Annotated in this window: 124 protein-coding genes and 1 pseudogene (2 of these 125 running past the window's edge); 30 read left to right on the top strand and 95 right to left on the bottom strand. The window is 43.8% G+C overall.

Annotated elements, in window-relative coordinates:
• A protein-coding gene (ahpC, locus tag C2758_RS02470; protein WP_215329321.1) for an alkyl hydroperoxide reductase subunit C crosses the window boundary here: on the top strand, window positions 1–13 show its final stretch. The gene continues 551 nt to the left of window position 1, outside the view; 13 of the gene's 564 nt are visible here — the last part of the coding sequence; its start codon lies off the left edge, out of view; the stop codon is at window positions 11–13.
• 120 nt (window positions 14–133) lie between these two features.
• Window positions 134–1,678 carry an alkyl hydroperoxide reductase subunit F gene (ahpF, locus tag C2758_RS02465; protein WP_215329319.1) on the top strand — a complete coding sequence of 515 codons (1,545 nt, stop codon included), beginning with the start codon at window positions 134–136 and terminating at the stop codon, window positions 1,676–1,678.
• A gap of 65 nt (window positions 1,679–1,743) precedes the next feature.
• Here the strand turns inward: ahpF and C2758_RS02460 are convergent, their stop codons facing one another.
• The 10 genes from C2758_RS02460 to C2758_RS02415 form a co-directional block, all read right to left on the bottom strand.
• Window positions 1,744–2,301 carry a hypothetical protein gene (locus C2758_RS02460; RefSeq protein WP_215329317.1) on the bottom strand — a complete coding sequence of 186 codons (558 nt, stop codon included), beginning with the start codon at window positions 2,299–2,301 and terminating at the stop codon, window positions 1,744–1,746.
• Between the two features lie 192 nt (window positions 2,302–2,493).
• The gene (locus tag C2758_RS02455) at window positions 2,494–2,700 is read right to left on the bottom strand and encodes a hypothetical protein (RefSeq protein ID WP_215329315.1); all 207 of its coding nucleotides are present in this window, start codon (window positions 2,698–2,700) and stop codon (window positions 2,494–2,496) included.
• A gap of 14 nt (window positions 2,701–2,714) precedes the next feature.
• A complete protein-coding gene (locus tag C2758_RS02450) occupies window positions 2,715–2,900 on the bottom strand; it encodes a hypothetical protein (RefSeq protein WP_215329313.1) in 186 nt (61 codons plus the stop codon).
• Between the two features lie 380 nt (window positions 2,901–3,280).
• A complete protein-coding gene (locus C2758_RS02445; RefSeq protein ID WP_215329311.1) occupies window positions 3,281–3,829 on the bottom strand; it encodes a hypothetical protein in 549 nt (182 codons plus the stop codon).
• Window positions 3,826–5,007 (bottom strand): hypothetical protein, encoded by a 1,182-nt coding sequence (locus C2758_RS02440; protein WP_215329294.1) that lies wholly within the window; start codon window positions 5,005–5,007, stop codon window positions 3,826–3,828. The genes C2758_RS02445 and C2758_RS02440 overlap by 4 nt, the downstream gene beginning before the upstream one ends.
• Before the next feature lie 141 nt (window positions 5,008–5,148).
• Complete coding sequence (locus C2758_RS02435; protein WP_215329292.1) at window positions 5,149–5,490, bottom strand: hypothetical protein; 342 nt, start codon at window positions 5,488–5,490, stop codon at window positions 5,149–5,151.
• A gap of 3 nt (window positions 5,491–5,493) precedes the next feature.
• Complete coding sequence (locus tag C2758_RS02430; protein ID WP_215329283.1) at window positions 5,494–6,396, bottom strand: ParA family protein; 903 nt, start codon at window positions 6,394–6,396, stop codon at window positions 5,494–5,496.
• A gap of 35 nt (window positions 6,397–6,431) precedes the next feature.
• Window positions 6,432–6,827: a polymer-forming cytoskeletal protein gene (locus C2758_RS02425; RefSeq protein ID WP_215329274.1), complete on the bottom strand. Its 396-nt coding sequence runs from the start codon at window positions 6,825–6,827 to the stop codon at window positions 6,432–6,434.
• Between the two features lie 18 nt (window positions 6,828–6,845).
• On the bottom strand, window positions 6,846–7,313 hold the full coding sequence (locus C2758_RS02420) for a polymer-forming cytoskeletal protein (RefSeq protein ID WP_215329272.1): 468 nt from the start codon (window positions 7,311–7,313) through the stop codon (window positions 6,846–6,848).
• Between the two features lie 24 nt (window positions 7,314–7,337).
• Window positions 7,338–7,676, bottom strand: coding sequence for a polymer-forming cytoskeletal protein (locus tag C2758_RS02415; protein WP_215306033.1), 339 nt, complete (start codon window positions 7,674–7,676; stop codon window positions 7,338–7,340).
• 141 nt (window positions 7,677–7,817) lie between these two features.
• Here C2758_RS02415 and C2758_RS02410 point away from each other — a divergent pair, with 141 nt between their 5' ends.
• The gene (locus tag C2758_RS02410) at window positions 7,818–8,264 is read left to right on the top strand and encodes a surface-adhesin E family protein (protein WP_215329270.1); all 447 of its coding nucleotides are present in this window, start codon (window positions 7,818–7,820) and stop codon (window positions 8,262–8,264) included.
• 13 nt (window positions 8,265–8,277) lie between these two features.
• On the opposite strand, the gene C2758_RS02405 is transcribed toward C2758_RS02410, so the two are convergent.
• A complete protein-coding gene (locus C2758_RS02405) occupies window positions 8,278–8,628 on the bottom strand; it encodes a hypothetical protein (protein ID WP_215329268.1) in 351 nt (116 codons plus the stop codon).
• 110 nt (window positions 8,629–8,738) lie between these two features.
• Between C2758_RS02405 and C2758_RS02400 the strand changes: the two genes are divergently transcribed.
• Complete coding sequence (locus C2758_RS02400) at window positions 8,739–9,674, top strand: M23 family metallopeptidase (protein WP_215329266.1); 936 nt, start codon at window positions 8,739–8,741, stop codon at window positions 9,672–9,674.
• Window positions 9,675–9,750: 76 nt separating this feature from the next.
• Here the strand turns inward: C2758_RS02400 and C2758_RS02395 are convergent, their stop codons facing one another.
• Window positions 9,751–13,368: a hypothetical protein gene (locus C2758_RS02395; RefSeq protein ID WP_215329264.1), complete on the bottom strand. Its 3,618-nt coding sequence runs from the start codon at window positions 13,366–13,368 to the stop codon at window positions 9,751–9,753.
• Between the two features lie 435 nt (window positions 13,369–13,803).
• Between C2758_RS02395 and C2758_RS02390 the strand changes: the two genes are divergently transcribed.
• Entirely contained in the window at window positions 13,804–14,226 is a 423-nt protein-coding gene (locus C2758_RS02390) for a FliG C-terminal domain-containing protein (protein ID WP_215329262.1), read from the top strand.
• A 23-nt stretch (window positions 14,227–14,249) separates the two neighbouring features.
• Here the strand turns inward: C2758_RS02390 and C2758_RS02385 are convergent, their stop codons facing one another.
• The 3 genes from C2758_RS02385 to C2758_RS02375 all read right to left on the bottom strand — a co-directional run bounded on the left by C2758_RS02385 (window position 14,250) and on the right by C2758_RS02375 (window position 18,194).
• On the bottom strand, window positions 14,250–14,516 hold the full coding sequence (locus tag C2758_RS02385; protein ID WP_215329260.1) for a hypothetical protein: 267 nt from the start codon (window positions 14,514–14,516) through the stop codon (window positions 14,250–14,252).
• Between the two features lie 251 nt (window positions 14,517–14,767).
• Window positions 14,768–15,634, bottom strand: coding sequence for a spermidine synthase (locus C2758_RS02380; protein WP_215329250.1), 867 nt, complete (start codon window positions 15,632–15,634; stop codon window positions 14,768–14,770).
• A gap of 109 nt (window positions 15,635–15,743) precedes the next feature.
• On the bottom strand, window positions 15,744–18,194 hold the full coding sequence (locus C2758_RS02375) for a hypothetical protein (RefSeq protein WP_215329247.1): 2,451 nt from the start codon (window positions 18,192–18,194) through the stop codon (window positions 15,744–15,746).
• Between the two features lie 258 nt (window positions 18,195–18,452).
• On the opposite strand from C2758_RS02375, the gene C2758_RS02370 reads away from it, so the two are divergent.
• Window positions 18,453–18,659 carry a hypothetical protein gene (locus C2758_RS02370; protein WP_215329245.1) on the top strand — a complete coding sequence of 69 codons (207 nt, stop codon included), beginning with the start codon at window positions 18,453–18,455 and terminating at the stop codon, window positions 18,657–18,659.
• Window positions 18,660–19,041: 382 nt separating this feature from the next.
• Here C2758_RS02370 and C2758_RS02365 read toward each other — a convergent pair whose 3' ends face one another.
• Window positions 19,042–21,186, bottom strand: coding sequence for a hypothetical protein (locus C2758_RS02365; RefSeq protein ID WP_215329243.1), 2,145 nt, complete (start codon window positions 21,184–21,186; stop codon window positions 19,042–19,044).
• Window positions 21,187–21,918: 732 nt separating this feature from the next.
• Here C2758_RS02365 and C2758_RS02360 point away from each other — a divergent pair.
• Entirely contained in the window at window positions 21,919–22,473 is a 555-nt protein-coding gene (locus C2758_RS02360) for a hypothetical protein (protein ID WP_215329241.1), read from the top strand.
• Between the two features lie 44 nt (window positions 22,474–22,517).
• Here the strand turns inward: C2758_RS02360 and C2758_RS02355 are convergent, their stop codons facing one another.
• From C2758_RS02355 to fliF, 34 genes are all read right to left on the bottom strand, one after another.
• Window positions 22,518–23,648, bottom strand: coding sequence for a flagellar biosynthesis protein FlhB (locus tag C2758_RS02355; protein ID WP_215329230.1), 1,131 nt, complete (start codon window positions 23,646–23,648; stop codon window positions 22,518–22,520).
• Between the two features lie 111 nt (window positions 23,649–23,759).
• Window positions 23,760–24,353: a tetratricopeptide repeat protein gene (locus C2758_RS02350; RefSeq protein WP_215329228.1), complete on the bottom strand. Its 594-nt coding sequence runs from the start codon at window positions 24,351–24,353 to the stop codon at window positions 23,760–23,762.
• Between the two features lie 37 nt (window positions 24,354–24,390).
• On the bottom strand, window positions 24,391–24,777 hold the full coding sequence (locus C2758_RS02345; RefSeq protein ID WP_215329226.1) for a hypothetical protein: 387 nt from the start codon (window positions 24,775–24,777) through the stop codon (window positions 24,391–24,393).
• 27 nt (window positions 24,778–24,804) lie between these two features.
• Window positions 24,805–25,566: a hypothetical protein gene (locus tag C2758_RS02340; protein WP_215329224.1), complete on the bottom strand. Its 762-nt coding sequence runs from the start codon at window positions 25,564–25,566 to the stop codon at window positions 24,805–24,807.
• A gap of 37 nt (window positions 25,567–25,603) precedes the next feature.
• Window positions 25,604–26,632 (bottom strand): flagellar motor protein MotB, encoded by a 1,029-nt coding sequence (gene motB / locus C2758_RS02335; RefSeq protein ID WP_215329222.1) that lies wholly within the window; start codon window positions 26,630–26,632, stop codon window positions 25,604–25,606.
• A gap of 5 nt (window positions 26,633–26,637) precedes the next feature.
• Complete coding sequence (motA, locus tag C2758_RS02330) at window positions 26,638–27,498, bottom strand: flagellar motor stator protein MotA (RefSeq protein WP_215329204.1); 861 nt, start codon at window positions 27,496–27,498, stop codon at window positions 26,638–26,640.
• Window positions 27,499–27,515: 17 nt separating this feature from the next.
• A complete protein-coding gene (locus tag C2758_RS02325) occupies window positions 27,516–28,385 on the bottom strand; it encodes a flagellin (RefSeq protein ID WP_215329202.1) in 870 nt (289 codons plus the stop codon).
• Between the two features lie 9 nt (window positions 28,386–28,394).
• A complete protein-coding gene (gene flgK, locus C2758_RS02320) occupies window positions 28,395–29,924 on the bottom strand; it encodes a flagellar hook-associated protein FlgK (protein ID WP_215329200.1) in 1,530 nt (509 codons plus the stop codon).
• Between the two features lie 4 nt (window positions 29,925–29,928).
• Window positions 29,929–30,381: a hypothetical protein gene (locus C2758_RS02315; protein ID WP_215329190.1), complete on the bottom strand. Its 453-nt coding sequence runs from the start codon at window positions 30,379–30,381 to the stop codon at window positions 29,929–29,931.
• A complete protein-coding gene (locus C2758_RS02310; RefSeq protein WP_251369235.1) occupies window positions 30,381–31,550 on the bottom strand; it encodes a flagellar basal body P-ring protein FlgI in 1,170 nt (389 codons plus the stop codon). Before C2758_RS02310 ends, C2758_RS02315 begins: the two co-directional genes overlap by 1 nt.
• Window positions 31,511–32,188 carry a flagellar basal body L-ring protein FlgH gene (locus C2758_RS02305; protein ID WP_251369234.1) on the bottom strand — a complete coding sequence of 226 codons (678 nt, stop codon included), beginning with the start codon at window positions 32,186–32,188 and terminating at the stop codon, window positions 31,511–31,513. Before C2758_RS02305 ends, C2758_RS02310 begins: the two co-directional genes overlap by 40 nt.
• Before the next feature lie 44 nt (window positions 32,189–32,232).
• Complete coding sequence (gene flgG, locus C2758_RS02300) at window positions 32,233–33,018, bottom strand: flagellar basal-body rod protein FlgG (RefSeq protein WP_215329161.1); 786 nt, start codon at window positions 33,016–33,018, stop codon at window positions 32,233–32,235.
• Between the two features lie 18 nt (window positions 33,019–33,036).
• On the bottom strand, window positions 33,037–33,798 hold the full coding sequence (locus tag C2758_RS02295; RefSeq protein ID WP_215329159.1) for a flagellar basal body rod protein FlgF: 762 nt from the start codon (window positions 33,796–33,798) through the stop codon (window positions 33,037–33,039).
• Window positions 33,799–33,815: 17 nt separating this feature from the next.
• On the bottom strand, window positions 33,816–35,633 hold the full coding sequence (locus tag C2758_RS02290; RefSeq protein ID WP_215329157.1) for a flagellar hook-basal body complex protein: 1,818 nt from the start codon (window positions 35,631–35,633) through the stop codon (window positions 33,816–33,818).
• 32 nt (window positions 35,634–35,665) lie between these two features.
• Window positions 35,666–36,358, bottom strand: coding sequence for a flagellar hook assembly protein FlgD (locus tag C2758_RS02285; RefSeq protein WP_215329155.1), 693 nt, complete (start codon window positions 36,356–36,358; stop codon window positions 35,666–35,668).
• 34 nt (window positions 36,359–36,392) lie between these two features.
• Window positions 36,393–36,800, bottom strand: a complete 408-nt coding sequence (gene flgC, locus C2758_RS02280; protein ID WP_215310291.1) for a flagellar basal body rod protein FlgC — start codon at window positions 36,798–36,800, stop codon at window positions 36,393–36,395.
• The gene (gene flgB, locus C2758_RS02275) at window positions 36,794–37,210 is read right to left on the bottom strand and encodes a flagellar basal body rod protein FlgB (protein ID WP_215309348.1); all 417 of its coding nucleotides are present in this window, start codon (window positions 37,208–37,210) and stop codon (window positions 36,794–36,796) included. The genes flgC and flgB overlap by 7 nt, the downstream gene beginning before the upstream one ends.
• Window positions 37,211–37,516: 306 nt before the next feature.
• Entirely contained in the window at window positions 37,517–39,355 is a 1,839-nt protein-coding gene (locus C2758_RS02270) for a tetratricopeptide repeat protein (protein ID WP_215329153.1), read from the bottom strand.
• Between the two features lie 42 nt (window positions 39,356–39,397).
• On the bottom strand, window positions 39,398–40,462 hold the full coding sequence (locus C2758_RS02265) for a carbonic anhydrase (protein ID WP_215329151.1): 1,065 nt from the start codon (window positions 40,460–40,462) through the stop codon (window positions 39,398–39,400).
• 167 nt (window positions 40,463–40,629) lie between these two features.
• On the bottom strand, window positions 40,630–41,391 hold the full coding sequence (locus tag C2758_RS02260) for a hypothetical protein (RefSeq protein ID WP_215329149.1): 762 nt from the start codon (window positions 41,389–41,391) through the stop codon (window positions 40,630–40,632).
• Window positions 41,392–41,398: 7 nt separating this feature from the next.
• The gene (locus C2758_RS02255) at window positions 41,399–42,181 is read right to left on the bottom strand and encodes a flagellar biosynthetic protein FliR (protein WP_215329147.1); all 783 of its coding nucleotides are present in this window, start codon (window positions 42,179–42,181) and stop codon (window positions 41,399–41,401) included.
• A gap of 3 nt (window positions 42,182–42,184) precedes the next feature.
• The gene (locus C2758_RS02250; RefSeq protein ID WP_215305976.1) at window positions 42,185–42,454 is read right to left on the bottom strand and encodes a flagellar biosynthetic protein FliQ; all 270 of its coding nucleotides are present in this window, start codon (window positions 42,452–42,454) and stop codon (window positions 42,185–42,187) included.
• Between the two features lie 5 nt (window positions 42,455–42,459).
• A complete protein-coding gene (gene fliP / locus C2758_RS02245; RefSeq protein ID WP_371817706.1) occupies window positions 42,460–43,206 on the bottom strand; it encodes a flagellar type III secretion system pore protein FliP in 747 nt (248 codons plus the stop codon).
• Entirely contained in the window at window positions 43,203–43,520 is a 318-nt protein-coding gene (gene fliO / locus C2758_RS02240) for a flagellar biosynthetic protein FliO (protein WP_215329145.1), read from the bottom strand. The genes fliP and fliO overlap by 4 nt, the downstream gene beginning before the upstream one ends.
• Before the next feature lie 27 nt (window positions 43,521–43,547).
• Window positions 43,548–43,925 carry a flagellar motor switch protein FliN gene (gene fliN / locus C2758_RS02235; protein WP_215329142.1) on the bottom strand — a complete coding sequence of 126 codons (378 nt, stop codon included), beginning with the start codon at window positions 43,923–43,925 and terminating at the stop codon, window positions 43,548–43,550.
• Window positions 43,926–43,937: 12 nt separating this feature from the next.
• Window positions 43,938–45,077 (bottom strand): flagellar motor switch protein FliM, encoded by a 1,140-nt coding sequence (fliM, locus tag C2758_RS02230; protein ID WP_215329140.1) that lies wholly within the window; start codon window positions 45,075–45,077, stop codon window positions 43,938–43,940.
• Window positions 45,078–45,108: 31 nt separating this feature from the next.
• Window positions 45,109–45,846: a flagellar basal body-associated protein FliL gene (fliL, locus tag C2758_RS02225; protein ID WP_215329130.1), complete on the bottom strand. Its 738-nt coding sequence runs from the start codon at window positions 45,844–45,846 to the stop codon at window positions 45,109–45,111.
• Window positions 45,847–45,872: 26 nt separating this feature from the next.
• Window positions 45,873–47,087, bottom strand: a complete 1,215-nt coding sequence (locus C2758_RS02220; protein WP_215329128.1) for a flagellar hook-length control protein FliK — start codon at window positions 47,085–47,087, stop codon at window positions 45,873–45,875.
• A 4-nt stretch (window positions 47,088–47,091) separates the two neighbouring features.
• A complete protein-coding gene (locus tag C2758_RS02215) occupies window positions 47,092–48,120 on the bottom strand; it encodes a hypothetical protein (protein WP_215329126.1) in 1,029 nt (342 codons plus the stop codon).
• A 26-nt stretch (window positions 48,121–48,146) separates the two neighbouring features.
• A complete protein-coding gene (locus C2758_RS02210) occupies window positions 48,147–48,593 on the bottom strand; it encodes a flagellar export protein FliJ (protein ID WP_215305965.1) in 447 nt (148 codons plus the stop codon).
• A gap of 5 nt (window positions 48,594–48,598) precedes the next feature.
• Window positions 48,599–49,984 (bottom strand): FliI/YscN family ATPase, encoded by a 1,386-nt coding sequence (locus C2758_RS02205; protein WP_215329116.1) that lies wholly within the window; start codon window positions 49,982–49,984, stop codon window positions 48,599–48,601.
• A complete protein-coding gene (locus tag C2758_RS02200; RefSeq protein WP_215329114.1) occupies window positions 49,984–50,877 on the bottom strand; it encodes a FliH/SctL family protein in 894 nt (297 codons plus the stop codon). Before C2758_RS02200 ends, C2758_RS02205 begins: the two co-directional genes overlap by 1 nt.
• The gene (gene fliG / locus C2758_RS02195; protein WP_215305962.1) at window positions 50,864–51,958 is read right to left on the bottom strand and encodes a flagellar motor switch protein FliG; all 1,095 of its coding nucleotides are present in this window, start codon (window positions 51,956–51,958) and stop codon (window positions 50,864–50,866) included. The genes C2758_RS02200 and fliG overlap by 14 nt, the downstream gene beginning before the upstream one ends.
• A gap of 17 nt (window positions 51,959–51,975) precedes the next feature.
• Window positions 51,976–53,928 (bottom strand): flagellar basal-body MS-ring/collar protein FliF, encoded by a 1,953-nt coding sequence (fliF, locus tag C2758_RS02190; RefSeq protein ID WP_215329112.1) that lies wholly within the window; start codon window positions 53,926–53,928, stop codon window positions 51,976–51,978.
• Between the two features lie 162 nt (window positions 53,929–54,090).
• Here fliF and C2758_RS02185 point away from each other — a divergent pair, with 162 nt between their 5' ends.
• Genes C2758_RS02185 through fliE form a run of 3 tightly spaced genes read left to right on the top strand, consistent with a single transcriptional unit; the run spans window position 54,091 to window position 57,103 of the window.
• Window positions 54,091–55,245 (top strand): PAS domain-containing sensor histidine kinase, encoded by a 1,155-nt coding sequence (locus C2758_RS02185; RefSeq protein ID WP_215329110.1) that lies wholly within the window; start codon window positions 54,091–54,093, stop codon window positions 55,243–55,245.
• Between the two features lie 14 nt (window positions 55,246–55,259).
• A complete protein-coding gene (locus C2758_RS02180; RefSeq protein WP_215329108.1) occupies window positions 55,260–56,759 on the top strand; it encodes a sigma-54 dependent transcriptional regulator in 1,500 nt (499 codons plus the stop codon).
• 20 nt (window positions 56,760–56,779) lie between these two features.
• Window positions 56,780–57,103 (top strand): flagellar hook-basal body complex protein FliE, encoded by a 324-nt coding sequence (fliE, locus tag C2758_RS02175; protein ID WP_215329106.1) that lies wholly within the window; start codon window positions 56,780–56,782, stop codon window positions 57,101–57,103.
• A gap of 18 nt (window positions 57,104–57,121) precedes the next feature.
• Here the strand turns inward: fliE and C2758_RS02170 are convergent, their stop codons facing one another.
• The 6 genes from C2758_RS02170 to C2758_RS02145 all read right to left on the bottom strand — a co-directional run bounded on the left by C2758_RS02170 (window position 57,122) and on the right by C2758_RS02145 (window position 61,828).
• Window positions 57,122–57,406 (bottom strand): EscU/YscU/HrcU family type III secretion system export apparatus switch protein, encoded by a 285-nt coding sequence (locus C2758_RS02170; protein ID WP_215305957.1) that lies wholly within the window; start codon window positions 57,404–57,406, stop codon window positions 57,122–57,124.
• Window positions 57,406–58,467: a hypothetical protein gene (locus C2758_RS02165; protein ID WP_215329104.1), complete on the bottom strand. Its 1,062-nt coding sequence runs from the start codon at window positions 58,465–58,467 to the stop codon at window positions 57,406–57,408. The genes C2758_RS02170 and C2758_RS02165 overlap by 1 nt, the downstream gene beginning before the upstream one ends.
• A 90-nt stretch (window positions 58,468–58,557) precedes the next feature.
• Window positions 58,558–58,959: a flagellar protein FliS gene (locus C2758_RS02160; RefSeq protein ID WP_215309310.1), complete on the bottom strand. Its 402-nt coding sequence runs from the start codon at window positions 58,957–58,959 to the stop codon at window positions 58,558–58,560.
• A gap of 34 nt (window positions 58,960–58,993) precedes the next feature.
• Window positions 58,994–60,490, bottom strand: a complete 1,497-nt coding sequence (gene fliD / locus C2758_RS02155; RefSeq protein ID WP_215329095.1) for a flagellar filament capping protein FliD — start codon at window positions 60,488–60,490, stop codon at window positions 58,994–58,996.
• Window positions 60,491–60,578: 88 nt separating this feature from the next.
• Entirely contained in the window at window positions 60,579–60,980 is a 402-nt protein-coding gene (locus tag C2758_RS02150; RefSeq protein WP_215329093.1) for a flagellar protein FlaG, read from the bottom strand.
• 65 nt (window positions 60,981–61,045) lie between these two features.
• Entirely contained in the window at window positions 61,046–61,828 is a 783-nt protein-coding gene (locus C2758_RS02145; protein ID WP_215329091.1) for a flagellin, read from the bottom strand.
• A gap of 331 nt (window positions 61,829–62,159) precedes the next feature.
• Between C2758_RS02145 and C2758_RS02140 the strand changes: the two genes are divergently transcribed.
• From C2758_RS02140 to C2758_RS02120, 5 genes are all read left to right on the top strand, one after another.
• Window positions 62,160–62,843: a tetratricopeptide repeat protein gene (locus C2758_RS02140; RefSeq protein WP_215329082.1), complete on the top strand. Its 684-nt coding sequence runs from the start codon at window positions 62,160–62,162 to the stop codon at window positions 62,841–62,843.
• Between the two features lie 271 nt (window positions 62,844–63,114).
• Entirely contained in the window at window positions 63,115–65,205 is a 2,091-nt protein-coding gene (gene flhA, locus C2758_RS02135) for a flagellar biosynthesis protein FlhA (RefSeq protein WP_215329080.1), read from the top strand.
• Window positions 65,206–65,238: 33 nt separating this feature from the next.
• Entirely contained in the window at window positions 65,239–66,951 is a 1,713-nt protein-coding gene (gene flhF / locus C2758_RS02130) for a flagellar biosynthesis protein FlhF (protein ID WP_215329078.1), read from the top strand.
• Complete coding sequence (locus tag C2758_RS02125; RefSeq protein WP_215329076.1) at window positions 66,948–67,760, top strand: hypothetical protein; 813 nt, start codon at window positions 66,948–66,950, stop codon at window positions 67,758–67,760. The genes flhF and C2758_RS02125 overlap by 4 nt, the downstream gene beginning before the upstream one ends.
• A gap of 36 nt (window positions 67,761–67,796) precedes the next feature.
• Window positions 67,797–68,486 carry a FliA/WhiG family RNA polymerase sigma factor gene (locus C2758_RS02120; protein ID WP_215329074.1) on the top strand — a complete coding sequence of 230 codons (690 nt, stop codon included), beginning with the start codon at window positions 67,797–67,799 and terminating at the stop codon, window positions 68,484–68,486.
• Between the two features lie 20 nt (window positions 68,487–68,506).
• Here C2758_RS02120 and C2758_RS02115 read toward each other — a convergent pair whose 3' ends face one another.
• The 11 genes from C2758_RS02115 to C2758_RS02065 form a co-directional block, all read right to left on the bottom strand.
• Window positions 68,507–68,920, bottom strand: coding sequence for a flagellar protein FlgN (locus tag C2758_RS02115; RefSeq protein WP_215329072.1), 414 nt, complete (start codon window positions 68,918–68,920; stop codon window positions 68,507–68,509).
• 99 nt (window positions 68,921–69,019) lie between these two features.
• On the bottom strand, window positions 69,020–69,364 hold the full coding sequence (locus C2758_RS02110) for a flagellar biosynthesis anti-sigma factor FlgM (protein ID WP_215329070.1): 345 nt from the start codon (window positions 69,362–69,364) through the stop codon (window positions 69,020–69,022).
• 68 nt (window positions 69,365–69,432) lie between these two features.
• On the bottom strand, window positions 69,433–70,119 hold the full coding sequence (gene flgA, locus C2758_RS02105; protein WP_215329053.1) for a flagellar basal body P-ring formation chaperone FlgA: 687 nt from the start codon (window positions 70,117–70,119) through the stop codon (window positions 69,433–69,435).
• Window positions 70,119–71,594, bottom strand: a complete 1,476-nt coding sequence (locus tag C2758_RS02100) for a hypothetical protein (protein WP_215329051.1) — start codon at window positions 71,592–71,594, stop codon at window positions 70,119–70,121. The genes flgA and C2758_RS02100 overlap by 1 nt, the downstream gene beginning before the upstream one ends.
• A 33-nt stretch (window positions 71,595–71,627) precedes the next feature.
• Window positions 71,628–73,622 (bottom strand): hypothetical protein, encoded by a 1,995-nt coding sequence (locus C2758_RS02095; RefSeq protein WP_215329049.1) that lies wholly within the window; start codon window positions 73,620–73,622, stop codon window positions 71,628–71,630.
• Window positions 73,623–73,669: 47 nt separating this feature from the next.
• Window positions 73,670–74,077, bottom strand: a complete 408-nt coding sequence (locus C2758_RS02090) for a hypothetical protein (protein WP_215309278.1) — start codon at window positions 74,075–74,077, stop codon at window positions 73,670–73,672.
• Window positions 74,074–75,102, bottom strand: coding sequence for a PDZ domain-containing protein (locus C2758_RS02085; protein WP_215329047.1), 1,029 nt, complete (start codon window positions 75,100–75,102; stop codon window positions 74,074–74,076). Before C2758_RS02085 ends, C2758_RS02090 begins: the two co-directional genes overlap by 4 nt.
• On the bottom strand, window positions 75,099–75,914 hold the full coding sequence (locus C2758_RS02080; RefSeq protein ID WP_215309275.1) for a hypothetical protein: 816 nt from the start codon (window positions 75,912–75,914) through the stop codon (window positions 75,099–75,101). Before C2758_RS02080 ends, C2758_RS02085 begins: the two co-directional genes overlap by 4 nt.
• Before the next feature lie 38 nt (window positions 75,915–75,952).
• Window positions 75,953–76,630, bottom strand: a complete 678-nt coding sequence (locus tag C2758_RS02075; protein WP_215329045.1) for a hypothetical protein — start codon at window positions 76,628–76,630, stop codon at window positions 75,953–75,955.
• 100 nt (window positions 76,631–76,730) lie between these two features.
• Window positions 76,731–77,153: a surface-adhesin E family protein gene (locus C2758_RS02070; protein WP_215329043.1), complete on the bottom strand. Its 423-nt coding sequence runs from the start codon at window positions 77,151–77,153 to the stop codon at window positions 76,731–76,733.
• A gap of 134 nt (window positions 77,154–77,287) precedes the next feature.
• Window positions 77,288–77,473, bottom strand: a complete 186-nt coding sequence (locus C2758_RS02065; protein ID WP_215309269.1) for a hypothetical protein — start codon at window positions 77,471–77,473, stop codon at window positions 77,288–77,290.
• Window positions 77,474–77,784: 311 nt separating this feature from the next.
• Between C2758_RS02065 and rpoN the strand changes: the two genes are divergently transcribed.
• On the top strand, window positions 77,785–79,179 hold the full coding sequence (rpoN, locus tag C2758_RS02060) for an RNA polymerase factor sigma-54 (RefSeq protein WP_215329041.1): 1,395 nt from the start codon (window positions 77,785–77,787) through the stop codon (window positions 79,177–79,179).
• 4 nt (window positions 79,180–79,183) lie between these two features.
• On the opposite strand, the gene C2758_RS02055 is transcribed toward rpoN, so the two are convergent.
• The 3 genes from C2758_RS02055 to C2758_RS02045 all read right to left on the bottom strand — a co-directional run bounded on the left by C2758_RS02055 (window position 79,184) and on the right by C2758_RS02045 (window position 81,015).
• Window positions 79,184–79,900: a GGDEF domain-containing protein gene (locus tag C2758_RS02055; RefSeq protein ID WP_215329039.1), complete on the bottom strand. Its 717-nt coding sequence runs from the start codon at window positions 79,898–79,900 to the stop codon at window positions 79,184–79,186.
• A 96-nt stretch (window positions 79,901–79,996) separates the two neighbouring features.
• On the bottom strand, window positions 79,997–80,458 hold the full coding sequence (locus tag C2758_RS02050; RefSeq protein WP_215329036.1) for a surface-adhesin E family protein: 462 nt from the start codon (window positions 80,456–80,458) through the stop codon (window positions 79,997–79,999).
• Entirely contained in the window at window positions 80,455–81,015 is a 561-nt protein-coding gene (locus C2758_RS02045; protein ID WP_215329034.1) for a hypothetical protein, read from the bottom strand. The genes C2758_RS02050 and C2758_RS02045 overlap by 4 nt, the downstream gene beginning before the upstream one ends.
• Before the next feature lie 265 nt (window positions 81,016–81,280).
• Here C2758_RS02045 and C2758_RS02040 point away from each other — a divergent pair, with 265 nt between their 5' ends.
• The gene (locus tag C2758_RS02040; protein ID WP_215329023.1) at window positions 81,281–81,580 is read left to right on the top strand and encodes a hypothetical protein; all 300 of its coding nucleotides are present in this window, start codon (window positions 81,281–81,283) and stop codon (window positions 81,578–81,580) included.
• Between the two features lie 44 nt (window positions 81,581–81,624).
• Entirely contained in the window at window positions 81,625–81,999 is a 375-nt protein-coding gene (locus C2758_RS02035; RefSeq protein WP_215329021.1) for a hypothetical protein, read from the top strand.
• On the opposite strand, the gene C2758_RS02030 is transcribed toward C2758_RS02035, so the two are convergent.
• The 3 genes from C2758_RS02030 to C2758_RS02020 form a co-directional block, all read right to left on the bottom strand.
• The gene (locus C2758_RS02030; RefSeq protein WP_215329019.1) at window positions 82,000–82,227 is read right to left on the bottom strand and encodes a hypothetical protein; all 228 of its coding nucleotides are present in this window, start codon (window positions 82,225–82,227) and stop codon (window positions 82,000–82,002) included. It abuts the gene before it with no gap.
• Between the two features lie 211 nt (window positions 82,228–82,438).
• Window positions 82,439–82,906, bottom strand: coding sequence for a polymer-forming cytoskeletal protein (locus C2758_RS02025; protein ID WP_215329017.1), 468 nt, complete (start codon window positions 82,904–82,906; stop codon window positions 82,439–82,441).
• 40 nt (window positions 82,907–82,946) lie between these two features.
• A complete protein-coding gene (locus tag C2758_RS02020) occupies window positions 82,947–83,981 on the bottom strand; it encodes a RodZ family helix-turn-helix domain-containing protein (RefSeq protein ID WP_215328991.1) in 1,035 nt (344 codons plus the stop codon).
• 309 nt (window positions 83,982–84,290) lie between these two features.
• On the opposite strand from C2758_RS02020, the gene C2758_RS02015 reads away from it, so the two are divergent.
• On the top strand, window positions 84,291–84,524 hold the full coding sequence (locus tag C2758_RS02015; RefSeq protein ID WP_215328989.1) for a hypothetical protein: 234 nt from the start codon (window positions 84,291–84,293) through the stop codon (window positions 84,522–84,524).
• 102 nt (window positions 84,525–84,626) lie between these two features.
• Entirely contained in the window at window positions 84,627–85,031 is a 405-nt protein-coding gene (locus C2758_RS02010; protein ID WP_215328987.1) for a polymer-forming cytoskeletal protein, read from the top strand.
• 69 nt (window positions 85,032–85,100) lie between these two features.
• On the opposite strand, the gene C2758_RS02005 is transcribed toward C2758_RS02010, so the two are convergent.
• Complete coding sequence (locus C2758_RS02005) at window positions 85,101–85,550, bottom strand: polymer-forming cytoskeletal protein (RefSeq protein ID WP_215305924.1); 450 nt, start codon at window positions 85,548–85,550, stop codon at window positions 85,101–85,103.
• A 162-nt stretch (window positions 85,551–85,712) separates the two neighbouring features.
• Entirely contained in the window at window positions 85,713–88,613 is a 2,901-nt protein-coding gene (locus C2758_RS02000; RefSeq protein WP_215328985.1) for an FAD-binding and (Fe-S)-binding domain-containing protein, read from the bottom strand.
• A 121-nt stretch (window positions 88,614–88,734) separates the two neighbouring features.
• Here C2758_RS02000 and C2758_RS01995 point away from each other — a divergent pair, with 121 nt between their 5' ends.
• Window positions 88,735–89,427: a haloacid dehalogenase type II gene (locus tag C2758_RS01995; protein ID WP_215328976.1), complete on the top strand. Its 693-nt coding sequence runs from the start codon at window positions 88,735–88,737 to the stop codon at window positions 89,425–89,427.
• On the opposite strand, the gene C2758_RS01990 is transcribed toward C2758_RS01995, so the two are convergent.
• The 8 genes and pseudogenes from C2758_RS01990 to C2758_RS10700 all read right to left on the bottom strand — a co-directional run.
• On the bottom strand, window positions 89,424–89,822 hold the full coding sequence (locus C2758_RS01990; protein WP_215328959.1) for a VOC family protein: 399 nt from the start codon (window positions 89,820–89,822) through the stop codon (window positions 89,424–89,426). The genes C2758_RS01995 and C2758_RS01990 overlap by 4 nt on opposite strands.
• 74 nt (window positions 89,823–89,896) lie before the next feature.
• A complete protein-coding gene (locus C2758_RS01985; protein WP_215328957.1) occupies window positions 89,897–90,220 on the bottom strand; it encodes a P-II family nitrogen regulator in 324 nt (107 codons plus the stop codon).
• Window positions 90,217–93,312 carry an efflux RND transporter permease subunit gene (locus tag C2758_RS01980; RefSeq protein ID WP_215330023.1) on the bottom strand — a complete coding sequence of 1,032 codons (3,096 nt, stop codon included), beginning with the start codon at window positions 93,310–93,312 and terminating at the stop codon, window positions 90,217–90,219. Before C2758_RS01980 ends, C2758_RS01985 begins: the two co-directional genes overlap by 4 nt.
• 5 nt (window positions 93,313–93,317) lie before the next feature.
• On the bottom strand, window positions 93,318–94,643 hold the full coding sequence (locus C2758_RS01975) for an efflux RND transporter periplasmic adaptor subunit (RefSeq protein WP_215328955.1): 1,326 nt from the start codon (window positions 94,641–94,643) through the stop codon (window positions 93,318–93,320).
• A gap of 20 nt (window positions 94,644–94,663) precedes the next feature.
• A complete protein-coding gene (locus C2758_RS01970) occupies window positions 94,664–95,917 on the bottom strand; it encodes a TolC family protein (protein WP_215328953.1) in 1,254 nt (417 codons plus the stop codon).
• A gap of 324 nt (window positions 95,918–96,241) precedes the next feature.
• A complete protein-coding gene (locus C2758_RS01965) occupies window positions 96,242–96,574 on the bottom strand; it encodes a hypothetical protein (protein WP_215328951.1) in 333 nt (110 codons plus the stop codon).
• A gap of 153 nt (window positions 96,575–96,727) precedes the next feature.
• Complete coding sequence (locus C2758_RS10705; RefSeq protein WP_256441918.1) at window positions 96,728–97,237, bottom strand: universal stress protein; 510 nt, start codon at window positions 97,235–97,237, stop codon at window positions 96,728–96,730.
• Between the two features lie 90 nt (window positions 97,238–97,327).
• A pseudogene (locus C2758_RS10700) lies at window positions 97,328–97,999 on the bottom strand (TerC family protein); the annotation flags it as partial.
• 119 nt (window positions 98,000–98,118) lie between these two features.
• Between C2758_RS10700 and C2758_RS01955 the strand changes: the two are divergent.
• Genes C2758_RS01955 through C2758_RS01945 form a run of 3 tightly spaced genes read left to right on the top strand, consistent with a single transcriptional unit; the run spans window position 98,119 to window position 100,813 of the window.
• Window positions 98,119–98,991, top strand: coding sequence for a LysR family transcriptional regulator (locus tag C2758_RS01955; RefSeq protein ID WP_215328947.1), 873 nt, complete (start codon window positions 98,119–98,121; stop codon window positions 98,989–98,991).
• Between the two features lie 3 nt (window positions 98,992–98,994).
• On the top strand, window positions 98,995–99,963 hold the full coding sequence (locus C2758_RS01950; RefSeq protein ID WP_215328930.1) for a sodium-dependent bicarbonate transport family permease: 969 nt from the start codon (window positions 98,995–98,997) through the stop codon (window positions 99,961–99,963).
• Between the two features lie 7 nt (window positions 99,964–99,970).
• Entirely contained in the window at window positions 99,971–100,813 is an 843-nt protein-coding gene (locus C2758_RS01945; RefSeq protein ID WP_215328920.1) for a DUF6671 family protein, read from the top strand.
• Between the two features lie 62 nt (window positions 100,814–100,875).
• Here C2758_RS01945 and C2758_RS01940 read toward each other — a convergent pair whose 3' ends face one another.
• The 3 genes from C2758_RS01940 to C2758_RS01930 all read right to left on the bottom strand — a co-directional run bounded on the left by C2758_RS01940 (window position 100,876) and on the right by C2758_RS01930 (window position 102,736).
• Entirely contained in the window at window positions 100,876–101,403 is a 528-nt protein-coding gene (locus C2758_RS01940) for a phasin family protein (protein WP_215328918.1), read from the bottom strand.
• Window positions 101,404–101,550: 147 nt separating this feature from the next.
• Window positions 101,551–102,369: a peptidylprolyl isomerase gene (locus C2758_RS01935; protein WP_215328916.1), complete on the bottom strand. Its 819-nt coding sequence runs from the start codon at window positions 102,367–102,369 to the stop codon at window positions 101,551–101,553.
• Between the two features lie 49 nt (window positions 102,370–102,418).
• Window positions 102,419–102,736, bottom strand: coding sequence for a hypothetical protein (locus tag C2758_RS01930; RefSeq protein WP_215328914.1), 318 nt, complete (start codon window positions 102,734–102,736; stop codon window positions 102,419–102,421).
• A gap of 145 nt (window positions 102,737–102,881) precedes the next feature.
• Here C2758_RS01930 and C2758_RS01925 point away from each other — a divergent pair, with 145 nt between their 5' ends.
• Genes C2758_RS01925 through C2758_RS01915 form a run of 3 tightly spaced genes read left to right on the top strand, consistent with a single transcriptional unit; the run spans window position 102,882 to window position 104,228 of the window.
• The gene (locus C2758_RS01925; RefSeq protein ID WP_215328912.1) at window positions 102,882–103,412 is read left to right on the top strand and encodes a GNAT family N-acetyltransferase; all 531 of its coding nucleotides are present in this window, start codon (window positions 102,882–102,884) and stop codon (window positions 103,410–103,412) included.
• Window positions 103,409–103,951 (top strand): isochorismatase family protein, encoded by a 543-nt coding sequence (locus tag C2758_RS01920; RefSeq protein WP_215328908.1) that lies wholly within the window; start codon window positions 103,409–103,411, stop codon window positions 103,949–103,951. The genes C2758_RS01925 and C2758_RS01920 overlap by 4 nt, the downstream gene beginning before the upstream one ends.
• Window positions 103,952–104,009: 58 nt before the next feature.
• Window positions 104,010–104,228, top strand: a complete 219-nt coding sequence (locus C2758_RS01915; RefSeq protein WP_046329638.1) for a hypothetical protein — start codon at window positions 104,010–104,012, stop codon at window positions 104,226–104,228.
• 6 nt (window positions 104,229–104,234) lie between these two features.
• Here C2758_RS01915 and C2758_RS01910 read toward each other — a convergent pair whose 3' ends face one another.
• On the bottom strand, window positions 104,235–104,537 hold the full coding sequence (locus C2758_RS01910; protein WP_215328907.1) for a 4a-hydroxytetrahydrobiopterin dehydratase: 303 nt from the start codon (window positions 104,535–104,537) through the stop codon (window positions 104,235–104,237).
• On the bottom strand, window positions 104,530–105,264 hold the full coding sequence (locus C2758_RS01905; protein WP_215328906.1) for a pseudouridine synthase: 735 nt from the start codon (window positions 105,262–105,264) through the stop codon (window positions 104,530–104,532). The genes C2758_RS01910 and C2758_RS01905 overlap by 8 nt, the downstream gene beginning before the upstream one ends.
• Before the next feature lie 100 nt (window positions 105,265–105,364).
• Between C2758_RS01905 and C2758_RS01900 the strand changes: the two genes are divergently transcribed.
• Window positions 105,365–105,904, top strand: coding sequence for a DUF2889 domain-containing protein (locus tag C2758_RS01900; protein WP_215328905.1), 540 nt, complete (start codon window positions 105,365–105,367; stop codon window positions 105,902–105,904).
• Window positions 105,905–105,907: 3 nt separating this feature from the next.
• Here C2758_RS01900 and C2758_RS01895 read toward each other — a convergent pair whose 3' ends face one another.
• On the bottom strand, window positions 105,908–106,681 hold the full coding sequence (locus C2758_RS01895; RefSeq protein ID WP_215328904.1) for an SDR family oxidoreductase: 774 nt from the start codon (window positions 106,679–106,681) through the stop codon (window positions 105,908–105,910).
• Window positions 106,682–106,733: 52 nt separating this feature from the next.
• On the opposite strand from C2758_RS01895, the gene C2758_RS01890 reads away from it, so the two are divergent.
• Entirely contained in the window at window positions 106,734–107,558 is an 825-nt protein-coding gene (locus C2758_RS01890) for a hypothetical protein (protein ID WP_251369232.1), read from the top strand.
• An 8-nt stretch (window positions 107,559–107,566) separates the two neighbouring features.
• Here the strand turns inward: C2758_RS01890 and C2758_RS01885 are convergent, their stop codons facing one another.
• The 5 genes from C2758_RS01885 to C2758_RS01865 form a co-directional block, all read right to left on the bottom strand.
• Complete coding sequence (locus C2758_RS01885; RefSeq protein WP_215328903.1) at window positions 107,567–108,508, bottom strand: MBL fold metallo-hydrolase; 942 nt, start codon at window positions 108,506–108,508, stop codon at window positions 107,567–107,569.
• Complete coding sequence (locus tag C2758_RS01880) at window positions 108,498–109,082, bottom strand: lipocalin family protein (protein ID WP_215328902.1); 585 nt, start codon at window positions 109,080–109,082, stop codon at window positions 108,498–108,500. The genes C2758_RS01885 and C2758_RS01880 overlap by 11 nt, the downstream gene beginning before the upstream one ends.
• A 13-nt stretch (window positions 109,083–109,095) precedes the next feature.
• The gene (locus tag C2758_RS01875; protein WP_215328901.1) at window positions 109,096–109,683 is read right to left on the bottom strand and encodes a sulfite oxidase heme-binding subunit YedZ; all 588 of its coding nucleotides are present in this window, start codon (window positions 109,681–109,683) and stop codon (window positions 109,096–109,098) included.
• A gap of 23 nt (window positions 109,684–109,706) precedes the next feature.
• A complete protein-coding gene (gene msrP, locus C2758_RS01870) occupies window positions 109,707–110,669 on the bottom strand; it encodes a protein-methionine-sulfoxide reductase catalytic subunit MsrP (protein ID WP_215328900.1) in 963 nt (320 codons plus the stop codon).
• Between the two features lie 155 nt (window positions 110,670–110,824).
• Window positions 110,825–113,062, bottom strand: coding sequence for an NADP-dependent isocitrate dehydrogenase (locus tag C2758_RS01865; RefSeq protein ID WP_215328899.1), 2,238 nt, complete (start codon window positions 113,060–113,062; stop codon window positions 110,825–110,827).
• 250 nt (window positions 113,063–113,312) lie between these two features.
• Here C2758_RS01865 and C2758_RS01860 point away from each other — a divergent pair, with 250 nt between their 5' ends.
• Window positions 113,313–114,515, top strand: a complete 1,203-nt coding sequence (locus C2758_RS01860; protein ID WP_251369231.1) for an MFS transporter — start codon at window positions 113,313–113,315, stop codon at window positions 114,513–114,515.
• Here C2758_RS01860 and C2758_RS01855 read toward each other — a convergent pair.
• On the bottom strand, window positions 114,512–114,911 hold the final stretch of the coding sequence (locus C2758_RS01855) for a DUF6352 family protein (protein ID WP_215328898.1). The gene runs 617 nt beyond the window's last position; 400 of the gene's 1,017 nt are visible here — the last part of the coding sequence; its start codon lies beyond the right edge, outside the window; its stop codon occupies window positions 114,512–114,514. The two genes, C2758_RS01860 and C2758_RS01855, sit on opposite strands and share 4 nt — an antisense overlap.

Below are 114,911 nucleotides of genomic sequence, written 5' to 3'. Positions count from 1 at the left end.
AGGCAAGATCTAAGGATCAAGGTTAGAGGTAATTAGCAATCAATCGATTCTCTTCGGAGAGTCTATTGGGCAGGATAAGAAGCAAAAGTCTTGCCCAATAGACTCATCAAGATTCAATACTAAGGAATACAACATGTTAGATACCAATATCAAAACCCAACTCAAAACCTATTTTGAAAAAATAGAGAGCCCCATTGTTCTTGAAGCCACTTTGGATGACAGCTCTCAGTCAGCTCAAATGCTAGAGCTATTAAATGAAGTTGCTGAGCAATCTACCAAAATCACTGTAAAGACTTCAGGTAGCAGTAAAAATATTCCTAGCTTTACCGTGGGCAAGGCAGATCAACTTGCTCGTATTGCATTCTCTGGCCTACCAATGGGTCATGAGATGACTTCTTTCATTTTGGCTATTCTGCAAGCTAGTGGTTATCCACCAAAGGTTGAGCAAGACGTGATTGAGAGCATCAAAGGTCTAGAGGGTAAGAAGCACTTTCAGACCTTCATCTCCTTGTCATGCCATAACTGCCCGGATGTAGTACAGGCCCTGAACCTCATGGCGGTACTAAATCCCGATATTGAACATGAAATGATTGATGGCGCCCTCTTCCAAGGCTTGGTGGACCAATACCAAATCATGGCTGTGCCTACAGTAATTCTGAATGGTGAAGTATTTGGTCAAGGCCGTATGAGCGTTGAAGAAATTGCCGCTAAATTGGATACCAATACCACAGCACGTGATGCTGAAAAGTTAAGCGCTAAAGCTGCCTACGACTCTCTGATCATTGGCGGGGGTCCAGCAGGTGCTTCGGCTGCAATTTATTCTGCCCGCAAGGGAATCAGGACCGGCATCGTGGCTCAACGCTTTGGTGGACAGGTTGCCGATACTGTAGGCATTGAAAACTTTATCTCCGTTAAAGAAACTGAGGGTCCTAAACTAGTCACAGCTCTTGAGCAGCACGTCAAAGAGTATGAGGTGGATGTGATGAATCTACAAACCGCCAAGAGCTTAAGTAAGACTGGCGATGAGATTGCGATCACCTTAGAAAATGGCGCTGTACTGAAGAGCAAAACAGTCATCCTGAGCACGGGTGCACGCTGGCGCGAAATGAATGTGCCAGGCGAGCAAGAGTACCGCGGTAAAGGCGTTGCTTACTGCCCTCACTGTGACGGCCCTTTATACAAAGGTAAGCGAGTTGCAGTCATTGGTGGCGGTAACTCTGGAGTAGAGGCTGCAATTGATTTGGCAGGCATTGTGAACCATGTCACCTTAGTTGAGTTTGATACTAAATTGCGTGCCGATGCCGTACTACAGAAAAAAATGCACAGCATGCCTAACGTTACGGTAATTACCAACGCATTAAGTAAGGAGGTGTTGGGTGCCGACGGTAAGGTAACTACTTTGAGATATGAAGATCGCGCCAACAATCAGATGCATGACATTGCACTTGAAGGAATCTTTGTGCAGATCGGCTTGCTACCTAATACGGATTGGCTCAAAGGTGTGATTGACTTATCCCCCCGGGGAGAAGTGATCATCGATCAAAAAGGTGAAACCTCGATGCCCGGTGTATTTGCAGCGGGAGACTGCACCACTGTACCCTACAAGCAAATTATCATCGCCATGGGGGAGGGGGCGAAGGCATCTCTTTCAGCATTTGATTATTTAATTCGCTCATAAATATCAGGAAACATCGGGCTCGCTCAGGTCTAAATCAGGCCTGAGTGATTCTGAGTACCAGCCATCTAACTCTCGGAAGCTACCAGCGCCTCAGCAAATCTCATTTCTAAAGCGAGGCGCTTAAAGGCCGATTGATCTGGATATTGTTTTGCCAAATAATAAATAAGCTCCCGATCAGTTTTGCCAAACTGATGATCCTTAAGCATCGTTCTTAAAGCCCAAATTAATTGCAGGGAAGCGCGCTCATCTAATAAAATGCTCGCCTTATCTTCTGCACCCTCATCTAACTCTTGAAGATTAATTTCTTTAGCAAAGGACAATAGCTTTTGTGGCATGTCCCACTTGACAACATTGTGAGTCCAATACAAAAAACGTTTTAAGTCTACCCGCATATTCTGAGCGGAAAAATTTTGCATCCAGGCATGCTCGATCAGTAGATCTAGCTTAAGCTTAAAGTCAGAATAGAGGTCTTCGAAATTATCCCGCTCAAAATGCAGCTCTCCCGCAGAATCCCTTCTTGGAAATTTAATTTGACGGGGATTTATTCCGAGCACTAAAGCAGCTGCTTGCCATGTATAGACATATTGCTTAGAAAGCCAATGATCCCAATCCAATTCAGTCATAAATTTCGCTCTATTTGATATCAATAAGAGCATAGCTTACTACGCCTTAGATGCTCAATATGGAGAAGTGGTGAAGGCTGGGTCAGATAGACACCTGATAACCCAACTCATTTGTATCTACGTAGGCTCTGCATTTGGAAACTAAAAGCCTAGAGGCTCATAAAAACCTCAAGGTATGGCCTTGATGTGGACTTAGTTCTTTGAAACTCCAGAGGTTTCAGAAGCCTCGGAAGCATATTTTTCAGCGATAAAAGAAAAATGTTTTTTGGCTTCAGAGTCTATCGCAACATCCTCAGATTTATGTGGCCCTGATGTTGGTTTAGCATCATAAATAAAAAAGTAGAACACCGCTATCGTCACTAATAGGGCAAAGCTAATCGGGCCAATATATGTCCTCATGGGCTTTTCCCAGCTTAGGATATCTTGACAATATCAGCCTGGAGAGGATGAATCACATTTGGCAATATTTCTGTTGGATTGAATGATCTTGCAAGCCGCTCCTGCCAATGTAGTCGATCCCTAACCAAATCATCAATTTCTAATTGAATAAATGTTGCTGAGACTGCTGATAAATCGCTCTTCGCCTGGAACTGGTTCATGACCTTATCTCCTCATAAAAGCGTCAATGTATGAGTACTATCCTAGACGCTCTCGAAAGCAAAATAAAGCTATTTGCGCAAGTAAAAGCTGTTTTCCCGCCTAATGAAATTTTTTCATAAGTAATTGATTTATATATATTTTATTAATGTAAATGAAGATAATTGCCATCCTCGCAATACTCTTTAGGTAGATAAATGAGTAACTTCATTAACCTATCGAAAGATTTAAAAAAAAATATAAGGTAAGCATTAGAACTTGTTGATAAATATAGAATTTTATCGTTCTGGGTATTTCAATATAAATAAAAGTAGTGCGAGGAGGCTTACTTATACCCAAATTGTCTGCATGTGGAGTGAAATCAACATTAAGGGTCTATAACTTAGACATTAATCATTTCCCAGCCACCTTTTAATTTCACATGAAAGGCATCGGTATAGCGATAAAACTCAATTTCATTAAAGCGTCCATCAGCATCCAAAAGATGATTAAACAAAGCGGAGATATTCCAAGGCTCCCAATCAAAGGCTGGTTTTTCTGCCCATACCTTTGTGCCCTTTTCCTGCTTAACAAACTGACTCATAAATCCAATCATCGTGGCAACATCTTCGCCATAGGTCACGACTGCACGCAAATATTTAGGCTCATCTAAAAACTTCATTTGTATAACTAAATAGGGTAAAGCAAAGGCTAAACATTTATGCCTGCGAGAGTTGCGGAAATAAACTTGTTTGGTGACCGACCATGGCTGATCTGAGTTATTTAAAGAAAAATCAAATACCCAAGAAGTATTATAAAAAAAGATGCATTGGCGACCAGCTATTTCATTAATGACTTTTTGTAGAGGAGTGGTCTCGCGAAGTAATCGTAAGTGCTCTATAGGATGGAGCTTGCCTTCTTTTTTTGATGCTGGATTATCAATATTACTCACTCTTGCCTCTTAAATTGCTCAAAGATAAATGCTGACTTATCGCCTACGTCTCTGCTAACACGATAGACATAATTCTGATCGTAGATAAAGAAATATTTTCGCAGGAATGGATCGGCCAATACAATCTTTTTAAAATTACCTTGGCCAAGGTTATTCACCAGAGCCACAATCTTCTGAGAATCATTTGTAGGGGTTTCAAGTAAAGCTTGCTGAGCTTGCACTCTTGTCAATAATTCAGCTTTATTGGTTGACCCCTCATAAAAGGCTGGACAACACTTCACAACGCCCTTGGGCCGAGCTCCAAGCCATACAAACTCATCGTTACCATACTTTATTGCGGCAGGAGTAATCGACAGCTTTTGAGTGCTGCCTTCTGCCACCCATACCCCCAGCCAGCGCTCATTGATGGCCACAGTTTGAGCATTAAGCTCAGCAGGAGCTGCATCACCACCAGATGGTTCTACACTAGCGTTTGGATTACTAGAACTAGTCTCTACAGGGCCCTGAATCTCTGAGGCTTTAGGGGCCTCGACAATTTCAGGGCCAACTATATTTTGAGAAAGTGCGTAAAACATACCCCCCAGAACAATTAAATACAGCAGGGCGCCGATGATCATGGTGATGGGCAGTGAATTTCTAGATTCTTGCCCAACTCTGGGGGAAGTGTTCTCAGGTAATGGGGTGTGAGCTACTTTTGTTGATTCAGAAGTAGTTTCAGGAAAACTGTCCTTCAAGGAATCCAGGCTAGGAGCTTTATAGCTAGGATGCTGTGATGGACACTCTAGCGAATGTGCATAAGATAAAGTCTCCTCCAAACTTGCAAAAACTTTATTGCGACACACCAACTGATTTAAAACCGCATTTCTCTCTAGCTTGTATTTAGTAACCAAATACAACTTATAGGTGTCAAATTGCAAGTCTTTGGGGCCAGAGTATCTCGCACCACTTTTTTGGGGCATCGGAAAAAAAATCCCTGCAACTAAAAAAGCTAGGCCTACCAGTAATTTGAATTGCACTGGATTTTGTATTTGACTCAGAATAAATCGCTGCAATCCCTCACTATCCAGTCCAATAACTTGACTTTGGACTGCAGCGAATAACAAAGTAAGGCCGCACAAAACTGCAATCACCTTCAATGCAATTTGCAAGTAGCGGGAATACATCAGATTGTCGGGCACTTAAATTCCTTAATAAATGTAGGGAGAGTACATATTGAACTCAAGAACTCTAAAAATTTTGCTACCAATTAATCTATTTAGCGACTCGCCGTATGATCAAATCAGTGCCATTATTTCCATACCAAGAGATCTAACGGTAAGCTAGGATATCCGTTTAGGAGGAGTGGTATCCGCTGCTTGCTGTTGGTCAGACTCTTGCTTTGGGCTAGCTGGAGAATCAGGCTCCTTAGGAGCCTGTTTTGGAGCCTCTACAACCTCTTCCGGCCTTACAAAAGTATCGGTTGTGCCAAAGTTATCGACCCAGTGAAAGACTTCCATAAACTGTTCTTTGGGCATAAAACGCAAAGCGGAGTCATCATAATTTTTATACTCGACATAGCTCACACCTAACTCATTGGGAGTATAGAGTCGCTTCACGGCAACTCGATGTCCATGCTCATCTTCAAATACGTCGTTTCTGTACGGATCTTTCATACTTGTCATGAGTTAATTGTCACCCCTTCTCAAGAAAGAGGGCACCAAGCCCACCTTTTTCAAGCGTTGTTCTGTTGAGCCTTCATTTTTTAGCTCCGGCACAGGTAAGGTGTTTGCAATACCACCGTAAAAATTAAGACCACGTGCTCTTTCACGATAGTCATCTAGAACGCTCACTTTTTTCACGATCGCACGATTTAAAGAGTTGCCACTGATCGAAATTGATTTTCTAACGATGTTGCGTTCAATGATTTTTTTAGAAATATATTTTCCAAAAAAAGAAAAATTCTCTGCAATTTTTTGATCAGGACAGACACATAAAAAATCCTCATACACATAACTGTCAATTGCTGGTGTTCGATAGACAGGCGGTGTGATGTGGCAATTCATGAGAAAGTCTAAGTTGGTAAATGTTGCGTGGGAAGAGTACCCCTCTTCCACTTTACTTGGAACTACCAAGATAAATTGCTTGTTCACTGCCAGACGAGACATGCACTGTTGCGCATATTTCAGAATAAAAATTTCAGTACTTGCCATCTCAAATTTAGAATTCGAGCTGGGCACTAAAACCATATCAAAATCTAAGATAAATTGTTCAGACATAGCCGGCGTCCAAGTGAGATCACAAATACAAACCTCAACTCCAGAAGAATACTTTCGAACACCCGAGCGGGCACTGAGAAGGGCCGCTCCACTACTTTCATAATTGACATCAAGGCAATGGACTTGGACGCCGATATCCGGCGCTTTCTTAGCCCAGCGAGAAGAAGATGCTTGAGGATCCATGTCAATCAAGGATACTTTGATGTTTTCTTGTATCGCAAGATAAGCTGCTAGGTTAACGGCAATCGTGCTCTTACCAACACCACCCTTTTGGTTGGTCACTAGAATTTTGATTGTGCCGTTGGTATACATATTAATTACTCTTTTTTGCCAATAATGCCCGGTTCCTATTTGTCATCAAGATCATCATCGTTGATAATTTTGGAAAGTAGTCCGCTCAAACGTGCACCTTGTTCAATACCAATCTGAGCATAAATAATATCTCCATGGACATCTGCGCCACTGTGCAATTCCACTCTCTCCGTTGCCAGCACATTACCCTCTACTCGGCCAGCAACCAAGACTCGCACCCCAGAAATATTACCTTGCACTAAACCCGATTTGCCAAGCGCAATACAAACATCCGCGCCCGCTTTTGTTTTAATATCACCAACTATCGTGCCATCGATTCTGAGGGACTTAGTTGCTAACAAACTACCAATGATTTCTAAATCAGATCCAATAATTGAGCCGAAAGTTTCTTTAGACGGATCAAGCAGGCGTATGACGGTATTTTGTTTCAAAACAATATTAGTTGCATGTTAGTTTTTATTAAACTTGCCGCTAATCTTGCCACCACGTTGAATATGAATATATTTGTAATTGATATTTCCGCTGACATTAGCAAGTGGGCCAACATTCAAGTCATCACAGTTAACGTCCCCCTTCAAGTTCCCCTTAATCACCAGGTTTTCAGTATTGAGTTCACCATCAACTTGACCAGTGGAATCAATCAAAACAGATTTGGCAGTGACCTTACCACGCACAACCCCGGAGATATTCAAAATCCCATCAGAAACTATCGTGCCTTCAAAGGTAAAACCTTCACTCAGAATCGATGGCTTGGTATTGATTGAAGATCGAATAGGTGTTTCACTTCGAAAATTTTGATCGACTGGTTCAGGCTCAATCTCTTCGGGCACATTTGACTGAGAAAAGTTGTCAGGCTGCTCTTGCATATCTTGCTCTGGGATATTTTGTGAAGTGGAATTTTTTGAAAAGATAGACATCGTTGTATGTTCTGCTTAAGATGATTAGGAATGAGGATTGAGGTTATGTAATTCACCATGCAAATGGCCACCTTTTTCAATCTCAATTTCAGAATAATTAATGGAGCCACTGACCTTACCAGTGGATCGAATAATCAAACTACGGGTTGAAGAAATATACTCATTTACTTCACCACGAATATCAACTGATTCACCAGACAATTTGCCACGCACGACACCTGTTGCCTCTATGATGACTTGTTTTGCAGTAATCTCACCTTCGACAACTCCTGAAATGGAGGCGATATCCGGAACCTCAAAATTCCCTTTGAGAACTACGCCTTCACCTACAAATAGACAACCTTGTTGATTTGCTTCAGCCATTCTTAACACTCCTTGGGGGCAGTACTTCTATTATTGGTATAAATTGCAACGATTTTATCAGTTGAAACTCCCTTTAAGGGCTTAAACGCACTATATATGAACAATTTAAATATTTCATGCACCAAAATCTACCCTCTTTTTATGACAAAGAGATGGATCTTGACGGCATTAACGGCTTTTTTACTAAACCCGCTTAATGCCAGCCATGCTGGGTGGAGCTTTATCTCCTCTGATGCACTGGGAAATAACTACTACTTCGATGATAGTAAAACTGTCATAGAACCCCAATCAGAGCAAGTGAGCACCTGGCTTTTAACAAGCTATTCTCAGGCTCTCTCTGGACCGAATGGAGAGCCCACCCTTTCTGTCATTCAGGATTTATCCTACTTTTGCCGAACTGGCTACGAGAGCTATAAGCAGTTTTATATTGGTTATTACGCAGGTCCGGAGGGCTCAGGCACCAGTTTGGGCTCTGAAAATACCCCGAACTCACCCTGGGAACGCGTCATTCCCGAAACGATGAGTGATGTCTTATTTCAGTTTTTTTGTAAACCAAATCAGTCCAGCAAGGACCAAAGCGGCAAGTAGGCGCTGGAACTAATTACGGCTTCACTTCTGGAGCAGCTTCTGACTTGTTTTCAGCCGCGTTAGCAGGCTTGGAGAAGTAACTCATTGGATAAGTAGTCTCGGCTCCAAATGGCCCCCGAATCCAGATTTGATCGTTATATCTCACGTAGCAACTGCGGCTCACGCTACCTGTGGCACTGACGCTGTAGGAAAAAAACCAATTCGGTTCAATCCTGCCCGTTTCAGAGGTACAAGGCTCGGCGGTAATGTACAAAATGTCGCCATGGGCTGGCATTTGGCCAATGATTGCTCCTTGCGCTATTGGATTGCCCAACAGAAAGAGGCCGACTAACAGTATTTTAAAAGTGGGATGTAATAAATTCATAGGGAGCGAATAATAGGATCGCTGTAAAGTAAACTTGTTGGTATTATAGGTTACCTTACAGCTCAGCTGAGAAATTTTATTTAAAAAAATCAAGTACTTATAGAATATCAATGCAACTATTTTGGGTTTCGGGATCGACTGGCTCGATTAAACAAATCAATATCACCAAAAAGGGTGTTTTACGCTTAGTGGCTGTTGTTAGCTGCGCATTTTGTGCCTTTGGTATTTTGATTTTTTATACTGGTATTACCATCGCATTTGAAGTCAATCCTGAGCTGGCTAAAGAAGTTACCGGAGTAGTGACCCCAGAAGAGCGCTCAAGACTGGACGGCATGTATCGTCGAGAGCTAGCCTCTTACCAAGCGCGCCTCAAGGAGGTTAGCACCGCCTTTAACGAACTCAAAGCCAGTAAAGACCGCTATCTTGCCATTTCTACCCCGAGCACCATTAAAGAGAAGCTCTTGGACCCGGCACACCTTGGTGGCCCTCTAAAACCAGTCAATTTTCAGCTAGATCCCACCAAAGCATTGGTCGATAATCTTGAGGATCTTGCCAACAAGTCCAATGAAATCCTCGATATAACCACCAAGTTAGAACCTGAATGGCAAAAGCAATACAACTGGCTCAGAGCCCTGCCGATTGGTCCGCCGATTGACGCTAGGCTGGGTATGACCAGCAACTTTGGTGTCCGCATAGATCCCATTACTCAACAATTAGCTCAGCACTCTGGCATTGACTTTATTACCCCAACGGGTACCCCTATCGTAGCGTCAGGTGATGGCACGGTCATTAAGTCAGCATTTGATCCAGCCTACGGCAACTTTATTGAAATTGCCCATAACGAAGGCTTTATTTCTAAGTATGCTCACAATAGCAAACTCTTGGTCAAGGTGGGACAACTAGTAAAACGCGGTCAAGTGATTGCACAATCGGGCTCTACCGGAAGATCGACTGGCCCGCATCTTCACTATGAGATTCACCAAAATAGTACTTACCTCAATCCAGCCAAGATTCTGGTATACGCCCCACCCTCAAAATACTGGTAATTCACAGCGGTTTTTTGCAATAAAACTGTATTGATAAATTTTCTAAGCAGACAGCTTATTTAACTCAAAATAGTTTTTAGGCGTACAAGGTAGTAAATCGGGTTTTCACAAAATCGGTTGACACATCGGTTAACGCCGCTATCTGGTAAGCAGACAACATTTTTGCTCTTGTCGAACCTAGCCCATTCACTTGGCTGAGAGTCATTCCTGTCATTGCATTAGTTGTAATCGCAGCAAACTCTTCATTAGTGAATGTATTAACGTCTGCACTTGAGAGACTAGTCAGCTGTGCTGCGCTGAGCATGGCAATCTGCTCTCTGTTAAGCGCTCCTGCATTTGCAGTAGAGAGGGCTCCTAGTTGCGTAGTCGTTAAACCCGAAATAGCCGTTGTCGCAATCGCAGCCATTGCTTCTGGAGTAAGGCCATTTAATGCTGTAGTGGATAAGCCGCCAACTTGAGTGGAACTAAACTTGGCAACTTGCTCAGCAGTCAGTGCTCCTGCATTGGTAGCAGAGAGGGCTCCAAGTTGCGTAGTCGTTAAACCCGAAATAGCCGTTGGTGTAATTGCTGCCATTGCTGCTGTAGTCAGCAGATTTAAGGCTGTGGTGGTTAACTTGGCAACTTGACTTGAGGACATCGCACCGGTACTAAGAGTATCTAAATACGGGGCCTGCGTATCCGTTACACCCTGCATTGCTGCTGCTGAAATCGCCGTTCCTGACTCTTGGATTAATGTATTTAAGGCGGCGTAGTTGAGCTGTCCAATTTGAGTAGAGCTTAGCTGGGCAACTTGACTATCTGTGAGGTTCTCAGCGGAGTGAGTAGTCAGTCCACCTAACTGTGTGCTTGTTAAACCAGAAATAGCTAATGTTGAAATTCCTGCCATAGCATCAGGACTTAGTGAATTTAAATTCGTTAATTCACCAATTTGACTTGCAGTCAGATAGCCAGCCTGCCGATTAGTTAACTCGGAGGTAATGGTAGTAGAAAGTGCATTGAGTTGCGCAGTCGTTAAACCTGTAATCCCTGAGGTTGAAATCGCCGGCAGCGCTGTTGGGCTTAAGGCATTTAGGGCAGTAGTCGATAGTCCACCAACTTGAGTAGAGTTTAGGGTAGCAACCTGCTCAGGGGTCAATGCTGTTGCATTGGCAGAAGAGAGAACGCCCAATTGTCCAGTCGTTAAACCCGAAATAGCTGAGGTTGAAATCGCTGCCATTGCATTGGGAGTCAGTCCATTTAATGCGGTGGTGGAGAAGGCGCCAATTTGAGTCGAGTTGAGTTGAGACACTTGAGTACCGACCAAAGCCCCTGCATTGCCAGCTGATAAGTTGCTGGCTTGATCCGTAGTTAGACCTGTGATTGCGCTGGGAGTAATTGCCGCCATTGCGCCCGTTGCTCCAGCAGTTAGACTATTTAAAGTGGCATAAGGCAAAGCACCAATTTGACTGTAATTGAATTGACTCACCTGGTCTGCGGTTAAAGCCGCTGCATTAGTAGTGGACAAACCAGCTAATTGCGCACTACTCAATCCCCTAATTGCTCCAGCTGGAATACTAGCAATCACATTGGTGCTCATCACATTTAGATCAGCAAAAGGCAATTTACTAATTTGCACATAGCTCAATTTTGCCACTTGATCCGCAGTGAAGACCGTGGCTTTAGCAGTTGTTAAATTCGTAAGTTGGCTAGTATTTAAACCTTGGATTGCATTGGGATCTATTGAAGCAAAGGCAGTAGTGGTTAAGGCATTCACACCTGCACTGGTCATAGCATTGATTTGCTGATAAGAAAGCGCAGCAACCTTAGCGTCAGATAATCCGGTTGCCTGTGCTGTAGTTAGGCGGGCTATAGCACTTGGGGTAATGGCTGCTATTGCGGTTGTACTGAAGGAATTTAATCCGGTAGGAGTGAAAGCAGCGATTTGAGTGGAGTTAATCTGAGCTACTTGAGCGCTGACCAAGGCCCCAGCATTGGTATCAGATAAAGCAGTCAGCTGGGTAGTAGTAAACCCACGAATAGCCGTTGGTGTGATCGCCGCCATCGCCGCCGTGGTCAATACATTTAAAGCATCATTGTTTAGCGCGCCAATTTGAGTCGAATTAAGCTGGGCCACTTGGTTCGCAGTCAGAACCCTAGCATTGGCGGTCGATAGAGCCGTCATTTGCGCAGTATTTAACCCTTGAATTGCGCTTGGTTCAATCGCGGCAAAGGCGGTGGTTGTTAAGGCATTTAGATTGGTTGTAGTGAAGGCATTGATTTGCCGAGCAGATAGTGAGGATGCATTCGCGGCAGACATACTCGTTGCTTGAGTAGAACTCATACCAGCTATAGCAGATAAAGAGATGGCCGCAATAGCATCATCCCCCATAGAATTTACATTGACCAAGGCTGCTATTTGAGCTGAACTGAGCTGAGCCACTTGAGGTCCCGTTAAGGCAGCGGCATTGGTAGTTGACAAGGCGGTTAGTTGAGTCGTACTTAAGCCGCGGATAGCGGTTGTGGAAATCGCCGACATTGCCGCTGGGGTAAGTCCATTCAAGGCTGCTGTCGATAAAGCTCCAATTTGTACAGCATTAAGCTGAGCCAACTGGTCACTCGTTAACGCTCCGGCATTGGTTGCTAATAAGCCAGTCAATTGCGCAGCAGTAAAGCCCTTGATTGCCCCTGTCGGAATACTCGCAATCGCGTTTGTACTCATTGCATTAACACCATCGACAGACAATTTACTCACTTGCGTGGAGTTTAATTTAGCAGCTTGGGTAGTTGTTAAGGCGGTAGCATTCGTTGTCACTAAACTAGTGAGATGAGTGGAATTGAAACCTTGAACTGCGTTTGCATCGATACCAGCAAAGGCTAGTGCTGTGAAGCCATTAATACCGCCACTGGTCATGGCATTAATTTGTCGATAAGACAGAGCTGCCGTATTAGCGGCAGAGATTCCAGCGGCTTGTGTGCCAGTAATGCCTGCCATCGCTTTAGTTTGAATCGCTGCAAAATCAGTGGGACTAAATGCATTTAAAGCGGCAGGAGCTAAGGCGCCAATTTGATCAGCGTTCAACTGGGCCACTTGAGCACTGGTTAAGGCGCCAGCATTGGTCGTCGATAAGGCCGCCATTTGCGTGGTCGTTAAACCACGAATGGCAGTTGTCGAAATGGCAGCGATTGCCGTTGTTGTTAACCCATTTAAAGCGGCGGTGGATAAGGATCCAATTTGAGCTGCGTTCAGCTGAGCCACTTGCGAACTTGTCATTGCAGTAGCATTTGTAGCCAATAAACCAGCCAATTGCGTTGTGGTAAATCCTCTGGCAGCAGTTTTGGTAATGGCTGCCATTGCGGCTGGAGTTAATGCATTAATGTCGTCTGCTGACAACTTACCAATTTGGGCAGAGTTTAATTTCGAAATTTGGGTGGCGGTAAAAGCCCCTGCATTGGCAGTTGATAAACCCGTCAATTGACTGGTAGTCATGCCTGTAATGGAAAAAGGATCGATTGCCGCAAAGGTCTCTGGCGTTAAGGCGTTCAAATCCGCGCTCTCAAAAGCGTGGATTTGAATCGCCTTAAAAGGGGCGATCTGAGACGGGCTGATTAACGCAGCCTGGTCAGTTGTTAGCTGCCTAATCTCCAACGTGCTGCGCTTAGAGACGTGACTGCTATCCCATAAATTAACTCCGTTAGAAGTTATCGATAAAGTCACTTTTTGCCTAAAAATTATAGTTATATTGAACTTATTACGGCTAAAGTGACGCTTTCATTTACCCCTTAAATGACTAAAAACCGCAAAATTTGGTATAAAAAAACGTGATTTGACGCAGATGATCACTAACTGGGGCTTTTGGGCAGTGAGATAGGTGGCCACCCCTCCCAAAGTACGATAAGAACACCTTTAATCTGGGGTAAAAGTGCGACTTTGTATAAATTTCGCTCCAAACCTACAATAGGCTAATCATGAAGCTTGTATATAAATATCTCCTTAGCGCTCTGACAGTCTTAGGCTTAGCGCTATTCATTGATCAAGGGATCTGCAATAAGTGGGTCTATCACGATTACGCAGCGGGCATGGATCGCAAGCTTTCTTGCTTTTGGAAGCCCTAATCAGTTCAAGCCTGCCTTTATCAAACGCCCATTAACCATGACAGTGAAAAATGCTGCCGCCATTTTGGCGCATCTGCATCAAGCCCAGGTGGATTTGGGGGTAAAGCATGTAGAAAGTCATGATGCCCAAATTGCGAGGGAAATCTTAGATCGCCTCTACAGCTTTGAAGACTTGGTCTTTCTCAGTGGCCTAGATATGCAAACCCTGCTGCTCAAGATTTCGGATAAAAGCCTCGTGATTTGTTTAAAAAAGGTGAGCAAGCCCTTGGGTATCAAGATCTTAAGTGCCATGACCAAGGCCAGAGCCAGGGGCATTGGGGAAGACTTACAAAATAGCGAGAAGCTGAAAAGCTCAGAAATTGATGCAGTGCAGTTAGAGGTATTGAAAGTGGCGTACGAGCTGCACCAAACTCAAAAAATTACCCTACGCAAAACGGCTTTAGACGAAAAGTACCTCTAAGTTATAGGTATTGTTACTACGGCTTAATGATGCACGCCGGCTTCTTCCATTGCTTTCTGATGGGCTTTGCGCTGGGCAATTTTTTCGGTCGCTTTTTCAATTTCATGATTGTGCAATAAGACCTCATGCAAACTGCGATAGAGCCACTCTAAAGCAAGGGCAATGACCAGCAACACGGTAAAGGTAAGCCATTTATCATGAACCAGAAAAATATCTGCCACCGTTAAAGCCACAAGGGCTTTAAAACGGATAAAAGTTGTTTCAGGAAAATGAGGTAAATGCATACTCATGATTTTTGGAAGCTTTGTAATTTCTAGAAGAGAAAAAATAACAGAAAAAAGTCATAAACAAAAGTTGCGCTGCACAAAAATAGGGCAACGCTAGATAAACATTACCTCATTACGCCAATAATAGTTTACGGCTTTAATCTCATTTGCGCTTAGTGATTGGCGAGTTCAGATTGGTATTAATAATCAATATAAATAGCAGGGATTGGTAGATCGCCACTTGCTGAGTCCATATGTATAGCACCTACTAACTTTTATTCGCTATCGAGCAGTATTTTGCTGCCCTGAAGATCGATTAACCTGACCAATCCGGGTTGTAATAATTCGCTCAAATCAAATGGCAAATTCCTTTGCACGCTGATCTGCTGCGCATACTCTGCAATGCCATTTAAGCCCACCTTTTTTAATATTGGCAGCGCAATCACAACCTTGTTAGCTGCTTTTGGGACCCTTAAGGTGTAGACCTCATCAAAGACTTCCTGGTAAGTGCGTAGCATGGGTTTATAGAGGGGATTGGCAGTGGCAGAGCTCCACATATTGGTAATGATGGCGCCAGAGGCATTGAGAGCATTTTTCATGGACAACAAAAACTCTTTGGTTGCCAAGTGCTTTGGTATTCCTGCTGCTGTAAATGCATCTAAAAAAATCAGGTCGTAGGGCTTTTGAGCATTTTCAATAAAGGTTCGACCATCTTGTACGTGAGAGATTAAAGAACGATTCTCCGCAAAATTAAAATATTGCTTTGCTAAAGCAATAATTTGCGGATCAATATCAACCACATCGATGTGTGCGCTTGGATAGTGTTTGCGCAAAAACATGGGTATTGAGCCACCCCCTACCCCAATCACCAGTACGCGATCAACATTTTGAGCAAACGCCAGGCCGATCATCGCCGATTTTGTATAGGGCAATCCCAGATAATTGAGGTCGCCTGGTTTAACGATGCTTTGACGTGGCCCATTTTTTCCAAAGCGTAGTGTGCGGATACCATCACAATCTTGCGTTACTCTTGCGAGCCCACAGAGTGTTTGGCCTTCATACAACAAACCTTCTTTTGCCGTCCTTGACTTTGAACCAGCAGAAATTACCGCAGATAAAGCGATCTTGATATTACTCAACATAGTCAACCACCAATCACTCTAGCGTCTAAATCCATTTTGAATACCAAAACCAGATGGAGCAATCATATGAGGGCTATCTCAAGTCATATTTTGCATTAATTACCGATCATCAAACCACAGTGAACGATTTGACTTTTAAGTTTTGAGTTGTACCGGGACCAGTCGAGAAATAAGTTTTAATATTCGCCCAAGAATCAGACACATTGATTGCAGCAACTTTAGTTTTACCACTCAGTGTAGTTGCGTCACCGACTGTACCAATTTGACTAATGAGGATTGAGTTTGCAGTAATTTGATTGAGTTTTGAATTGTTCATAATAGTATCGCTAATTGCATTGATATTCGTGAGAGTGTCAGCCACGTCAATTGATGTGATCTTGCTGTTACTGAGGTAATTGTTAGTGCCGGATAAGGAGGCTGTACCAACTGCAGTTAAAGAAAAACTCGTTACTCTTGAGTAAGAGACTAATGAAGCATTAGCGCCCAGTTTGAAATTCGCTTCTGTATCAGAAACAGTAATACCAGTGACCTTAGGGTTGGATTTGAGTGTTAGAACATTAGCAAGGCTTGCTCCTGTTGCATAGATGTTCTTAATTAGATTATTGCTTCTCAGGCTGGTTAATGTGGAAGCGCTTCCCAATAAATTGGATGAAGTATCTGTCACTGTTACAGAATTTAATTTATTTCTATAAGAGGGAGATAATGCTGCATATTGCGCACTAATCGTACTCACGTCTGCAACGGCTGCATTTGTAATCTTCAGACCTAATAAACTGGTATTACTAAGCATTGTCGATAGATCAGCTGATGCTAAATTTGCATAAGTATCCTGAACGCTGTATTTGAGAACAGCGGTATCATTTTTTACTGTGTTGTAGTCAGCATATGGGACTGTACTCAAAATAAAAGTGTTCTGACCAGTTAATTTGATTTTTAAAGCAGTGTATTGTGCGCTAGACATATTCAATACTGCTTTTTTCAGTAATGTGCCATCACTAACAGCAACGGATGATAGATTGCTGATGTTAGATCCAATTACTGAACTTGCCGATGCCAAATCTTTGTTCAAATTAGACGCTGTATCGGAAACTGAGACAGCAATGCTGTTACCAGAAACTGCCGATAAAATTGTCGTAAGCGCTGTAGATGACGGTATTGCAAATAATTTGAGGCCAGAAATTTTTCCAGATGTCCATGATGTGATTGCATCACCCAAGGCTGTGTGATTTGTCGAAGTACTTTGAGCTAAGTTGGCACCAATATCTGTAATACCAATTGCTGTGAACTTATTCTTTAAAGAATTTAATGTTGTTAAATTTGCAATTGATGCATTCGTTCCTACGATAGATGTAACCTTGCTACCCAATGCGGTGATGGTGTCCGAATTTCTGATAATGTCTGTAGCACTACCGGTAATGCTAAGACTAATATTTGATTTAATAGAATCGGGCAAAGCATTAATAATTGCCAAATTTGCCGAAGTCATTTCAGTAGCAGACATCGCTAATGGAACTGAATTTACGCTACCGCTAATACTAAAGCTGACTTTTGATTTGATTGCATCTGGCAATGCATAAATCGTTTGAAGATTAGCAGTTGTCACATCTGCAGCAGCCAAAGATATTACGACTGAAGATACCTTACTTGCGATAGTGCTTCCGATCAGAGTCTTTGCAGCGCTTGCAGAAATATTTGCTAATGTATCTGAAACAGTAATCGAATTTGAGGCAACCCTACTATTAGCATTAATTCCTGTTGAGTTTGTATTCAGATTGGCAACACTATCGTTAATACTAATACTGACTTTTGATTTAATTGCATCTGGCAATGCATTAATAGTTGCCAGATTTTCAACACTCAAATCCGCGGCACCCATAGATATTGCTACTGAAGATACCTTAGCTGCAAGCGTTGTTCCAACGAGGGTTTTTGCAGCATCAGTATTAATATTTGCTAAGGTATCAAAGACGGTAATGGAACTTGAGACAATCTTGCTACTGCCATTAATTGCAGTTGCGTTTGTAGTTAGGTTTGCAATGCTATCTTTTAAGGAAATCGACTTTACGTCAGCATCGCCTGTTAATGCAGTCAGTGCACTAGCATTTCCAGAGAAATTAGTAACTGCAATGCCCTTGGTGCCAGCACCTCGTATTAAGTCCTCGATAGCTTGTTCATTTGTATTTGAGCTATAAACGCTATATGCCACCGATACTGGACCAGCATCACTTACAGTGATTGCATTAATCTTTGTATACACAGCATCAAGACTTTTGAAATTATTGCCGCCCATTCCAGCAGCAGTGTCAGCAACATTCAATTTTGCAGAAGCTAACTTCAGAATGACGTCTTTATAAGATGTCACCTTGGAGCCTGTCAACGATAAGTTATCGTTACCCGACAGCGTGATGGTAGAAATTCTTGCACTATTTGCTTCAAGTTCAGACAATACGGTGTCAGACAGGTCGCCTGCAGCGCCTGTCACAGCTACGTTACCTTGATTGGCAAGGGCAGTTACTAGGGTGCTATACCCGGTACCCCCTACTGTATACAACGCCGTCATTGAATTATCCTATTAGCACCTACATAGTGCCTACAGTCAATTTACGGCTAAAAATGGCTTATTCATTAGGAAATATGGACTTATTTACTGATGCATTTAAAGATCGATATCTTCTATTTGAGGCCTAGATGTCTTACTCCAGGACTTTTTACTACTTAGGTGGTCTTGAGATGAAAATAAGTTAGTGATTACTAATTCAGTTCGTTGTAGAGTATAGAAAGATATGCATATCAGTATCTAGATTTTCAAGGAATCAACATGGCTGCCATCAATACTTCAATCTCCTACCAATCTCAATTTGCTACCTCTGGAGCATCTTTAAGTGATATGCGTACTAAAGGTGGCCCCCAGTCGCAAATGGAGGAAATGAAGGGGGTAGAGCTTAAACCTACTAACTTTAAATTCCAAGTTCAGAAAACAGAGCCGCTTGGCGACCTTGGAAGACATGTGAATTTAAGGGCTTAAGCTAATCTCTTAAGTTCTTATCACTCAAGCTTTACGTAATAATTAGGTAATTAACTGTGTTTTTAACAACAAAGCCTTGTAGCACTCAATCTTCCTCATATGTAACTCAAATACTGTAGAGATTTTATTGCTTATTGAGCTTTGAACTGTCTACTAATTAGTAAAAAGTAGTCTATTTGAATATGGTCTCATACTGGGAAAACAGTCTTCCTTTCTGCTTTCAACTAGATCACAATAACTAAAGATAATTGATAGAAAACCTTAGCTTAAACGCTCTTCATCCTTAGTAATCATTTTTTACTTTAATATAGAACTCGCAAGAAAAACTCGTGACCTTCAAAAAGATCACGAGTTTCTTACAAAAATAATCTAACTAATGAGATTAAGCGGTTAACTTTAATTTAGCTCTATCAACTGGATTACCAACTGCATTCAATATTGTTGTAATCGTGCTTCTCTGAGTTGGGTCAGAGATGCTGACTGAGGTCAATGTCTTTAACTTAGACTTACCTAACTCAGCAACTAGCTGACCAGCTGTAGACAAGTCAGTATAAGTAGCCCCTGTAACTGCATAGGTAGCTACGTTTTTATCACCTTGAAGAGTAGTTGTGTTAGCAAAACCTGCACCGGTTACAGTAAAGGCGTAGTTCTTGTTAACTGGAGTAACTGGATTGCCAGCAGGGTTGTCCATACCAGCAAGGAATGAAGCTTGCAATTGGTTATACAGTGTGTAAGACAATGAAATAGCTTTTTTACCTACTGTAGAGCCGTCGGAAACTACGATTTCATCTAGTGCAACATTACCTGGCAGGGTTGATGTCTTGTTGTCATACAGAGCCTGCAAGTTACTGTTGACATCCACTGCTTTAGCTTGGTATGTAGCTTTTGTATTTGTATCGCCTCTTTCAATTTTAGCTGTAATTGCACTTAAGCTTGTTGATGTAATCGAGCCAGAGCCTAAAATTGTCACTCTCCCTACAGAGCCAGCACCATCTTTTAATCTACCGATATTGCTCATTGTTTTATCTAATGCACTAGCAGTAAATGTTTGAGTACCAGCTCCTGCCGTAGTTTGCACTATCCAGGGACTTGTAGCATATGCATTTGCAGGGGTACTAGTATCAGCAGCTAGTGCATCTGCTTTTGTTGAATATAAAACAAATTGAGTGGAACTTAATACGCCAACATAGTAGTTGGCTCCACTAACTAGGCCGGATAATGCAGTACCTGTACTGCTGTAGGTAACTCTATCACCTGTTGTAAATCCATGTACACCTGTCGTAATAATTCCGTTAGTAGCTGATGTAGCACCGTTAGTGGAGCTAGCTAAAGTAGCAACTGAATCTGTACCAGCATTTAACTTGGCAACGGTATCAGCAATATCAACCTTGCTAACAATATTTGCTAAGGGGCGAATATTTGCACCTTCTGCAGGGCTACCTACTAAAGTAGTTAAAGTAACAAATCGGTCTGCTTGAGCTACTGAGGCATTAGTCACCTGAACATCATTTAATGTGGTAACCCTAGTAGGTGGAATTCCTACTTGGTTACTAAATGTCCCCGCAAGACCAGTGGTTACAGCACGTTTGCCGACTACAGAACTCGTAGCTACTGCATGTGCATATGTGTCATAAAGGGCAAAAGAACTGTCAGAAAGTTTTCTAACATAATAGCTATCGCCATCAACCAGGTCACCGTTGGCTGTCCCGTTAAATGAAACTACATCACCTGTATTTAGCTTATGGTTAGCTGTGGCAGTGATCACATCTGTAGCGTCAACAAAGCTAGCAACGGTAGTTGTCGTTGGTAATGGGTTGATGTTGGTATTGTTGTACTTACTGATTAAGGCCAATCCATCTGTTGTTAGTAATCTATCAGCCGTATCTTTCAACAAAACAGTAGAAGTGGCCGCATTTGCTTTAGTCAGCTTATCCCCAACAATCTTTAGCTGGTCAGCAGTAAACTCCGCTGTTGATAAAGCCGCTATTTCTATAGTGCCGATCTTGTTAATGTTTTTCAGGATAGAAGACATATAAGTCTTCAAGTCTGCCCCAGTGCCAGAAATATTAAATGTTTTTCCGGATAAAATTCCCATGCCACCTAAATTCACTGCTGTACTTAATTTAGATACGTCAATCGTTGTATCGCCAGAGATATTTAATGACTTAAATTTCGTATACACAGAATCTAGGGCAGTAAAGTTGGTCGCTACGTTGGTATTTGTCTCCACACCACCTGCTGCACCACCACCAGGACCTGCTGAAGTTCCTTGTAAAACAAGGCTTTTAGTTCCTAGCTTTAAGAGTACAGCTTTATTAGTAGCAACTTCAGCGGCGGTCACAACTATATCGCTAGTCGACTTTATTGCGCCAATCCCGTCTACATTGCTCAGTAGAGTAGAAAGGCTGCTATAAATTTCTGCACCTGTGCCAGTAATGGAGAGTTTTTGATTTCCCCTCATTGAGTTGGCAAGGGCAATATTGTCATAAACGTTTGAACTTGCGCCAATTTTGATTGCTAAAGTCATCTTGTACTCCTATTAATTAATCACTTACTTACTTAAACGGATAAACACTTCGATCTGATTAGTAAAAATATATAAAATATATAGGTATATATTTTATATATTTTTGCGGGACCCTCAATTACACTTTTTTAAGCTATCTGGCATCTGCATCTCTTAAAGCTCCAGATTTCATATGTAATCTTTGAGTCTTGAACTGATCTCCTACTTTTATATCGGCTTTTTCCTCTACTTTGTTTAGCTTTATTTGCCAATTAAGTATTCCTGATTTACTTATATTAATTTTTTATATCTATAAATTAGATATACAATCGGGTTTTATGGACCTTATTTCTCCTTACTTATGAAATATGTCTTCTCAAGCCCCTATTTAGTGCCTGCAGAGTCTCTTTGGCGGTTTTTTCCGGAAAAAGAACTCCAGGGTCAATATTCGAATATTCCCTTGGGGATCGTTTTGATTGTTTTGGACAAGCAAAACCAAGGTGAAGAACTCTCTTTGAAGGGGTTATATAGCTATTTTTCCTGTAGCCACCTCACAGTGAAGAAGTTTGTAGATGCGCTATGTGCCGCTGGATACCTTCAAACCCTTAAATCGAGCACGGATTCTAGGGTAAAGTACCTTTTAATGACAGATAAATGCAGTGTTTTATGCCAAGCTTTCATGCCTAAACCAATAATTAGCCAACCCTAAGCAATCTCCTGCCTCAAATAACTACTTAAGACTGTGAACTAACTGTGACTAGGATTCAGACTCTTTCAGCTCTAGCGCTATGCGCGACCCTCTTTGCCTGCGGTAATAATGAGACCCCCCCTCAGGTAGAGGTTTGGCTACCAGATACGGCGGTAGTCAAACTACCCATGGAGGAATATGCTGGTATTCCGTTTAATACCAGCGGGCAAGAGGCGGTTGACAAATTTAAGTGCACCCAATATGACCTCACCTATAGCTGCAAGGTCAAAAATGGGGAAAAAGATGAGGATATTTGGCTAATCTACAACGAAGCTGGCCGCATGGTGCTGATGAAAAAGGAGTTGGGCTACTTTAAGAAAGATGTGGCAGATGCCATTATTGAGCGCCTGACCATCAAATATGGCCTAGATTACAGTCCTTCCGAGGGTCAAGAAAGCGCTTTTGCTTCTGGGGTTCGTAAGACCAAAAGCTATGTTTTTGGGGGCGGGCAAGTTGCCTTTCAGATTGGCAGAAGCCTAAATAACCGCAATGAACTGATGCTGGTGTACTTTTTCCCAGAGGATGTTGGGGCTACCTTCGCCAAAAGCGTCATGAACTAGGTAGGTCTTTTTCCTATAGCCCTACTTGGTTTGGTTTGGGTTAATTAAAGTAAGGGCTTGTTAGGTTTAAGCTGGGTGGGGATGAAATCCACTTGGGGAACATCTCCAGCAAGACCGGTTTCCTTGGTGTCATAAGCCCAGGCCAAGATTTGGGCAATAGCCTCAAATAGGGGCAAGGGTATGGTTTCCCCGATCTCTAGCTGACTATATAAATAGCGTGCCAATGGAGGAATTTGGGCAATAGGCACATTAAAGTCTTTGGCTACCTCCTGTATCCGCAAAGCGATCTGGTCTGCCCCTTTAGCCACCACAATTGGTGCTGCCATCTTTTCCATGTCATAGCGTAGCGCCACAGAATAGTGCTCTGGGTTGGCTAGTACTACGTCTGCCCTCTCAATCGCTGCCATCATCCGTGATGCGGAGATCTGTCTTTGCATTTGCCGCAAGCGCTGCTTGATCTCTGGCGAGCCATCCGACTCTTTCATCTCCTGCTTCATTTCTTCGGGGCTCATCCGAATTTGCTTGCGAAAGTTAAACCATTGCAGCCAGGAGTCGCCAACCGCAATCAATAACAGTGGCAACATCAGAAGCATGAAACCATCAAGAATAAAAGATGAGGTCTGTACGAGCGCTGCATCAAAATTCTGATTAACAATCATCCGAACGTAGGCAAACAAGCCGAATAAATAGGCTATACCCACACCTAACATGAGGGTTGTTTTCACTAAGTTCTTTAATAGCTCGCTTAAGGCATTAATAGAAAACATCCGCCCTAGCCCGGCAATGATATCGAGCCTACCTAAATTAAACTGGGGGGCAAAATAAGCGCGGAAGTTCACTAAAGATAAGGGCGCTAAGATGCCAATAATCCACAGTGGGATGAAGATCAAAGCCAAAAGGATCAGCACGACCAAGAATGCCCCTCCTACCCACTCTTGCATATGATCCATCAGTTTGGCAGGTTCTGAAAACTGAAAAATTGCCTGGGTCATTAAGACCATCTGTTTTAGTAGCAGGGGGCCAACAGCTGATAAAAAAATGACTACTACTACTAGTGTGGCAAAGGTCGCTAGATCGCGTGATTGGGGTAGTTGCCCTTGTTCACGGGCACGCAGAATGCGCCGCTCACTCGGTTCCAGTTCCTTTTCTTGGGAGTTATCTCCACCTTCAGCCACCCTATTACCCCATCCATAATTTTAGCTATGGCCTAAGCTTACACCCAGCAAGTCCATTATTCCTGAATTCCCGATAGTCACTATGGGTCTGGAATTTGGGTCAAGGTTTAACTAAGGCAAGGTCTTTTTGAGGGCGGCGAGTTTTTCTTTGGCTGAAATTAGCTCTTGGGGGCTTAAGGATGCCTTGAGCTTTGCTAGCTCTGCGCCGGCTACTGGATTACCAGTGGCATCCGATAAGGACATCCAGATATAGGCTTTTGGTAAATCTACCGCTATTTGGCCGCCATCCATATAAATATGGGCTAAGTTGTATTGCCCCACTGCGCTCCCAGCCATAGCTGCTTTTTCAAACCAATAGAGGGCTAATTGGGGAGCATTCTCCAAGGCGTCGATCTTTTGATACAGGACCCCCAATTCGAGCATGGCCTCAATATTGCCCTTTTCAGCCGCACGATTTAACCAAACTAAGCCCTGCTCAATATTTTGTTTAGTACCAATTCCTTGGATGTACATCAAAGATAAATCGTACTGAGCCTTAGTATCTCCAGATTCTGCGAGTCCCTGAAATAATTGATATGCCTTGGTGTAATCGCCGGCAGCATAAGCAGACCTTGCCTGCTGATAATCTGAGCAGCCCAACAAGATGCTAGCAAAAGCAGCTAGCATTGGCATACGTAAGAAAGCGCACCAATTTAGCTGGGGCATAGCTAGCTCAGATAATTGCCTTAGTTACGCCTGATACTTACTTTTTGCTTGGCGGCGCCGGCTTCTTCTCTTCAGGCTCTTCCACATCCTCATCTGGCGGGGTATCACCAGCCTTAGGCAAATTCACCGGTAAGGCAGGCTCAACATAGTAGCTTGCACCTAAATCCCCACCAATCATTCTGGCAAAGGCGCCAAAATAACGGCGTCCTAGGTCAGGATAGTAAGGGGAACTGGCTAAGTAACCCTTCGAACGAATGCATGCGCTATTGTTCACGCTACCCTCACAACTAGCGATGGCTGATAATCGACCCACCTCAAATTGCTCGCCCAAGAAAAAGCCAGATATCAGAATGACCAAGGGCAGAATGAGCCAAATCAGGAGTTTCTTACCCAACTGTATTAAAGAAGCAAGCTTTTCATTCATCACTGTTACTTTCCGATTAATAGCATATCAATGTTGCTCAACCTTCTTGGGGGCACTTTGTACCAAATCACTTGGTAACTTTCGCCAATTCGCAATAGGCTCCTTATTATGCAACTTTGCATAGACTTGAATGATTCTAGGATCTGCAGGATTCAGATTTTCTTTCATTGCGTTATACATCCTTGCACCAGCAATTTGGTTGCCCTGCTCAATATAGGCATTTGCAGCATTATAAAAATAACCGGCTGCCTTTTCTTGTTGCGGGTAGCCAACAATATTTGTTAGATACAGATTGCCTAAATATTCGCATGCACTGGGATTCTGAATTTTAGCAGGTACAGAAAAGTACTTTTCTGCTAATAAATATTGTTTTTTAGCATAGCGACGAAAAACGGTATTGGTGAGGATGAAATCAGGATGAGTCACGATCTCCGCTTGACGATCGTAGTATTTCATACGTTCAAAGGCAATTAAACCCCGATAATAATTTGCCTGCACATCCCCCTCTGCTGCTAGGATATCAAGTTTTTCTAAGACCCCCAATGCCTCTTTGCTGTAACGCAGCACCTCATCCTCAGGCTCAATACATTTAGGGTTCTTAACACAAGCAATAGCAACAATAGTTTTATCAAAGCTACGCTTGTAGCGTTTGTAGAGTTTTTTTGCTTCAGTCGCAGGACCTACAAAAGGCTCGGTAGAAGTTTTAGACTCAGAGCTACTCTTTTTTTGTACATTCTTGTCTTGAACCTTAGGGTCTGAAGCTGTACCCACTATGGGTACAAGCATCATGAAGGCAAGAAGGATTCTAAAGAGCGGTGACAAGGCTTTACCTCGCAGGCTTGCCTGTAGCTGGTTTATCTACTTTAGAGGTATCCATTGCAGGCGCTATAGGAGCATCCTTAGATAAAAATTGAGCCGGCGCTCTTAAATTAGCTGGAATCTCTTGCGCACCTTTTGGCAATTCCTCTTTCTGCCTCTCAATTGGCCTTTGTACCGGCTTTTCTTCTTTCTTAGGCTTCTTATTTAAGAGCGTAATCGAGATACGTCGATTTAAGGGATCACTCAAATCAGCAGGATTTAAGGGGATCGTATCTGCGAAACCGATCACTTGGGCAACATTAGAAGGCGCTAAACCTCCAGCAATCATTTCTCGGCGAGCCACATTAGCACGCTCACTAGAAAGCTCCCAGTTGGTATAACCCGCCTCGCCATTAGAGAATTTTGCAGCGTCTGTATGACCCTCAATACGAATCTTGCCAGAATTGTCATTTAATGACTTTCCAATGACCCGCAGTAAACGCCTTGCTGACACGGTAGGTACAACGCCACCACTATTAAATAGCGGCTTCCCTTTTTCATCCACCACCTGAATACGCAGACCCTCGGATGTAATGTCCATAAAGAGTTGCCCTTTGATATTCTTTAATTCAGCATCAGACTCAACACTTTTTTCAATATCGGATTTGACTGCTTCATTTTTTGTTCTGTCTTTACGGGCATTTTCAACATCAGTGACTGATGAGTCACTGATACGGCGTTGCTCAGTATCAGCATCAGCCTTGGCCTCCACTCCAGCCACCTTAGAAATATTGTCGCCACCACCCTTGATAATTCGAGTAGTCTCGCCCGACCCTTGGCCGCCACTCATAGAAACGCGCATCGGATTTTGAAAGTAAGAGGAGATACCAGCCAAATCACCTGCTGTGGTGGATCCTAAAACCCACATCAACAAGAAGAAGGCCATCATCGCCGTCACGAAGTCGGCGTAGGCAATTTTCCAGGCTCCGCCATGATGACCATGACCACCTTTTTTAACGCGCTTAACGACAATAATTGGCGCGTCGGACTTAGCCATGGTGCTTACTTCCCTTTAGCAGCTTTTGTACCTTCATCCAGCTCAGTAAATGTTGGACGTTGATAAGTAAAGAGCACTTTACGTCCAAATTCTACAGCTGCTGCAGGGGGAAAATTATTTAGGCTTGCAAGCAAAATTGCTTTGATTGCCATAAAGGCTCTCGTTTCAGATTCAGCTTGCTGCTCTAGAACCTTAGCGACTGGTTGCACAAAAGCGTAGGCTAACAAAATACCTAAGAAGGTACCCACTAGCGCAGCACCGATGAGCTTACCCAACTCTGCTGGGGGTAAACCAATTGAGCCCATGGTGTGAACCACGCCCATCACCGCCGCCACAATACCAAATGCCGGTAGACCATCACCCACCATCGTCACCGATGCTACGGGGATATGACTCTCTTGGTGATGGACGTCTAGCTCTTGCTCCATCAAGCTTTCAATTTGAATCAGATCTAGTGAGCCGCCGAGCATCATCCGCAAATAGTCAGTAATAAAATCGACCAAATGGTGATCCTTTAGGATGTCTGGATAAGCTTCAAAAAGTGGGCTTGTTTCCGGATCCTCAATATCACCCTCTAAAGACATCAAGCCATCACGTTTTACTTTTTGCAAAATCTCAAACATGAGGCACAGTAAATCTAAGTGCTTTTTCTTTTGGTTACCAGCGCCTTTAAAAGCACCGCCTAAGGCACCTAAGGTTTTCTTCAGATTGATGATTGTATTGGAGGCGATCATAGTACCAACGGCCGCCCCGACAATGGTCAAAACTTCTGTAGGCTGCCACAACACCGCTAAGTGTCCGCCATGCAAGGCGTAGCCCCCTAGGGCACAACCCATCGCAATAATCCAGCCTAATGGAATATTCATACTTCTATTTACTCAGTTTAAAGTTTGGAAAATAAATTACTCTGCTGAAGTTTAGCAAACATCGCCTGTGCAGCGTTTAATAAGGTTTGGGCTTTAGTGTAAGCCGCCGTAGCCGCAGCCATATCAGTATCCAAAATAGCTGAGGAGGCAGCCGCAAACTCAGTTCCCAGGGCGGTTATGACGCTTTTTGAGACGTCTAACTGGCTTGATATTGCACCACTAGTTTGCTGGGCGGTCATTAATTGCTCATAGGATGCGTTTAGGCTAGTTGAAATGACCACCGCATCACCTGAAATAGCTTGAGCACCATTAGCGCGCCCATCAAGATAGCTAACAAAACTATCGATACTGGTATAGAGCTCTGAGGATTGTGGTTCGGTAGCAGTACCGCCAACTCCAAATGCCAAATTAAACTGAATCCCAGAGTCGACCATCACATTAGGCTCAATTTGGACCTGATTGACTACGCTAGAAAAGATTGCATGGCCACTAGCATCTTTGGCAGTCATTTGACTCATAATTGTGTCGCGGATTGACTCAGCTTGGATTTTTAAGGCACCATAATTCGCTGGGCTTAAGGCTGTATTTTGAGACTGAACAAATAATTGCTTTAAGGTAATCATTTGATTCAACATGCTATCCATCTGGGTTTGCGCACTATCATGCAAACTCGCCACCATGTCTTGGTTATTCTTGAACATCTTGAGGCGTGATATATCAAAATCAAGCTCTACACCTCTAGATACAGCATAAATACTATCTGAGGCCTTACTATAGTTTTTGCCTGTGTTAATTTTTTGTTGCCAAGCGGTAGCATCGATCAAACTATTATTCATAGAATCGACACCGGCATCTAATACTTGGTTGGTACTAATTCGGATACTCATAATCTACCCTCAATTCATGATTGATAGAAGTGCATTAAACATTTGATTACCAGTCTGCAATACCTTAGTAGAAGCGGTATATAACTGCTGATACTTCAATAAGTTCGCAGCCTCCTCATCAAGATTCACTCCTGAAATAGAATCCTTTTGACTTTTCAAATTAGTCATTACGGCGATATCAGCTTTTTGGGTGCTTTTCCAAGTGGCTACCTGAACGCCGACATCACTAACTAAACTAGCGGAACTAACAATAAATATCGAGCTTTGTTTTTGCAAAAAATTAGCAGCATCTGAAGTAATAATTGGATCGCCCATCACATCAAAATATGCAGCTGTATCTGTTGGGGCCAGAGAAATAAAATTAGCAGCCTTAAAACCTGATCCCGTTAGGCTATTACTTGGGTTGGATAAATAATCATAGAGACGATTCATATTCTCTTCTGAATTAATGCCTGATACCAACTGCCCAAAGGAATCTGAGACGCTATTGATATCCGCAGTGATGTCCCCTTCTAGACTAGGCAATTTTTGTGAGCCTACTTGAAAACCAAAAATGGCGAGCAAGGGGTTAGTCTGAGTAAATACATTATTTTCTGTTTGGCTAGCTGTATTGGCAGCAGAGACTAGGCCTAGGGCAATCGTATCTAAACGCTGATCAATTTTGGGTACAAAAGTATTTACCAATTCAAGTAATGCGCCTGCTTGGCCACCATCAAGACGCTGAATACTCGTAATGGTATTGTTGCCAGTCCCACTCTTTAATGAATAGACTGCAGTATGCATGTCTTGCCCACCATTCATTACCAGCTTATTGGCCACTGTTCGATCGACTAAGGGCATGCCTGCAATTAAATGGGTAGCTGTACCATCGCCATTAATCAACGATTGTCCACCGACCAGCTTTTGTAGTTGAGATAGTAGGCGATCACGCTCATCCAATAGATCTGCCGAAGGGTAAGAATTACCAGAAGTAGTGCCTTTGATAATTTGCGCATTAATTTGCGCCAATTCAGGCAACAAAGTATTAACCTGGGAAGCAGTATCAGCCAAACCTTTTTTAGCATCACTTGCAATTTGTGCGGTTAAGCCGCTCATACCAACAATACGTCTTGCTACCTCGTTTGCTGAACCTGTAATGGCAGCGGCCTGCGGCTTACTGGTTGGATCTGCTGCATAGGTACCGAGTGCATTAAAGAAATTACTAATCGCAGTATTTAAGCCTGTGGACTGATCCGCAACCAAGGTATCAATTCCTTGGGTGTACTGTACCAAGGTCTCAGAGTAACTCGATTTTGCTTGTTGGTTCAAAACCTGAGCATTGAGTAATGAAGAGTATTGGCGCGTAAAACCCTCAACGGCAAAACTCGTGCCATTGAGCATCAAAGAATTCGGTGCGAGCGCATTAATCGTGGCATCTGCAGTTCGACGCGTGAAGCCATCTACCGATGCACCAGCCACGTTTTGTGAAGTTGTCAGAATGCCTGCCTGCGCGATATTTAACGCAGACATTGCAGAATCGGTGATGGAGTAGACGCCCATATATTTACCTTAGTGTAGGAGTACTCTCAAAACCATTTGGTCTTTGCAGTGACTGCAAAGTTTCTGCAGAAGTAGGTGCGGAACGAGGAGTATTTAATGGTTTTACGGCTACTTCTTGAATTCCGCTTAGTTTTGCTGCATTGGACTGTGCAATCAACTGTTCAGCAATTTGCTTTCCAAAGCCAACGCCTCGCCCTTGTGAGAGCAAGTCAGCTACATGATCGTCCATTATTTCTAGATAAGACTTGGAAGCACTACTTTGCCCATCCATGCCATTCAAATTCGTATTTCTTGCTGAACTAAGCATCTGTCTCAATAAAGTACGTTCAAATCCCTGTGCAGCCTGCTTTAATTTGGCTTCATTAGTTGATGCAGAAGTTGATGTTTTAACGGCAGTACCCTGAAGCATTCTGGCGCTATTAGGATCAATTGAAGGTGTTAGTTGATTAACATCCATTAAATGACCTCTAATTCTGCACGCAAAGCACCGGCAGCTCTAAGTGATTGCAAAATAGAGATGAGGTCTTGTGGGGTAGCGCCCATCATATTGAGAGCCTTAACCACTTGATCCAGAGAGGCTCCGCCGGGTACAGCGATTAGACTATTTTCCTTACCGCTATCAGTAATAGTTGCAGTATCTTCTGTGGCGGTAGTGGTCTGTCCACGACTAAATGGTAATGGCTGACTTACCGTGGGGGATTGCTGAATTTTGATTGTTAAATTACCGTGCGCCACAGCAGACGGAGAAAGCCTTACCGCTTGGTTCATTACCACTGAACCTGTACGAGAATTTAATATTACCCTTGCTGGTTGACTACCCATTGGTACGTCTAAATCTTGCAGTGCTGCCATGAATGCCGTTCTTTTTAACGGCTCTGTTGGAACGCGCACATTCAGTGATCTAGCATCAATAGGCAATGCTGTTCCAATACCAAAACGACGACCAATGGTCTCTGCCGTTCTTTGCATTAAAGAAAAATCAGCCTGACGTAAATCCAATTGCACGAACTCGTCTACCAGCAGCGCTGGGACCGCTCTTTCGACAATACCGCCTGAAGGTATTCTGCCGGCAGATAAATGGTTAACGGAAGTTGCTGCGCCACCCGTTGCAGCTCGTGAACCACCAATAACCACGTTTCCTTGAGCTTGTGCATACACTTGACCATCAGCAGCCTTCAGCGGTGTCATTACTAAGGTACCGCCTTTTAGGCTAGTTGAATTTCCTAAAGAGGAAACAGTCACGTCGATCTGCTGACCAGGTCTAGAGAGCGCTGGGAATTCTGCAGTTACCATCACTGCTGCTGTATTGCGAAGCTGTGTTTGATTACCAGTGGATGGCAAAGTAACGCCTAATACCCCAATCATCTGCAACACACTTTGCAAAGTAAATGGTGTCTGAGTTGTTTGGTCACCTGTACCATCTAAACCCACAACTAAGCCGTAACCCACAAGCTGGTTTGATCTTTGACCTGCGGTATCTGCAATATCCTTAATACGATCAGCAAAGCAGATACTACTAAAGCAACTTAGGCTTACTAAAACTAGTAAGCCTTTGGTGCACCAAGAGAAGAAATAGTTAATCTTCATCAGAATGGCGCCAGCTTTAGCATCAAACGTGTAAACCATCCAGTTCCCTGAGTATCGTCTGTCGCTCCGCGACCACGATACTCAATACGGGCGTCTGCAACTTGCTGCGATGAGACCTGATTAAATACCAAGGTATTCGGGTTAACAATGCCACCAAAGCGAATAATTTCTTCTTCGTTACTAACAGCAACTTGCTTTTCACCGGCAACCACTAAATTACCGTTTGATAGAATCTCCACAACAGTGACCGTAATTGTTCCAGCAAAGGTATTGCTTGCAGCACTCGAGCCTGAACCCTCACTCTTAATATCTCCGGTACCTGAAAAATTGGCTGCATTCGCAAGGCTAAACATTGCTCCATTAAATGTTGGGCTATTGTTACCAAAAGTGGATGTGCCGTTTGCTTTGCGAGCTGCTGCCATTCCAGAGTTTTTTGCTGCACTCGTTGTTTCATTAAGCAGGACCGTTAGAGTGTCGCCAACGTTTCTAGCGCGCCGATCCTCAAACAGTGGTCGATGACTCACCGCATTTATATAAGGCCCACCTGAATTAGCTGGATACAAACTGCCCATATTCGCAGATGTTTCTTGAATAGGTCGTGGTCTGGCAGTCGTTGGGGTAGATAATAATGAAGGGCGATCAGCACTAGCGCAAGCGGCCAACAAAATGACGCTCATTGCGCTTATTAAACCTAAACGAAAAAGTCTTAGCTGATCAATCATCATTGACCCAAATTACTGACACGCTGCAAAATTTGATCAGAAGCAGTAACTGCTCTGGTATTAATTTCATAGGCGCGCTGCGCTGCAATTAGATTAACTAATTCTTCAGCAACGTTCACATTGGACTGCTCAATGTAGTACTGATTCATCGTACCCATACCATTGAGCCCAGGCAGACCGTTCGTTGCATTACCGGAAGCTGGTGACGCAATATAGTTGCCACCACCAAGAGCAACCAAACCTGCCGGGTTAATAAAGTTGGCCATCGATAATTGACCCACTTGCGTTACATTTCCTGTCTGATCAAGAGCTTGTACTTGACCTGATAGGCTAATCGTAATATTGACAGCATTAATCGGAACAGTTAGACCAGGTGAAACGACATTTCCAGATGAGGTCACAATTTGTCCAGTAGCACTTTTGCTAAATTGGCCATTTCGAGTATATGCAGTTGTTCCATCGGCAAGCGCAATTTGGAAGAAACCATTTCCGTTAATCGCAATATCTAATTGATTGCCTGTTTGGTACAAGGTGCCTTGTAAATTATTTCTTTCGGTCGAAGTAATCGCTGATCCTGATCCAACCTGAAGACCGGTAGGTAATAGGTTTTGTGCATTGGCTGCAGAACCAGAAGCGCGAATAGTGGTGTAGAGCAAATCCTGAAATAATGGCTGGATTCGCTTAAATGCTGTAGTAGACGCGTTAGCCAGATTGTTAGATATCGTATCTAAATTCATCTGCTGGGCATCCATGCCAGTCTTAGCAATCCATAGTGAACGTAACATTTTTTATCTTTCTTTCTATTAGCTACGTGATAGTGATAATAGTGTTGTTGCTGATCTAGAGTTTTGATCAGCTAAGGTAATTGATCGAGTATTTAAATCAAATAGTCGATTTTGAGTGATCATCTGTACCATTGCCATCGTTGGATTCACGTTACTCAATTCAAAGGCGCCTTGCACTACCTTAACGCGTTGATCAGCAGCTGCCTGTTCACCTGGCAGATCAAACAAACCATCTTCTCCGCGTACCAAATTATTAGTATTAGGATTCACTAGCTTTAATTTGCCAACTTGATTGAGATACTGTGTTCCTGGTAATTGAGTGTAAACAGAGCCATCCTCTGCAATTTGCAATGTAGAGCCAGTTGGAATGGTGATACTCCCGCCCTCACCCACTACTGGTATTTCCTTGCCAACACTCAAAATTCCTTGATCATTAACCATGAACTTACCGGCGCGGGTATATGCTTCTTTTCCATCCGGACGACGTACTGCAAAAAATCCATCGCCTTTAATCGCTACATCTAAAGGATTGGAGGTTGTTTGTATTTGTCCGCCGGTAAAGTTACTTGCTGGCGTAGTTTCAACTGTAAATACTCTAGTATCTGCACCATTACCGGTAAAGGGCTCACCATCACCCTTTAACGGTACAGCCCGAAAAGCGCTGATGACTTCTCTGAAACCTGGCGTCAAACCATTAGCCAGATTGTTAGAGGTAACAGCCAACTGTTGCGTTGCGGCTGTTGCCCCTGTCATTGAAGTGTAAGCGTATCGGTTAATCATAGATTAGTGCTTACTGCTTATCGGCTCATATTGATAGCATCATCAACAATAGTCGCTGCTTGGAGTTTTAATGCCTGAGAAGTAGCGGAGTATTGTCTTTGTAATACCATCAATTGGACCAACTCTGCAGTCAAGTCTACGTTTGAAGCTTCCAATGATTTCGAGCGCACCTGACCTAATAATCCAGTACCAGGAGCACTTAAAATCGGATCACCTGATGCACTTGTTGCAGCAAAGGTATTGCTACCATTTGGCATCAAACCATCTAGGTTTTTAAATTGGGCCAAAATGAGCTGACCTTTAACTGCCTGTACACCGTTGTCATAAGTTGCTATTAACTTACCAGAACCATCAATTGAATAACCAGATAGATTCGATACGGTATGTCCATCTTGGGAATTAGCATACGTTTGGGTAGGCGCAGTTAACGCTGTCGAGATGTTACTCTCAATCGTGAATTGCATAATTCCGTTTTGATTTGTTCGTCCATATGCAGCTGATGGAGAAGCACTTAATGCATTGAGCTTAAAACTGCTTGCTGCAAAATTTGCAGGTTTCCCATCAGCGCCTGTTGCGAGGGTATCGATATTTACACCACCTAAGAAGGCCATTGTACCAATTGACATTTGCTGTGTATTCAGAGCGCCATCACTTGCCTTTCTAAAACTTACATCGCCATCCTTGTTTGCATCTGGATTGTGGCCAACTTTGTTACCATCAATCGTTGAGTAGACTTCAAATCGATCAGTAGTTGCCTGAAATACCTCCAGTACTTCTGCAACTACTGGGTTTGCAGGTGCAGGTTGAGGTGCCACATAAGCTACAGTTTGCTTAATTGGAATATGAGTACCATCCGCTAACCTCAAATCATAGGTTGAGCCTACTGCTCCTAAGGTACCCCCAGTCAAAGTTTTTTGAGCTCCTACGACGGATACTTTTTCCGTATTAGCTGAACCAACCGTAAGTGTTTTTACTCCAGCAGTTGCGCCAGTAGTAGCCACTGTATATTTACTATCTTCACCTTTATAAGTACTAGCGATCACACTCATCTGCTCATTCTTAGGCCGCTGGGTTGTCGCATCAAAACTTGCAGCTGGCGTACCAGAAACGGGAGCCTCTAACTGCTGTGTTGGGTTGTAACTATATGCGCCGTCTAGCCCCAGAGTTAAATTCAAAGGCTGAGATGAAATTCGCTTGTAGAATAAACTTAAAATATGACCATTACCATTTTGGTCATAAATCGTTTGTGATGTTGCTTGACTATAAGTAATGCTATTGGTTGGATCAAAGCGAATATCCATTGCTGGATTTCTCGTATCCAAGTTCAGATCTAGCTTTGAATTGATCGTTGGCTGTGATGGAAGAGGTTGTGGATCTAATATCATCGTTGACTTTGCGCCAGCGATGATATTACCGGCCGTATCAGCTGGATAACCCACCAGTAATAAACCGCTTTGATTCACGATTCGATTTTGGCTATCGGTTCCAAATTGACCGTTACGGGTATATTCAAACTTACTTGGACTTTCGGTTGGAACCGTTCCGATTACATTTTTAGCCAGCATAAACATACCTGGGCCAGTAATTGCTAAGTCAAGTGGATTTTGTGTAGTTTGCAGTGTTCCATAGGACTGGTCTCTTCTGATAGCCTGTTGCTGAGATCCCATGCCTACACGATCTTTCGCCTGAGCATCATTTGCCTGGAAATACATATCTGCAAAGACAAACTGTGCGGATTTAAAGCCGACGGTTTGTGCGTTTGCGATGTCATTACTAACCACGTCAATAGCTTGTGCTGTTGAGTTTAAACCTGCTAATCCGATTCCATATCCCATTTTTTGCTCCCTAGCTTAATTTTTTAATTGAGTTAACTGATCCACTGCTGGACTGTTGATGCGTTTATCTGTCTTCCATCGACTAAAGTGAGTAGTGAGTCGCCATTAGTGCCCTTACTGACAGCTGCTACAGGTGATGCTACATATACTGTTGGAGACTCTGTTGCTCCCGCAGCATTGGTACCACTAATACTGATGCTGTAGCTTCCTGCGGCAACTCGGTTACCATCTGCGTCCACACCATCCCATGCAAAATTTTTCATTCCTGCAACTATGTTGCCAAGGCTAGTGCTATTAATTACGTTGCCACTAGCATCTGTAATAGTTGCCATTACAGAAGTCAAAGGATTTGCTGAATTAGCTCCCAAAATGACTTCGCTTGCTCCATCAAAGGCAATACCATTTCCTGCTACAACTGGACTATGGCCAATTAGTGCAGCCTGATTCATAAAATTCACGCTTTGCATTTGATTGAGCATGGCTGTCATGGAGGTGTTCATATTGCTCATGCTCGTCACCATATTGAGCTGAGACATTTGCGCTGTCATGGTTGAGGCATCCATCGGTGCCATTGGATCTTGATTTTTGATTTGCGCTATTAATAACTTTAAAAAGTTCTGAGTTTGATCCGTTGCAGAAGTTCCAGTAGACGAACTAGCAGCAGCACTTGCTGCTACGTTTGGATCGTAAACAGGGATATTACTCATTGGTCCTGTCGTTGTCATATCTTCCTCGGCTCTTTATTTATTTCAAAAAATTCTAGCGACCTAAATCTAAGGTCTTTAACATCAACTGACGCGTAACATTCATGGCTTCAATATTCATTTGGTAAGAACGAGATGCTGAAATCATGTTGACCATCTCTTCAACCGGATTCACGTTAGGCATCTCTACATAGCCTGCACCGTTAGCCTTGGGATGGCCTGGACGATATTCCATCCGTAGTGGGGCGTCACTTTCAATAATTTTGCTAACGGCAACACCAGCACCCGGTGAATTGGGACTAGTAATCGCATTAAATTCCACCTGGCGTGCGCGATAGGGGCGTCCATCTGGACCAGACATACTCTCCGCGTTGGCAATATTGGAGGCGGTAGTATTCAGACGCATTGCTTGCGCCGTCAATGCCGAAGAGCCAATATTAAAGGTGGCTAATAAACTCATGATGCTTGACCAGTAATAGCAGACATTCGTGAGCGCAATGTACTACTTAATAGACTTAATGCTGACTCAGTAAATACTGAGTTTTTTGTAAATTCGCTAAGCTCAACGTCACCATCGACTGTATTGCCATCTTTAGATGGCTGATTTGGCACGCGATACAGTAAACGCGGGTCTTCTTTTGTAATTATTCCTTCAATATGTCCTGCATGTGTTCTCACCATAGATACGTCCATTGATGGTGATGCACCTTCCATCTGAGCCTTCAATACGTCTGCAAAGCGAATATCTCTAGCCTTAAAGCCAGGGGTATCCGAGTTTGCCAAATTGTTACCCAAAATTTGTTGGCGAAAGGTGCGCAACTTCAGCGCGGTTTCGCCAAAACTTAATGGGTCGTATTGCGGCACTGCATTCATTTCTGCTCCTCCCTAATTGGGAATGACATACCTGAGGGGAAAATCCTCAGTAATTGATATGCAAAGAGCGTGCCAGTTTTAGAGTATTGCTAGGAATTTGAAATGTCCGGCGTTCATTTACCGCTCCATTGATCCCAAAAGACTATTTTTTGATTAAAAATGCATAGTTAGGACAGATAGAGGCAATTTTTGCCGGTATTGATGCAGTGCAGTAGGTAATCCCTGCCCTTAGTGATACCGCTATATGATTTTAAGCTTTGAGTGCTCGCTCAATCCATGCTGAGTCGAGACTTAGTGAGCAGCTACTCACTTTAAAGTCAATAAATCTTCTCGGACTCTAGTGAATACAGTAAACCAATCGCCAGGAACTGGCTGTCTGAAGAGCTTGACCGTTGGATACCAAGGACTATCTTCTCGATTTAGCAGCCAACGCCAATCCGGATCATTGGGGAGAAGTATCCAAGTTTTCCTGCCCAAAGCGGCTGCAAGGTGTGCCACGCTGGTATCTACAGTGACCACGCAATCCAATAACTCAGTTAAAGCGGCTGTGTCACTAAAGTCGTGCAATTCATCGGCAAAATTCAAAACTTGGGGATTAGCCTGTAATGTTCTGCCATCATCGAAAGTGGCGCCTTTTTGCAGGCTAATGTATTGGCAATTATCTGGCAGATATAACAACAACTGTTTTAAAGAAATGCTGCGATTATGGTCATTTTTATGACTACGGTTACCACTCCAAGCCAGCCCAACACGCGGCTTAATTTTAGGTCCCAACTTGGCTTCCCAAAACGCAATTTTAGCTATATCGCCAAAGAGATAAGGATTGCGCGTGGGGATTGTATCGACAGTGGTTTTAAATGCAAATGGCAAACTCATGAGGGGGCACTGGAAATCAAACTCAGGAAGTTTTTCACCTTTGTAAGTGGCTAATGCAATACCATCCAAATCTGCCAGCAAGGTAATGAGGGGCTTTTGAACTTCTACAATCACATTTGCGCCCAAATCAGAAACTAACTTGGCATAACGAATAAATTGAATCGTATCTCCTAAACCTTGCTCTCCATACAATAAGATCGACTTATTTAATAAAGAGGGAGTGCCAAGCCACAACGGTTGAGGAAAATCTCTTTTAAGCGGAACAAATACATCTCTTTGCCAACGCCACTCGTAAAATTTCCAACCATTAATGTAATCACCGCCGAGCAATAACGCTAAACTCTTATTCCAATAGGCTTCAGCAAAGCTAGGATTGATTTCAATGGCTTTGTCATAGCTTGCGATAGCACCGCTTAATTGCTTTAATTCTTTTAAGCCATTACCACGATTGTTAAATGCCTCGAAACAATCAGGCTTTAAATCAATCGCTCGACTATAGCTCTGGATTGCTTTATCGATTTGTCTTTGCTCTTTTAAAGCATTACCAAGATTGTTATAGGCTTCGGCATAGTCTGGTTTGATTTGTATAGCCGTGGAGTAACTTCCAATTGCTTCATCAAATTTTTTGATATCTTTTAAAGCATTGCCAAGATTATTATAGGCTTCGGCATATTCTGGTTTGATCTGAATAGCTGCAATATAGCTTGCAATCGCCTGATCAAATTTCTTGAGATCTTTTAAAGCATTGCCACGATTGTTGTAGGCCTCTGCAAAATCAGTGGAAATAGCAATCGCTTGGTCAAAACTAGCTACCGCATCTTCTAGTCTCTTCTGAATATGCAGGGTATTACCACGGTTGTAGTAAGTATAGGTAGAGTTTGGCGTTAATTGAATTGCGCTATCGTAACTAACAATAGCAGCATCGTATTTTTGCTTTGCTTTTAAGACATTCCCTAAATTCGAATGATATGAAGAGTTATTAGGATTGAGCGTAATCGCCCCTTGCATCAAATGCTCTGCAAGATCAAAATTAGCCGTTTCATAAGCAATCAAACCAAGTAAATGCATCGCATCAACGTGATCAGGTTGAGCTAATAATGTTTGCTCATATAAATCTTGAGCCTCTTTTAGCCTACCAGTGCGATGACAAACAATACCTTGCTCAAACAAATCTTGGATCTGCGCTACTTGCTCAGGAGCCTGAGCTTGGCTAGAAACCAAACTCAAATTGCCCCCCGCTTTTGTAGATTTTTGATTATTAGTGCGCATTAACAGGCTCTTTATATGATTGGCTATGAGTGCGTAGCTAAATTAACGGTCTTTAGTTTCTTTAACCAAACGATCACCTTTAGGCTGCAACGGTCGCGCATTCATAGGGTACATACGGTCAAAATTCTTTACTTGTGCCTCACTTACATAAATAGGATTTTTTAGAACAAGCCAAAGCACGTTTTCACTACATGGTGGCGTTGTCAAAGATCCCATATAGGTGAAATAGCTTTTGTCCGCTGGCAACATTTGATTGATGTCAATCATGACCCCAGGATTCTCAGTCTTGCCTTTGACTAATGGAACCTTATTCCAGAGAGTGTTAATTAAAGCATTCTCTTGAGTAGAATCGTCACCCCACCAATATTTTTTGAGTGCCGCTGGTTTTACAGTACTCATTAACACGGCAACAACCGCCAAGCTACCGTCGTGGTGTTGATGCACCAAGTGCGCCACCATATCGGTGCGCTCACCATTAATCGCCTCTTCACTTGGCTTATGAAAGTGGAACTGAATCAATCGATATTGCCTATCATCGACCATCAGATTACTACCCTCGCCGTAGTTCACCATAATGGTATGTCCATTATCGAGAATGGATAAGGGCGATGCTCTGTAAAGAAATTCTAGAGGGTTTAATTCGGCTTTGACTGCTCTGTCAATATTAATATTGATTGGTGATTGCGTCTTACCCTTTAGGCAGGCCAAGTTTTCTTTACCTAAATTACCCCAGTCATCTGGACCGCCAGGCCCATCAAAATATGACCAATGATGGCTATGCGCTTCTTTTACGGAAGGCTTGGCGGGTGCTTTAGCTGCAGGTTTAGGTTTAACTTCTGGAGAGAGCGGTGCATTACCTGCAACAGAAAGATCGCTGCTACGAATCACAATATCACCAGATCCTTTGCTAATTTTATTAGTCAGGGCCTTGCTCATCTCTTCATCACTGGATGGGCCTGGGGAGACTGTCACCTTGGCTTTATCAGCTGACTTTTCCGCAGGCGTAGCTGCTGGAGCTTGGTCAGACGCCATTACTGGCTGACTAAGCAACAAAAGGAAGATGGCAGAAGTTGCCATAGCAATAGGGTTGAAGATTCTATTCATCATGAGTCCGCTTACGGAAACATTTGCCATTTCGTTTAAGAAAATGGATAAATATATATTCAGCCGCTTTATCGGCTAACCTTAATGGTCGACCTTAAAAGGCGGAATATTGCCCTACTTTGCCTCTTCAGGGCACTAAAAGGCTACTTAGCCCGCAATAAAAAAGGGGCTTACTTCTTGGTAGACTTTTTAGCCGGAGCTTTTGGGGTAGGCCTAGACTCAACACTACTATTGCTAGTGATTGGCAAGGGATCCACCTGAGGGGTACGACTAATATCAAACATCCACTCACACTTCATTAAGCCCGCACTATCTTGTCGGCTATCTAGCGGTGTTGATTGTTTTAATGCCACCTCAAGAGCCGCATCGGTTGGTGGTGGTGTCAAATCATTACTGGTATACCACCTTAAAAAGCGCTGATACCATCCAAGCTTGGGAAGCTTACCGGGATCAGCATAGTAGTTTGAGCTACAAATTTGTAATCTTCTTTCAATTTCGCTAGCAGGCAAGTAATAGCCCTCAATTAGCAAATTAGCCACCTTACTGTTGCAACGAGACCAAGCAGCTAGCTCAATTTTGGCACCCGTGGTGTTGGATACAGGCTTTTCTTCTAGTAGTGCATCCACTTCACATTGCATGCGCTGCCCGCGAATTTTTAGCTTCTTGCATACATCAGCACCCTTGTCACTGTATGGGTTGCTCTTCTCTGCAGTAACTGGAAAAGGAAATTTTCTATCGCAATCATCCAAAGGATCGAGGGATTGATTCAGCGAATTCTGCTGTATGGCAATCTGTTCTTTTGGACTAATGACTATTTCAATTGAGCCTGCTTGTGATGTTGCTTGATCGGATACATTAATACTCTGACCACCCGCAGAAAAGCTAGCAATAATCAATAAAGTAGGGCCTGCAAAATGCATCAAGGATTTCATATTGAACTTATTGTGCATTAGGCAGCTCCACACCTTGTCGAATAAGTTGTAAAGGGTTCTCAAGCGAACGCTCCAAAATAATTTGTAGATCAGGCAAAATCATGAAGAAGACCAAAAAGGCTAGCGGTATGCTTACTGCAAAACCGATTGAAAATAAATTCATCTGTGGGCTAGTTCTTCCCAAAAATGCTTGCGTTAAATTAAACATTGTATAAACCAATAGTACTGGCATTGATAAAATTAAGCCCAATCGAAATGAGGCAGAAAATAAATCCACCAATCCTTTAGATGTCCAGGATTGAGGCCATACACCTAATGGTACTGTCTTAAAGCTGGTCAACACAATATCAATTAACACTAAATGAACATTGAGCGAAAAAGCCAGCGCTAATACGACTAAACCCATAAACTGGGCAACTAAGCCTGAATCTAATGTGGGATCCCGAAAGCTAGAGGAGGCAAAGCTAAAGCCCGATAAAAAAGAGAGCACCTCTGCTGCTATATCTATCACCATAAATGCTACACGGACCGCAAAGCCAATGAAGGCGCCAATCGCCAACTCAATTGCAGAAGCAAAAAAAGTAATTTCACCTGGGTAAGGAATTTTATCGGTCCCCAGTATTGGCATCACATAAATACCAAATGCTAAAGCAATAAATAAACGAAACTGCATCGGTACTGACCGCATCGCAAACATGGGAGACGTTAAAAACAACCCAAAAACCCTTAGCGAGGCAAACATAAAGATTGCCATATATTGCTCAATTTGAAGACCGGTAATGGTCAACATAAATTAATTCACTAAACCTGGTATGCGGGCAAAGAGTTCTTTAATGTAGTCTGTAAATAAAGATAGACTAACCGGCCCGATGATGACAATGACGGCAGCAAACACAATGAGTTTTGGAACGAATGCAACAGTAGATTCATTAACAGAGGTGGCTGCTTGCAAAATGCCAATAATTAATCCAACTACCAGTAATGCCATTAGTACAGGTCCTGCTAACACTGCTGCCATTCTCAATGCCTGATATACCAAATCGAGAATGACTCCGCTCTCCATGGTAATTAATTAATGTAGCTTTGTACTAATGAGGTAGAGAGCAAGGCCCATCCATCTGCCAAGGTAAACACAATTAATTTGATCGGCAAAGAAAACATCATCGGCGAAACCATCACCATACCGAGGGAGGTCAGGATACTAGCCACTGCAAAATCAATTACCAAAAAGGGTAGGAAGATTACAAAGCCAATTAAAAAACCAGTCTTTATTTCTGAAATCGCAAACGCTGGAATTAAGACAGTGAACGGAACATCTTCGCGTGCTTGGATTTCTTTACCGTACATCTTCATGAATAAGTTCAAGTCATCCTTACGAGTTTGCTTCAACATAAACTCTTTTAAGGGCTTTGCGCCAACCTCAACCGCTTGAGGAAATCCCATCTTTCCTGTTGAGTAAGGCTGATATGCAGTTTTATAAATCGAGTCAAAGACGGGATTCATAATGAATAAAGTCAGAAACAGTGAGAGCCCAATTAAAACAATATTAGGTGGCATCGTCGTTAAACCTAGAGCTTGGCGTAATAAAGAAAATACAATGATGATTCTTGTAAAGCTGGTCATTAGTACTAGGGCGGCTGGCAGAAAACTGAGTGCAGTAATAGCTAATACTGTTTCAACTGGTACGGAATATAGTGTGCCACTACCAGCCTGCTTAGCGGTTACGAGGGGTAGAGTCTGACTCCATGCTATTAATGGGAACAGTCCCAAAAGCCCTATCACTCCGCTCATGAGGAAGGTGATTCTATTTTTCAACCGATATTCCTCTTAACCAGCTGCCTTAACTGATTTGCAAAATCAACATTACTAGGCTGCGGCTTTAAATGGGCCACATCTTCTGGGTCTAGTTCGGTCAACAGATTAATTTGAGTAGGTGTATGGCCAATCACCAAGATGCGATTGAGTACATTCACAATGATCACTCGCTCTCTTGGGCCTAAAGCCTGTTGAGCCAAAATCATGACGTGGGGATTGCTTGCACGGACTGCGGAGTCCCGCTTAACTAAATACGCAACAACCCAAATAAGTGCGGCCGCTAGTGCCAGCCAAATGAATGAAAAAAGCAACATGCCTCCAACTGAGGTACCCATTTAGGATCAGCGATTAATTTTACGCAGACGCTCTGCGGGAGTCACAATATCAGTCAAGCGAATACCATAGCGATCATTCACAATCACTACCTCACCTTGAGCCACTAGGCAACCATTCACCACGACTTCTAGAGGCTCTCCAGCCAAGATATCTAGCTCGATCACTGATCCATAAGTTAGATTCAGTAGATTGCGAATTTGCATCTTGGCACGTCCAAGTTCAACTGTGACTTGAACCGGCACATCCATCACCAAATCAATATCGTTAAAGTCTGCGCCAGCTTTAGCGCCATCTTCTAGGTTGTTAAATGTCGCCTTGCGAAGAGATCCAGAAACATCAGCACTAGTCAGTGTTTTTGCTAAATCATTATCGTTTTCAGCCATCTTGATCCTCTTTTATTCTTGTGCTGAGCCTGTTTGATCAATGGATTCATTGGGCTCAAGTGTATCCGCAACTTGGTCCATTGTATCGCTTGAGACATCTCGTTGATTGGGTTCAGGAGCCCGCATTGTGGCAGGCACATGAGGGTTTTCAGCAAGTTGCTCATATAACTCACCTTTTTCAGCACTTCGCATCATGCTGGGTCCAAGGCGCGCCTTCTCTAGAGGGCTCTTTAGGAATTCTGCAGGGTGCTGAATCGTACTTACTTTAACTGAATAGCGCCCTTCTTTTACACCATATTGCCCCTTGATCACTGGTAAACCATCCACATAAACGGTAACCGGATCATTAATTTCTATAGGGATGATATCCCCCACTGATAAGGAGGTAATTTCACGCAAGAGCATCTGCTTACGGGCCAATACAGCTACAGCAGTCACTGGGGCTTCATGAACCTGGTCGTTTAATAAGTTCGTCCAATGTTCATCTGGCTCACTTGCAAAGCCTTGCATATTGTTATACAAGATTGCTTTGATTGGCTCCATTACCCAGAATGGAATACAGAGGTCAACATCACCTGGTCTGCCATTAATCTCAATAGTAAATTTTGAATGCAGCACCATCTCGCTAGGTGAAGTTATTTTGGCAAACCCAAAATTAGTCTCTTGGCGCATGAAGTCAAACTTAATTTCATATACTGCTTTCCAAGCTTTCTCATAGTCGTTGAGCAGTGCATCGACTAGGCGACGAATAATACGCAACTCCGTCGGTGTGTATTCGCGTAATGCCAGCCTTGGTGCCAACCGACCCTCACCACCAAACATATTATCAATCGCGATATACACAACACCAGGATCAACAATCCAGCAGCCTACGCCACGCAGTGGACGGATGCCTACGATATTGATATTGGTACGCTCAGGAAATTCGGACACAAATTGCTCATAGCTTTTGACGCTCGGCATATGCATCTGCACCTCAATCGGTGCGCGGATCATATTAAACAGAGATAAACGTACCGCCCGACAAAAGCGTTCGTGTATGAGCTCCAATGTCGGCATGCGCCGACGAGCAATAATCTTCGATTTGTCGAACATTGACTGCTGATCTTCAGCGGCAATGTTCATCTCGACATTGATTGCTCCTGTCGCCATATCTTCCTAAGTGGACTGTCTAACTGCTATTTTACTGCATTACAAAAGTATTGAATAGTACGGCCTGAACAGGAAGATCCATCTCCGTAACATTCCAAAATTCTGCTGCAGCCCTAGCAGCCTCACCAGTAATCTTCTGACCTGAAGAGGTTTCTTTTGGCACAGCACCAATTCTCTCTAGATTTTGAATATCAGCTGTTGATGGTTGTTGCTGGAGTATATAAATAGCAGTGAGTTGGGGCGCAATAATGGAATTAATGACTAGTGCGACCTCACGCGCCATCATTGTTTTGCCCTCTACTGTTGCTAACTCTTGCATTTGGCGTGAGGATAAAACCGTAATCACCTTATCTCTGATGACGGGCATGAACTTCTTGATTTTATCTTCAGTGGATCCATCATTTGTCCTGAGGACCATCTTCGTCTGCAAGTAATGCTCCCCCCCTCTGCCAGGGAGGTTTACGATCATTTCGTCTAGAGCAATGTAAATGGGAGCGGCATTATCTTTGCGCTCCATTAATTGCTTCTTCAGAATATTTTCAGGGCGTTTATCTTCAGCTTCTTGCTGTCTTTTGAGCTCAGCATTATGTTGCATATAAAAGTAGCCGCCAACTGCTCCAGCCAACACTACTATCAATCCGATGATCAAAAATAGCATCTTTTTGCTTTTAGGCTTTTCTTCTTCAACCTCGACATGCTCTACGACAGGTGGGGGTGGTATCCCGCCATTGACATCTAAGGTAGGCTCTACGCGTTCTTCATCAGCCATGCTTATTCCCTTTATTCTTCATGATATTAAGCGAACAGATGCACTGTACCGCTAGCGCTCCTATTATGACCTGAACCAATAAAACCAGTGCTTGTCATGGTTTTAGGAGTCGGATCAATATTCTGCTGCTTAGCATAGTATTCCTGACGAGCATTGGCAAAGGACTGTCCTGAGGCCTGTTGTGACTGATTGCCCTGCCTGAGATCTAGCGAGAGATTTAAACCCATCTGAGCAAACTCTTGCTTCAGATTTTGGCCGCCCTGATCTAAGCGAGATTTTGTAGCGTCGCTCGCACCTTCGACTATCAGGTGGGCCTGGCCACTTTGATTAATGCGTAAGTCGATCCGAATCGTGCCCTGCTCTGGCGGCGTTAACTCAAACATAATGCGACCGCCACCTGACTTAGCAGCACTCATAATCTCGCTATGTAAGGGACCACTCACTAGAGAGGTCTCTGTTTGCTTGATTTGAAACTTTTGTATAGCTTCTGGTGTGTGATTATCTAAACGTGCAAGACCGCTATTTGGGGTGCTTAGAGTATTAGCATCCTGGACGCTTAAATCAGCCACTTTTTCTTGTTCGCTGGTCTGATAGTCAGACTCTGGCCTTGGACGAATGGAATTATCAACGCCGATGTTTTCTTTGGATATCTGGCCAGCAAACAAGGGGGTCAGAGCGTTATCAGAATTTTTAGAATTTTGAGCGCTGAGAGCTGAAACATTTTTACTATCAGCTCGAATGCCGCTGTCTGAAGGGGCCTTCGTGGCGAGCTTTTCAACTACAGCTTGAGTTGTAGCAACAGTCGAATTGACAAGATTAAGCTCTGCTGTTGATGCTTTTGGCATTTCCTGAGCAGCGTTCACTGGTTTAGCTTGTTGCTGTAAGTCCCGAAGCGCACTAGCGATCTCTGGGGTGAGCGTGATGATCGGTGCTTGGTTAGAGGCTGCTTGGGTTGCTGGGTTCACCAGGCTAGCCAATTGGGGTGCTAACGGCAAATTACTTTGCTGGGCCAGATCACGAATCGCATTGACTTGGTCTTGGGTCAGCGTGATGGTAGTTACTTGCTGAGGGGCTGCTTGAGCTACCTGAGTTACTAGACCCTTTAGCTGCTCTAAGGCACCGGCCTGAGCAGCGTTCACTGGTTTAGCTTGTTGCTGTAAGTCCCGAAGCGCACTAGCGATCTCTGGGGTGAGCGTGATGATCGGTGCTTGGTTAGAGGCTGCTTGGGTTGCTGGGTTCACCAGGCTAGCCCAATTGGGGTGCTAACGGCAAATTACTTTGCTGGGCCAGATCACGAATCGCATTGACTTGGTCTTGGGTCAGCGTGATGGTAGTTACTTGCTGAGGGGCTGCTTGAGCTACCTGAGTTACTAGACCCTTTAGCTGCTCTAAGGCACCGGCCTGAGCAGCGTTCACTGGTTTAGCTTGTTGCTGTAAGTCCCGAAGCGCACTAGCGATCTCTGGGGTGAGCGTGATGATCGGTGCTTGGTTAGAGGCTGCTTGGGTTGCTGGGTTCACCAGGCTAGCCAATTGGGGTGCTAACGGCAAATTACTTTGCTGGGCCAGATCACGAATCGCATTGACTTGGTCTTGGGTCAGCGTGATGGTAGTTACTTGCTGAGGGGCTGCTTGAGCTACCTGAGTTACTAGACCCTTTAGCTGCTCTAAGGCACCCGCCTGAGCGGCGTTCACTGGTTTAGCTTGTTGCAACATTTGCATTAATTGCGTTACTTGTGAATTTTGAGTGCTTAAGTTGTTGGCTTGGCCTGCGTCTTTGATCGCTTTAGCAAGCGATTGGGTAATTAATCGGCTTTGCTGTGGATCGATATTTTGACCATTTAAACCCAGTCCGTTAAGTACATTTAGACCTGACAACGAAGTAGTTGAATCTATTGCATTCACGCCGTTACCGCCATTGAGCAATGGGCTGGCAACCGCAGGCTGGGCTAAGGCAGGATTAATGAGGCCCTGTGCAGCTAGCTGAGCGGCCAATAACTGCATAGGATCGGTAAATTTTGCAGATTCTTTTGTTTGACTTGCAAAACGTGGCAAATTTTGCATATTTAGAATGCCTAAATCCGCTTTAGGGCTCGCTGATTTATCAGAATTTGATCGTCCATCCAAGCGCGCCACCATCTTTTGGTTCAAGGATGCTAAGAAAGTATCAAAACCAGCAGGCACAGTAGCGCCACCGGCAAGACTACCCGGTTGCGCAATAGCCTCAGTAGTGGGGCTATTTAATGCTCGCATCTGTATTTGACTAACTGTTGGCATGCATTCTCCAAAAGGAACACTACCAACTATGCATCTTTCGTGCCAGATTTGAAACTCAGCCTTGCTGAGAAGTTATCTTCAAATTGGCTAAGTTCTGCTTTAGCCTGCTTTCTTTTGGCCTCGAGGTGCATTTTGTCTACTAATTTAGATAGCCCCCGAGTGCGCATTCTGGCTAAAGTAGCTACTTTTAAGGTTTCCTCAGAGGCCTTTGTCATACCTTGAATTTGACCATCCATCTCTATAGCGCTATGCAGCAGCTTCTCTCTAAAGGCATTGGCATCCTGAATGAATGCCACTGAAGATCCGCCTTTGCCACCAGCAAGTAATTGAGCTTCATAATCTTTCGCATAGTCAAGTACTTGATCTTTAAAGGCTTTTTGCTGATTTACCTGACTAGCAACTCGCTTTGCCCGTGCCATAGCCTGATCTTCTCGTATTTTGGCTAAGCGATGCAGGAGTTCTATGGCATTCATAAACTTTATAGGTTGGGCGGGCTAATTTCAGCTAGCAAAATCTCTGTTTGGTCTATTGGAACGGCTACATCAGCGTCTTGTTGCAAGAAAGCCTGAATTTTTGGCCAAGCTTGTAAAGCAGCATCCAATTCTGGATCGCTCCCTGCGATGTAAGCACCCATCGAGACCAAGTCCCTTCCCCGCATATACCGACTGTATAACTGCTTCATTCTTCTAGCAGAAAGTAAATGCTCTTTTGATACCACTTTTGGCATCACCCGAGAAATCGATTTCTCCACATCTATGGCTGGGTAGTGGCCACTATCAGCCAATTCTCTAGAAAGGAAGAAGTGTCCGTCCAAAATACCGCGGGCGGTATCAGCAACTGGATCATTGGTGTCATCACCTTCTAGTAATACGGTATAAAAAGCAGTAATTGAACCATCAGGATTGGCGCCATTTCCAACGCGCTCAACTAACTCTGGCATGCGTGCAAATACGCTGGGAGGGTAGCCTCTTGCTACTGGAGCCTCTCCTAAGCTTAGGCCAATTTCACGCAATGCCATTGCGTAACGAGTGAGTGAGTCGACAATCAAAACCACGTGCTTACCTTGATCTCGAAACCAGATCGCCACATCGGTTGCGTACGACGCTCCTTTTGAGCGCGCCAATGGAGAAGCATCTGCAGGCGCTGCAACAACCACCGCGCGCTGAAATGATTCTGGGCCCAAGGTGTCTTCACAAAACTCGCGCACTTCGCGACCGCGTTCACCAACTAGGCCAATCACAATCACATCAGCAACGCAATTACGCGCAAGCATTCCTAATAAAACACTTTTACCGACTCCAGATCCCGCAAATATTCCAACGCGCTGACCACGACCCACTGTTAACAAACCATTCACCGCTTGAATACCCACATCCAAAGGTTCATGAATGGGCGTTCGATCCAAGGGATTTAACATTCTTTGAATAATGGGTGAAAATTGTTTTTCACCATATCCTTTGCCATCGATAGGTCGGCCCAAGCCATCGACTACTCTACCCAGCAAACTCTCGCCAATCGTCAAAGGTTCACCGACACTACTGGAGATGTAACCTGCCCCAGAATTAAATGGCGTATTTGCTGGATACACCAATGCGCCTGGTGAAATATTTTCCATCGCATCAATCGGCATTAAATAAGTGATTGCGCCATTAAAGCCAATGCACTCTGCATCATAAGTCTTGCCGCCTAGTTCGGACAGGATGGTAGCGCCTGATCCGATACTCATTGGCAGGCCTTCAACCTCCAAGACAATTCCAGAGACGCGCTTTAGTTTTCCTTCTCGAATGGAGTAAGGTGTTTGCATCAAGTGTTGGCGACGCAACTCTAACTGACTTACCAATTCCTGAGGTTGTAAAACACTCACTATGACTGCACCTGATCATCAGGATTGATTGGATGATCAGCGTCAGGTTCTATTTTGGAATCTGTTTCAACATCCACTTCAGAATCGCTATAGGTGCCATCTACAACATCATGATCATCTTCTTCAGCATGGGATGCATCGGTACTCTGCGCTTCACCAATAGACTCATCTTCTAAAAGTTTTGGTGTGATTTTTTGATCAACGACTTTGTCATCTTGCGCAACTGGGCTGTCCAAACCCAAGGCTGTCCTCACTAATGCCATGCGTGCCTCAACTCCAACATCAATACGAGCGCCACTCACCTCGACATAAGCATGCCCAGGACGTACATCGGCATCTACTAAGATCGTGCAATTAAATGGCAAACCTGGGTCTTCAACAATCTTTCTCCATGTATCCACTTCTTCAGAGCGCAAACGCAAATAGAGATTCTCACCAGGTCGCGGCAAACGCATCAAAGCTTCTTGTACCGCCATCACAAAGGGGGCGCGCTCCATTGAACTGTTTGCACTCAAACGAGAGGCAATTTCAAAACTAAACTGAGTTAAAGGTGCTGCAATTGCCTCGGGCATTCCAACAAGCGACTCTAAAAGTTGCCCCAAAGCATTTTGCAAGCGCAGCGTCTCTTGTTCAGCATCTTGATACCCTGCTTTATATCCCTCGTCGTAACCAGTTGTCTTGCCCTCATCGTAACCAGCTGTGCGTCCCTCTACAAAACCTTCATTAGAGCCGAGCTCGTAGGCTTCTTCATAAGCGTCATGTCGAATCGCTTCAACTTCTTCAACGGTGGGGTAATGAATCGGGGCCACCTTAGGTGGCTTAGGAGGTTTAGGAGGATCAAAAGAAGGTGGCTCCCATCGCGTTAGCAAGGAGTCCTCATCAGAGGAAGGCATCAGCGGACTTACCTCTCTCCATATTGACTCGACCTTCTTCACTCAAGGCGCGAGCGATTGCAATGACATCTTTTTGGGCTGTCTCAACTTCAATGACCTTCACAGGCGGTCTTGTTTCAAGATCTTCACGCACAGTATCGGCAGAGCGCTTCGCCATATTTTTGAAGATTTTTTCGCGCAACTTCGGACTTGCGCCTTTTAATGCAATGATCAATGTTTCCTGCGGAACCTCTGTCATTAAAGTCTGTAATGAACGATCTTCAAGCTCCAAGAAGTCTTCGAAGACAAACATCTTTTCTTGAATAGCATCGGCCAACTCACCGCTATATTTTCGGATGTTTTCCAAGGCTTGTTTATCCAAGCCACCAGAGAGGTTGTTCAAAATCTCGGCGGTAGGAACTACACCACCCACGCTGCTGCGACGGAAGTCTGAGTCTGGGCCTGCTGAACGAGACATCACCTCGTTTAACTCTTTCAGAGCTGCAGGTTGAACTTTTTCCAATAGAGCAATACGTAAGATGAGTTCGTTTCGTAATTCATCAGCAAATAACTTGAGCAAGGCAGAAGCCTGAGTAGGATCCAAGAAGACCATCACCGTTGCAATAATTTGTGGATGCTCATTTTTGATGAGCTCGTAAAGCACGTCGGATTCCATGCGCTTGAGGGTTTCGATACCAGACATATCAAGCGTATTTTCAAGACGGCCTAATAGATCTGAAGCGCCTTCTGCACCCATTGCCTTGGTAAGCATGTTCTGCATGAAGTCATCGGTATCAAATGCAACTTGCGTATTGTTGGCGGTGACATCCTTAAATTGCCGCAATACCTCCAGCACTAAGTCTCTACTTAGGGAGCGCACTACAGCCATCTTTCCTGAGAGTCTTTGCACCTCAAAAGGCGTCATGCCCCTCATCACATTCGCTGCAGACTCAGCGCCAACAGCCAAAAGGACAACCGCAGCACGTGAAGCACCATCCAAATCATCGAAAGAGATCGTGCCACCAGCAGGGGCAGATTTGACCCCCTCTTTCAGAGCATCTGCTATGGATAGCGTTTTTTCTACGGGAGCTTCATCAGCCAAAACAGATTCTCCTCATATTAACCGGCAGGTGCGGCAGCTTCAGCTGCGCCTGCATTTTGCTTAGCCGCATCCTCAGACAGCCACTCTTTGAAAATAGCAGAAACTGCTCGAGGATTATTTTCCACAAAGTCCTTAGCGTACTGAAGCAGGTCCTCGTACTCTTGTTTCTTCTCTTCATCGATCCGTTTTTTCTCTTCCTCAGACCGTTTTTTCTCTTCCTCAGCCCTAGCCCGCTCTTCTTCTTCCGCAGCACGCTGGCGTTCACGCAACAACTCAACTTCCATACGACGCTTTTCACGCGCCCGAGGATCCATTTGTGCCATCTCCGCTTTAATCTTCTCGTCAAACTCTTCCTCAATACGCTGCTCTTCCAAAACTTCGTCCTTTTTCGGAGGAAAGAGCAATGGACGCACAACTCCAAAAAACATGAGGCTGAGTGAACCTAGAATAATGGCGAACTTGAAGAACTCTTTGCTTAGTTCAATGATCCCAGCTTGCTTATAGAAAGGGGGCTCATCACTTACCTCAACCTTAAACGGAATATTGGCAACGCTGACACTGTCTCCGCGCTTCTCTGAAAAACCGACGGCATCCCTGACCAAGTTATTGATTTGATCAAGCTCTTTAGTGTTGTAGGGAATCGGCTTTCGAGGATTACCATCCTTATCCAAGCCAAGGGGCTGTTTATAGTTCACCACCACGCCAGCAGATACTCTTCTAACTTGCCCTTTTTCAGACTTAATTCTCTGAATCGCTCGGTCAAGCTCATAGTTAATTGTTGCGTCTTTTTTAATATTACTGGCACTCGAACCCGAACTTGTAGGGGGTGCATTGAGGTTTTGCGGCCCTGCTGCACCGCCAGCCGCTTGAGTATTAATCGGTGCTTGCCCAGCACCAGGCGCTTGATTTGTCAGAGCGCCAGGCACACCTGATGTTGTCGAGCTTGGCGTGGCAGCCTCATTGGTTTGCTGGCTACGAATCGAAGATTGATTCGGTGGTGAATTACGGCCAAAGGTTTCTTCGGTTCTCTCTAACTCACCAAAATCCATATCGACCGTTACCTGGGCTCGAACATTTTCTTTACCAGTAACCGGTTCCAAAATCGCTTGCACCCGCTTTGAAAGTGCGCCTTCGAGCTCAGCAACATACTTCAGTTGCGTGCTGTCTAAACCGGCTAGGCGCTGAGCATTGGGCGCAAGCAAACTGCCTTCCGAGTCGACTATAGTGACATTGGCAGGACCCAGATTTGGAACCGAAGACCCCACTAAATTCGTGATAGCTGCTACTTGCTGGGGATCTAAAAATCTTCCAGGATGCATCGTCACAATGACGGAAGCGGTGGGCTTTTCCTGCTCGCGCATAAAAGCGGTTTGCTTTGGAATCGCCAGCATCACCCTTGCGGATTTAACTTGCGCTAAGGAGCTAATGCTACGAGCTAACTCACCCTCTAGGCCACGCTGGTAATTCACTTGCTCGACAAACTGGCTGGTTCCCATTTTCTGGTTTTCCAGCAGCTCAAAGCCAACATTACCGGCCTTTGGCAGCCCTTGACCCGCTAAACGAAGGCGGGTCTCATAAACAGCGGATTCAGGCACTAAGATTGCTGCCCCGCCTTCAGTAAACTTGTAAGGCACGTTCATCTGCTGCAATGCCGCTACGATGGCAGCCCCGTCACGCTCATTGATACTCGAGAACAAGATTCGATAGTCGTCTTTACTTCTTCCAGAGACCGAAACAAACACCATTACGGCAACCACCAAAAACACTGCGGCGAACAAAATCAGGCGCTGCTGAGCGTTTAGCGCTTTAAAACGATTTTGTAGGCCTACTAAACTTTGGGGGAGTGCTGTACCGCCACCGCTAGGACTTTTAACAGTAGTTGCTGAGGTGGAGGCGCCAACAGAGCCAATATTGACTACTGCCGCATCTCGCTCGCTTTCCTGTATTCCCGGTTGCGTTTCTTCACTCAATTTTGATCAATTCCGTCTTGTCAGGGAAAATTCTAAAAATAATAATATCACTATATATAGAACATTTTTGCCTATTTTGCCTAAATGTTGATATCCTAAAGCCATATTTACCAAAAAGAGGCAAATATTGCCTCTAAACCACATCCCTTAAAAAATCGTTACTTGAGTACAAAAACCGGCAAATTACCTTCTCCGCAAGATTCATTAGATGCTACCAAACATCTCGAGGAGGCTTTTGCGATTTTTTATGCGGAATCTCAAAAACTGGAAGCTCAACAAACTGCGCTTCAGGAAAAGATCAATCAACTCAGTAGTGAACTCCAAAAATCCAACCAACGCTTGGCGATTCTCTTAAATGCCATTCCAGCAGGGGTTATCTTGCTGGAAAATGAAGTCGTTTTATTACATAACCCTGCTGTGCTGATCTTTCTGCCCCAATTAAAACCTGGGGCCACTTTTGAAATTCCAAGCGATTGGCAAGCTTCCATCACGCCAGGGGAATATCTCATTACCCAAAAGGGTGCCCAAAAACGCATCCAAAAAACTGTGCAAGTCGCTCGTATTAACGAAGGCCCGCGTAGCTTTATTCAGATCCAAGATATCACCACCAATATTTTGCGTCACGAGGAAACGCAGCGAGAAAATCGATTGGCGGCAATGGGTCGTATGGCTGCTGGTATAGCTCATCAATTTAGAACGCCTCTGGCAACTGCCCTGCTATATGCATCGCATCTTTGTGACGGGCAGATCAACGCTGATACTTCAAAGGAATTTGCTGATCGCCTGCGTAAACAATTATTGGATTTAGAAAAGCTCTCGCAAGATATGCTGCGCTTTATTTCCAATAAACCCAATAAGACTACGCTAGTAAATGCGGTCCAAATTATTGAAGACGCTCAAGCTAGCATTCAGTTTCTTTTTGAAGCCAAGCAAGTCAAACTATCTGTCACTGCTAACAATGTCAATAACGGAAATTTATTGGTAGAGCCTAAAGCAATCTCCAATGCCATTGTTGCCATTCTCGAAAATGCTTTAGCTGTTTCTAAAGCCAATCAAACAGTCAGAATGCAAGCGACAAGTGATCAACACATACTAACCATTACGATTTCTGACCAAGGTCCAGGCATCGCCAAAGAAATGCTCAAATCCTTATTTGAACCCTTTTCTACCACCAGCGCTAATGGCACTGGACTTGGTCTTTCGATTGCAAAAAATACCATTGAGAGCTTTCGAGGCAGTATCAGCGCTGAGAACTCTAAACAAGGTGCCATCTTCCAGATCAATCTACCTTATGCCCAACCCTCTTTAAATCATTAAGTCAGAAAACCCTTATGCGTGCCAGCGACCCACAGCCATTTCCCGTGATTTTGATCGAAGATGATGATGACCTCAGAGAGGCGATTGCCGTTACTTTGCGGATGAATATGATCGACTTTGTGACTCACCAAAGAGCAGAAACAGTCATTCCCTTATTACGCCCAGATCTGAAAACAGTTTTAGTAACGGATTACAAATTACCTGGAATGACAGGATTGGATTTACTCAAGATAGCTCAAAAAGAATGTCCTGATCTTCCAGTAGTAATCATGACTGCTTTTGCGGACGCCAAGTTGGCTGTAGAAGCTTTGCGTGCTGGAGCAAGAGATTTTTTAATTAAGCCCTTTGTGCCACAACAACTCATTGACATCATTGCGCGCTATCAACCAGAATCAATTAAGGTAAATACCTTGGTAGCTCCTGCTAAGGACGCGCCACTAGTTGGCTCTGAAATACTCGTGCCCGAGCATCAATTAATTGCCGCTGATCCTGAAACCATTGCTACGTTTGCTCGCTGCGAGAGAGTGGCGGCAACAGATACAAGCGTCTTGGTTACTGGTCAGTCTGGAGTTGGCAAAGAGTTAGTCGCGCGTCACATCCATCTGCATTCAAAAAGAATAAAAGGCCCGTACGTAGCGATTAACTGCGCAGCGATTCCTGATGCCTTACTTGAATCTATTTTGTTTGGGCATGAAAAAGGCTCCTTTACTGGTGCCACCAAAGCTCAAACTGGTAAATTTGAGCAAGCCCATAAAGGCACGCTTTTTTTAGATGAGATTGGTGAAATGCCAGCCTCTTTACAAGCGAAGCTTTTGCGGGTGTTACAAGACAAAATGGTAGAACGGATTGGTTCTACCGAATTGATTCAAGCGGATGTCAGGGTGATTGCGGCCACCAATCGCAACCTCCAAGAGCAAGTTAAGAGTGGCAAGTTTCGGGAAGACCTTTACTTTCGATTAGCCGTATTCCCCATCCATGTAGCCGAGCTTTCTAAGCGCCCACTGGATATCTTGCCGCTGGCTGATTTCTTTTTATCCCGCTATCGCCTCAATATTGGTCGAGATCAACTTAGCTTCAGCGAGGGGGCAAAAAAACTGCTGCAAACCTATTCTTGGCCAGGAAATGTTCGGGAACTAGAGAATATTGTCCAAAGAGCCGTATTACTAGCAGATGGCGACCAAATCTTGGCAGAAGACTTAGAGCTAGAAGATATGAGTATTCATTCTTTAGAAAAGGCAAAAAGTGCCCCTATAGATACGCCACCAGTGGCCCATGAGGCTTTAAATGCAGCTTTGGATAGCGCTATAGATGCCCCAAAAAGTGGCACAAATATTGCATCTATTAATGATGAAATTGGACAAGATATTGATTCAGTAGAACGTGAGCACATTCTGAAAGTTTTGGCCAAAGTGGATGGCAATAGAACCAAGGCAGTAGAAATATTGGGGATTTCAGCAAGAGCACTGCGCTACAAACTAAAATACTACAAAGAAGCTGGCTTTATTAATGATTGATTTTGTTGGATAATATGACTATGAGTACTCCAAACGTAGATGCCATGATTACCCGGATGCAAGCGCTTGCTGCTGCAGCTAGTGGTAAACCTGTCGCTGCAGATACTCAAGGCGCCAATGGAGTTGACTTCTCTGCTATTTTGAAAAATGCCATTGAGAACGTCAATACAGCTCAAAATAGCGCCCAAGCAAAAGCCCAATCATTTTCTACCGGCGCATCCGATACTTCATTGGAAGATGTGATCGTCTCTTTGCAAAAAGCCAACCTTTCGCTGCAAGGCATGATTGCAGTTCGAAATAAACTAGTTGACGCCTACAAAGAAGTCACCAATCTACAAGTCTAAGATTTCGCTACATAGCGTTTAATCTTTTACAGGTCTTTCGAGCGTTTTACCATCTAACTCATAAGCCCAGGCAAGTACTTCCGCTACTGCAGCGTAAAGTTTTGGTGGCACTAGTTCATTTAATTTGAGCTGCATTAAGAACTCTACTAATTCAGGCTCTATTTTGGTCGGAATTCCCATTTCTTTTGCTTTGGCCAAAATAGCTTCCGCAATGAAACCTTCGCCTTGCCCTGTAATACGGGGTGCAGCACTATTCATCTCATACTTGAGTGCAACTGCCTTCAGTGTTTTCTTTTCTTCCATCAGATTGATGCCTCGATTTGACCCAGACTAACCCGAGTTTCGGGATCAATATGCGCATGCAACTGTTCCTCTAAATTCGGAAAGGCCTTTGACAGACTTGCTTGGGCCGAAGAATCTGCCTGAATGGCCAACTGTAGGCTTTCTCCAAACTGAGTGCCAATAATTTTTAAAGGGCCAAGATTTGGTAGGCCCACTTCTAAGGTAATACGAGAGCCTTTTTCTAATTGATTTGGCTGATTAGGGTCCGATCGCCAAGCATCCTCACGGTATAAACGACCTTGTACATTTGGCATCAATTGACCTTGCCACAACAAATCGCCACGCAAAAGTAAGCGTACTGAATCTTGAACCACCGGCGCATTATTTGATAATTGAGCCATGAGATCGCTAGCCTGTTGGTGATCACCGCTTGGCGCAAAAGCATTGCTGACGTCATCAGAGTTGCCCGCAGGAAACAGGACCCTCTTTAACTGATCAGCAGCAAAAATGCCAGAAGCTTGCAAGCTTTGGTATAGGGCCCCCATCACCACCTTAGGATCTTGAGTACTTAGATGACCCATGTCGATTGCTGGCCAACTCACCACTACATTATTAGACGGGTTTAAGCTTGCTTGTTGGCGTGAACTAAGCGCTACTTCAGGCACATCAGCAACCAACACGTCAGAAAGCAATTGACCCAAAGCAGCGCTTCCTAAACTATCGATCTTGCTTAGATTCTCGGATACGAGATTGGTTAAATTTGCCTGTGAGAGCTGAGTTGGCAAACTAGACTTTCCTGAAGCAAGATTCGATATTTCTAGTAAAACCGCTTGCTGAACACTGGGCTCTCCTGACTCAAGTAAGGTTTTTAATTCTGCCAGGTTCCCATTTTGCAAAGCAGTTCTGACTGCATTTCCTGCTGCAGAATCCCCAACGGGCATTGGCATATTCAGCGCAATCCGCGGGTCTATCGCGCTCAGACTTTCAATAACTGATGGGGCAGTGGGTGGGGTAACTAGGTCGTTTTTACGAACATCCACCATTGGGCTGATGGATAGGTTTGAAGGAATTGGTATTGGCACGCTACCTCCATTGCTAAATACACTATTTAGAGATCAACGCCTAAGAGCTTGCTAGGCAAACATTTCTATATAAAAATGCCTAACTCAATTTTAACCCGCTTGACTGAGGCTGACACTATTTGGGGATAGCTCAATCCAAGCTTCATATAGTGGGGTCAGCGTATTAATGACGTCTTGCACCTTCTCTGGTGAACGACCCACTCTAGCGTTTAATAGCTCTTGCATAGACCATACGTATATAGCACTCAGATTATGGGCAACATCTTTGCCTTTTTCATAATCCAAGCAACCCAGCAAGCCCTGCTGAATCAAATCACTTGCTTTAATAAAGTACTCAATCCCTAATTTGCCTTTTTCAAGGTCTTGCTTAGCGAGTTTTAAATGATCAAAAATCCGTTGATGAATTAATACAATGAGTTCACGAGCGTCGCCACCCAAGACTGCAGTCATCGTCTCGTTTTCTGCGTATCTATAGGCTGCTTTTCTTGACATTATTCAGGTATCCAAACTAAGTTATTAAAAGTCATCAATTATTATTTTGACCGTTTGTTAAACCGCTTAATGCATTTGTTAGCGAGTTACTAGTATTACTTAATTTAAACAATAATTCATTTAAAGCGGAGTATTGGCTAATGTAGCTTCTCTGCTTTTGATCTAATTGAAGTTGCAAGGCACGTTCTTTTTTGTTCATATTATCTATATTACTTTGCTCGTTCTTAATCATCTGATCAAAAGCGCCGGCTAATGTCTGGGTGCCTGCATCAGTAGTTGATGTAGTGACCTTCAATAAAGAGGTGAGATAAGAATTTAAAGTAACGTTAGTGGTGTTTTTACTGATTTCTAACCCAGTCTCAGGATCCCTTACTACATAGGTTTGATAACCAACCTTAATTCCCGAGGCTAAAATTGCTGGCGCGTTACTCACTTCTTTAAAAGTTGTTGCATTAAATTTTGCCGTGCCATCGTATTTCATTTCAAAACCTAGCTCACCCATACTAATCGTGCCTGGATTGCCAGCCAAAGTGTAATGAATATCGCCATTCAACATCGACTTAATTTGATTTAAAAAATTTAAAGCCGTTGGTGAACCAGCTAAGGAGCCATCAGTTTTGACGCCATTAGCAGAGCTTGCTCTTACGCTTAATTTTTTAGCGGTGGTGACCAAGTCATTAAAGGCATCCACAAGACCTTGCATCACTTGAGGGGCTTGATCTTCCCCCTTATCCACGCTAATACTTTGATGTGCCGTATCAGCCTTAACTAGATTAATGGTGACGCCTGATAGGGCATCGGTAATGGTGTTTGTACGTCTGGTGTACGAAACGCCGTCTAGCGTAAAGGCGGCATTTTGAGCAGCCACAATGGTAGGGGCAACAACTGGGGATCCTAGACCATTGACCGCCACCCCCGAGGATGTATGGGAATAAGAGATTGCATTATCAGTACCCGGCTGGGTTCCCTGAATTTTTAGGGCGTAATTGCTTCCTGATGTTGGAACAATGCTGGCACTTAGATTATCACCAAGGGCGTTGACCCAATTTTTCAGATTATCAATCGTGGTGGTGGCCAACGTTACGCCTGTTGGTGGCGTGTAGGTATATGACCTTGAACCAATGGTGATCGAAAATGCATCACCCGCAGCCAATCCCGCATTGGCCGTACTAGATCCAAACTGATCAAAGGTCATCTGAGCAGGCTGAGCTACTTGACTCACCAAAATGTCATGCCGCCCTTGAATTGCACCAGTTGAATTCGTAATCTTGACGATGGTTTCGTCTGAACTAGAGGCAACCGCTGATGACATAGCAGTTGGGTCCTGTAAGCTTTCTAGTGCTGTTTGGAAACTAGCTACCTTACTCTTTAATGTGCCTAAATCGCTAATGAGCGTAGTCTTGCTAGCGATTTTATCCTTCAGCGCTGTCATCGGCTTATTTTCAGTCGCCATCAACTGCGAGACAATACTAGCCACATCGATGCTGGCAGTACCGGAGCTAGTGCTTGAGGATGTGGAGGAAATCGCCATAAATGCCTATTTAAAAAATGCGTTTCTTAAGACGAACTGCATTATTAAGAAAGCAATTTTCATGCCAACTTAGAAGCTTTGGCTAGATTTAGGCCTTTTGATGAATCAGAGCTGAAATCTGATCAAAACTATGTGCCAATCTCAAGACCTCTTCAGAGGGCATCTGCCTGATCACTTCACCAGTACTCGGATTGGTTACGCGGACCACATGGTAGCCGGTAGAGCCGTCAATCGAAAAATCTAAATTGCGTCCCATAGAACTAACAAAACTTTGCATTTGCTGGGCAGCGGCTTCGACTGCTTGACGGGATTGCTGAGTGATTTGTTGAATATTGGAAGGTTTGAACTCTACGCTAGCGGCAGCAGAAACGGCTTGAGCATCTGTATTAGTGCGAGCACTTACTACCGTACCCATACCTGGAGGTTGATTAAGTTGTGCAGAGCCAGATGGAATGACTGATGCAGCAGATTTACTAGTAATTTCTCCCATTTCCTACTCCCTTAATCTAAAGTCAGAAATCGGCCGATGGGCCGACTTCTACTTAAGATAACCGCTTATTTCAATAATGACAAGATGACGTTAGGCATTTGATTTGCTTGGGCCAACATCGCTGTAGCGGCCTGTTGCATGATCTGACCCTTAGTCAATTGTGCTGTCTCAGAAGCAAAGTCAGTATCCACAATCGCTGAACGCGCATTTTGCATATTGGCACTTTGAGCCATGAGGTTTTGTGAAGAATAAGTAGCACGACCTACTAGAGCACCCATCTTTGCACGCTCGTTAGAGATACGCAATAGATCAGCATCAACTACTGAGAAGTCTGTAGCAGTAGTGTCAACAGTAGCGTTGGCTACAGTAAATGAAATAGTGGTACCAACATCAACGCCAGACTGAATATCGTAGGTAGTAGAACCGCTGGTATCGAGTAGGTTAACGCCGTTATAAACCGCTTCACGAATCGTCAAATCAACTTGATCTTTAATGGATTGTGCTTCTGTAGTGATCGCTGTTTTTTGATCTGTGCTAAGGGCGTTGTTACCGAACTCAGTGCCCAAAGTTTTCATACGCAACAGCATATCTTGAATCGTGGATAACGCGGTCTCAGCTACCTGCGCCATACCGATGATGTCACTTAAATTGTGGTTCGCTTGCTCAAGACCGGCGATTTGTGAAGACATACCCATACTAATTGCTAAACCAGCAGAGTCGTCTTTTGCGCTGTTGATACGCACACCAGATGAGAGTCGTTGCACAGATGTAGCCAATTTAGATTGAGCAGCGCTCAAATTGTTTTGGGCATACACAGAAGCCATGTTTGTATTGATAACGGTTGACATCGTTTTCTCCTAAAATTTTCAGGGCTATTAACATTAGCGCCCCTTGCCTAACCTATTACGGAGATGCCTACCTAAGCGTTTAGATAAACTTTACTTTGAATTCCTTTTGCCAGATTAAAAAATATAAGTCATTGATTTTATTGATATAAATTTATAAATTAAAAAGTGCCCTATCACCCAAATACCACCCCCATTTGCCATGGGTTGATGCAAACTCAATACAAACTGGCATGAAAAAGTTGCTGTGAATCGGCAATTTAGACCCTAAAATAGTATTTGCTTATATTCGCTCTAGAGCCAATTTCCCTCTGTTTTTGAAAGTGTTTTTGCCATGCAATTTGACAATCCCCGTTTACAAGCTGGTGTTTCTAACCTGGAGCGCGGTCGCTACGAGGCTGCTTTTGAGGTTTTTTTTGACATTGCAGTCAACGAGGCCGACGAAGAGGCTTCTTTTGCCCTGACCAGAATGTGCTTTGATGGGCAATTAAACCCTGAACAGGTAAATAAGCTATTTGAATGGCTCAATTCCAATAGCCGTGAGAGTAATGGCTATGCCAACTTCAATGTAGGCCTGTTATATGAATTGGGTATAGGCGACATCGCTCGTAATATCAAGACAGCGGTTCATTATTATGAAAAAGCCATCAAAGATGAGGTTTTGGATGCCTATTGCAATCTAGGGAATATATACGTATTCGGTTCAGGCGCTGACCATGGGGTGCCAAAAGATATCCCTAGAGGTGTTGAATTGCTCACTGTGGGAGCCAATGGGGGCAGCCGAGTAGCCGCCTACAATTTAGGCACTTTATACGAAAAAGGCACCGCTATCACCCAAGATTATGACAAAGCATTCTATTTTTTAACGCTGGCCACCTTGCAAAAACACGTGCATGCGCACCGCTGCCTGATTATTTTTGAAAAAGCGATCAAGGGCGATTTCACCAAAGCCTATGATGCTGCAGAACAACAATTCTGGAAAATTCAAAATATGCGCAAACTCTATCGCGCACTTTAATTGTTCTTATTTTTTGAGCGCCAAGCGCTTTAGAAGCTCAATTTAGCCCATCCTTGCGCATGACTTCTGCTCATGCGGAAATTTTTGCCTTTTTCACACTTTTGGGGCTTTTTTTTACCCCTATTTTTAGTGTGAATGGGGTATATTTAGTGGCAAATATTTCCTTTTCTACCATATATAGTGTTTTTATAAGTTTTGTAGTGTTTTTATTATTCTTAAGGTAATTTTTGAAGGCTTCTTTTACTCCTGTTTATCTCTACCTAATTAAGATATGAAGATCTTAGGTGTTGACCTCAGCAAAGTAAGGCCATCAGCGCAAGGCGCTATCCCGATCTTAGTCTTGCTCGTCTTAGTGATGATGCTGGTGCCGCTGCCAGCTATCTTGCTCGATGTTCTATTTACTTTCAATATTGCGCTATCGATCATTGTTCTATTTACGGCGATCAATATTAAGACCTTTAAAGACTTTGTTGCTTTCCCAACGGTCTTGCTGCTCACCACCTTGTTGCGCCTTTCATTAAATGTAGCCTCGACCAGAATCGTACTGATGGAGGGCTATAAAGGAACAGATGCAGCGGGAAAAGTGATTGAAGCCTTTGGGGTGTTCTTAATTGGCGGTAATTTTGCGGTCGGTATTGTGATCTTTATTGTGATCACCATCATTAACTTCGTGGTGATCACCAAGGGTTCAGGCCGAGTTGCCGAAGTTTCTGCCCGTTTTGCCTTAGATTCAATGCCTGGCAAACAAATGGCGATTGACGCGGATCTCAATGCAGGTCTAATTCAACAAGAAGAGGCAAAATCGCGGCGCGCCGATGTGGCTCAAGAAGCAGACTTTTTTGGCTCCATGGATGGTGCCTCGAAGTTTGTTCGAGGTGATGCCATGGCCGGAATCATGATTTTGGTCATTAACCTCATTGGTGGTTTGCTCATTGGGGTCTTGCAACACAATATGGATTTTGGCAAAGCCTTAGCTACCTTTGCTGCTCTGACCATTGGTGACGGCCTAGTTGCGCAAATCCCTGCGCTCATTATTTCTACTGCGGCCGGTATTTTGGTTACCCGGGTTGCTACTGAAGATGACTTTTCTGGGCAGGTCTCTAAGCAATTTGAAGCAAACAGTAGCGCCCTGGGCGTGGTGGCAGCGGTACTGGGGATTTTGGGTGTTCTGCCCGGGATGCCCCACTTTATCTTTTTAGGCTTTGCTTGCCTTTTTGGCGGCTTGGCCTATTTAGCTTATCAAAAGATCGATCGTAATGCTAAGGCGGCCGAACTTGCGGCCTCACAGCCTCCCGAGGTAAACCAAGAGCTTGAATGGAAAGATGTTCCGATTGTCGAGCCCCTGTCTTTGGAACTTGCCTATCGACTCATTCCACTCGTAGATAAAGGTGATGAGAGCGATTTGATCAAGCGCATTCGGGCGATCCGGCGCAAGTTTGTGACTCAGGTGGGTTTTTTAATTCCGTCAGTACATATTCGCGATAACTTGCAACTTAATGCAGAAACTTACCGCATCTTGCTTTATGGTGCTGAGGTCGGTCGTGGTCAATGCCTACCTGATCGCTTGCTTGCTATCCAGCAAAGCGGTAATGAAACCTTGCCGGGACTAGAAGTAAAAGATCCTACTTTCGGTATGCCGGCAGTATGGATTGAGCGCAGTCTGCGAGACGAAGCGATTGCTAAAGGTTATACCGTAGTTGAGCCAGCCGTCGTGATTACCACCCATTTAGATCATTTAATTCATCAATATGCCGGTGAGTTGTTGGGTCGCCAAGAAACGCAAGATTTGGTAGATCACTTTAAGATGAGTTATCCCAAGTTAGTAGAAGATGTGATTCCAAAAATTGTGAGTCTTGCACAGTTGCAACGCCTCTTACAGTTATTGCTTGATGAAAGCATTCCAATTAAGGATATGCGCACCATCTTAGAGGTCGCTAGTGAGTTTGCCGCTAAGCTTGGTGATCCACTAGAGGTATTGCCCCACATTCGCTATGCGCTAAGACGCACCATTGTTCAGGATTCGCTAGGCGAAGGTAACTCCTACCAAGTGCTAGGCATTCAGCCAGAGTTTGAACGCTTAATTGAGCAATCGATTGGTCAAGGGGCTATTGCACCCGATGGTCTGATTGAGCCATCTTTGGCCCGGATGTTTGGCGAAGAAGTCATTAGCGGAGTTCAAGAATTAGAGAGTCAAAATCTGCCGCCAGTCATTGTCAGTGGCACCCGCACCCGCATGACGCTATCTCGGATTGCTAGAAGAGTTTGCCCCCAAGCGATTGTTTTGGCCCTAAGTGAGTTACCACCGACATCCAACCTTGAATTCTATAAAGTACTTTGCTCCCAAACGGGCAAAACCCCTTAAAATATCACGAGCCACCCTATTTGGAGCAACGCCATGGGCCCCCAAAAATTTACCGCCCCAAGTTCAGCAGAAGCCTTAAAGCTGATACGCACCCGTATGGGCCCCGATGCCATGGTGATCTCCACTACAGATATCGACCATGGCGTAGAAATCGTTGCCATTAGTTCTAAAGACCTTGCTTCACTTTCAGATCCTACGCTTGCCAATAGCATGGCAAAAAAACCGGCTAGCTACTCCCCAAATTACACCTCAAACAGACCGATTGGACGCAGCAACTTAGGGAGTAACTCAGGCAGTAACTCAGGTAGCAACTTTGGCTCTAGCTTTGATCGCGCCATTGCGCCTCCCAGTGCTCGCAATCCTTTTAGCGCAGACTTACCCTTAGGGTCTTTGCGCCGTAATCCCGCTAGAGTTGAACGTGCTGATCGCACAGAGCGCTCCGTTAGGGCTCCGGGATCAGAAACTTTTACACCCACTTCTTTTAATGGCGCTGAACGTATCCGTCGCGGGGATGCAAGTGTCATTAATCCATCGAATAATGACGCCTTCTTTAGTGCTAGTGCTAGCGCCGCCGTCAGCGCCAAAAAGAAACAAGATGCGATTGCCTTTGCAGAAGCAAAAGCAGATGCTAAAGCAGCGCTCAATCCGGCTTCGATTGCTAATGAAATCCCAGTTTCCAGCGCTACTGCTACGTCCTCAACTTTGACAAGCATCAACACTGATTCCATATCCACAGTCAGCACCCTATCATTACCTGCAGCTGCAAGCGCTCCAAAAGTAGAGCAATTACTCGCTGAAATTAGCGAAGTGAAGTATCTACTGCAATCACATGTGGCTGGCAACTTATGGGGTAACATACAGCAAGAAAGCTCCCACGTAACGGAAATTGTGAAGCACTTACTCAATAGTGGGTTTTCTCCGAAATTGTGCGCTCAAATTGCGCGCAATTTACCTGATGATTTTAATACCCAACAGCTCATTAAAAATGCGCGTGAGCAAGTCAAATGCTTAATCAAAACTTCTCAGGCGTTTGATCTATTTGATCGCGGTGGTGTCTTTGCCTTTATTGGTCCAACCGGTGTCGGTAAAACTACCACTGTTGCTAAGATTGCAGCGCGCTGTGTTCTGCGCTATGGTCGTAATCAAGTGGCACTGCTCACCACCGATACCTACCGAATTGGGGCTCAAGAACAACTCAAGACTTATGCAAAAATTTTAGGCCTGTCTGTTACAGCGCTGCGCGATAGTGAGGATTTAGCAAGCAAAATTAAAGAGTTCTCTAATCGCAAAATTATTTTGTTAGATACCGCTGGTGTGAGTCAGCGAGATACTCTGATGGTTGAGCAATGCCAACTTCTCCAGAATGGATCAGATCGTGCAAAACGGATTTTGGTAATGAGCTCTACTACGGATTTACGTACCCAAGAAGAGGTGATTAATTTGCACAACCAAGCAATGCAAAATAGTCACAACAATAAATTAGACTCTGTCATCATTACTAAAATTGATGAGGCAGCCCACTTAGCGCCAGTCATTGATAGTGTCATTCGTCACGATTTATCAATTTTGTTTGTTTCAAATGGTCAGCGAGTGCCTGAAGACTTAAGTTTGCCTGATATTAACTATCTAAGTCATCGCGCGATGGCAATGCGCGCTTTTTCTGAAACGTTTTCTATTACCGACGAACAGGTTCCCGCTATTTTGTCTGATCACCTGGGCGACTGGATTCGCAAAGTCAATTCATGAGCACGGTAGTAAGTGGTAACGATCAGGCTGAAGGGTTACGCAATATCTTTGGCGCAGAACTGTGTCGCGTCATTTGTATTGCAAGCACCCTTGATGCGGATAGCACAATTCACTTAGGCCACGGTACCGCACAAAGCCTGAAGCAGCACAATAACCATGTCTTGCTCGTCGATGAAATTCCCCTTGCGCAACGCAAAACGATGTCTGGATTTTTATATCCCACACGCTATGATTTGGGCCAAGTTTTTAATAATGCAGTGCCTCTAGCGCGTAGTATTCGTCAGATTGATGAATATCTTTGGTATGCCACCAGTACCAAGCTGCGATCTGAAGTTGAGCATCGCTTTGCAAAATATCCCCAGTTAGATGTGCGACTTGTTCAAGAAGAGATGGGCATTGACTATGTCATCTTTCCTACAACTGATCCACAAGCGCAAATTGTGGCGTTCTATGGCAGTAATATTCAGCGGATTTTAGTCACCGCGGGTGATCAAGCATCACTTACTAGGGCCCTGGTAATGTTACGCCAAATGGCTATTTTTCAGGTCGATGAACCATTAGCGGTCATCATCGTTGGCGGGGAAGATGAAGCTGCTGGTACCGCTGCCTTCGAACGACTACAACTTGCAGCCAGATCTGCCTTGCACGAGGAAATTGAATTGATTGGCTGGATCGCTGCAGTAACTGCGCAGCGAGTCACATTAGATCCAGATGACCTGAGTTGGAATCCATCCAGCGAGGGCCCGCGAGAAGAATTTGTTTTACCGATGGGCTTTTTCAAAGCAATTTCTGCGAAAATTAGCAGTTAACAGTTATTTACCTTTAACCGATTAAGCGATCTGTCATTGAAGCCTTCTAGTTATTTTGCGTCTCTTGATGTTGATGAAGCCATCCGCACTCATTTACCTTTGGTAAAGCGGATCGCCCATCAAATTTGCTCTCGCTTACCGCCGAATGTTGAGGTAGATGATCTCATCCAAGAAGGGTTAACGGGTTTATTAGATGCTCTCAAGCGCTATGAACCCCAACCCAATTTAGCTTTTGAAGCCTATGCTAAAACGCGCATACGGGGCGCTATTTATGACTCCTGCCGCAAAAATGATATCTTGCCGCGCAATCAGCGCGATGAATTGGTTGGCATCGAAAAAGTGACTCGCCGTTTAGAGCAAACCTTGGGACGTCACCCGTCTGAAAAAGAAATTGCTCATGGTGCTGATTTGACTATTGAGGCATACCACGCAATCATCACAAATATGGTGCATTTAATGCCGCTGGATGATTTATCGGATGATCTGATGCCTTCAGATACTGACGAATCTGACCCAATGCGCTCTGTAGCCATGAGTCAATTTGCAGAACGGATAGCCCTTGTCTTGTCGGGCTTACCTGATAATGAAAAATTAGTCATGGCTTTGCATTATCAAGAAGATCTGTCTTATCGAGAAATTGCCCAAGTCATGAATATCACCCCTGGGCGCATTAGCCAGATCCATACGCAAGGCATGATCCGTATTCGGGCAAAACTAAAGTCTTAGTTCATTAAACGCTTTTTGTTCTATACTTTGCGAGATAGAACGCCGCCTACTGATCCTGGCACTCCCCCATCACTTCCATAAGTAGCGCTTGGGGCTTGCTGGGCGATAAAAGATTGCATAGCAGAGCTTCGTTGCATGGCCAAGCGAATCAGGTCGCCATTGATTTGATGATTAACCGAGGCTTCATCTAGTAATGCTAATAATTGCTTAGTTTGTGCTGACTCAAACTGGTGAATATCTTGCTTGAGCTTGTCAGCACCTCCTGGATAATTCTGAATAGCATCCAAAGCCTGATTAGTGCTGTCTAGCGATTCTGGGAGTCTATCCATATCGTTTGCCTCTAAGGCTTTACGCAGACCCTCAATAGCATTTGCAATACCCTTTAAGAACTCCAATAAATCATCAAAAGACATGGACGGATGTGGTATCACCATCTGAGGGGTAGATTTTTCTAAGTAAAAAGGGGGCTAATTGAGCTCAGAATGTGAGCAAGAAGTTACAGTACAACGAATTAATTAATGCGGGTCTTCGTATTAAGGACGACTTGGTTTTTGCCCAATTGCTGCAACCACGTCTTTAAGCATTGATTGGGAGATCTTGTTGTAATCAATCTCAAACTGACCAGTAGCAACCTTATCACGTAGTTTTTTAATTAAGAGTTCGTCGCTGACCTGATTGGTAGCGCTAGTACTGCTGTGCGCTTCAGCAAGCTTGGCTGCTAAACCAATGTCTAAATTGACTGCAGGGCGACTGACCGAAGATGCTGAGGTTTGATTTAAAGCTGTATTAGTTGTATTGGCAGTCGAGTTCGAGCCTGGCACAGGTTTAGCTGTTCCAGTATTTGGCGGAATTAGTGGTGCATTCTCGTTAATCTTCATCTCATTCTCCTTTGTGCTGCCTAGTGAAACATTACATCTACCTATTAATGTTACCGCAAATTAGCGATTTATTCCATATTTACGCTAATAATTCCAGGCCTTAATACCTTGCCTTGTAAAACCTGCCCGTCCGATAAGCGCACCCTAACCATATCCCCAATCATTCCGGTGGTTTGGGCAACACCTTCCCCCGAAACCTGAAAATCTTTTCCTGTCAATTGAATCCTAACAGGATCTCCTACCTTTATTACGGCAGATTCTTTTAAATCGTTTAACCCAATTGGCATGCCCATTTGCAAAGATTTACCCAAAACCCGCTCATAAGCCGCCCTAGGGTTTCGAAGTACGTCATCTGGCAAGACGGTTAAATCACCCTCTATTACCCGAATATCCCCACTTTCGAGCTTTTGACCAAAAGGCAGGTAGCGGCTGGCAACAACATAGTCTCCATAAGCATGAATATTGACCGGTACATTGATTAACCAAGCAGCTTTGGTGCAACGCAATTGGATCATGGACCTACCCCATAAACGAGCACCTGGGGGAGTCAAAATTTCAATGCTACCGCCCAAGCAAGCTGGAATCGTGAGATTAGGCTCGAGCCATTCAGTCTCCACCCGCAAACCATTAACGGTAGGACTTTTTTGTATAAATCGCTTAATGGTTTGCTCAAGATCTGGAGGTAAAGCAGCATAAAGGGTTTGCGATAGCGAACAAAATACACCCCATATCAAAAAGCGATGAAAAAGCGGCATTATTTGGTAAACCGATCCAAGGCTACCCAAGGGTACACATTATTCATGCCATCTAAGGCCATACCAGCCAACCAATAAGGGCGCTCTAACAATTTAGGGATATTGCGGTGGATATTCATATTCTGAACCCCTAAAAATTCATGGGCATAAATAGAGTAAGGCTGGTTGCCAACTTGCAGATTAATCATTCTGGCAGGATGCAAAATCTCGCCTAATGCATCTACCTTACTATCCACTGGTTTATTGAGAGCCTCTTCCCCTAAATATTGAATTGCCGAAACAGCATAGTTTTGCCCATGCCGTCCAAAAAAGACCATGGGCATTCTTAATAAACTTGATGGGCATGATAAGCGGACTCCCTCATGATGTATATCAAGTGACCCCCCAATTTCAGCCATCATTTTGCCTGCTGCCAAGAGATGTTCAGCCGATAAGGCTATATGGTCTAAATCAATAAAAATCATTAAATCTTGCTGAACTGCAAAAATACTGGGGCAAGGTGGCAAGATACTAATGATCGTGACCAGTTGCTGAACAATCTCAGGATCAGCATACACTTCATCAATCAAAAGCTCATCTGTCAAATTCTCAAATACATGACGCAATGATTGTTGGCCAGATTTAGTGAGCTCATCTTGCTCACGCCCAAGTAAGAAATCAAGCTCTACAGCGTTCCAGTTGTCAGCCTTCGTGACTAAGCTTCGCGCTATTTGCATGCGATTGAGATTATGGGTGCGATCCAAGGAAAAGTGCTTGTCTAAGTAACGCTGACTTCCTGAATAATCTAATGAATTTTCGCGCTCAAGAGGACGAGTGAGACCCTCAGGAAAAGAAAATGCTTTGGGCTCTGGAGGAGTAAAGACTACCGGAGACTCTTCATGAAGACGCGGCGCAAATAAAGCGCTCAGCTCTGCGAGAGAAGGCTCTGGGAATACCTCGGGTGCAGTTGGGGTAGTAGGCAACTCAGAAATTGACGCCCTCGCAAGGACCTGCTCTTCCTCTTCACCACTGACAGTCTCAATCGCCTCTTGAATCACCTCAGGAACTAACTCAGCAGGCAGATCCCTTATTGAAATAGCATCAAGATTCTCGCTTATCGGCAAACCATTTTTGATTTGTGATAACTTGCTAGCGAATAACACTTTTGCTTGATTTAATTGCTCTAAAGTTAAAGATACTTCACTCGTTACCGATGGATGTGTAAAGGCGACTTCTGATCTCACTAGACTAACCAGATCATCCAATACCAAAAAGGCTTGCACATCATTTTTCTTAAAATACTGTGCTAACTCGTTAGTCATCTCACTTAAAGCATCTAATCCAGCACCATCTAGAGCATTAGCTAAATCAACGCTATGCATGATTAATGGCTCAATCGATACTGCTGACACCGAACCTTTTTTGGGGGCAGCAGTCTGCAGACCTTCAATAGCACGATCAATATCAATTAAAAACAGGGGTTTTTCTTCGGCCATACTTAAATTACGCCTTATAAAAAATCGATTGCATTAGACCCTTGCTTCTCGTTTTAATTCAGTAAAGGCTTTATTCAACCCATCAAATTCACCCTGCCATAACTGAAGATCGCGCATGACCTGTTTAGCATCCATACTCAAAAGCTCAATGGCTTCTAAAGAAATCTGTGGCGCCTGCACTTCCATAGGCGTTGCTTGTTCTAGTGCGACAGCTAGCGTCGAGCGCATCTTCGATACAGTAGCCTCGACTCTCTCTACTAATAAATTCAGCTGCTCTGTTTCTACGGCAAGCTGTTTACTAGAATGATTATCCAATATGGCCAAGTAAAGACGTACACCCTGTTGCTTTAAAGCAGAAAAAGCATCTTGAAGCTGGTCTAAAGGTCCGCCTCTACTGATACCCATCTCTTGGCTGTAAGGTGAGTTACTACTTTTATCAGATACATTTGTACGAATCTGGCCACTCTTCTCATGCAGGGTATCAATAGAATGGCGTAATTTAGTATTGAGCTGGGCAAGCACTTTAAAGTGCGTGTCAATTTTTTTAATTTTATTTTTTAAATCATCACTTAACTCGGAAATGACATTCATCACTGTCTTCACATTGAGCTGGTCTGTCGATTGATCAGAATCACTGTTTTGTGAATTAGCCTTGGATGTTTTGTTACTTGGCGCACTAGCAAAGCCTAAGTCAATTGTTTTTAATAGTTGGCCGGCAGCCCTAGTCTGTTTAGATGCCCGCTGCAAATCTTGCGAATTACGCCGAGTATTCACAAGCGCCATATAAGCACCCAAGATGATTCCAAAAGCAGCAATGATCGAAACTAAAATTAAACCTAAAAATCCACCAGCATCTTTAAAATCAAAATATTGAATTGATTGAGATTTTTTTTGCGCAGCAAGACGCAAAGACCCATAGTCATTCGCGAAATCCTTGATTACCCGCATATTCAAAATATAAGTATTAAGTACTACTGCACTTTCTTGCGGTAACTTGGAATACCAAGGACTTTGCGGCACCTTAGGCGCCACATCTGTTAGCTTGAGGTTTGACTTACCAGCTGTTTTTTTACCGATATCAATTTCCAAAAGCATCTTTTGCTCAAGAACTGCGGCAAGTGCTTTTTGAAGATCTAAAATTATCGTAATATCAGTAGCATTTTTTTGCCAAGCATTGTGTGCCTTGACATAATTGCCTATACTTTCTGCATATTTTTTTACAGCAGATTCAGAGGGTAATTTATCTAACTCTAGCGGTCCTTTAGAGCCAATTAATACCTCACCTGACCTTGCTAAGACAGCCAAATCATTTAAGCCTTTTTCTTGTGCGAGTATTACTCCAATTGACTGCTCAGTATCTTTAGCGCTTAGTAGCACCTCAAGCGGTGTAGAAGGCTTTGGATTCTTCTTGAGATTTTCAGCTGGCTCTGTCTGCTCAGATTTCTCATCCTCATTTTTTTTGTCGGACTTGATAGCATATTTCTCAGGCTTACCGAAAACGACAGCCATTACCTTAGAGTCCAACCTTTGAAAAAGAGCAACTACCGGATTATCGGATAGTGGCAACAAAGGAGTAGACGATTCTGCTTCTTTAGTCGCGCTCGGATTTTTTATAGCTGGAGCTGCTACTCCGCCACCTGAAGACTTCAATGCAGTAGGTTCACTTATCCCCTTGGTCGACACAGCAGATGCTGAATTAGGACTTAGCTCGGGCTGGCTCTTCAAGTCTGCAGTTGCTGACTTTAAGAAGATCTCAGCTTTTTTTAAGTTTGTAAAAAAAATAGGCTCTAAGGCAATGGGACCATTTGTTTGCTGCTGTAACTCTTTTAAGAAAGGAATCAAACGTAACACTTGAATCTGTTCGCCATCAATTGATTGCAGATACTTACCTTCGGATACCCAAGAGCGCGCAGAGAGAAAAGCACCGATACTGGCAGCCAATACAAGCGCAAACGAGACATATGAAACCCACTGCCAAAAAAGAATTGGGTACTGGGAAAAGATATGGCTATTATTTTTCTTATTCATATAAATGATCTCGACTAGCGATTAAGTGACTGATCTGCATATCGGTCTCAAGAGACCCCTACCAAATGATAATCAGCGCCGTTGTGATAAAAGAATGAAGAATCAGGTATCGTCTCAGCGTAAAAAGGTCCCACAATATTATTAATCCTGAAACCCAAGCCTTCTTGAGGGCCATTTCTCAACACAATGATCCAAGGTGCGCTAGACTGCTTTAGAGACTGATGCCAATCCACAAAACTATCTCCGTGTTGATCAAAGCGCAGCAGTTGAAAATGATTGCGCAAGCAAATGGGTTCACCCTTGTAGACTACAACGCCATTAATGCGTAGATCTTTCATGCCCTGCTCAGGCTCCGGATGCAAAAAGACGGCATGTATGAATTTAGTCGAAATTGCATAACGGCCACCATTAATCCGCATTCCTAACCAGTAATCTTGCATTTGTAATGTTGTCATGACCTTTTTCCTGATTCACGACCTTGATACCAAAACATGGCAAGTGCCACAACGAAAATGAGCACGCTGCATACAAAACCAACAAATGCATCTCCGATCCCCGTCATATATGAAACATTCTTAGCTTCAATCTTGCGTCTCTGGGAAAAGTAAATATCAATGTTTTCTGCAACCTTTTTGCCATGCCAGATAACTACATCTTTGCTTTGTAATCTGACTGGATTTACACCAGCTGGGTCAATCACGTTTTTGGCAATAGCATTAAGGCGCCTAGAAATTTGCATTAGGTCATTAGATACTTCGGCCCGCCAATCTACTGGGATCGTTGACAATACATCCCGACGATATAGCTCTGCAAGCCGCTTGGTCTCAAATTCTGTCAAGTAGATAACATCACCAGGAAGGGTAAATTTAATTCCACAATTGCTTCCTGTGATTGTTGACCTGTTTGCCATACGCATTACAACTGTCAAGCTATCTCTTTTGTTTCTCAATAATTTAACGTTTACATCTGCGGAATTTTTTTCGTTCAATGCAAGATAAAAACCTAAGGCAGATTCAATCTTTGTTGCATTAACAGATAAGATTAAATCGCCCGGTTTTATGCCTGCCGCCTCAGCAGGTGAGCCAAGCTCAATTGACTCTACAGCGGGCAATTCAAGTCCAAGCAATGATGCAGAACGTTTGTTTTCAAATTCAGAAAAAAATTGAAAAGCACGATTCACTGCCTCATCTGTATTTACTGGAATAATTGCACCATCGACTAACTTTGGAATATCGCTAGGCTTTAAGCGGCGCTGATTTTTATTGAGGCGAACATCAATTTTTTGAGTTGCAACAAAATCCTCTAATACCGGCATTGCAACTCTAAGCTGCTTCAACTCCGAAGAAGATTCTGATAAATCGTTTGCAGCCCCAAGTAGCACCAATAAGGAGACCGCAAACAGGAATCCAGAAAAGGTTAAAAACCAAAAATAGATATTTTTTTGTGAGTAGAAAGTCATTTTTTCAGTCGCAACGATCATTCACTCTTGCGCGACTTAGTAGTAGTTTTATTTGCCACAAATCTATCGCTAGCATTATTTAAAATGAAACGCTTTTTAAGCATCTCTACTTCACGATGCTCAGCCATTAACTGAACCTCAGTCTTGCGCTTGTCCATTAATAGGCGGCAACTAGCAAGATCATCTATCCACTCACCAGATTTCATTTCAATTATGGCTGTTTCCAAAATCTCTCTGCCGGTTAATTCATTAGCCTTAATACGCACTACAAATAAGCGAGTGTTATCAACATCGCGTAGGGTTAATTCAACAAAATAGGTTCTAGCAAAGCGATGATTGATAGCGCTAAGCGTATACGGGTAATTCTGCAAAGTAAATTGAATAACAGTGCCATCATCTAATGGCATTGGCTCTACCTTAAGCTCTGTAATACCAGCTTTGGCATGCCATTCCAAATCCGTTTGCTGAGCTTCTACATTTTTCCTGGGGAAGGCTCGCGTCTCAAAATAAATCTGATAAAGAGTTTCTGGAAGATGTCGTTCAAATGCTAGGTTTTTTAATACATCGGCCGTAGAGGTAATACGCAAGCGTTCAGCCATTAAATCTAACTTCATGTTAGCAATCTTTTGATTGATTACTTCTTCAAGCTGATTTGTTTTATTTAAGCTGGTAACCATAATGGGCTCAACCGGGATAGATGGGCCAGTATTTTTTACCTCATCAACCACTTTGCTGTAAAAATCACGAATAAAAAAATACAGCAGTGGAATAAGCATGATCACACTGAGGATCATGATCAATTTTCCACTTGTAAAGTTAGTAAACAAGCTCATGACTTTAGCTTCATTATCTTAGGGTGTAAGCATTGTGGTTATTCACACCAACTAGCCGATGCATACCAACGATTTAAGCGACCTTGTACACGGGCATTTTCAATGGCATTTCTAGTAGACTCAAATTCTTTGAGCGCGGTTTTGCTAGGGTTGTATAGCTCGCAACCCGCTCGAATTCGATCAAGCGCTTTACCAGGGCGGACATTGCGGATGATTAAGTCAATACCACCTGAGCGAAATTTTTGGCGCTCAAAGTATCCTGAATGCCAATAGCGCCCCACTTCAACTTCAGCTGCGCCCAAACGAATATCTAGCAAAATACCATGATCAGAAACATCGGCCACTTTTGCCAATAATTCTTGACCAGCCCCTAATGAAAGAACGAAATTGAACTGCTCATCACTCGGCCCTAAGGTCCTGAATTCTTTACGGCGCTGGATCACAGTAAGTTCTTGCGGGAGAGAGCAGGTTATTAAACTACCATCTTCATGCATCCTAAAATCACTCGAAAGAAACTGCATTTTTGAGTTTTCATTACAAGCTACAACAATCTGACTGGTGCCAATAATGCTACTGAACCCCTTAGGAGGCTCGGTCTCTGGCTTTAGGACCAATAATCCCTTGTAGATATCCAGAACAGTGGCTGCAAACTCTGCACCAGATCCATCAATCGCATACACCCCTGCCAAGGGGGTTTTACTAATTTCTCGAAGCATAGTTTTAGCTATAGCAGCGTGTTCTATATGAAATTTAGGATCTATTTTATCTGCTAATTCGGGGGGGTAGGTAATGATGGGCATATAAATTGAAATTGAATTAAGAATTGCAAACTTGTTTTTGTATTATTGCTAAAGCGCTGTCCTCTGGCACTGGATCATCCGCCAGATTGAAACCGGTCTCTGTTTGTAAAATCTTTTTACCCAGTGCATTTGGTTCAGAGTATTGAACTGCAGCCAATGTAGAAAAAGTTTTATATTTGCAATTAAAGAGAATATTGCTGCGCACAGATCCAACGCGTTGCTTCGTGGCTTCGTCTATTGTTTGGCGATTGGTAATAATCCATACTTTTTTTGACTCTGGGGGCAATGCTTTAATAGAGCTTTTGTAGTAAGCAATGGAATAGCCTTTTTTATCCACAACAGTCACCATATCATTTTCGGCCTGAGCCATTGCAAAGCTCGACTCATGAGAGCCCAAAAGCAAAACAAAGGTAAAAAAAAGGCGACGAGAATAAATCATGCTAATAATCCAAATTAATGGATGATTATACGATTTTATGGTCTAAATTGAACCGCTTAAGATGGTTTTGCTACTTTTAGGACATTTGCTGAAATATGGTGAATTAGCCCTAAATAAACATCAAAATCAAGCTATCACTGCCCTTCAGGCTTGACGTCTAACGATTCCTCAACAGCAAGAGTCTCTTTGTCGATCACATTCTTGACCCAATAGCGTGCTGCCGCAATATTAGTCGTGTAAAAAGCAATTTTGTTGTTTTTTTCTATGGCGTAAAAGCGATCACCGCGAATACGGTGCTCTGTAATGACAGGATTTTCCATAATATGAAATGCTTTATAGTGTCTATTGACTCTTTATTACGGCCAGTTTGCTACGTTTGCATAGTTTAATTTAGACTAAGGTTTCTGAAAATACCCAAAAGTTTCCTTAACCCTTTAATTTATATGGATTTTTTATTATAAATGGTTAGAATAGCTCAACTGAACTTGCACTACTTTTATAACCGAGCAATAGATCAAATTTAAACAGCTGATATGAGCCGAAAGCCCCACCCCAAAGCCCGCTTTTGCAGTATCAAGTTAGGTCAGCAACGATAGAATTTTCATTAGCGAACCACAAGAAAATATAAAAAATGGCTATTTCGCTTAATACTAGAGTTAGTCAGCAGGTCACCCTAACACCTCAACTGCAACAAACAATCCGGCTATTGCAGTTATCCAATAATGAACTAGAGCAGGAATTAGCAAAGGCCGCTGAAGATAATCCCTTGCTGGAATTTGAGCCTAATCCAGAAATTGAGTTTAATCTCACTCAATCTTCTGAACGGGTTGAGCAGACCCAAAACTCATGGACCTCAAGTAATAGAGCCTCTCAGGATGATGACGATGACTGGGCAGAGCGCTATGAACGCATAGCTCATCAACAAACTCTTTTAGAGTATCTCGAGGAACAAATTCATCTCCTTCATGTAAGCCCACAAGAGCAGTCGATCATTACTTATCTGGCGGGCTGCCTGGATGATAGAGGCTACCTAATTGATGACCTCGAGTCAATTCATGCTGAGATCAAAAATGAGCTTGATGGTCCAGAATCAAGCTCGCTTCATCTAATAGATTCTGCACTAAAAAAACTGCAATCACTTGATCCGCCCGGCATTGGTGGACGCAATTTAGCAGAATGCCTCTCCCTGCAAATTGATCGTATTTTGGAAAAGCCTACCCCCGATCAATCAGCATGGGAACTAGCCAAATATATTGTCAATAACCATTTAAATAAGGTTGGCTCAAAAGATTGGCTTAAGATCAAACAAGCGAGTAGCAAAACTGAAGCAGAAGTCCTTAAAGCAGTGGAGCTTATACGCAGTTTGCAACATAATCCAGGCGCTTACTTTGACCGTGAAAACGATCAATGGATTTTGCCTGATGTCGTGGTCAAATCTATCAACAACTTATGGGTTGTCGAATCAAATCCCAATGCTAGACCACGAATCTCACTCAATGGCGAGTACGCCAAAATACTGAAAGAGAGCGGGCAAGGAAAAGCTGATGGAGTCTTAAAGCAAAAAATTCTAGAAGCAAGTTGGCTTATCAAAAATATTGCTCAAAGAGAGGATACGATCCTCAGGGTTGCGAATGAAATAGTCAAACATCAACAAAAATTTTTTTCCATGGGTGCCATTGGAATGAAGCCACTTGTTCTTCGTGAAATAGCAGAAACTTTAGAAATGCATGAATCAACAATTTCGAGAGTGACGACACAAAAATATCTATCCTGTCCACTAGGTATTTTTGAATTTAAATACTTTTTCAGTAGTCAATTAAATTCTGATACAGGTGTCGCAATATCCTCAACCGCAATCCAAGAACTGATTAAGCGAATTATTCAAGAAGAGTCTGTAGTAAAACCTATTTCTGATAGCAGGATTGCTAAGTTACTTGACGATCAAGGCTATGAAATTGCTAGGCGAACGGTAGCCAAATATCGAGAAGGGATGCGCATTCCAGCAGTGCATCTTCGAAAAAAATAAACCTCTAAGAGTAAAACTCGACGCAGTTCTTCCCAGCTTTTTTAGCAAGATACATTGCTTTATCAGCTCTCTCAATCAGATCCATTGAATTGAGACTCACATCATCCAAGATTGCAATACCCGCACTTGCACTAAGCATTAGTTGCAATGGCTCTTGAGATTTAATCTGAAGAGGTTGTGAGATTACCGTTAGTAATCGATTGACTAATTGACTGACTAAATCTTTACTTGTGATGGCTTGCAACACCAAAACGAACTCATCACCACCCCACCGACAGGCTAAATCTTGCGCCCGAATAGACGCAGTGATTCTTCTGCCGATAATTGATATCACTTCATCTCCAGTACTATGGCCATACTGATCATTAATTACTTTAAAGTCATCTAGGTCAACAAATATGATGGCTGTTAAATGATGTGCTTGAAGCGTCTTCGATAAAGTAAATTTGAGTTTTTCCAAAAAACTAGTACGGTCCAATAAACCAGTTAAATGATCATATCTAGTTTCTACTCCAAACTCCTCGCCATAAATCATCAGATCAAGCACTCGACGCTGGATAGCTGTTGTGTTCCTACCTTCATGAAAGTATTTCAATAAATCATTTTGATTTACTGTTTGTATAAACTGCTGCAAATTGGCGACCAAGCTTGAAAAATGCTCAGCTGCTTGAATTGAATCAGCAGCAGAGCCTGTGATTACATTCGAAGTATTCTGATTCAAGCTTTCTTCCATTTGAATCCTCTGTAGTCAGTGGCTAAGCGTTACGGTAGAAGATGGGCGATCTGCATATTCACCTTAGATGAACGAATGCCTAGCTTAGTTGCAAACAATCTTCTTAATATCCGACTCAGTTGTAGTAGGTTCAATTTTCATGACATTAGATTTATTTTTCTCAGAGTAAATCTCGTTCAGCTTTTTTGTCTTGGCATCAAAATACATATAAGAAATTAGATAATAGAAAGTACTGTTGTCCTTGCAATCCAGGGCACCACTTGCGCTAAATAAGTTGAAAGTTTGGCTATTTGGGGCAGTTTGATTTTCATTAAAATGTGCGGAAACAGTAAACCAAACATAAGGTCCCTCTGCCTTTCCCCAGCCTGACAACAAATACAGGGTACTTTGAGTATTTTTACTCAAAATAACGTCTTTATCGTTTGCCGCCTTTGGTTCAGGTTTTTGTAAATTGGACTTAAGGGATTGGGGTTCTTGCGAAGATTTAGCAGGGACGATCGTCACCCAAAGTGACAAGAGTAAAAAGCTGATGACAATCTTCATCATTGCACTCCTGCTTTCTTGAAGCCTTGCCACTTCTCAAAAGCTAGCGGGATAGTTTTGCTATCCTCTAGTCCGTAAAAAGTTAACTCCCCACTTTTTCTAAGGGCTAGATATACTTTGCCATTGGCAGGCTCAATTACAAAAGCGGCGCTAGATTCATCACAATCTGACTTTTTACACCCAGCACCTAGCAATTGGCTACCTACATAAATGATGGGCACACTTTCTTCAAGTGCATTTTGAAATGCTTCAATCTCTGCCCCAAGCATATAAGCAAGAATGAATTTTCCATTCGCACGCGTTGTCAATACTGAGGAAGGACTACCAACCAATAAAGGGGCGTAAGTTGCTAAGTTTTTTCTCAAATCATCAAATTCTATTTCTTGTTCTTTGGCAAGGATTTTTGCTGTTTTTTCTTTCTCATATTCGCCCTTGTATTCCCAAACTTTGAAAGAGGCGTAGGCCAAAACAAGGATGATCAATACATAAAGAATCCACTTGGTGACATTCATCACCAACTTCCTTATTTTTGCAGCTGTGGACATTGGTTGTTTGGGCATAGTTCAGGCGAAATCTAGTTGATCATCCTGCAAATTGAATTTGCTATTATTGACTAACTATAAAGCAAATCTTTTGAACCCCCCTAAAGATGACAGAAAAGCACAATGGAGCTCAGCAAACACCAAGCAAATTCGACTTTTTTCTAATAATCACCTACTATGAAACCATATTTTTCAAATTAATGTCTAATTCACCCCATAGCCTTAGTCATCAGTTACGATTAGAAAAATGCCACAAATAAATTATCTCTAGTGTCGGGTAAATATGAGTAATCTGGATGAATCCGTTGTTAATGAGCTTAAAGAAGTTAATAAACATCTATCGACAATCGGCGCGCTCTTACAACAAAAAGATCAAAAATTAGATGAGAGCTTAAATGTCATCCGCAAGGACCTTTGGAATATTAAAAATATTATTTCTGAGGAAGTAGCCCAGAATAAAAGTTTACAAAATGGCATGGAAAAAACTATAGAAAACACGATAGAAAAAACACTACTTAAGTCTATAGCCTATGTATTTGCTGCGGGAATAACTTTGTACATAGTGGGCAGATTTTTTCTATAAATATTTGTAATAAGCTACTCAGATGAAAGAAATCAAACCTCGTCATGACGCCTGATACAACAAATCGCCAAAAAAGCTACGCGCATATTGCAAAACTTCTGGATTCTGCGAGCAAATCTTATGAGAATGCTGCGCTTGGTTTAGAACAAGGCGAGAGTGAGGAGCATGTTTACCAGCATATTAAAAAAGCACGCGCTACTTTAGAAACAGCATTTCCAGAATATTTCACCTCACATAAACCGCCCCCTACTAGCAAAATAGTTCCGGAGAAACGTGATTACTCAATCCTTAAAATAGGCTTGATTGCCGGATTAATCGTCGGAGTCTTATACACATTTGTTGTCTATGGCCCAACGGGAGATTTAAGTAAAAGCTGGAAAACTGAAGATTTTCAAAAGAACGTTGCTTATCCCAAGTAACTAGTCTCGTTCTGTTTTCCTGACATATTCGACCTTGACTGAATAATCTGTCGGGCCCATTAAGCGCTGCCAGATTGTTTCCCGCCCCATCTCTGGGTTGACTACCTGATAGCCTATCGAATAGATGCCTTGGCTAGTGAGTAGATTAGTAGAGCATATGCGCACCCCATTGCGATGCGACAATTCTGCAATATCATTAAAAGCCAATGTACGTGAGTCTTGAATCAAAGCCTCGTGATTTCGAATCTCTTGGTTTAATAATATTTGAATGTATTCGTCCTTACATTCAGGCAAATCCCGAGTGTAATAACTATAAAAAAGCCCTCCAGAAGCTAGCAATAAAACAAAAAGGCCCAGAAGAAGGGGAGGGATTTTTATTGGGGCAGGCATTCTTATTTCAATACCATGAACTCACGAACGATCTTGTAGATTTTTCATATCACTCTGCTTTAGCCAATAGAACAACATTACTTGGTATGTCCTCATTACTTAAAGAGAGATTTTTTTGCTCAGCGGAATCTGGTAATAAACACCTAAGATTACCGTTGACCTTAGCATCTGGGTGCACATTAATCTGTGCATAAGTAACGTCTCCAATCACTACAGCTCCGGGATAAATTTCAACGCGTCCTTTTGCAAATACCGAACCCTCGATTCTTCCAATAATGATCGCATGTGGGCTATAAATGTTCCCCAATAAGAATCCGGTGGATCCGATTACGGCGGTATGGCCATTACCAGAGCCCTCGTCCTCAGTCTGGGAAATGTCGCCAATTAAATGCCCTAATAAAAGCATGTTTCCATTATGAATAAAGTCACCCTTCATAATGGAACCGGCTCCAACTGTAGTTAAATACGTCAGCTGAGCATCTGTATTGGGATTACTTTTTTTAGAAAATTCAAACATTTACACGCCTTAATCTCGTTTCTTTTAGCTTATGGAAAATTTACAAGGAAACTTCCAGTAATTTAATCTGCTTTGCACCTGCGCCTGGTGAGCGTACTCTCCAACCCTGAAAATACATTTCAACACTATCCAAATCCTGAGTAATCACCACAAATGGGGAGGTGCCACGAAATGCGTAAGAAGCATTTGACTCCAGATTAACAACGGTTTGTTTTCCAGAATTATCTACAACACAAATGGCTTGTTTAATAAGAGATTTGATATTCACAATATCTCCCCGTTTAGAGGGGTTAGGAGATTGATAGCTAGGTAATTGTGCTTCCTGTTTATATGGGCATTGTTCACTAGGAGTGCTCAGAAGCGCTTGAGCTGGCTGAGTTTCTGGCGATTTAACCGTAGTATCAGAACTCTCAGGCTTGAGAGCTAAATCTTCATCAACTTTTACATCCTGAGCATCATTAGCTACTATGGCTTTCTGCGGGGGGTTCACCAGCCCATTAGCTAAATTGATGAGGTTAAACCGTTCATTTAAACCGTAAATAGCACCCGTCACTACTGAAAAACTAAACAGGATTACCATCACTCTGATGGTTACAACGCTAGCCCCAGCAGTGTTGAACTTAAACCCATGTTTTCCATCAACATGACTTAGTGATTCCTCAAGATTCAGAACCTGAGGATTTGCGAGCTCTGCGTGAGATATGGTCTCGTTTTTTAGCGGGGGATTCTTTGGGCCTGAATCAGTTCCGACTACCTCAAGTTTTTTAGGGGCGGAAATTTCTTGTTCTTCAATTGGCGTATCTAAAGTGTCGTCAGCAGATTCTGTGGCTCTAGGATCTATCAAATAAGATGCTTCATCTAGCTCCAACAATCTACCAACTCGCTTAGCCGTGGCGATCTTTAATTCAAATGTGTAGAAAGAGCTCATGCCGCCCTCCTCCAACTCCAAAATCATTTTGGTGGACAAACAACATGAGTTGGCAAACTCTGCCCGGGCTAGATTTTTTTTCTCTCTGGCATCTTTTAATACTGAGCCAATAATTTCTAGTTGTGCATCGTGCTTGTGAGGCCGCATTGTTGTAACGCCATTAAATTATTGCAACGCACAAATCGTCTTGAATATCCAAAACATCCCATATTTCCCAGAAAACAGCATTAATTTTATTACATTGCATAGTATCAAATTATCTTTAAATAAGCCTATTAAAAAGAAAAAAGTCTTAATACGCTGGAATGATAGAATCCACCCATAATAATTTGAGGGCTAAAAATGCAGTTAATTTGGATTTCTGGGTCTACTTCATCTATGAAGCAGATAAAAATTACCCGCAAAACCGTTATTAAGATTGCGCTTTTATCCTTTAGCGTATTTATTCTGATTGGCATGAGTATTCATTTTTTTGGCTTTAGGGTGGCAATCCGCTTTAATCCCGAAATGGCAAAACAAATGGGGGGGGCCATTTCCCGCAAGGAGATGGATGATTTAGAACTCATCTACCAGCAGAAAATCCAAACATTTCAGACCCAGCTCCCCATGATTGAGAGCAAAATCCTTACTCTTAAGAATTTAAAGGATCAGTTTGCGGAACTATCCATCCCTACAAGCACCAAAGATTAACTTTTTATTCTGATAGCTCAGACAGTGTCACGGCCCTCTGAGCTTCCATATAAGTTGTTAGTATTGTTATATTATTAGCTAGTACTAACTTATTCAGGAAATATGATGGCAGATAACAATCCTAAGGGTTCACTTTTTGTAGGCGAAGGGGTCATTGTCAGGGGCACCTTTGAGGTACCAGAAATGGCAGTGGTCGCAGGCCTTGTGGAAGGTGAACTGAATACCAAAGAAGTCTTGGTTGACACCTCAGGAATTGTTAATGGAAGAATCAACGCCGAAGTTGTGGAAGTCCGCGGTGAAGTTACCCAAGGTCTTAATGTCACGAATCACTTGAATGTTCGATCCAGTGCAAAAATCACTGGTCTTACACAATATGCTGAAATGAGCGTAGAAAAAGGAGCAAAGCTTAGTGGTGAGCTACGCTTAATTGATGCCCCCGTATCTTCTGTCAGTCATCATACTGAAGCTGACATTCAGCCGAAAGATGAGATTAGCGATACCGAATAAATACAGGTTTTAGACAAAAGATCCCTTCTTGTAAGGATCTTTTGAGCACTATGGGCAGGCACTCACAAATTACTGACTTTTAATTTTATTCCAATTTGCCTGGAAAATTGCGGTTGAATCAGTTGCGCCCTCTGGTTCATCACTGCTTTTGGAAATCATTAAACCGTTTAACTTAGCGCCATGCTCGATTCCGAGCTGGCCATAGGTAATATCTCCACGGACTTCTGCCCCCTCATGCAATTCCACGCGCTCAGTGGCATAAATATTACCCTCAACTCGTCCCGCAACTAGCACCCTAAAAGCATTGATATCGCCTTGCACAACACCAGTGCGTCCGAGAGCAATGCTCACGTTTTTTCCTTGGCGTGATTCTATGTTCCCAACTACGCGACCATCAATGCGTAAACTTTCATTCGCAACAATTCGCCCATGAACCTCAGTAGCTGGCCCTACTATTGTTTCAAAGGACTCCATTGTGGGCTGTAGAAACTTAATAGACTGTGATTTTTTGAAGACCATTTTTCACTCCCTTAACTATCGCGCAATGAAACAATAAGCTAATTGCTCCAATATTTCTGCTGGACGACTATTCTATCTTTATCTAGACTATCTTTAAGAATTTTAAATAATGGTCTTAACAGTTATTAGAATGTATGGCTAATAAAAGTGAGTATCTACTAACTATATTTCAGATCGATGAGCCATCAGCAACAACTCAGCCAAATGCTTGACCTTACGCCCAGTCTCTTGCTCAATCTGCTCTCTACAACTAAAGCCATTAGTCAGAATGATGGTCTCTTGCTCGGCAGCCCGAATTGCTGGCAGCAACACGAGTTCGCCAACCGCTTTGGATATCCCGACATGCTCTGGATTAAATCCAAATGAGCCTGCCATACCGCAGCAACCGCTATCAATAAAGTTTGCTTTAGCGCCCAAAGCAGCCAGCAGCGCTACATCACCCTTAGTGCCAAATAGTGATTTCTGATGGCAATGTGAGTGGACCAAAACATTGCAGTCTAGTGGTGGCGGAGTATAGCCTTGCTCATGCAAGAAATCCCCTAATAAATAGCTACTCGATGCTAAAAGAGTTGCCCTTGGATCATGCGGGAAAAACTTCAGCAATTCATCTTTAAATACCGACATACAGCCTGGCTCAAGACCAACGACTGCGATCGGAGAATTGGGATTTTCATTAATCTCACTGCCGATTGCATCTAGAATTTTCTCTAGCTTCTGCTTGGCAAGATCCAGATAACCGAAGTCGTATAAAGGACGTCCGCAACATAAAGGCGTTTTTGGCAAGGTCGCCTCAAAGCCTGCATGAGCAAGTACTTCAACTGCTGCATTAGCAACCTCTGGATGAAAATGCTCGCAGAATGTATCCACCCAAAGAATCACTTTTTTCTGACCAATGCTGGCATTCTTTGATGGCTTAAATTGCTCTCTAAAGGACTGGCTCGCAAACTTGGGCAGACTACGCTCTTGCGCTACGCCACCAACCCATTTAGCAAAAGTAGAGATCACAGGCGTTTGCATGACCCCATTAATCAACCAAGAGAACTTGCTTGCCAACGGCGCCCAGTCGCCAATGCGACCCATGGTCAGGGCTTGACGAGGCCTACTATTGGTCTCGTGATAGTGGGACAAGAACTCGGCTTTATAAGAAGCCATATCAACGTGGGCTGGACAGTCACTCTTACAACCTTTACAAGAGAGGCAGGTATCTAGAGCCTCTTTAAGCTCCTTGCTTTCCCAGCCATCTTGAATGACTTCACCCTGAATCATTTCCCAAAAGAGGCGTGAGCGTCCACGAGTGGAGAAACGCTCTTCTTTTGTAGCCCGATAACTTGGGCACATCGTGCCTACTTTTTCACTACGGCACTTACCCATACCAACGCACCGTTCAACCGCCCTCTGGAAGCCGTTACCCTCTTGGCTCAAGAAATTCAAACGTGTCTTGATATTGACGATTTTGTATTCTGGGCCCATGCGCAGATTCTCATCCACACGGTAAGGGTGAACCACTTTGCCAGGGTTGAGTTTATTTTGAGGATCCCAGATGCGCTTGAACTCATGCATCGCACCCATCAACTCTTCTCCGAACATGATGGGGAGAAATTCTGCTCTGGCCTGACCGTCACCATGCTCGCCTGTGAGCGAACCACCAAATGCAACCACTAAGGTTGCCGCATCGCGAATAAAGGATCTAAATTTAGCAACGCCTTCTGCAGATCGGAAGTTAAAGGTAATGCGCGCATGAATACACCCATCACCAAAGTGTCCATAAAGCGAAGTTTCATACTCGTAAGAGTCCACTAATTTCTGGAAAGCGCGCAGGTACTCGCCCAAGCGAGCCGGATCAACCGCAGCATCTTCCCACCCCACTACTGGATCAGGAGAATTTGGATCAATAGATAGATGGGTAGCAGATGCACCATTTTCACGAATCGACCAAATACGCTTTTGTACTAATGGATCAGACTCCAACCAAGTTGATGGTATTGGGCCTTGAGTTCTTGTTTTGAAATACGCCTGTGCTTTTTCCGCCTGAGTAATTGCGCCCTCAACGGTATCATCACCGAACTCCACAACTACCCAAGCATTTCCGGCTGGCAATAAGTCGATCTCCGCCTTTGCTAAATTACGCTCTTGCAAGCCGCGAATGATTTTGTAATCCAAGCCTTCGATTGCAATGGGGTTAAAAGATTGATACTCGGGTACAGCATCACCTGCTACATAAATATCTTCGAATCCCAATACCAACACAACGCGTTTAGCAGGGCTCTTTACTAATCTCACCTTAGCAGCGAGTGTTAATGCACAGGTCCCCTCAGTCCCGACCAAAGCCTTGGCAACGTTAAATCCATTCTCCGGCAACAGCTGATCTAAGTTGTAACCAGAGACGCGACGCTTAATATTCGGAAAGCGCGCACGAATGAGATCAGCATAGCGATCACGTAAGGTCAGCAAGTCTTGATAGATCTGGCCCTTACGTCCACCAGCAGCAATGATTTCTTGTAACTCTTGATCGGATGTTGGGCCAATCCAAAAACGCTCACCGTCGTAAGTCAGAATTTCTAAAGCTTCGGTATTTTCCAGTGTCTTGCCAGCCATCACTGAATGGGCGCCACAAGAATTATTGGCCACCATACCGCCTAAGGTACAACGACTATGCGTAGAAGGATCTGGCGCAAAAGTTAAACCATGCAACTCAGCAGCATCACGCAATGAATCACAGATGACACCAGGTTCAACAACCGCATTACCAGCTACTGGATCTAAGGAAAGAATATGGTTGCAATACTTGGAGATATCAAAGACCACCGCATTATTGACCGTCTGGCCATTCATGGAGGTGCCGGCGCCACGCATGAGTACTGGAGCCTTATTGCGATGACAAATCTCGATACCTTTAACAAATTCTTCGGTATTTTTCGGAGTCACAACCCCAATCGGAATTTGACGGTAATTAGAAGCCTCTGAGGCATAAACTGCCTGATGAGCCGTATCAAAATGAACGGAGCTTCCAAGAGCCGCTGTGAGCTCAACGTTGAGCTGCTCCCACTGAGAAATACCACCCATATTTAATCCTTGTTAGACGCAATGACCCTTTTAAGAGCATTGGTCATTTTATCAACTCCCAGCAATTCATGCGTGAGCTGCTTGTTTGACAAAAGCCCCATAGCAAGCAAGAATCTTCCTCATGAATAAAGCACCCAAGGTACTAGCGTTTGATGTTTTTGGCACAGTGGTTGACTGGCATGGCTCCATAGCCGCCGAGGTCGCTCGACTGGGGCTTCCGGTTGATCCCGATGCCTTTGCTACGGCCTGGCGGCAAGGTTACAGGCCAGCGATGGCTCGGGTACGGTCTGGTGAACTACCCTGGACCAAGATTGATGTTCTCAAGACATTTCAAATCCACTCTTTATCTGAAAATCAAATACAGCATCTCAACCTGGTTTGGCATCGACTTAATCCATGGCCTGAGGCTGTTGAAGGTCTACATCAGCTCAAAAGTCAGTTCACGATCGTCACTCTCTCAAATGGCAATATGGGCTTATTAGCCAATATGGCAAAAAACGCAGGTTTGCCTTGGGACTTAATTCTTTCAGCTGAAGTTTTCCGTCACTACAAACCAGATCCAGAAACCTATTTGGGCGTAGCGGACATCTTCAATCTTTCCTCCGAGGAAGTCATGTTGGTAGCAGCCCATAAGGACGATCTAGAGGCTGCCCATGCCTGTGGGTTACAAACAGCCTTTATTGAGCGCCCACTAGAGTTTGGTAAAAATCATTTGCGCAATGATCTGCATGTCGAGCAATTTACCAACTACCATGCAAAAGATTTTCTGGATCTTGCACGCCAGTTAGGCGCATCGGATCCAGAGCAACACTAGACGTACTCAGCAACCTCTACGAGATTATTGTCGGGGTCACGCAAGTAGACTGAACGAATAGGGCCAAGGGCACCTCGCCTTGGCACAGGCCCAACATCGATAGTAATAGCATGCTTCTGAAGATGCGCGATAAAGTCATCTAAGGGAATTGCTGAAATAAGACAAAAGTCTCCTGAACCAATCGTGGGGACTTTAGCCTTGGTAGGTGTTTCAGTATTTTTATCCTGAAGATTGATTTTTAATTGTCCGAAACGCAATGAATACCTTGGCTGCCCTTCTGGACCAGTAAAAAACTCGCGCTCAAAATCCAAGGCTTTTTCATACCACTGAGTCGTGAGCTCAATATCAGTTACGGTCAGAACAATGTGATCAATGCGATCGATGATATTTTTCAAAACAATCTCCAAAATGATTGGTAATAATTTAGCAACTTACCCAAAACATCATACCGAAGAATTGAAGAGAATAGCTATACAGAAGTCTTAGAGATGAAGAAAGCCTTCGGAACCTCAGTGCACCAAACTACACCATCCCCAACTTGGCCTGTTTGGCAAATAGTCACGATACGGTCCATCAGGACTTCTGCAATCTCATCATTACAAACAATTTCAATCTTCACTTTTGCCGAGTAGTCTGTTAACTCATCTTTAATATTGAATTTAGCTGTTCGATTGGGAGCGCTACAGCCTTCAACCTTAGTCACAGTCATTCCCGGAAAACCTGGGGTTTCTAGTAATGCTGTTCGGAGAGCAGCTAACTTATTTGGGCGAATAACCGCCTTCAATTCCATCATGCTTCCACCTCTTTATCTTCAAACCATCTATATAAGACTGGGAGTACCAGTAATGTTAATGCGGTTGAGGTGATCAAACCCGAGATCACCACGGCTGCTAGCGGGCGCGTCACCTCGGAACCTGGACCACCAGAAAATAGCATGGGTACCAAAGCCAACATCGCAACCGAAGCAGTCATCATGACTGGCCTGAAGCGATGGCCACAGCCATGTAATAGTGCATCCTCCATAGAGTAACCGTCTTCACGTAATTGCTTAATGAATGAAATCAGCACCACACCATTAAGTACCGCAATACCCCAAAGATTAATAAACCCAACCGCCGCTGGTACCGATAGATACTCGCCGGATATAAATAAACCAAATACACCGCCTATAGAGGCAAATGGTAAGACCAAAATAATCAATCCAGCTAGGCGCAATGACTTGAAGAGCATGAAGAGTAGGAAATAGATTGCCAAGATGGTTAGCGGAATAATGATCATTAGACGCGCCATCGCCCTTTCCATATTTTCAAACTGGCCGCCCCACTGTAGTGAGTAGCCTTGTGGAAGCTCTACTTGTTTAGCAATCAACTCTTGCGCTTCTTTAACAAAGCCGCCGAGATCTCGCCCATCAACGTTTACACCCACGACTAAACGTCGCTTGCCAGACTCTCGAGAAATTTGTGCTGGGCCATCGACAAGAGCAATATCTGCTAGGTCGCGCAATAGCACTTGAGCACCATCTGGAGAATGCAAAATAATATTACTGATTGCATCTACGTTATCTCGGTAAGGGGCTGGATAACGCAATAGCAAGGGGAACCGTCTCTCACCCTCATACACAGTGCTGGCTTGCTTGCCGCCAATCGCAGTTTCAATCACATCGTTGACATCAGAAACATTAATTCCATAGCGGGCAATTGCATCACGATTAATAGTGATATTTAAGTAATTTTGCCCAGAAGCCTGCTCAATACGCAAGTCATTACTACCCTTCATTTTGGTCAGGATCTGACTAATTTGGCCACCTAGCTTTTGCAGGGTAACTAGATCATCGCCAAAAATTTTGATGGCTACCTGTGAGCGAACTCCGGAGACCATTTCATCAACACGTGCTGCAATTGGCTGGGAAATAGAGAGCTCAATACCCGGCAAAGTTTTTAGCTTGTCACGGATTTGCTGGGCAATTTCTTCCTGACTAAACTTACGATCGCCTATAGGCTTTAGGGTCACGATCGGATCGGATTCATTAGGCTGACCTGGATCTGCGGGAGACTCACCCTTACCTAAACGAGATACCGCCATCTTCACATCTGGGATGGTCATGATGCGTTTGATCGCCTCAAACTCCAGCTTAATCGATTCATCTAAAGAAATATTCGGGGCACGAATAATGACTGGCGTAATCGAACCCTCCTGCATCACTGGAATAAATGCCTTTCCAAGTAAGGTAAATCCAATGATGCTAGCAACTAATCCCATCAAAGATCTTTTAACAACCAATTTGGGATTGGCAAGACACCAATGCAACCAGCGCTCATACGGGGCACGCAAGCGAGCTACAATTTTTGTGTCATCTTCGCTCCCGCCTTTCAGAACGTAAGAGCACAAGACTGGTGACAAGGTAAATGAAAGAATGAGGGAGATGGTTAATGCGATGGCAATCGTAATCGCCATGGGCGCAAACATTTTTCCTTCCATGCCTTCCAAGGAAAGAAGCGGCATGAAAACCAAAATAATGATGCCAACACCAAACAAGACTGGTGTACCAACCTCAGTAGCAGCCTCTAAAATAATACGAATCTTCGACTCGCCCATTTTGAGCCTTTCGCCCAACTTGGCAAAGGTATTTTCTACCACCACTACAGATCCATCCACCATAATGCCGATCGCAATCGCAAGGCCTCCAAGAGACATGAGGTTGGCAGAGATACCGTAACGGTTCATCACCAAGAAGGTCAATAAGGGCGTCAGAATTAAAGTCGCCACCACAATCAGGGAGGAGCGGACATCACCCAAGAATAAAAATAGCAGGATGACTACGAGAATGACGCCTTCAATCAATACCTTGGCGACATTAAACATCGCTGCATTGACAAGATCTGTGCGATCGTAAAACGGCACAATTTGGAGTCCGTCAGGCAATAACTTGCCCTCATTAATCTCGGCTACTTTGAGCTTGATACGATTAACAACTTCGCGCGCATTACCACCACGGATCATTTGAATGATGCCAGCCACACTTTCGGTATAGCCATTCTTAATCGCAGCGCCCTGCCGAATTTCACTTCCGATAGTGACTTCAGCCACATTCCTAACGTAGACCGGAATGCCTTTGACTTCCTTGAGAATGATTTTTCCAATGTCCTCAGGCTTGGTGATCAGACCCACGCCACGGATCAGATAGCGCTCTGCATAGGTAGGCAGCTGCCCACCGCCGGAGTTCGCATTATTTCTGGCAAGTGCCTCATAGATATCTCGAAGACCCACTTGATAGTGGCGTAATCTTTCGGGGTTTACCAAGACTTGATATTCGCGAGCGTATCCACCTTGCGTATTAATCTCAGCAACACCAGAAATTGAGCGCAACATCGGACGCACCACCCAATCCTGAATCGTACGACGCTCCTCAAGCTCCTCAACTGTCAACTGCCTATCACCATCGGAAGGGTGATCGAGCGTGTATTGATAGATTTCTCCCAAACCAGTCGACGGCGGCGCCATTACAGGAGTAATCCCGACTGGCATTGCAGAAGCCACCTCAATTAAACGCTCTGTAACCAGCTGTCTTGCAAAGTAGAGGTCGGTCTTTTCTGTAAAGACCAATGTAATCACTGATAGGCCATTACGATTGAGTGAACGCATCTCTGTTAAGCCGGGCAAGCCCGTCATACTTAACTCAATCGGTACCGTTACAAAACGCTCAACTTCTTCTGGAGATCGCCCTGGGGCTTTCGCTGCAATCTGAATCTGAACGTTAGTCACATCCGGAAAGGCATCAACCGATAAGCGTTTTGTTGCCAGTAAGCCTGCAACAAACAAGACCAGCGCAATGATGACAACTAATAAACGCTGTTGTAGTGAAAGGCGAACAATTTTTTCAATCATCATGACTAACCACCACTCAACTGTCTCTTACGTTCAGTATTTAAATGGAAGGCACCATTAACGGCGATTTCCTGACCATCCTTCAGGCCGGAGATCACTGGACGATAACCCCTGCCCTCAGGGCCCAATTTCACTGTGACCATCCGATAGGTATCTTCGTCCTCACGTATGAAGACATGATCATGGTTATCTTCACGGATCACTGCACTAGATGGAACTAGCAAGCGCTCAGTAGGCTGACTCTCAATCATCATAGTTGCCAACATGCCTGGCTTGATAAGGCCATCTTTATTTGGCACTTCCATTCTGACGACTACTGTGCGCGTTTGTGGGTTAACGATCGAATCCACATGGGCAACAACACCCTCAATTGATGAGCCTCGCAAGGCGGGGATTACCAGAGTGACTTTCTGACCCTTATGAATGAGATAGGCATTACTCTCCGGAATCTCCGAGACAGCCCAAAGGGAACTCAGATCAGCAACAGTGAATAAAGCATCGGCCGGCTGAACTACTTGCCCCTTATTAATTTTGCGCTCAACAATCTCACCCGGAATAGTTGCAATGACATTATTAATTGACTCAATTACACCCGATTTTGCCAAACGATCAATGCTGGGTTGATCCATTCCTTGAACGCGCAATTGATCATTGCTGGCCCGATACTCGGCCTTTGCGCTACTAGCTTCAGCTTCACGCTTTTGAAGCTCTGCTAAAGCAATCACATCCTCTTTGTATAGAATTCTGGCACGATTAGCAGCTTGATCAGCTAACTGACTCGCGCTCTTGGCTTTTAAAAAAGAAAGTTGTGATTGCGTCAATTCAGTAGAGGTAATTTTCGCCAAAATATCACCCTGCTTTACAAGCTGACCGGGGATAGCCAAGATGTCAGAGACACGGCCCGTCACATTTGCCCCAATACGCGACAGAAATAATTCATTGAAATCAATACGGCCAGATGCACGCAGTTCCTCTACAAAGGTGCCGGTGTAGATGCTGCCGTTGGTAATCATATTGCGTAAGTCCTGATTCACAATCACCACATTGGGGTCTTGGACTGATTTAATGCTTGGGCTGCGATCAAATACATTGAAGTAATTCAGGATGATCAAAAATAAACAAAACCACGGAAGATAAAAAAGGCTTTTTTGTGTCCACTGAGGACTCTTATCATATTGCTGAGCGACGCGTGGCAAGTGAGCGCTAAACCACTCATGAGTCAAAATGTATAAATCATTCTGAGTTTTGATAACAACAGTGATCCATTCCTGAACATAGACTTTTGCAATCGCCGAGTATTGGGTATACCAAGTCTTTAACTGATCCATCATTATTGTGAACTTTTGCTTCATCACTTTCCACTCTCAATTTTTGCAATCCACTCTGGGCTTGCTCTTAAACGTTCAATCTCCGTAAGGACTGAAGCCAAATCAAAACGAGCCTTAATTAAATCATTACGAGCTACTCGGAATGTTCTTTGGGCATCTAAATACTCGAGCATGCCACGCTCACCATAACGATAAGAAACCTCTGCAATTCTTCTGGCACTCGATGCCAACTGAACAACCTCTTGATCTAATATTTTTACTTGATAGCTTGTCATTTGATAAAGCTTATAAGCAGTCTCTAATTGCTGCTCAAGACTTTGACTTTGAGCATTCAATTGATTCTTGGCTCTAGATGCATTAGCCTCTGCCTCAGCAATTTGCCCACCCTTAAAATCCCAAATGGGAATACTCACCACTAAGCCATACAAGCGATCAGTAAAGTTGGGGTCGTTATATTGCTGAGCTTTTATGGAAAGCCGAGGTAAGCGAGAGTTCTGCTCAAAACTCAGCTTTGACTCCGTTGCCTCAACATCTGCTTTTGCCTTTTGCAACTCAGGACTTTGCGCGTGAAGCTCGCTGAGCAATATTGGCAAAGCAGGTAATGGCTCCATCTTGAGGGTTTGCGAAACAACCTCATAGTCAGGTGGCAAGCTATGCCCCACAACCTGCCTCAACTGGCCCTTGGCCTGCTCAACCCTAAGCTTGCTAGATTCTGCATTAATTTGCGCATTCAGAAATTCGGTTTGCGCCCGGATTAATTCAAATCGAGCGGTATCGCCGACGTCATAACGAATTTGCATGCGATCCCGAATTTGCTTGGTCAGACTCAAATCTTCTTCGGCAGCTTTTAATTCTGCATCGCGACGCATCAATTCATAGAATCGCTGCTGCACTCTGGAAATCATTTCGATTTCAAAAGCGATGCGAGTGGCCTCAGCAGCGCGGACATTCGCCTCGGCAGCATTGACTCTAGGGTAGCGGGTGTAAGGCATATCCAAAGGTTGTGTCACCGACCATGACGAGACATTCCCAGTGGTTAACGGGCCAGATGCGGACCTCTGCTGCCCGGTGTTCACTTCAAAATCAGGATTTGGAATCGCGCGAGCTGAAGAGAGCTGCCCTTTAATTGCCTTGGATTGATCCCGAGCCGCCAAGACCTGAGGGCTCGACTCCAATGCAATCCCAATCAGCTCGTTGATCGTCAATGGCTTTTGAACTTGCGCACTGACCCCGCCTATACATAGGCAATAAATCAGGAATATCGGTGCGAGCCTCATGGCACTCATTACGAGACTTTGCGAAAATAAATAAGAACTTTGATTATCTCGCTGCACTGGATCGAAAATGGACAAAATTCCCAAAATCAGGGCTTTGAGCACGATTTTTGGTAAATAAAGCAAAGATTGGGGATGCATATTCAAAAGATAACCATTTATCAAGATTTAAATGGTCTTGCCTTGATATTGACTCACCTCTATACCGGACCCAAAGGTTGAATTGACGATAAAAAGGACTCAGATAACTGAGCAGGCTACTCCCCACATGTTCAGAGATTATTAGATCATACTTATGACGAATCAATTGCATTTGGAATGATCTGCTTATATATAAACATGTTTTGAAAATCGACCATATTGCTGGCTTTTGTGTAATGCCTTTTGCACCAGCTTGTACATTTTCTTCAAACACATTTTAAGCGCTATGCGTTTATCTCTAGCAGTCATGCTGACCTCAATTCGGTGATGATCAAATGTCTCCAAGCTCACTACGCAATTTTGACTACAGATAGTCTTTGAGGACGAAATTGTTGAGTAGCAAATCTTCATTTTCCGCACCATCCATAAAAGTCGTTTTAAAGAAAATTTCACTCGATTTTCTGTGAAGACTTTTAATTCTGGCTCGACCCCTTCCTTGGCTTCTAAGATCACATTCATAGATATCTCCTTTGTTAAACACCTATACACAATAGACAGATTTTCTTTCCTAATAAAGAAGAATTTAATTGACTTTATTTCAGTATTTAACTGAATATTTTTAGATAAAAAAATGCCCTCAAAAAGAGGGCAAAAAGAGAACAGCAGGAAAAACTAGTCGATCACTACAGCCATCAGGGCTGTTGCTGCACCAGCACCGAGAGCTGGGATCCCCCAGCGCTCAAGAGCAGGCAAGGAGCTACCGGTGACCACCTCTACCGGAATATCGCTGATTTCTAGTAGCTTGGCAGTTGTAGAGTTTTCAAATAGACGGCTCAGAGAGTTTTTCTTTGAAGTGCCAACCACAATGCGATCACATTCAAGTCGTACAGCCTCATCACGAATGGCAGTCCCCGTGTCTCCGCAGACGTAGGTAAATGAAAATTTCAGGCCCTGCTTTTCGAGATAAGCAGTAGCAGATGCTGATGCCTGAGCTGCCCGCTCAGCATGCCACTCACTAATCGTTTGCTTACTTAAAAATTTTCCGATGTGACGATACAAGGTAGGCTGCACATTGCACAAATGAAAAGACGCATTAGGATCTTGACCATAAGTCTTTACGGCATGCTTTACTGCCATCTCTGAATTTTTTGAACCGTCTACTGGAATCAGAATTTTATTCATATTACTTTCTCCAAAATGAGTGGACTGCTGTGATGAAACCATATTTGCAGACTCCGGAATAACAACCGAAGGAGCAATAACCTCTTCAAGCGCACGTCTACTTCTAATAAAGCCACTAGTTAATACACCTAATACAACTACCACTTGAATGAGGTATTCCAAGGCTGGGCTCTGTGAAGCAAGCCACTCTTGAGAAATTGGCTCTGAAATCATCATTTTTGCAGCCGTCCAAGCTAGGACAGCAGCGCCTAAGTAAGTCACAGAGGGATAGCGCTCAACGATTTTCAGTATTTGTGTTGAGCCCCAAATAACAACTGGAATACTAATGAGGAGACCTAATACGACGAGCACATAGCTACCGTGTGATGCACCTGCTACCGCAAGTACGTTATCCAGACCCATGATGGCATCCGCAATCACAATGGTTTTCATTGCACCCCAAAAGGTAGTAGAAGCATTACCGTGCTCATCATTCTCTTGCTCGGGATTTAGTAGGCGATATGCAATCCAAACTAACAATAAGCCGCCTATCAGCATCAAACCAGGGATCTTCAATAAATAGACCACCACCAGCGTCATAGCGCTTCTCACTGCAATTGCGCCAACAGCGCCCCAAATAATGGCTTTTTTCTGCAGATGTGCTGGCAGATTTCTTGCGGCCATTGCAATGACAATCGCGTTATCACCCGCAAGCACTAAGTCAATGACAATAATTGCCAGTAATGCCGAAAAAAACTCCGGGCTAAATAGTTCCAATTTCATCCCCCCCTAAAAATCATCCATGTATTCCATGGATTTCTATGGGGTTAATTTAGGTTAGTTTGCTTTAAGTTAAAAGCAGATATATATTGATAATAATTTCGTAAAAAGCTGACAATTAAATGCTTTATAACTACCGTCACCTTTACTACTTCTGGGTAGTAGCCAAAGAAGGCAGCATGTCTAGGGCCGCTGAACGTCTCAATATCGCGATTCAGACGATTAGCGCTCAGGTACATGAATTAGAGAAATCACTCGGCTATTTACTATTTAAACCGGCCGGTCGCGGCATTACTCTCACGGAATCCGGATTTGCAGCCTTAGAAATTGCCGATCAAATTTTTCTCCTAGGAGAGCAACTACCGGAGGCAGTAAGAGAAGCGGCAAGCTCCCGCAAAATCAAAATTACCGTCGGCGTCTCTGATGGACTCCCTAAGCTAGTAACTCGGCAACTGTTAGCTCCGATTCTGGAGAAGAGTGGTGTACAGCTCATTGCTCATGAAGGTGAATTTGAAGACCTCCTGGCTGATCTAGCTTTGCATCGATTAGATATCGTGCTCGCTGATAGACCCGCTCCTGCAAACAAAAATCTTCACGTCTACAGCGAAGAATTGATTAAGACATCAATTGCTTGGTTTGGCCCCCAGAAACTGCTCAAGCAATCTAAAAAACCATTTCCAGAATGTCTTAATGAGTTACCTATCCTGCTACCAACCTCTCACTCGAAAGTTCGCTATTTAATTGATCAATGGTTTGCAGAAAACCACATCATCCCTAATATTACGGGGGAGTTTGAGGATAGCGCTCTCCTAAAAACCTTTGCAGCTAGCGGCCTCGGGGTCTTTCCAGCGGGAGAAAGTATCAAGCAGGATTTACAAGAAACTTATCACATTGAAATGATTGGTAAATGTGAGCATGTTTACGAATATTTTTATGCTATTCGCTCCGAAAAGAAAATTCAGCATCCACTCGTAGAAGCAATTATTAGGCGTTAGACCATGGCAAATTTTCTTGACCCCGCAATTCTGTTTTTCCTATTTGGCGCATTTGCTGGCGCCGTTAAATCCAATCTAGAAATTCCTCCCCCAATCGCTCGCTTTTTATCGCTTTACCTTTTAATGGCATTAGGTCTCAAAGGAGGATTTGCCTTACATAAGTCAGGCTTCACAACAGAAATTGCACTCTCACTGGGCCTCGCTATCTTTTTAGCCATTTTGATTCCGATCATTGGCTACCAAATCCTCAGAACCAAACTCAACACGTTTGATGCAGCAGCTATAGCCGCAACCTATGGCTCCGTTAGTGCAGTAACTTTCATTACGGCCACCCAATACTTAGATCAATTTAATATTGCTTACGGGGGTCACATGGCAGCAGCAATGGCACTCATGGAGTCCCCAGCGATCATCCTGGCAATTGTTTTGGCAAACAAAGCAAGGGCTGCGCATGCAAAACAAATTCAATCGGCACTTAAGCAAACAGGGATCTCCAAAATTCTGCATGAGTCTTTCACTGATGGTGCGCAGCTCTTGCTGCTTGGCTCAATGGTAGTTGGTCTTATGAGTGGCGATGCTGGTCAAAAACTCATGGCACCGTTTTCTATTGATCTTTTTAAAGGCATGCTCGCATTTTTCCTATTAGACATGGGCTTAATGGCAGCTAGAAATATAAAAGGTTTGTATGGCAAACCCCCCATCACTCTGCTCTACGCCATTGCCTCCCCACTTTCCCATGCCTTGATCGCACTAGCCTTCTGCAAGCTCATTAGCCTACCACTTGGTAATACTATTTTGCTCATGGTGCTTGCTTCAAGCGCCTCTTATATTGCCGTGCCAGCAGTTTTACGACATGCATTGCCAGAAGTTAATCCAGCCCTTTATATGGGTATGTCTTTAGGCATCACCTTCCCATTCAATATTATTTTGGGCATCCCTCTTTACGCCATGATTGCAAAATTGGTAATGTAATCAGTCCATGGGTATTTATTCCAATAGAACTGCAAGCGTTTTAACAAAACATGGCAAAGAGCATGTACTGAGAGCAGTCTTGCAGCCCGCCACCGGGATGGACGTAAAACATACTGATGCTTACGATACCGATCTACTAGGAACTTTTACTTTAGAAACGCCCAGGTATGGCAGCCAGCTCGATGCCGTAAGGAAAAAAGCCCAGATCGGTATGGAGCTCATCGGCACAGATCTGGGCCTAGCAAATGAAGGGGCATTTAGTGCTGACCCATATACCGGGATGCTGGCATGGAATAGCGAACTAGTCATTCTGATTGACTCAAAACTACAACTAGAAATTACGGGGTTTTATAGCGCCCCCGCACAAAATAATCATGCCTATGTAAAACATTGGGAAGAGTTGGAAAAATTTGCGCATACTGCACTTTTTCCATCGCATCTTCTGGTGGTCAAACCTACAGATCAATACCATCCACAATCAATCAAGAATATTAGCAATATCCAGCAGCTCAAGGATGCCTTTGAATGGGCCTCAGCGCACTCCTCAAAGGGGCTTGTGTATGTTGAAAATGATCTCAGAGCCTTTGCCAATCCTACGCGCATGGAAAATATTCGGCTAGCCACTCTCGATCTGGCAAACAAGATCAATTCCTTATGCCCAGCATGCCAAACACCAGGCTATTGGATCAAAGATATCCAGCGCGGCTTACCCTGTAACGCCTGTGGCATGCCTACCAATCAAGAGATCACAAAAATATGGGGATGCCTTAAATGTGAACATCGAGATATCAAGGCCATCAAGACACTCAAATTTGCAAATCCATCCCTCTGCAGTCACTGCAACCCGTAATTAAATTCTTGGATTTTTCTAGATTCTTAATGGATTTGCTTCTTATTTGTTTTTATTTACCTTCATTTACTTCTTTTTTGCCTTACTGCAGCACTACTCTTCTCAAAGTTTGAAAAAGAATCTGTCATAGCTGACCGAATCTGATCAAAATTCTCAAGCGCGCTGTTAAAAGAGGCTTTAAATATCGAGGTGTATGGCTCAGCACCCGCAGGAGAATTTTGTGTTGCCTCATTCACAAAATGAATTAAGTCATGCTGCGACTCTTTGATCATTGTCTCGGCAATTTTTGCCAACTCTTTATTTCCGCTAGCTAAGGCCTGAAACAGTTGGGACTGATATTCGGCTACCTCTTTAGCAGCATCTTGCAATACCTCAGCATGAACATAATCAAATACTGACTTAGGATCCTGCGTTTTCATGAGCTCCGCTACTTTGGTTCGCATTCGAGAAGAGAGCTCTTGTGCAGCGCGCTGATTTAATTGAGCGATCTCCTGGGCGCTTGTTAGCGCTACCTGGCCAACTGCCTGAGCAGCCTTCATGCCCTTAGTTTGATTTGCCATTGCATTCAAGTCAAATGGGTTCTTACTCATCTATATCTCCCTAGTTCAATTGCTTATTTATCCAATCTACTCCTGAATGCAATTCATTGAGATAGAGAAATACCACTAGAGGCGAGTAGAAATGCAAAAGGGCGTTCAGGCGCCTTTTTTTACAGGAGCAAGCTTACTTGCCCTGTTTTAGCGTACGACAATATTCGCACCCTGACGCAGCTGAGAGAGAAATTCAAACTGCTTTTTCTGCATCATGGCATTACGAATGACTGCTTTAGCTTGCTCATAAGTTGGGGGCTTGCTAGATTTTTTATCTTCCAACTTAATTAAATACCACCCCTGTGGCATCTGAATTGGGTTAGGAGAAACCTGGCCCTTAGACAGGACTGTGAGAACAGCAGCAATCTGTGGCAAGGTTTGCCCAGCCTGTACCCAGCCTATAGCCCCACCTTGAACCTTATTTGGCGCAAGTGAAAGGCTCTTAGCCACTTTATCAAAAGACTCGCCTTTCTTAATTCTAGCTAGGGCGGCTTGTGCATCAGCCTCAGTAGCAACAGCTATGTCACTTACCTTATATTCCACAATCATGCCTTGTGGGCCTAAAGAAGCGATCTCACGGTTGTACTCCGCTTGCACGTCAGCATCACTCACTGGATTTCTTGACATGTAAGTAGACAACTCTAAGTCTGCCAAGTAATTTTGTCGAATCAAAGCTAGCTGACTGTTAGCTCTATCAGAGTTAGCGAGTCCATCTTTTTCAGCCTGCTGTGAAAGAAGTGAGATTTCAATCATTTTTCCTAAGACTGCATTACGAAGCTCTGGAGAATCTTTTTGACCCTGCGCTAAGGCCGCCTGAATACCCTGCTCAACAACATCATTGCTGATGATCGTCCCATTAACGGAAGCAGCAGCATTCACGGGTAATGCATTCTGAGAATATGTAATCGTTGAAAAGCCTAAAGCTATCACAAAGCTTGCAAGATAAGAAATAGATATGGATTTCATGGATAACTCTTTTCTAAAATGTAGAAGCAATGTTAACAGTTTGCGATCACTAAAAAACCATGGTCGCAGGGATTGGCTCAAACGGTGCAGTCGATTCAGCCCCCTGCGCTTCGGCCTGTTCCTCACCGTCGGGGTTTTTGACATAGCGAGCATCAAATGGTTTATTCGAACTCTGCCTGATTGGGGGAGGTTCTGTATACACTGGGCCAGCAGGAGTCTCTAAAGGTGCAATAGGCTGGCTATTGAATTCCTGGATTTGTGTTGGAGTATAAGGAGAGAATGTTTGTGCGCTAACAATACTTAATGGCACAAAACCAAAAACAATACTGAAGATATAAATTATTCTGAACTGGGCTGAAATACGCATCACTCTTTCCTATTTGTACTGAGTAGCACAGTCGCCAATAGGCTGCTGAGGGTTGGATCACCGCTGCTTTATTTTAGAGCTAAAAGGCTTCAAGTAGAGATATAAAGAAGGTATCCTAGAATAACTATCCCTCCCTCTATCTCTTATGAATACATCAACCCCATTTACCAATAAGTCCTATGCGTTTGGTGATGGGGGCAATTACCAGATTCGCCCCATCCAAGCAGACGATCGAGAGCGAATCATTGAGCTATTCAATCATCTTTCGCCAGAAAGTCGTTATCTTAGATTTGCCCATGCAATCTCCAAACTTCCCGATGACTTTCTCGATGACATCTTACACTTGGACTATAAAAAAGAAATGGCATTACTTGCGGTAATCACAAGCCAAACTGGGACTGAGGAGATTATTGGGATTGCACGCTACGTAACACCGCCCAATCAACATGCTTGTGAATTCTCCCTGAGTGTGAGTGATAGTCAAACTACACAGGGCGTTGGTACACATTTGATGCTGGATCTCATTGAATATGCAAAAAAGAATGGCCTACAAGAAATGATTGGATATGTCCTGAGCAAAAATTCTAGAATGCTCCATCTAGTCTCTGATCTGGGCTTTCAGATTCATAGCCAGGATGATGACCCTGACTTTAAAACTGTGAGACTGCCACTATGAGCCAATCAAGGCAAATCCACTCGGAAAATTCTATCCTCATCTTGATCGATTTACAGGGGCGCCTGATGCCAGCAATTGATCAAGGAGAAGCAGTGCTAAAGCATTGTATTCGAACTGCTCAAATTGCCCAACTACTCGAGATTCCGATTATTAGCACAGAGCAAAGTCCGAGTAGCCTCGGAAGTAATCTCGATTCTATTCAGTCTTTTTGTAGCAAAACAATTCAAAAGGAGTATTTAAATGCCTGCGCTGACGGTCTGATTGCCGCTATTCCAGATACTCGCCAACAGTGCATTCTGATGGGATGCGAAACCCATGTTTGCTTAATGCAAACTGCGCTTAAGCTCATCGATGAGGGCTTCGATGTTTCTGTAGTGGTCGATGGGGTTGGCTCACGCCGAGCTCTCGATAAGCAAATTGCGCTTAATCGATTAAGCACTGCTGGAGCACGACTGATTACTGTTGAGATGCTCGGATTTGAGTGGTTAAAAACAGCTCAAAATCCCGTCTTCAAAGAAGTTCTTGCGCTTCTAAAATAATAGGGCTGGGCTAGAGAGTCTTTATTTGCTATTCTGCAGCATCACTTAAAGGATTCTTATGACGAACGATACTCAAACCCAAAACGACGAAGATTTTGATTATGGGTGCGAATGCGCCATGACACTCTTAAATGAGCCAACGGAAGATTGCCTAAATGATCTGATTGATGAGCTTGATGAAGATGGCATGATCGCCACAGAAGTGGTTTATGGTCTTTTAGCAACTATACTCATGAGCATTACTTCCGAGGATGAAGATGATGAGGAAGTACAGTAAAACGAACTAAGCTGAGATTTGCAGAGCGAATTGATCCATGGCGCTCGCCATAGCGATATCTAACTCGGTCAGAGCCTTCATTGAATGGGTGCTCAATTTCACTGCTACCTTATTCCAAGCATTTGACCAGTCTGGGTGATGATCCAACTCCTCAGCAAATTCTGCACATAGCGTCATGAACTCAAAGGCACTCTTAAAGTCCTTAAATACAAACACCCGCTCCAACACTTGAGTATGAAGATGCACCTGCCACTGCGGCAACACTGCTGCAAAGTCAAAGTCTTTAGGAAGTAAATTCGGTTTAGACATTAGGAGCTCCTACACTCTGAGATAGTTTCTGTAAATCATCTGGGTACAGCCAGTGCCACTCACCCTCAGGCAAATCGGCTGGCATGATGTATTGCCCGATTTCGGTACGGTGCAACTTAGCAACATGATTACCTACCGCAGCCATCATTCGCTTTACTTGATGATAGCGCCCCTCAACAATCGTCATTGCTAACACATGCTCTCCAAGCTGCTGGCATGCTGTAGCAAAACAGGGCTTTGGATCATCATCTAACACAACACCTGTTAATAAATGATCAATCTGCTTTTGGGTAATGGGCTCAGGAGTGGTGATCTCATATACCTTGCCGATATTTTTTTTGGGTGTGGTCATCTTATGAATAAACTGGCCATCATCCGAAATCAAAATTAAGCCAGTAGTGTCAAAGTCTAAGCGCCCGACACATTGCAAGCCTCGCTCTACAAAAGGTTTAGGCAATAAACTGTAGACGCTGGGATGGTGTGTAGTTTTGTGAGAGCACTCATGGTTTGGCGGCTTGTTGAAAGCGATATAGGCTTTTTCATGAAACTCCCAATCTTTGCCCTCTACATTGAGCATCAATCCCTCGGTAGCAATACGCTCCTCTGGATCATTGGCTGGAACACCATTGACCTTGACTAAGTCGGCATAGACTAAATCACTGCAATAGCGCCTAGTACCAAAGCCTTGGCTAAATAGTATTTTTTCGAGAGAGATTGGTTTAGCCATACCTTGCCGAGAATACTACAAAGCCGCCCTCACAGTAGCCGTGGAATGAAGCCGTTATGATGGATACATCTCGCTTCCAAGCCTCTTACTTACTACTGCTATGCTCTCAACCCCAGCTCCCAGAAATCCTCTCCATACTCGTGAAATTACTTTTCAGGGCTACGCTCGAGAAGATGGCTTATGGGACATTGAAGCGCATTTACGAGATTTTAAATTTCAGCCATTTACCACCGGCGGGAAAACTTGGGAGCCAGGCCAAGCCTTCCACGACATGTGGGTTCGCATTACCGTCAATACTGAATTAGTGATTCAAGCAATTGAAGTGGCTATGGATAGCCACCCCCACCCAGAATGCCCACAAGTGATACCGCCGATGGATGCACTGATTGGGACCCGTATTGGCAAGGGCTGGCGAAAAACGATTAATGAACACCTTGGGGGTATTAAGGGATGCACTCATTTAAGAGAACTTCTGAGCAATATTGCTACTGCTGCATTTCAGTCTATTCCAGGGGCACTATTTGACGCGGATGACAACAAACCACCACTCTATTTGGGAACCTGTAAATCCTGGGATTTCGACGGACCAGTAGTGATGCGCGTCTACCCCCAGTTTTACAAATGGAAACCGACAATTTAGGTTTTATTGCAAATCACCCCTGTGAATATTTAGGCCACTGAAGGCTTGCTGCACTGGCATCAGCTCTACCAAATTAATATTCATGTGACTTGGTAAGTTGGCGGACCAATAAATAGCTTCTGCCACATCATCCGCACTCAATGCTTTCACGCCGGAGTAGACCTTACCGGCCTTACTGTCATCACCCTTAAAGCGCACATTAGAAAACTCAGTTCCAGAACACAGTCCTGGCTCAACGCAAGTAACGCGTACTGGCGTACCAATTAAATCCGCCCTGAGATTTAAACTAAATTGCTGAACAAAGGCTTTAGTGCCGCCGTAGACGTTGCCCCCCGGATAGGGGTAATTTGCCGCTACTGAACCTAGATTAATCACGTGGCCACATTTACGCTCAACCATTCCCGGCAAAAAGGCACGCGTCATATGTACTAGCCCCTTGATATTGGTGTCAATCATTTGATCCCAATCCGTAAGTAAGGCTTGATGCGCCGGCTCAAGCCCCAAAGCCAATCCAGCGTTATTCACTAATACTGTCACCTTGGCAAACTCCGCTGGTAGTGTGGCTGCGAGCCCATCCACCTTTGCGCTATCGCAAACATCAAGGGCCAAAGTGAGTAATTTTTTCTGCTGCTCTACCGGCAGAGATGCTTTCAAAGCCTCTAGGCGCTCGACTCTTCTACCCAAAGCGATTACTTGATGGCCATTCGCCAAAAACCGTCTCGCAGTTGCCTCTCCAAAGCCAGCAGTAGCGCCGGTGATTAAAACTGTATGTTCCATATTGTTCAACTTATTTCATGTAATTGACTGAGTCATTTATATTACTGCGTATATGACATTGTTACGTATTTTTACTTACTGCCTGATTTCATTGGGATTAATAGGAAATGCTTTCGCTGATGGAAGTAAGTTTTCCGGAGGTTTTTTAAATCTAGAGGAAGCATCCGATCAATACTCGAGTCAGCGTGTTCTAGAATTTTGGGGGTATCACAATACCTTTGGAGAGCAAACCCAAAGCGATACCTTGAAGTTGCGCTACTACCAGCCATTACAGTTTGAACAGTGGCGAGGTACCATGCGGCTAGATACCTCCTATGTTTCAACTTTCGGCCCCACGCTTGCAGAGCAGTCATCCGGCACGTATAACGCCGGCAATACCATGCTCACCGTCTGGGGAAATCACCCCAGTATTCTGAAGAATTGGGAAGGCACATTAGGTGCTAGGGTTATTTTTCCATTTGGCAATAACGGACAATGGGCTGCCGGCCCTCAGATCGGCACAGTATATGTACCCAATAAGGGAAATGATTCAAGACTCTCCGACTTTTCACCATTACTCAGGTATATGTATGGATTTGACACTAAGGGCAATTCATTTGCTAACAACCCCAATCAACCGCCCCTAGTTCGTAATCTCAATATTTTTCCAACGCTCGGATTTAATATTTCTCCCAGCACTCAACTGCGATTATGGGATGAAAATGGAATTGTTTGGAATACCGGTGGAGGGGGTGGCTGGTTTATCCCGCTCGATGCTATGGTGACCCATCGTCTTAATAAAAGTTTCTTAGTCGCCGCGGGTGCTAGCAAACAGGTCGTGCAAAGTTATCCTGTTTACGACTGGTCTTTTTATGGAAAACTGTCGTTTAATTTCTGAAGAACACTTTAGTCTTGGTTGATTAAAAAATCGTTTTCAATGACTGCCGCTTTCGATTTCACTAAAGCCTCTACTAACCAAATTGGAAACTCCTCAGTACTCATATTGAGCTGCTTACGAATGCTTTCCAATACAGGCGTACCTACAATCCACTGATGCGCCTCTGCTAATTTTCGTCTACGCCATTCCAATAGCTTGTACTTTAAAAGTACCTTAGCCCCATGACGTGCATTGCGATCAGCATCACTTGAGAGGTAATCAAGGCGGGATTTTGCAGTCTCAATTGACTTCCTGACATCCGTAAAAGGCTTGCCGTGTCCAGGAATAACTAAAGCAACGGGGAGCCCTTCAATCAACTCTAAGGTCTGCGCCACTTCTTCAAAGCCACCCTCACCCCAGAGCTCAGGAAAGATGACTCCAAAGCCCTCTTCCCATAGTGCATCGGCAGAGATCAAGATTTGATGCTGCTCTTGGTACAACATGACCGAGTGGTTGTCATGGCCTGGAGCAGCCAGAATTTGCCAGCGATAAGAGCCTAAGCTAATTTCTTCGCCAGGCACTAAGAGAGCTTGATGACTAAAGCGTGGGCACTCTTGTCCTAGCTGTTCAAAACTGAGTAAATTCTCATCCCAGTCTTGTACAGCAATGGCCTCCGCTTGCGGTATCCAGATCTCGCAATCAAATACTTCTGATAAAGCTGCGTTACCCCCACAATGATCCGAGTGCAGGTGGGTGTTGACTACTTTATTGAGATTTTTTAAGCCATGCCGCTTCAGTGCATTAGTGACAAGATCAACCGTCATCTGCTGGTGCGCACAGTACCCACTATCAACCAGAGATACATCTTCCTCACTGAAGAGTAAAACATTGTTTGCTGATAACCACCCGCGCTCGAAAATCTCTATTCCGGGTGGGAGCAAGTAATTGCCGATGCGCTTTTCAAATGCCATCAGTTTTCTGCGCAGTGATTTCAAGCTTTTGAATATCGAATTGCTGTTGCTTTAAGCGTTGCAATAAATCGGCATAGGCTTTGGGGTCAGGCTGAGGGGTTCTTGATAACACCCAAAGATACTCTCTTCTAGGGTCACTCACAGCCGCTAATTGATATAGCGGATCTAAATCAATCACCCAATAGTCGCCCCATACCAAAGGCAAAAAAGAGAGCCACTCGGGGGCAAAACGTACTTCTAATTTAGGTGAATCCTGACTACCAATTTGGCGAGCCAAACCCTCTGCCTCCGAAATCTCACCAGCGGCAGTTTTGCAACTATTAAGAACCCGAAGATTGCCATCTGGCTTAGTGCTATAGACGGCTTTGGTATTAGATGCACATTTTTTCTGAAACCAGTTCGGGAATTTTGAAATCTCATACCAAGTGCCGAGGTAACGAGGGACATCTAAAGCAGCTATGGTCTTCACTGCCTGATCGCCTTGCTGAGCCATGACCTGCGTGGATCCGAAGCAAATCAGTAGCGAGCCCAATAGAGCAAGCAATGAATCGCGAGAGCGAGGAAATAGGGTCATGAGCAAAATATCCTTAAATGGTAAATCGCTTGCCCAAAAGCTTGCGAATATAAGGAATCCTACAACATAAGAGTAATAGCAAAACCGCTGCATAGATTGTGACGGTATCGAAATCATTCTTGCCTGCCTTGTGCCACCAATAGTGGAGGATTGCGGTGCAGGCAATGAGATAAATGAGTCGATGTAAGTGTGCCCAGCGACGACCCAGTTTTCTTTGAGCCCAGTGGGTAGAGGTCAGCGCTAGTGGCAATAGCAAAACCAGGCTAATAAAGCCCATCGTAATAAAAGGCCGCTTCACTACGTCTTTGAACATCTCTATGAGATCAAAATCCTGATCTAGCCAAAGCCAAATTACAAAATGGAGTGATGCATAAAAGAAGCTAAAAAGGCCCAACATTCTGCGATACCGAATCCATGTCGTTGAATTCGTTATCAAACGTAATGGCGTCATTGCCAGCGTCAAACACAAGAAGGCTAAGGCCCACGTTCCCGTCGAGCGCGTAATGAACTCAATTGGATTCGCGCCCAAGCCATCGGTAAACCCCAACCAAATCAAACGATCTAGCGGGAATAGCGCCAATAGGAAAATCAGTAACTTCATCCCACTTTACTTATCGTTTTGCATCAATAGAATTTCTTCAAATCCATCCCGGCATACATATTCGCAACTTGATCGCCATAACCATTAAACATTTGGGTTTTGATTTTGGGGGCAAAGGCACCTTTAGAGTCGCCGATCCGGCGCTCGGTCGCTTGACTCCAGCGAGGGTGATCAACCGAAGGATTTACATTGGAATAAAACCCATACTCACGCGCATCAAACTGGCTCCAGCTAGTCTTAGGCATTTCTTCCGTTACACGAATTTTTACAATCGACTTCGCACTCTTAAAACCGTATTTCCAAGGCACCACAATGCGAACCGGTGCGCCATTCTGATTTGGTAGTGTCTCACCATAAAGACCAAAGGTGAGCAGCGTCAGGGGGTTCATAGCCTCATCCAAGCGTAGACCTTCGCGATAAGGCCACTCGATAATCTGACTCTTGAGACCCGGCATTTGTTTGCGATCAGCTAAGGTAATAAATTCAACATACTTAGCAGAACCTAAAGGCTGCACCTGATTCAGTAATTTGGATAGCGAGTAACCATCCCAAGGAATAACCATCGACCAACCCTCAACGCAGCGCATACGATAAATACGCTCTTCCATCGGAGCGAGCTTGAGCAAGGCATCTATATCTAAAGTCATTGGTTTTTTAACCAAACCTTCAATCGTCACAGTCCATGGTCGAGTTTGCAAACTATGGGCATTAGCAGCGGGATCTGATTTATCCGTTCCAAACTCATAAAAGTTGTTATAGCCAGTAACATACTGATAAGTAGTTGATTCTTCTTTCAAAACAAAGTTTGGGTTTGGCGTAGCAATTAACTTTTGAGAATTGCCAGCAAGAGCCTCGCGCGAGAACCAAGGAGCTAACGCTAGACCAAAGGCTCCGGCCGCAGCATTCTTGATTAAGTCACGACGTCCCTCAAAGACCGCTTTAGGGGTAATTTCCTGGGAAAGCCGCTTTTGCTCATTTGTAGACATATCAAAGTCTCCTCAATGGATTTAATCTAATAGTGACAATAGGTCTTATTCTCCTACGCCTACCAATTTATTGCTGAGCTACTGTACCGACCCAAAATGCAGACAAGAAAAAGGGTAAACCCAGCGGTTTACCCTTCTCGTGAAGCATGTTGATCTTAAGTGGCTGATGCCGTTTTTAAGATGTTGTTTAAGGTAGTACTTGGACACATCACTGCCACGAACTTGTCGTGATCAGGCATGTAGTAGCCACCAATATCCGCCGGTTTGCCTTGTACCGCTTTGAACTCAGCAACAATCTTTTGCTCGTTCTCAGTCAAGGCTTTTGCAATCGGAGCAAAGTGGGCTTGTAATTCTTTATCTTCGCTTTGCGCAGCTAAAGCCTGAGCCCAGTACATCGCCAAATAGAACTGGCTACCGCGATTATCTAACTCGCCAGTGCGTGGTGATGGTGACTTATTGTTATCCAACAAGGTACCAGTAGCTTCATCTAAAGTGCGAGCCAAGATTTTGACTTTGGCATTACCAGTCTTATCACCAATATCTTCTAGAGAAACTGCTAAGGCCAAAAACTCGCCCAAAGAATCCCAGCGCAAATGATTTTCTTCGACCAACTGTTGAACGTGCTTAGGAGCAGAACCACCCGCACCAGTTTCAAAAAGGCCACCACCAGCCATCAATGGCACGATGGACAACATCTTGGCGCTAGTACCGAGCTCCATAATTGGGAACAAGTCGGTGAGGTAATCACGCAAAATATTGCCGGTCACAGAAATCGTATCCTTACCGCGAATAATGCGCTCTAAGGTGTAGCGCATTGCGCGAGTCTGCGACATGATCTGAATATCTACACCAGTTAAGTCGTAGTCTTTCAGGTAGGTTTGCACCTTCTTGATTAACTCGGCTTCATGTGGACGATACTCATCTAGCCAGAATACGGCCGGGGTGTGTGACAAGCGCGCACGGTTGACTGCCAACTTCACCCAGTCACGAATCGGCGCATCTTTAACTTGGCACATACGCCAGATATCGCCCTCTTCCACATTCTGCTCTAGTAATACGGTACCGTCATCGGCAACAATGCGGGCTACACCAGCCTCGGTGATTTCAAAGGTCTTGTCATGTGAACCGTACTCTTCCGCCTGCTGAGCCATCAAGCCCACATTGGGTACTGTACCCATCGTTTTGGGATCAAAGTTACCGTGTGTCTTGCAAAAGTTAATGATCTCTTGATAGATACGAGCAAAAGTACTTTCTGGAATGACCGCTTTAGTGTCATGTAAGCGACCATCAGCACCCCACATCTTGCCGCCTACACGAATCATTGCTGGCATCGATGCATCTACGATCACGTCACTTGGTGAATGCAGGTTAGTAATGCCTTTAGCAGAGTCCACCATCGCCAAGGCTGGACGGTGTTCATGGCAAGCATGTAAGTCCTGAATGATTTCTTCACGTTTAGATTCTGGCAAAGTCTTGATTTTTTCGTACAAGCTACTCATACCATTGTTTGGATTTACACCTAACTCATCAAACAACTTGCCATGCTTTTCAAATGCATCTTTGTAGAAAATCTTGACAGCATGACCAAACACGATGGGGTGTGACACCTTCATCATGGTGGCTTTGACGTGCAGGGACAACATCATGCCAGTCTTGTAAGCATCTTCAATTTCTTTTTCATAGAACTCGCAGAGTGCTTTTTTACTCATGTACATGCTGTCAATAATTTCACCAGCAATCAAGCTCACTTTTGGCTTGAGAACAATCGTTTTGCCATTCTTCGTTACTAGATCCATCTTCACATCACATGCTTTGGTCATGGTCATTGACTTCTCACCTGCGTAGAAGTCACCACCATGCATATGCGATACGTGCGTACGGGAGGCTTGACTCCACTCACCCATCGAGTGCGGGTTCTTACGGGCATAACGCTTAACAGCGTTTGGTGCACGGCGATCAGAGTTACCTTCGCGCAATACGGGGTTTACTGCGCTACCCAAACATTTGGAGTAGCGCACACGAATTTCTTTTTCAGCATCATTTTTAGGATCATCTGGAAAATCAGGAAGTTTGTAACCCTTGGCTTGCAACTCTTTAATAGCAGCGAGCAACTGTGGAACTGAAGCGCTGATATTGGGCAACTTAATGATGTTGGTATCGGGCAATAAAGTCATACGACCCAGCTCAGCCAAATTATCGGGAACTTTTTGCTCTGCAGTTAAGCAATCAGAGAAGTTTGACAAGATACGCGCCGCAACAGAAATATCGCTTTCTACAACCTGAACTCCCACTGGCGCTGTAAAAGTACGGATGATTGGTAGGAATGCACAGGTTGCCAATAAGGGCGCTTCATCTGTCAGCGTGTAAATAATCTTTGATTTCTCTGAAGCCATTGATGTTTCCTCGATATGGGTAAATATTAGGGGTCGGCCTTATACCGAACCACTCTCGCATTCCGCACGCAACACTTCAGGCGCTTTTGGCTATCTTGGGTGTCATTTCACGTACTGGACCGAGAAATCTATTTTAAATCATCGACCCCAGCAATTTCAGGGGATTTAGGCTGCAAATTGGTCTAAGTACCTCAATTAAGGGAATCCACCATGCCCAGCCTGCACTCACTTACATCGTAAACTGCAATGCATGATGAACAAGCACCCCCTACTCAATAAAAACCTCGTACTGCTGATTCTTTGCCAGGGCTTGTTTTTGACCAATAATGTGACCTTTATCGCCATTAATGGCCTAGTTGGACTCAGTCTGAGTCCAGTCGCCTGGATGGCTACCTTGCCCGTGATGGGCTACGTTGTCGGGGGCGCCTTCTCAACCTCGATCGTAGCCAAAACCCAAAATTACTTTGGCCGTAAGATTTCTTTTCAGTTGGGCCTTCTGGTAGCTGTCTTTTCAGCCCTTCTATGCGCCTATGCCGCCGTTTCTAAAAACTTCTGGTTACTGGTCCTAGGCACCTTTATTGCGGGCTACTACAGCGCTAATGGCCAGCTTTATCGATTTGCAGCTGCTGAGCTAACTGAGATCAGTCAGAGAGATAAGGCAGTCTCTTGGGTGTTAGCTGGCGGGATTCTTGGTGCAGTGATTGGCCCCAATCTTGCCTCATGGACTAAAGACTTTTTTGATACCGCCTTCTTGGGCGCTTACCTCACTCTCTCGATAGCCGGCTTTATCGGGATCATCGTGATGCAATTCATCCATTTTCCAGAAGAGTTCAAGACGCAGCATGCGTTGTCCGCTGGAAGAAGTCTTAAAACTATTCTGCAACAACCGGTCTTTCTGGTTGCCGTAATCGGTGCTTCTCTAGGGTACGGCGTCATGAACCTACTCATGGCGGCCACTCCCCTTGCTATGCAAATTTGTGAACTCCCGTTTTCGGATACGGCTATGGTTTTAGAGTGGCATGTGATTGGCATGTTCGCGCCCGGCTTCTTTACTGGCTCACTCATTCAGCGTTTTGGCACACTCAAAATTATGGGTATCGGAGTCATCCTCAATCTCCTATGTATTGCAATTGCACTTACTGGTGTCGACTTCCACCAATTTTTAATTGCTTTATTTTTGCTGGGCGTTGGCTGGAACTTTTTATTTACCGGCTCCACATCATTAGCAATGACCGCCTACCGACCAGAAGAGCGCGATAAAGCTCAGGCAGCAATTAACTTCTTTGTGTTTGGCACCATGGCTTTCACCTCCTTCGGCTCTGGAGCGCTGATCACCTCTCAGGGCTGGAATATTCTCAATCTAGGATCGCTACTTCCTGTTGCCGTCACTGCTGGTGCCTTGATTTGGCTGAGCGCTAATCTTAAGAAGACTAGCGTCTCATCTAGCGCTTAAGAAGCTTTTGCTAAAGGTAGATTGAAGAGAAGGTTTTGCGGTTTGAGTTTGAGCTGCTTCTCATCATTCATTGCTATACCCATGTACACCGGCTTTCCAGCCTGAGATTGGGTAACGGCTGCCTCGTCAATAAAGTCCAAACGGAATAAGCAAATCACCTTCTCAAGCTCGTCAGTATCGACCGTCTCTTTGTTGTAAAGCTTATTCAGAATATCCGTAGCAGCAGCATCTAGACCAACATGCCAAGACCATTTTGGATCTGAGATTTGCTGCATTGGAGTAATTCGTACCTGGGCACCTAAGAAGTGCTGCACCCATTTTTCGAGGACTCGGCAAAAATGATTAATAGGCGGCTGACCAAAGTTCAGCTGTACTGCAAAGTCATAGTCCTCACAC

Origin of the sequence: Polynucleobacter sp. AP-Sving-400A-A2 (assembly GCF_018688155.1) — a bacterium.
Taxonomy (GTDB): domain Bacteria; phylum Pseudomonadota; class Gammaproteobacteria; order Burkholderiales; family Burkholderiaceae; genus Polynucleobacter.
This window is presented reverse-complemented; position numbering and strand designations above follow the sequence as displayed.

Excerpts from the sequence above, each read along its gene's own strand:
- ahpF (WP_215329319.1), top strand. The coding sequence starts at position 134 with ATGTTAGATACCAATATCAAAACCCAACTCAAAACCTATTTTGAAAAA.
- C2758_RS02460 (WP_215329317.1), bottom strand. The coding sequence starts at position 2,301 with ATGACTGAATTGGATTGGGATCATTGGCTTTCTAAGCAATATGTCTAT.
- C2758_RS02455 (WP_215329315.1), bottom strand. The coding sequence starts at position 2,700 with ATGAGGACATATATTGGCCCGATTAGCTTTGCCCTATTAGTGACGATA.
- C2758_RS02450 (WP_215329313.1), bottom strand. The coding sequence starts at position 2,900 with ATGAACCAGTTCCAGGCGAAGAGCGATTTATCAGCAGTCTCAGCAACA.
- C2758_RS02435 (WP_215329292.1), bottom strand. The coding sequence starts at position 5,490 with ATGACAAGTATGAAAGATCCGTACAGAAACGACGTATTTGAAGATGAG.
- C2758_RS02430 (WP_215329283.1), bottom strand. The coding sequence starts at position 6,396 with ATGTATACCAACGGCACAATCAAAATTCTAGTGACCAACCAAAAGGGT.
- C2758_RS02420 (WP_215329272.1), bottom strand. The coding sequence starts at position 7,313 with ATGTCTATCTTTTCAAAAAATTCCACTTCACAAAATATCCCAGAGCAA.
- C2758_RS02415 (WP_215306033.1), bottom strand. The coding sequence starts at position 7,676 with ATGGCTGAAGCAAATCAACAAGGTTGTCTATTTGTAGGTGAAGGCGTA.
- C2758_RS02410 (WP_215329270.1), top strand. The coding sequence starts at position 7,818 with ATGACAAAGAGATGGATCTTGACGGCATTAACGGCTTTTTTACTAAAC.
- C2758_RS02405 (WP_215329268.1), bottom strand. The coding sequence starts at position 8,628 with ATGAATTTATTACATCCCACTTTTAAAATACTGTTAGTCGGCCTCTTT.
- C2758_RS02400 (WP_215329266.1), top strand. The coding sequence starts at position 8,739 with ATGCAACTATTTTGGGTTTCGGGATCGACTGGCTCGATTAAACAAATC.
- C2758_RS02390 (WP_215329262.1), top strand. The coding sequence starts at position 13,804 with ATGACAGTGAAAAATGCTGCCGCCATTTTGGCGCATCTGCATCAAGCC.
- C2758_RS02385 (WP_215329260.1), bottom strand. The coding sequence starts at position 14,516 with ATGAGTATGCATTTACCTCATTTTCCTGAAACAACTTTTATCCGTTTT.
- C2758_RS02380 (WP_215329250.1), bottom strand. The coding sequence starts at position 15,634 with ATGTTGAGTAATATCAAGATCGCTTTATCTGCGGTAATTTCTGCTGGT.
- C2758_RS02375 (WP_215329247.1), bottom strand. The coding sequence starts at position 18,194 with ATGACGGCGTTGTATACAGTAGGGGGTACCGGGTATAGCACCCTAGTA.
- C2758_RS02370 (WP_215329245.1), top strand. The coding sequence starts at position 18,453 with ATGGCTGCCATCAATACTTCAATCTCCTACCAATCTCAATTTGCTACC.
- C2758_RS02365 (WP_215329243.1), bottom strand. The coding sequence starts at position 21,186 with ATGACTTTAGCAATCAAAATTGGCGCAAGTTCAAACGTTTATGACAAT.
- C2758_RS02350 (WP_215329228.1), bottom strand. The coding sequence starts at position 24,353 with ATGCCCCAGCTAAATTGGTGCGCTTTCTTACGTATGCCAATGCTAGCT.
- C2758_RS02345 (WP_215329226.1), bottom strand. The coding sequence starts at position 24,777 with ATGAATGAAAAGCTTGCTTCTTTAATACAGTTGGGTAAGAAACTCCTG.
- C2758_RS02340 (WP_215329224.1), bottom strand. The coding sequence starts at position 25,566 with ATGATGCTTGTACCCATAGTGGGTACAGCTTCAGACCCTAAGGTTCAA.
- motB (WP_215329222.1), bottom strand. The coding sequence starts at position 26,632 with ATGGCTAAGTCCGACGCGCCAATTATTGTCGTTAAGCGCGTTAAAAAA.
- motA (WP_215329204.1), bottom strand. The coding sequence starts at position 27,498 with ATGAATATTCCATTAGGCTGGATTATTGCGATGGGTTGTGCCCTAGGG.
- C2758_RS02325 (WP_215329202.1), bottom strand. The coding sequence starts at position 28,385 with ATGAGTATCCGAATTAGTACCAACCAAGTATTAGATGCCGGTGTCGAT.
- flgK (WP_215329200.1), bottom strand. The coding sequence starts at position 29,924 with ATGGGCGTCTACTCCATCACCGATTCTGCAATGTCTGCGTTAAATATC.
- C2758_RS02315 (WP_215329190.1), bottom strand. The coding sequence starts at position 30,381 with ATGGATGTTAATCAACTAACACCTTCAATTGATCCTAATAGCGCCAGA.
- C2758_RS02310 (WP_251369235.1), bottom strand. The coding sequence starts at position 31,550 with ATGGTTTACACGTTTGATGCTAAAGCTGGCGCCATTCTGATGAAGATT.
- C2758_RS02305 (WP_251369234.1), bottom strand. The coding sequence starts at position 32,188 with ATGAGCGTCATTTTGTTGGCCGCTTGCGCTAGTGCTGATCGCCCTTCA.
- flgG (WP_215329161.1), bottom strand. The coding sequence starts at position 33,018 with ATGTTACGTTCACTATGGATTGCTAAGACTGGCATGGATGCCCAGCAG.
- C2758_RS02295 (WP_215329159.1), bottom strand. The coding sequence starts at position 33,798 with ATGATTAACCGATACGCTTACACTTCAATGACAGGGGCAACAGCCGCA.
- C2758_RS02290 (WP_215329157.1), bottom strand. The coding sequence starts at position 35,633 with ATGGGATATGGAATCGGATTAGCAGGTTTAAACTCAACAGCACAAGCT.
- C2758_RS02285 (WP_215329155.1), bottom strand. The coding sequence starts at position 36,358 with ATGACAACGACAGGACCAATGAGTAATATCCCTGTTTACGATCCAAAC.
- flgB (WP_215309348.1), bottom strand. The coding sequence starts at position 37,210 with ATGAATGCAGTGCCGCAATACGACCCATTAAGTTTTGGCGAAACCGCG.
- C2758_RS02270 (WP_215329153.1), bottom strand. The coding sequence starts at position 39,355 with ATGCGCACTAATAATCAAAAATCTACAAAAGCGGGGGGCAATTTGAGT.
- C2758_RS02265 (WP_215329151.1), bottom strand. The coding sequence starts at position 40,462 with ATGATGAATAGAATCTTCAACCCTATTGCTATGGCAACTTCTGCCATC.
- C2758_RS02260 (WP_215329149.1), bottom strand. The coding sequence starts at position 41,391 with ATGAAATCCTTGATGCATTTTGCAGGCCCTACTTTATTGATTATTGCT.
- C2758_RS02255 (WP_215329147.1), bottom strand. The coding sequence starts at position 42,181 with ATGTTGACCATTACCGGTCTTCAAATTGAGCAATATATGGCAATCTTT.
- C2758_RS02250 (WP_215305976.1), bottom strand. The coding sequence starts at position 42,454 with ATGGAGAGCGGAGTCATTCTCGATTTGGTATATCAGGCATTGAGAATG.
- fliO (WP_215329145.1), bottom strand. The coding sequence starts at position 43,520 with ATGTTGCTTTTTTCATTCATTTGGCTGGCACTAGCGGCCGCACTTATT.
- fliN (WP_215329142.1), bottom strand. The coding sequence starts at position 43,925 with ATGGCTGAAAACGATAATGATTTAGCAAAAACACTGACTAGTGCTGAT.
- fliM (WP_215329140.1), bottom strand. The coding sequence starts at position 45,077 with ATGGCGACAGGAGCAATCAATGTCGAGATGAACATTGCCGCTGAAGAT.
- fliL (WP_215329130.1), bottom strand. The coding sequence starts at position 45,846 with ATGGCTGATGAAGAACGCGTAGAGCCTACCTTAGATGTCAATGGCGGG.
- C2758_RS02215 (WP_215329126.1), bottom strand. The coding sequence starts at position 48,120 with ATGCCAACAGTTAGTCAAATACAGATGCGAGCATTAAATAGCCCCACT.
- C2758_RS02210 (WP_215305965.1), bottom strand. The coding sequence starts at position 48,593 with ATGAATGCCATAGAACTCCTGCATCGCTTAGCCAAAATACGAGAAGAT.
- C2758_RS02200 (WP_215329114.1), bottom strand. The coding sequence starts at position 50,877 with ATGCCTTCCTCTGATGAGGACTCCTTGCTAACGCGATGGGAGCCACCT.
- C2758_RS02180 (WP_215329108.1), top strand. The coding sequence starts at position 55,260 with ATGCGTGCCAGCGACCCACAGCCATTTCCCGTGATTTTGATCGAAGAT.
- fliE (WP_215329106.1), top strand. The coding sequence starts at position 56,780 with ATGAGTACTCCAAACGTAGATGCCATGATTACCCGGATGCAAGCGCTT.
- C2758_RS02170 (WP_215305957.1), bottom strand. The coding sequence starts at position 57,406 with ATGGAAGAAAAGAAAACACTGAAGGCAGTTGCACTCAAGTATGAGATG.
- C2758_RS02160 (WP_215309310.1), bottom strand. The coding sequence starts at position 58,959 with ATGTCAAGAAAAGCAGCCTATAGATACGCAGAAAACGAGACGATGACT.
- fliD (WP_215329095.1), bottom strand. The coding sequence starts at position 60,490 with ATGGCGATTTCCTCCACATCCTCAAGCACTAGCTCCGGTACTGCCAGC.
- C2758_RS02150 (WP_215329093.1), bottom strand. The coding sequence starts at position 60,980 with ATGGGAGAAATTACTAGTAAATCTGCTGCATCAGTCATTCCATCTGGC.
- C2758_RS02145 (WP_215329091.1), bottom strand. The coding sequence starts at position 61,828 with ATGTCAACCGTTATCAATACAAACATGGCTTCTGTGTATGCCCAAAAC.
- C2758_RS02140 (WP_215329082.1), top strand. The coding sequence starts at position 62,160 with ATGCAATTTGACAATCCCCGTTTACAAGCTGGTGTTTCTAACCTGGAG.
- flhA (WP_215329080.1), top strand. The coding sequence starts at position 63,115 with ATGAAGATCTTAGGTGTTGACCTCAGCAAAGTAAGGCCATCAGCGCAA.
- flhF (WP_215329078.1), top strand. The coding sequence starts at position 65,239 with ATGGGCCCCCAAAAATTTACCGCCCCAAGTTCAGCAGAAGCCTTAAAG.
- C2758_RS02125 (WP_215329076.1), top strand. The coding sequence starts at position 66,948 with ATGAGCACGGTAGTAAGTGGTAACGATCAGGCTGAAGGGTTACGCAAT.
- C2758_RS02115 (WP_215329072.1), bottom strand. The coding sequence starts at position 68,920 with ATGGTGATACCACATCCGTCCATGTCTTTTGATGATTTATTGGAGTTC.
- C2758_RS02110 (WP_215329070.1), bottom strand. The coding sequence starts at position 69,364 with ATGAAGATTAACGAGAATGCACCACTAATTCCGCCAAATACTGGAACA.
- flgA (WP_215329053.1), bottom strand. The coding sequence starts at position 70,119 with ATGCCGCTTTTTCATCGCTTTTTGATATGGGGTGTATTTTGTTCGCTA.
- C2758_RS02100 (WP_215329051.1), bottom strand. The coding sequence starts at position 71,594 with ATGGCCGAAGAAAAACCCCTGTTTTTAATTGATATTGATCGTGCTATT.
- C2758_RS02095 (WP_215329049.1), bottom strand. The coding sequence starts at position 73,622 with ATGAATAAGAAAAATAATAGCCATATCTTTTCCCAGTACCCAATTCTT.
- C2758_RS02090 (WP_215309278.1), bottom strand. The coding sequence starts at position 74,077 with ATGACAACATTACAAATGCAAGATTACTGGTTAGGAATGCGGATTAAT.
- C2758_RS02085 (WP_215329047.1), bottom strand. The coding sequence starts at position 75,102 with ATGATCGTTGCGACTGAAAAAATGACTTTCTACTCACAAAAAAATATC.
- C2758_RS02080 (WP_215309275.1), bottom strand. The coding sequence starts at position 75,914 with ATGAGCTTGTTTACTAACTTTACAAGTGGAAAATTGATCATGATCCTC.
- C2758_RS02075 (WP_215329045.1), bottom strand. The coding sequence starts at position 76,630 with ATGCTTCGAGAAATTAGTAAAACCCCCTTGGCAGGGGTGTATGCGATT.
- C2758_RS02070 (WP_215329043.1), bottom strand. The coding sequence starts at position 77,153 with ATGATTTATTCTCGTCGCCTTTTTTTTACCTTTGTTTTGCTTTTGGGC.
- C2758_RS02065 (WP_215309269.1), bottom strand. The coding sequence starts at position 77,473 with ATGGAAAATCCTGTCATTACAGAGCACCGTATTCGCGGTGATCGCTTT.
- rpoN (WP_215329041.1), top strand. The coding sequence starts at position 77,785 with ATGGCTATTTCGCTTAATACTAGAGTTAGTCAGCAGGTCACCCTAACA.
- C2758_RS02050 (WP_215329036.1), bottom strand. The coding sequence starts at position 80,458 with ATGATGAAGATTGTCATCAGCTTTTTACTCTTGTCACTTTGGGTGACG.
- C2758_RS02045 (WP_215329034.1), bottom strand. The coding sequence starts at position 81,015 with ATGCCCAAACAACCAATGTCCACAGCTGCAAAAATAAGGAAGTTGGTG.
- C2758_RS02040 (WP_215329023.1), top strand. The coding sequence starts at position 81,281 with ATGAGTAATCTGGATGAATCCGTTGTTAATGAGCTTAAAGAAGTTAAT.
- C2758_RS02035 (WP_215329021.1), top strand. The coding sequence starts at position 81,625 with ATGACGCCTGATACAACAAATCGCCAAAAAAGCTACGCGCATATTGCA.
- C2758_RS02025 (WP_215329017.1), bottom strand. The coding sequence starts at position 82,906 with ATGTTTGAATTTTCTAAAAAAAGTAATCCCAATACAGATGCTCAGCTG.
- C2758_RS02020 (WP_215328991.1), bottom strand. The coding sequence starts at position 83,981 with ATGCGGCCTCACAAGCACGATGCACAACTAGAAATTATTGGCTCAGTA.
- C2758_RS02015 (WP_215328989.1), top strand. The coding sequence starts at position 84,291 with ATGAGTATTCATTTTTTTGGCTTTAGGGTGGCAATCCGCTTTAATCCC.
- C2758_RS02010 (WP_215328987.1), top strand. The coding sequence starts at position 84,627 with ATGATGGCAGATAACAATCCTAAGGGTTCACTTTTTGTAGGCGAAGGG.
- C2758_RS02005 (WP_215305924.1), bottom strand. The coding sequence starts at position 85,550 with ATGGTCTTCAAAAAATCACAGTCTATTAAGTTTCTACAGCCCACAATG.
- C2758_RS02000 (WP_215328985.1), bottom strand. The coding sequence starts at position 88,613 with ATGGGTGGTATTTCTCAGTGGGAGCAGCTCAACGTTGAGCTCACAGCG.
- C2758_RS01995 (WP_215328976.1), top strand. The coding sequence starts at position 88,735 with ATGAATAAAGCACCCAAGGTACTAGCGTTTGATGTTTTTGGCACAGTG.
- C2758_RS01985 (WP_215328957.1), bottom strand. The coding sequence starts at position 90,220 with ATGATGGAATTGAAGGCGGTTATTCGCCCAAATAAGTTAGCTGCTCTC.
- C2758_RS01980 (WP_215330023.1), bottom strand. The coding sequence starts at position 93,312 with ATGATTGAAAAAATTGTTCGCCTTTCACTACAACAGCGTTTATTAGTT.
- C2758_RS01975 (WP_215328955.1), bottom strand. The coding sequence starts at position 94,643 with ATGATGGATCAGTTAAAGACTTGGTATACCCAATACTCGGCGATTGCA.
- C2758_RS01970 (WP_215328953.1), bottom strand. The coding sequence starts at position 95,917 with ATGAGGCTCGCACCGATATTCCTGATTTATTGCCTATGTATAGGCGGG.
- C2758_RS01965 (WP_215328951.1), bottom strand. The coding sequence starts at position 96,574 with ATGAATGTGATCTTAGAAGCCAAGGAAGGGGTCGAGCCAGAATTAAAA.
- C2758_RS10705 (WP_256441918.1), bottom strand. The coding sequence starts at position 97,237 with ATGAATAAAATTCTGATTCCAGTAGACGGTTCAAAAAATTCAGAGATG.
- C2758_RS01955 (WP_215328947.1), top strand. The coding sequence starts at position 98,119 with ATGCTTTATAACTACCGTCACCTTTACTACTTCTGGGTAGTAGCCAAA.
- C2758_RS01950 (WP_215328930.1), top strand. The coding sequence starts at position 98,995 with ATGGCAAATTTTCTTGACCCCGCAATTCTGTTTTTCCTATTTGGCGCA.
- C2758_RS01945 (WP_215328920.1), top strand. The coding sequence starts at position 99,971 with ATGGGTATTTATTCCAATAGAACTGCAAGCGTTTTAACAAAACATGGC.
- C2758_RS01940 (WP_215328918.1), bottom strand. The coding sequence starts at position 101,403 with ATGAGTAAGAACCCATTTGACTTGAATGCAATGGCAAATCAAACTAAG.
- C2758_RS01935 (WP_215328916.1), bottom strand. The coding sequence starts at position 102,369 with ATGAAATCCATATCTATTTCTTATCTTGCAAGCTTTGTGATAGCTTTA.
- C2758_RS01930 (WP_215328914.1), bottom strand. The coding sequence starts at position 102,736 with ATGCGTATTTCAGCCCAGTTCAGAATAATTTATATCTTCAGTATTGTT.
- C2758_RS01925 (WP_215328912.1), top strand. The coding sequence starts at position 102,882 with ATGAATACATCAACCCCATTTACCAATAAGTCCTATGCGTTTGGTGAT.
- C2758_RS01920 (WP_215328908.1), top strand. The coding sequence starts at position 103,409 with ATGAGCCAATCAAGGCAAATCCACTCGGAAAATTCTATCCTCATCTTG.
- C2758_RS01915 (WP_046329638.1), top strand. The coding sequence starts at position 104,010 with ATGACGAACGATACTCAAACCCAAAACGACGAAGATTTTGATTATGGG.
- C2758_RS01910 (WP_215328907.1), bottom strand. The coding sequence starts at position 104,537 with ATGTCTAAACCGAATTTACTTCCTAAAGACTTTGACTTTGCAGCAGTG.
- C2758_RS01905 (WP_215328906.1), bottom strand. The coding sequence starts at position 105,264 with ATGGCTAAACCAATCTCTCTCGAAAAAATACTATTTAGCCAAGGCTTT.
- C2758_RS01900 (WP_215328905.1), top strand. The coding sequence starts at position 105,365 with ATGCTCTCAACCCCAGCTCCCAGAAATCCTCTCCATACTCGTGAAATT.
- C2758_RS01895 (WP_215328904.1), bottom strand. The coding sequence starts at position 106,681 with ATGGAACATACAGTTTTAATCACCGGCGCTACTGCTGGCTTTGGAGAG.
- C2758_RS01890 (WP_251369232.1), top strand. The coding sequence starts at position 106,734 with ATGACATTGTTACGTATTTTTACTTACTGCCTGATTTCATTGGGATTA.
- C2758_RS01885 (WP_215328903.1), bottom strand. The coding sequence starts at position 108,508 with ATGGCATTTGAAAAGCGCATCGGCAATTACTTGCTCCCACCCGGAATA.
- C2758_RS01880 (WP_215328902.1), bottom strand. The coding sequence starts at position 109,082 with ATGACCCTATTTCCTCGCTCTCGCGATTCATTGCTTGCTCTATTGGGC.
- C2758_RS01875 (WP_215328901.1), bottom strand. The coding sequence starts at position 109,683 with ATGAAGTTACTGATTTTCCTATTGGCGCTATTCCCGCTAGATCGTTTG.
- msrP (WP_215328900.1), bottom strand. The coding sequence starts at position 110,669 with ATGTCTACAAATGAGCAAAAGCGGCTTTCCCAGGAAATTACCCCTAAA.
- C2758_RS01865 (WP_215328899.1), bottom strand. The coding sequence starts at position 113,062 with ATGGCTTCAGAGAAATCAAAGATTATTTACACGCTGACAGATGAAGCG.
- C2758_RS01860 (WP_251369231.1), top strand. The coding sequence starts at position 113,313 with ATGATGAACAAGCACCCCCTACTCAATAAAAACCTCGTACTGCTGATT.